Consider the following 115,343-nt stretch of genomic DNA (forward strand, 5'->3'; position numbering starts at 1 on the left):
AAGCACCCTTCCGTTTGGGTTGGCAAAGGTAGCAAACCTTTCCGATTCTCCAAAACTTTTTTTCGTTTTATTTCTTTCGAAATTTTAAAGTTCTGAACCCGTTTCCTCTATGACTTCCGTCCTCCGTAGCGGGCTGCAAAGGTAGCAACCTTTTCTTATTTCCGAAATTTTATTTGAAGTTTTTTTCGGGGCTTTTGTTTTGCTTTTTCTTCTAATCCCTCTCTGCAAAAACCCCTATCTTCAATAACCTTTCTAAGAACAAGCCCCGCTATCTCGTTTGCGGGTTGCAAAGGTACATCCTTTTAACACCCAAGCAAACTCTTTTTAACACTTTCTTAATAGTAAGTCGCAATGCCCTTGATATCAGATGGAAAAACTTTAGATAGATCGCTTAAACCTAATTATTACAGGCCGAAAAGCGCACTTTATACTTCGTCTCAAGCAGAACTATACAAACTGAAGTGTGTATGTGAAAGGCGAGAACGTATAAAAAAGCGCATTCGTCATTTATTTAGCAGATGAAATATCTATTTAAGAATAATGCATACAGAATATAAACGAATAAAAATCCTAAAAAAATAGAGATGATCAAATGATCATCTCTATCAGTGGAGCCGGAGGGATTTGTATCACCTTTGTATCATCCTTATATTCAATATCTTATGTGGGTTCAAATTCTTACTCACCGAATTACTCACCACTTTTGATAACAGATTAATTGCAAATCTTATAGAATAAAGATACGTAAATGAATTAAGGTTTTCAAAATAAAGCCCCAATTTATATTATATATTAGCTCATATATGCCTTGTCATAGAGGCATAAAGGGCATTTTTATAATTTGTAACCTGATTGCTTTTTTTGTCTTATTATCGGGCGCGCTTTCTTATGTGTACGAAAAGTAGTTACTCCCTGACTCGACTTTGATTTCCTTAAAACGTAAAAGAGTACGGTTAAGGTGCGGTAAGAAAAATTATCAGTAAGAGTTCTTCATTTACCTATCTCTTCTGTTGAAGGGGATGTATTAAAGTCGTTCTCGGTTGAATAATATTAAAAATAATGGTCGAATAGTTAATAAAATATCTCTTAGGGAAATAACGAAAAATAAATCGTCAAACATTTGGCGAATTTTAAATCGTCATATATATTTGACGAATAAAAAATCGTCATATGTTAAAAATAATCAACGAAGATATTTTATTGAGGAACAATACGGGTAACAAATCAAAGCAGTCTTTGGTAGAAGGCTTTGTTATTCGTATTAACGAATTCGTTGAAATATTCAACAACCTTCAACAAACCAGCCTGCTTAATCATAAACAACATTACCTAATAATAGGTCAGAGAGGCACCGGAAAAACCTCATTGATGCATAGATTGAACTATGCAATCGAAGATGATAAGAAACTTAATGAATACCTGATTCCAATAGTATTCACCGAAGAGCAATATTACCTTTCTGAATTGGTAAACATTTGGGAAAACATTGGGATCCATCTTGAAGATCAGTATGGCTGGAGCAATGTTACCCGCACAATAGAAAGTATAATTACGGATGATGCCGACTACGAGCAGAATGTTTATAATTATTTACGATCCAGGCTAAATGATGCAAATAGGACGCTTGTACTTTTCATCGAGAACATTAATGTTTTTTTCAATAAGCTTGACGAGAAGGAGCTTTTAAGATTGAAAGACATTTTAACCGATGATTCAATCATTCGGCTTATAGGCACTTCAACTTCTTTTGACGACGGATACGTAGATTTCGCCAGCCATTTCTACAGCTTTTTTAAAATTATTCAAATTGATGGATTAAGTAAGGAGGAATGCGAAAAACTGCTAATCAAAATTGGTGAGCAATATGGTCAACTAGACAGGATCAAATACATTATTGAGCATCACCCAGGCCGGATTGAGTCCTTAAGACGGTTAACCGGTGGTATCCCAAGAACTATATCTTATTTGTTTCAAATTTTCCTTGATAATGAAAATGGGAAAGCTATTAAAGACTTATATATCCTTATCGATACGCTTTCACTTTTATATAAATCCGAACTCGATCAACTATCTACCCAACAACAAAAAGTGATCGATATAATCGCCAGAAAGTGGGATGCTATCGCGGTAAAGGATATCGTAAAAGCTACCAGATTAGAAAGTAAAAATATCTCAAAAATAATTGCCGCTCTCGAAAAGGATCAGCTTATTGAAAAAGTGTCCACAGATACTAAAAATCATCTTTATCGCATTAAAGAGCGTTTTATGAACATCTGGTACCTTATGCGTTTCGGCAGAAAACATGATAAAGAGAATGTAATATGGCTGGTCCGTTTTTTTGATGCATGGTGTGAAAAAAGGGAACTGGACAAACTAATAGCAGCACATATTGACAATTTAAAAGGTGGAGCATACGATTTAAACGCCGCCATAGATATGGGGAATACCTTTTTGTCATGTGTTAATGTTTCTGATTCTTTAAAAAGTGAACTTTTAAGAATTACCAAGTCGATTTTGCCGGAACGATTACTCAACACAGTAAAATGGTCCGTCAAAAATACACATTCTACGTTATCTGATTTAATTTCCGAACAAAAATTTAGTGAAGCTATCGCGTTGCTGGGACAAATAGAAAAGCATGATACCCAATATTATACACTGGCATCATCCTTATACCTGATGACTGGAGACTATGAACGCAGCGCTGATGCAGCAAAACAACTATTAGCTTTGGATGAAACCAATGCCAATGCTGCGCTGACTTTGGGAATCATTTACGAAGATTTTTTAAAGGATTTAGATAAAGCCGTGTTTTATTACAAGCAAAGTTTAACACAACAACCCTATCACCCCTATGCTGCTAATCGCTTAGGCGAAATTTCCTTTTACAAAGAACAAAACTATAATGCCGCGATCGACTACCATAATCTAGCTATTAAGAAAATCTATTGGCCGTCGTTACTTTCTTTGGGTAAAATCTATCTCAGTAGAAAAAATTATAAAAAGGCTGAAAAATATCTTTTGGAGGCCCTCGATCATAAGGTAAAAGGTGTGTATGTTGAATTAGGAAAGCTTTATGCTAGAATCAGGGATTATAAAAAGGCCAAAGTCTATTTTGAAAGTGCCGTAGAAAATAAAGAAGACGGCGCTTTTTTAGAGTATGGTAAGTGGACACAGTATAAAAACCGTCCCAATTATTTAAAAGCTAAAGAATTATTAACTAAAGCTATTGAGGTCGGGGATGTGGAAGCGTATAGCTATCTAGGTAGACTATATCATCGTAAACTCAACGACAAAGGCAAGGCATTAGAAGTGTACGCCGACGGAGTAAATCAAGGAGATGCTTCGAGTGCCCATCAACTTGCACACTTGTACGCGGATCTCAAGGAGTATACTAAAGCTGATGAGCTATTTCTAAAGGCAAATGATATGGGTGATCATTTTGCTATTTTATGCCTTGTATCAAACATTTATTCTCGCGGAAGGAAAGATAAAAAACAATTTGCTTTGAATGTTTTGGAAAAAAACCTTACCGTCATCGATGGGATATTTACATCCAATCTATTTTACGCAAAAATTTTATTATGGAATAATTACATAGAAAAATCGGCAGATGTTGTAAAATCCTTATACGGTGAAATAGCGGAATCAAAATTAGAGATTGAGGAGTCGAGAAATGACTTTAAGGTCGACAATCTGCTGTCTGAGTTAATGGACTATTTTCTGCTCTTGCTGGCAAAAGAGGAATATAAAATTGCCTTAAATCTCTTTATGGATAGCGCCGTTGTAGATTTCAGAGCGATTTTAAAACCTGTTTATTTTGTTCTTATGGATATACTAAAAAAGGAATACCCTTTAGAATATTTAAAAGCAGGCGAGGAATTTAAGGATACTATAGAAGAATTAAAAACAAGTATTAACCGTCTTAAAAAAAACATATGACAGCTTAACAAAATAACACTAAAAGGAGGCTTTGATAAACCTCCTTTTTCAGACCTGATATTTTGAGCTTGGGAAGGCACGCACCGGGGTTAAGCACCCCGGCTATATTCAGGTTTGTTTTAGCCAAATGTATAAATTCTTTTTTATTCTGAGGTCATATCCGGGTTTAGTTGGCACCGATTATTTAAGCTGACAGAACTGCCGGAAGCTATGGCAATTCCGGCAACTTTAACAAATTTTGACTTAAAAAAAGAAACGAAAATCATGGCTATTATTACTAAACAAGAATTAAAATCATTTTCTATAAATCTTAATTACACCACCAGAAGTACCTACTTATCAAAGACATTTACCCTTAATGAGGCAAAAGGCAAAGCCTTGAAGACGATATTTTTATCTCACAGCCACAGTGACGCCGATGTCATCGAACCTGCGGTGGTATTGCTGAAGTCCATTGGGGTTAATGTCTATATCGACTGGAAGGACGGAAGTATGCCGGCCATTACCAATGCGGTAACTGCCGCCAAGTTGAAAGAAAACATTAAAAAGCATGATCGTTTCATTCTGCTTGCATCCCCTGCGGCGATCAAGTCGAACTGGGTGAATTGGGAACTTGGTTACGGTGATGCTCAAAAATATATTGAGAACATTGCGATTTTCCCAACTGAAGATTATAATGGACAATGGAAGGATGCTGAATACCTCCTAATCTACCCTAGGTTAGACAAAGTTAGTGAGTATAATATTTACAGCCAGCGGATGGAAGATGTTTACTATATCGTCAATCCGGATGGTTCGAAAGTTCCTTTAAAATCATGGTTGACACGTTAAGCTCGTGAAAACACCTTCAACAAATCATTAAAATTCAATTACTATGGCAAAGAAAAAAATATTCTATAGCTTTCATTTTGACAATGATGTCATGCGCGTTCAGCAAATCAGAAATATCGGAGTGATCGAAGGAAACGAACCGGTTAAACCAAACGAATGGGAAACCCTGGAACGCTCAGGTGAAGCCGCCATTCAAACCTGGATACGCGATAACATGGCCAACAAAGATTGTGTTGTGGTTCTGGTAGGCGAGAAAACCGCCAACAGAAAATACGTGAAATATGAGATAGAACAGGCTTGGGCTAAAAAGAAAGGCTTGCTAGGGATCTATATCCATAATATCAATTGCGCGCGAAACGGGAAGTGCAGTAAAGGAAGCAATCCGTTTGACCAGTATAATGTCAATGGTACGCCATTAAATAACATTGTTAAATGTTACGACCCAGGTCAGAATGCTTATAATACCATTAGTGAAAAAATCGAGTCCTGGATAGACGAGGCTATTACTATCAGAAAAAAATATAATTGAGTATGATATTTCCTAAAGGTTATTTTAATAATCAGGCAGTAAATGAAAATTTCGTTACCCGTTCTTTAAACGAGGTTCGGACTTTTAGCGCCTTGTCAGCATCTAAAGCTAAACCTACTGTATTTTTAAGCCATAAGCATGATGATTTATCAGACCTGCGCGGACTAATGGGGCTCCTGGAAGGCATCGGTGCAAAGATTTATATAGACAGCATGGACAATAAAATGCCAGATCAAACTTGCGGCGATTCTGCGGCGCGAATTAAAGAGGTGATCAAGTTTTGCGATAAATTCGTCTTACTGGCCACTGCAAAAGCCATTGAATCATACTGGTGTAATTGGGAGCTTGGGATTGGCGATACTCACAAATTTATTCAACATATCGCCATACTGCCAATTAAGGATAGTGGTCAATACGACTGGCAATATAAAGGGAACGAGTATCTGCAAATATACCCGCAAATTGATTATGAGGATGGCAGCCGGTTTTACCAGGATGGCACGCGGGTAGCAGCGGGTTACTATGTATCCAGGCCGGCTAATAAACAAAATGTCAATATTATTACCCCACTTAAACAGTGGTTGGCGACTCGTTAAAAACATAAAATGGAAACAAAATATCAACTCATTTTTCTTGGACAAAAAAGTCCTTTCAGACCCGACATAGAAACAGCTTTTTTTCAGCACGTAGAAGAACTCGGCCTGGATAAAAAAAATGTCAAAATTATTGACGAGACGAACTTCGACCAGGATTACATCGCTAACGCCCCTACCTACTGCCTTTATTTTGGCACTAAGAACAGTGAGTTTGAAGACATACATCAAATTGAGCGATTAAAAGCTGACGCAACACTTATTTTGCCGATAGTCGACGTCATTGCTGATTTTAACGCGTCGATACCCGAACAATTAAGGCCGATCAATGGGTTTCAGCTATCAGCCAAACATGATATAGAGCCACTGGTCAATCATGCCCTGGAAGGTCTTGGTTTGTTAAGGCTTTCCAGAAGGCTGTTTATCAGTTATAAGCGGGACGAATCCAGCGCGGTTGCTATACAGCTATTTGAACGTTTTGAAAAAGCCGGATTTGATGTATTTTTGGATACACATAGTGTGCCAAAAGGGGAAGTATTTCAGGAGGAGTTATGGCACAGATTGGCTGACACCGATATAGTCGTGCTGCTAAACACGCCTGGATTCCTGCAAAGTCATTGGACGACCCAGGAATTGGCTCAGGCCAGTTCTATGTCTATAGGCATATTACAATTGGTGTGGCCCAACTATAAACCTGAAAGGTCATCTGAATTGAGTATACCGCTTTACCTTTTGGACACAGATTTCGACAATAGATTATTTGCAGATGCTAAAAGTAATTTAACAGATGTCATTATGGATGAAATCGTGAGCCAGGCAGAATCATTAAGGGCACGTAGTTTAGCTGCAAGACAAGATAACATTGTAACCGAATTTATTAGATCTGCTGACAATGCACATGTTAGCGTGAGCTTGCAACCTGAAAAATTCATCACCATGAGAAACAGCAGAGATGAGGAAATTGTTATCATACCAACAGTCGGTGTGCCCCAGGCTTTCACTTATAATCAATCAGAAGAATTAGTAAAAAGGATTAAGCAGACCGCAGTTTCTGCTATTCATCTTTTATATGATCACCGGAATATAAGAACGAAATGGCTGGATCACCTGGCCTGGCTAGACAACTATTTGCCTATTAAAACCATTAAACTAACTGATCGTGAATCATGGCTGAACAAAAATTGAACAAAATATTCCTATCTGCTAGTATCCCTACCCTTGATCGGGATAGGAAGTTTTATGATACCGCAGATATTATTGCTATCCGCGATGCGGTTAGGGCTCTTGCTACCATTGCTATACCTAAAGCCGAACTTATTTGGGGTGGTCATCCGGCAATTACACCGCTAATAAGGTATGTCATTCAGCAAATGAATGCCGATGTAAAAAAACACGTAACGCTATATCAATCACTTTTTTTTGAAGCAGTTTTTCCGCCCGATAATTTTGATTTCGAAAATATAGAACTTATTCCTAAACGTGAAGACCTATTGAGTAGCCTTGATGATATGCGGCATGCAATGATTGGGAATAATGATTTCAAAGTTGGGATTTTCATTGGAGGAATGGAAGGCATTCGCACCGAGTACGAACTGTTCAAGTTTTATCACCCGGAAGCATTGGTTTTACCGGTCGCAAGCACGGGAGCCGCAGCTAAGCTATTGTATCAGGACATACAGCCCGCACCACCGCTTGCTTTGCTGCAGAATTATGCATATATGGATTTGTTCCAGGGACTACTTAAAGACTATTTATAAGAAATATGGGACGGAAAATATTTATCACCTACAAGTATGGCGATACCAATGTTCGTGCATTGCCAGATATATTTTATACAAAAGCTAGGGATTATGTAACCGCGTTACAAGAATTGATCGACAAAGAAGATCACATAAATAAAGGTGAAGAAGACGGGCAATCGCTAGAAGATTTTGAAGATGAAGCAATTGCTTCAAGCCTTCGCGATAAAATATATGACAGCAGTATCACAATAGTGCTCATTTCACGGAATATGAAGACCGCGGATTCAGAAAAAGACCAATGGATACCATGGGAAATATCTTACTCTTTAAAAGAACACTCCAGGAATGGTAGAACGAGCCTGTCTAATGCTTTATTAGCAGTTGTACTACCGGATATGTGGGGCAATTATGATTATTTTATTACAGAAAACCCAACTTGTAACAGCCGAACTTTACATACAGATAGCTTGTTCGTTATTTTAAAAAGAAACATGTTTAATATTAAAGCTCCCGATACCCGGGAATGCAATGGCAATACTGTCTATAATGGTTATTCATCTTATATTCATTCTGTAAAATGGGATGATTTTAAAGTAAATATTGATTATTATCTTGATGTGGCAGCTGGTATCAACGGAAATATTGATAGTTATAATATCGTGAAAACAATTAGCTAATGGTTCATGGCAAGATGTTCATTTTTTAGTTTTTCCTATGAAGACGTCAAGAATTTCCGGGTGAATGTCGTACGAAACAGTTGGCTTCACCACCAAGATGACCAGACTTTCTATGACCGATCAATTTGGGAAGAGGAGCGTGTAAAAACACCGACCAGGATAAAATCGATTATCGATGAGGGTTTGGTGGGAACGTCAGTAACAGCAGTATTGATCGGTTCTGATACTGCATCAAGACGTTACGTCAAATATGAATTGGCAAGAAGTTTTGAGCGTGGCAATGGTATCCTTGGGGTACATATCAACCGAATCAGGGATAAATATAGTTGTACCGCGGCAAAAGGTCTAAATCCATTAGACAGATTTGGCTTTGAAATTTCGGAGAACGGCAAAAAGATTTGGTTCTATGAGCTGATTAATGGAAGATGGTATAAATTTGAAGATTTACCGGAGATTAACAATAAAAAGTCTAATACGCTCTATTTCGAAGGTGGTTGGTTTAGTAATGACTTTGGTAAATTTTTTCGATTCTCTGATTACTTTGAGACCTATTGCTGGATTAATGATAACGGCTATCGGAATTATTGCCATTGGGTAGAGGCCGCAGCGGAAGATGCAGGACGCTGATAACCAGTCATAAATCTTTAAAGTTTTCCATTTTATACTTTTGTTTATGTATCAATAGTTTATAGCTAATAATAGTTGTAGCTTAAATATCAATCTTTGCAGATAAGATTATTTTGAAAATTCCTGTACCAAATGGCTTAATACCTCCGTAAACCCCTCTGAACGATGTTCCCACTGATTTAGTGGAACCCCATCAGTTGGAAAGGCAGTCAGTTGTCCAAGCCATGGGTACATCTCAATTCGTTCAACAGGATGTAATTGTTTGCGGGACTTATTTATAGGCAAAAAATGCCAAGCACAATCTTCACAAATAACAGGAAAAATTTTGGATAGCCCCTTCTCATATCGATCGATTGCTTTAATAATCTCTTTATCAATTATATAGTTTGAGTTACAAAAGTTTTTTGTTACCAAGAAAATAAAGATGTCTGTTTGTTCCATTTGCTTCTCTATTTGTTCTTCCCATAAGCCTGGTTCTAATTTGTTGTCATGCCAGATTGTGATTTTTTCTTGTTGAACAAATGGACTTAGGTAAATGTTAAATTCATCCCGTAAGCCTTTGTCTTCGTGGGCGTACGATATGAATATTTTTTTACGGACGCTTTGAATATTAAACAAATGGTTAAATTCACTCATCAATAATGTCTTTTCATTTGTGGCTTCGATAGAGTGATATCGGCCATGAATTTTTTCCTTCAACTTTTTAACTGTCACATAATCCTCGCGATTGATAGAGATTTCTATATTTTCCGCTTCATCAATGCCCAAAAGCACTTCGAAGACTTCTTTTGTCAATTGCGGGTCACGGTCCTGCACGAATATTTCTATCTTTCCATCATTGAAATCGTTATTACAAAGCGCTTCAACCGTTTTACTTTTAGTAAATACCAAACCATTTTTCCAATACAGATAGTCATCGCTTTTGGACCCATAGCGCGCTAAAAACCTCAGGAAATTACTTTTAGGAAAAAAACCTGGGTAAGACAGTGTAAAAGCATGAAGCATCTGTTTTCCTGCCAGCGCTGATTTTCTTCTGTTCGGCTCTCGACATTCTAGAGGCAAGTATTGTGGAACTATGTAACAAATCCCATCACTACCCTGAATTTCAAAAATTAGCTCAAATTGCTTCATAATCTCTATCCAGGTACTTGTGTCCAAATCATGAGTCTTGGTGATCACTTCTACATGATTGTACTCGAATTCATTTTTTTGTTTCGATAGTATCTCATAAATAATTCCAGTAAGCCATTCTGGATCAGTAAAAATAAGATCATCCAGCAACGCTGATCGTACAGTATTACGATAACGAAAAGAAACGATTGAGCCGGTATCATCAAGAAATTGTAATAAAGTCTCACGCTGGGAGGCGTTAGTCATTACCGAGGATAAGGTATTATCCACTTTACGGCAGATGTCTTCGTATTCACTAAAATTAATATATTTCCTAAGTTCATTCTTTAGCGCTTTCCTAATCTCCTCATATACCATCGGAAATGGCTGACCGATGTATGACAGCCCTGCTAAATTGTCAAAAATGCCCATTTTCAAATCGTCAATGTCATGCTCGTACTGACTAATGCTTTTGGGAATCGTTGCTTCGCGAAGCCTTATTTTGAAATTCTCTTTGCCATCGGTTCCTTGCGTATTTTTTTGAGTTTTATTTTGAATATTCAGCACTGTATTGCGCGTAGAGAAATGATCAATATTACGCTTCCAGTAATTTCTCGGATAGACTCCAGCTTCTTCATCAATTAAATCTGTCTTAGAATCCCAAAGGATCAGATACATTACATTACTACTCATGAATAGCCGGTGAGTGGCGTGATAATATTCTTGCCCGCCAAAGTCCCATAGATTTAATTGTATAGTCTTAGGAAATGGCAGCTTAATTGAGTCTGGATTCTCTGTTGCATATTTTGAAATAGCCAATTCAATCTTTGCAATCAATTCTTTTGAAAATTCCTCTATCCCGATTGTCCATGTCCTGATCCTTATACCATGCGTCCGCTCAGTGTTAGCTAAGAATTCATTTTCAGTTAGCTGATGCACTAAGGTCGTTTTACCTACTTCACCGTTACCAAACAAGATTACTTTCCCAATCATATTGATAACGCCTCCTTGTTTGCGCGCCTCATACCAATCTATAACCCGCCGACTATCTCGTTTAATAATTTCCAAAGGAGGGGCGGTCATAGAGTTGGTTGCCAGTTGGGTTAACAATAAGCTATCATCAATGGCTGTTTTATTTTTCTGAAAGATTGCCTCATTATCAACCCGCGCTTGGAAACGCTCTCTCCTAATGCTTTCACAAATCAGTTGGATTTGATTAATATGATCACGAAAAGAAGCTTTAAAATAGTATCCGGCCAAATTATTGGCCGCTTGTTGATAGTTTATCTCGTGAGTCGTAAAATATTTCAAATATGTATTATAAGAAATACTGGTAATTTTGTTTTGGCCAATATACAAATAGGTCAGTTTTGGCAGTGTCGTAACAACTGCAATATCATGAATATTATTATTGGTAATATCGAGATATTCTAAGTCTTTCAAATTTTCCAGGCCAGTCAAGTCCGTAATAGTATTATCACTGACGTCCAGGTAGTTTAAGTGCTTTAGATTAGCTAACGAGCTCAGATCGATTATGTGATTGTTGCATAATGAAAGATGAACTAGGTTGGTCAATGTCCCAATTATTTTTAAAGACCCTATGCCCCATTGTTTAAAAGTTCCGCCATTACATATCAGCGTGGAAAGTTTACTTAGTTTTATTATTGGCGTAAAATCTGCATTAAAAAACCTATTGTCCTCATGGGCATTTATACTTCGAACTACCCGTTTTTTTCTGTAATCATACCATTCATTGCTCAAAACCAACGTCTCCAGTTGAATGCATTTTGTTAATTCTACACTGACAAGGCTTCCAATCAGAAAATCAGCATCGGTTAATTCACATTTCCCAAGGTCTAAATAGACATCCTTGTTTTCCAAGCACTTCTGAATAATCGTAAGGGCATATATGCTCATTTGAAATGGTAATATCCGTCAAATATTCTTATTATCAACAATTATATAAAAAATCCTAATTATTTTATATTGATAGAGTTACACTTTATTGGAATACACGAATCTTCCCATTTTCAACGCTTAGGCACCAAAAGCGCAAGGCGGATGAAATGTCAAGGCCGAAGCACCGCTAAAAAACAAATTAAAATGCTTCGCTTGTATAGCCTTTACATTTCATCCGCCGGTCGGTAACTTTGCCGGACGCGGTGAAATGGGATTATAATTTTGAGTGAGGAGAAAGGCAGGTGTGTTATGAGGAACGAATTTCACTCCTGCCAGCGGCAGCGAGGCTGACGGCGCAATGAAACCCGGCGCGATAGCGCGAGGTGTAATGCAGCCGCCTGCCGTAGCTACATGGTTCCAACGGGTGTACGTGTCGTTTTGCTTTTCAGCAGCAAGGTCGGACGATTTAAATCAACCGCCCGACATGCTGCTTTTGGGTTCTTAGCTGTACCATCTTTACGGTCAATAGTTTTCAGAGGAAAGGCGAACGAATGCCCGCCTGCCAATACTGCTGAGGCTGTCAACACTTAATATCTTGTATATATTGCTTGTAAATTCTTTTTGCGACCGTATTAAATTTTGTTACCTGCCTTGATAGTATTCTCACTGAATCTCCGTCAGGATCAAATGAACTGTTATATCTTGACTGTGAATAGGCATTTTGTAGCAATTGATATAGTTGCGCCCCCTCTGTGGTATTGAGTTCAAAGACCTCTTTTAATTCATCGGTAAACAATAAGCTTAGCCTTAACAACCTTGATAAGTTATGCATTTGTACCCGGTAGCCTATAACCGCTTGTATAATAGCTTTTAAAACGCTTTCAACGGATTGGTGCAAAAGAAATGCTGCAAGCCTGAAATTGTTATCTGCCCTGTATAATTCTGCACCTCTTAAAAATTCGCTGCCTTGTTTACCCCATCGTTCCCAATTGAACTTTGCCCTTTCCAACAATATCTCCTTAGTTATTTCCTGGTGAGGGGGTAATATTAATTCAGGCGACTGAAATAAAACAAATCCCTTTTCCATAACAGTTGACCAAAAGCGCCTACCGATATTTAAGGCTTCTTTTGCGCTGTTTGCCTTATGAACTATGGCATGTACATTGGCAAGGTATTGGCAATTGTCTTCTATCTTGTTACTGATTTCATGCTCCGGTGTTTTTTCACCATCGCTTATCAGGATAAGCAGGTAAAATGTAAACGGCTTGGCATGAGTTCCTAAATGAATAATCATTTGAACCTGCGGGCAACGTTTTACAATCAGATTTTTAATTTCTTCCAGTGCCAACTTTTCGGCTGCCGATGGTTCGGGGTTTATGGTTCTTAGCGCAATTGGTTCGATGGATGTTTCGGTTAAGCTATTTTCAAGCTTGCTCCGCTTTAGTTGTGGACGACCACCCTCTCGCTGGCAGATTAGCCATGCTGCCGAATAGAGTTTAATTAAGTTTTCATAAACGGTAATAACCTCACCTGCATATAAAGCCTCTACATCCGCATTATTGTAAAGTGCTATGTGTGACCACTCATGAAGCTGATCCCTATATTCCTGCGGCTTAATTTTCTTAAAGACTTTCTTAATTGCTTTATAGGGTTCAAGCTGTTCTTTCAAGGAAAGGTTTTTAGGGTAGTATTCCCATTGTTCCTTTTCTTCTTCCAATTGCTCCTCCGTAAGCTGTTTCCGCTGGTAAGAGAAGTTTTTGTAATTGACTAAAAGCAGGTACATAGCTTCCAAAATCCTCAAGTTGAGGTCATAAATAAAAAGCAGAGTGCCAGGGCCATGACGTTTTTCATCGTAATGCTCGTCGTTAACTACATAATAACGCCATTCCTTTAATCGCTTGCCGTGGCCTTTTACTGAATCAGCACTAAAAAAATCAACTACTACAGACATTGGATTTTCAACTTCGAAATGGCGAAGTGTCTTAGGGTAATGTTCCCAGGGCGCATAAGTTCCGTTGTACATGATACTATTTTTATACCGGCCTCCATTAACCAGCAAAAACAAAAGAATAGCGAAACTTAACCGTACCGAACCATAAGCGATTGTACTTTACAATAAAGGCGTTGTTTTGTACATTTACATTTTAACAATACATTTGACTTATGGCAGAACCAACCTTACATATCGGCAGAAAAATCAGTAAAATCCGTGAATTAAAAGGTATGAAGCAGGAAACTCTTGCGCATGAATTAGGTATTAGCCAACAAGCTGTTTCTAAAATCGAGCAAAGTGCAGATGTTGATGGCGAAGCTTTAGAAAAAATTGCGAAAATTTTGGGGTTGTCTTCTGAAGCCATTAAGGCATTTACAGAGGAAGCAGTCTTCAATATTATTTCAAATACTTTTCATAATACCAGCAGCGATAATTCAACCTTAATTGCCAGTTCGTTAAACTATCAGCCAACGTTTAATACCGTTGAAAAAATAGTTGAATTATACGAAAGGTTGTTGTTGGCTGAAAAAGAAAAGAACGAGTTGCTAAAAGGCAAATAATAAGAAGTGGTCAAAAAATATTAAATTGCCGACATCTGAAAGGACAAATTCTTTTGTCCAATTGTGATAAGGTTTAGGTTAAAGTCCCCAAACAGCGATTGTAAGGGGACTTTGTTTTTATAAAACCTTTTCAGAAACCAATTGAATTAGATTATCAATATCGAATGGTTTAGGCAAGTACGCATCGGCACCGTGGTCAATTGCAAGTTGCTCAATATCGTTACTGGCAGAGTAAAGAATTATCGGGATGTGCTTTATACGCTCGTCGCTCTTTATATCCGAGCATAATTCAGTTCCCAACCCAAATGAGAGTAGAAAATCGAGGATAATAAGTTCTGGGTTAATTGCCGCAATCTCATTAAGCGAGATAGAGCGATTCACTTTTATGACAGCGTAACCATTTTCGCGAAGTATTAACTCCATTATGTCTAAGGTGTCTGCGTCGTCTTCAACAATGAGCGTTTTTTTCATGACTTAACATTCGTAATTCAAATTTAATTTTTAATTAAAAAAATGTCAATAGTTTTCTTAATTAAATGGCTCTTTTAGAGCATAATGCTGATTTACAAAAGAGATATATAACCGTCAGATTATTTATTTTCGGTTTTCAAATAAGCAGTATCCATCGCTGCTAAGGTTCTCTTTTTCGCAATCTGCTTTAGATAAATCCACGCCCGTTGATAATGAGCCGATTGCTCATTTTGCATATGCTGGCCGTAAGCATCAATTGCTTTACCGCCTAAAGAATATAAGTAGGTTATAACGACCAAGCATATACCCCAGGGAATAAGCCTGCCAAATACGATTTTATAGTACTGCCCCTGGTTGGTTTCAGGAAATAATAATATCCGTATTTGTTTAGTGATGGATGTTGGCACCTTGCTCAATTTTTCATAGATCTGTTTAAGCAAGGTCAATTCGTCATTCTGTTTGATGTTCTGCTTGATTTCCCTTACTTCAGTAAGTATAGTATTTATCGCAATTGAATAGTCAGGGACTGGATTATCGGTAATTTTTGTTACCTGCTTTTCCATCTCTGTATTCTTTTTTACGAGGCTATCAACAATCTCGTCGTTGCTATCCATTCTTTGGTTTAGTTCATCTATTTCTTTCATCTTGATATTCCTCTGCTTTGTTGTTGTTCATTTTTCTTTCTACGCTTTCTTTCCGGGCTATCATCATCGTCGGCTATATTGCCAAGTAAGTCACCAAATAAATCTGCTCCTGCTGATAGCGATTGCCTCAAATAATGGGTTTCCGGCTCCGGCTTTAAATAAGTTGTTTTTTCGGTCTTGTCCTGGCTTTCTCTTTTCTGCTTCGCGTTTTCCATTGCTTCCCTTAACTGATCTGCCAAACTCTTTTCCGGTTTAAACTGCTGCTGCTCTATGGCCTGGTTAAGCTTTGCATAACTTAAACTGCGGTCAATCTCTGATCCTTTAAATTTGTATTCGCCTTTACTGAAACTGATGCCCTGTACTTCCGTAGTGCCGCTTTTGAATTTCAAATGGGTAACAATACCCTGCTTGGCCAATACTTGATTTAGGTCATTGATGTTTTTTACTTTTTTGCTGGCCGCCTTGATGGCATCGAATAATTCATATTTGATTTTGTCCTCGCCTTTTAGCTGTTGGCGGTTAACACGCTCTTTACCCGGTGACAGGTAAAGACCATGTTTTAAGGTCAATTCTTTTGCTACCTGTACATTCCGCTGCTTTTGAAAGTTATCGGATATGGTTTTACCATTATTACTTACCCGGTTGTAAACGATATGGATATGCGGATGATCTTTATCCCGGTGCTTTACGATTAAGTACTGCGTGTCCTGTATCTTCATTTTTTTCAGATACTCTTTCGCCAACATCACCATTACCCCATCGTTCAACTTAGCGGCATCGTTTACGCTCCAGCTTAAAGCAATATGACCGACTGCTTTTCCTAAATTGGGATTGTATTTTCGTTGCAGGTTAAAATCATTGATAGTCTGATTAACCTGCTGCATTCTTACGCCTGCGGCATCCAATACGACCGCATCATGTTTTTGCACCACATACCGAATACATCCGCCAAAGCTTCTACCTGTTATCACTTTCCCTATCATTGTTATTGAGACGTTTTAAAGTAATATCTATCTCGTTCAAAATTTTACTGCAATCCCTCGCTACAGTTAATAGTCCAAGTTGATGCGCAAGCTTTGTTAATTGATTTAAGTTATTGGCAAGCTCGGCGAGCATCCAAAGGATGCGCCGCTCATCGTCTGTTAATCGAGGAACCACCTTAGCGCTTTTGGCTGCTGCCCTTATCCAACTACTTGACCGCATGCCTGCGGTCTTGGCTTTACTATCGATATAAAAGCGTTCGGTCGCTGTCATCCTGATGCGAATTATCAACTCACGTTTAACCCTTTTCTTCGGTGCTCCACCTTTGTTTTTGGGCTGGGTTACCGGTTGTTTGTTAGTTGTCTTTACTGTTGCTTCCATCGGTTAACTCTTTACTCTTTTTTCCATTTTTCCCTTTTGCAACCATCGGGCGCAAAAGGCAAGTTTGCCCGGTGCCGTAGGCATCCGGGATGTTTTTGTGGCAACAAAAACACAAACTTGCTCCTTACAAGCGAATAAAAAACCGCTATCCCGCAAGCGGGAATAGTCGGTATATCTGCATAACTCAAACTGCATTAAAAGCCGTTGGCTTTTAAGCCATCCGGCCAATAAATCAAGCTGCCATTTGCAGGGTGAAAAGATGGCTGATAACGGATGTAACCATACTCGTCTAATTCCCTGATGCACTTGTGATAAGTCGCAATTGAAGCGATCTTTGAAAATGCCATTACCGTTTTTCGAGTGACGGAAAAAGGGCTAACAAAGCCGTCTCGCTGCCAAAAAATAAATAAAGACGTGAACAAGCTTACATGGGTTGCAAGTACCCGCTCGTCCGTTCCCATGCGTTTAATAATGTCGCTGTAACCATTTAATTCTTTTGAGATAATCATTGTCCGTTCCCCTCTAATACCTTATTGATGTCCTCTAACTTGTAATACATGATGCTTCCCATTTTGGTAAAGCGTAACGTCCCGTTGATGCGCAGGTTCTGTAAGGTGCCTGGTGATATATTCAGCATCTTTCTTACCTCACTGCTTTTCAGCCATTTCTTAGGCTGGCTCTGTCCCGGCTGTACAATCTGTTTGATCTCTTTTAATAAATCTTCCAACCGCCTCAAATCCTCTTTGGTGACCAATTCCACATTCATCTGTAATCCTCCTTTTAATCTTTAATAGTTTGTTGCATGGCATTGAGTACCTCACTTTTTTTGAAGTACACCCGTTTATGCAGGCGCAAATAGGGTAAGCCTTTTTTCATCCAATCGGTAAGTGTTACCAGTGACACGCCGAGTTCGGCGGCAAGCTCCTGCTTGGATAGAAGTTTTTCTGAATCCTGCGGCTGGCTGCCGCCTGTTTTAAAGTGGTCTTGTAGTTCTGCCCTTACTGCCTCGCGTATGCATTGGCTTAGGGCATTTGTGCTGAATATTTCCATAGTCTTTGATTTTGGTTCAAAGGAATAGGGAAAATGTGCTTTTTCGTTACCACGCAGATTCGCGTGGTTAAATTGGAGTGGTTTGAGTTAAGTTGAAATACCGCTCAATTAACTCATTATCAATAAAATGATAGATGATATCATACGGAGGGGCAAAGCAAGAAAACGAGTTACATCAGCTTCGCTTTTTCGCTTCAACTATTTGAAAAAGCTGTGATTTAGCGGGAACGGCTGCGGATCTCCCGCTGGGTTCATCGGGGTTGCCGGGGAAATATCGCCGTATGGTTTCAAACTTAATTTCCTTATTGCCATGTCTGAAATTTTTACAGATCATCTTTGTCCAGACGGTTTGGGTTTGTGAAAATACAAGTTCCTTACCATTCAATTCTAAGCCCTGCATCTTCTTTGCGAGGTCAACAACGGTCAAAAGATAGCCCTCCTGGATATTAATAAAGTCTTCGGTTTCTAATTTCCTCGCGGCTTTAAGTTCTTCTTTTAGTTCGGCATTTTGTTCTTTCAGGCTCCTGATTTCGCCCTCTTTATCTGCAATTATTTCGTCTTTGGTTCGGCCTGTATTCCATTGATCAATGGTTTTAAGGTAGGCTAAGAAACTTTTTAAATGCTGCTTATTTCTGAACTCCATTGCGTGCCTGGAAGTGTAACGGTTTTTTACTTTCAGTTCCGCAGTGGCATCGTCAATTATTTCCCATATGTGTGTGAAAAATTCTTTTTCTTCGGCATCCGGATAAAGCTTTAGAAAATAATCGAGATGATATTGATAAAAAGCGGGAAACTCGGCTTCCTGCTTATCATATAACCTATACAAAAAATGATTGTCTTCGTTATCTTTTGGCCAAAACAAGGGGCGGCCTATATCATTTGTGTCTTTGGAAAAATCTGTCCAGTGGCGATGTTTGAAATATTTTGCTCTCATAGTTGCGCTGCTTTGTACTATTAACAATTAGCCACCCGATATTGTTATTTTCATTGACTGATACCCAAGTAGTCTTTTAAATCAACCCATCCAGTGTGCTTATATTCTTTCTCTGGCACACTTGGAATAAATTTTGGACGTTGACCACTGGCTAACCATGTAGCATATTCTTGCCTGTTTTTTAAATGTAGTTTCCTCATGAATGTCCGCGCCTTAACAAAAGGTAGAAAGTCAAACCCGAGCCAATCATGCCAATCAACCCATCCACTCTTTAAATAGGTTACCTGCGGATTAGAAGGAATAAATGACGGGCGCTTTCCTTCCCGCTTCCATTCTGTCCATTCAGTTTGCCTTTCAAACCTTAAACGGTGAACATATAGTTTCGCTTGTTCAAATGGGAGAAAGCTCGGTAATACTTCCGGCGGTACGTTTTCCCAAATCCCTTTCTTTTTTTGTAAAAAGCTAAGAAATGAGATATTACGATAACGACAAGTCTGCGCAACCGTCAGCATTTCTAAATATTCGGTAATACCTTTAACATGCATTTGCCCTTTTACCCCACGCCGATGCTGGGCGAACGCTTTAACCGCTGCTTCAGCATTATTATTATTCCAGGGAACATTATCATTGTGCAAGAAAGTCCATAGCTGTTGCCAATGCTTTTTAAACCGTTTAGCATATTTGCTTGCAATTTCGCTTTTATGATTTCTTTCGACAAACCCTTTATAAAAACTATCTGTGTCTTTAACATGCTTATTCAACTGGCTTTGCCTTAGACCATATTTGTCAATAGTTTCAACAATTTTTCGCATCAGTTGATTAAAGGCGGGAACCATCGCGTTATACTCCTGGTCAAACTGATTTTTAAACAGGTCATCGTTCAAATCCCTGATTAGGTGGATGAGGCATTTTTGACTTTTAACATTTAATGTTTCATAACCGGGATAAAAATCAGAAACAATAATACCACGATAATCTTTCAATAATTGTTGTAAAAACCCAACTTCTCTCGTAGATGCATAATGATAAAATACGGTATGTGTCGTCGCAAATACCCATACATATCCCGATTCTCTTGAAAGTTTAATGGTGGTTTCATCTATGTGAATGACCGGGCTATTCAATACAATAGTTTTGATATACACCGCAGTTGATGTCCATGTTTTATTCCACCACCTGTTTTTATACATGACCAAATACATCGGGCTGACCCATATATGATAGTGTTCCTGTATCAGTTTACTGATCATCTCATTACTGATATGAAAATTGACATAATAATCCAGTACAAGTGCAAATAGATTGTCCCCATAGTGCATAATGCGCAGCGTTTTGTTCATGGTTTTCTTGCCGCATTTAGCGCACTTAGCCGTACCAGAGCGATATTCTGTTACGTGAGTTCTTATACCTGTAGCCGTAAATTTAAGATCGGTTTGCACGACTGCTGATTTGGTATCATGGCTTTGATATAGTTTGTTATGGCCACATCCGGGACATGATTTAAGAGGCGGCATAATAACTATTTCGTTGATCTTTTTTGGTCGCCATGCCATGTGTCCCTGACCCAATTGTTCAGGTCTTTCCCTTGGTGAGCTGCCGGACGGGGCTTGTCTTTTCAATTCATTGCGCCAATAGATTTTGTTGCGTTGGTAATCAAAATAGGCCGCTTTAGTAATCAATTGAAAATCTTCGCCAAATTCACGGTTATGTTGCAAATGGTAAGGAGTGTGCTTTTTCATTTCTGCAACCTGCTGAACATTTTCGTGTTTACCGTCTGAAGCCAGTCTAAGGAACCATTGATGAATTACGTGTAATGCCCTGCAATCATCCAGGTTATATTCGAGCAATTTTTCTTTCCAGTTATTTCCACCTGTTTCCTCCCATTGCTTTCGCCAATGCATACTTAAAACCCCATCAGCTTCAGGGACGCTCCATTTAAAATTGAGATAGTATGCTAACTCTTTCAGGCTATTACTGTAGGTTGGCGGGTAAACATGAGTGCGCAGATAACCTAACAGGTTAACCATTCTCTTCTCGATAAGTGGCCAATATTTTGATAGTGGTGATTTTTTCGCAGCAAGTTTTAAAGCTTTGGTTTCATAGCTTCCGTAATGATAGATTTCCGCATCGGGGTATTGAATAAGTAGTTTAAAAAGATAATTAAAATTGACTTGTTCATTCTCCTTGTTATCTGACCATAAAGAAAAAGTCTCCGCTGGTTTATCGTGCCTTATGATTACTCCGCCTAACAGGTAAATATGCTCCTCGTTTTCTGTACCCTCAAAATCTAAGTAAATTGAAACAGCCTTGACATTCAAAGCAGGCGGTTGAATTACAAAGGTTTTTTGTTCACGGATAGCTAAAGCTTTTAATTCCCATAAATAACTACTTTGTGGGTTTGGCGCGCGTCTTCGCCTCGGTTTGAACAGGTAAGACAGTTGCGTTATTGTGGTAATACCTTTATTGTGATATTTCAGCATTGATTTTGTGGTTATGCTGGGTAATAGGCTAATACAATCCCGTTCCTTTAATTTACTATGGCACTTATTTTTAAACTGGCAAGCCGGACAATGAAGGTTCTTGTAAAAAGTCGGCGGAGCGTCTTTATTTAGTAGTTTGTCGGTATCAGCTAATAGTTGGATCGCCTGCTTATGGTTTTTAGTTACTTTAACGATTTGATCTTGAGTTATAGCATTTGTTGGTTGGCTAATTTGCAAGGCTAAAACCGTGATTGGATTTAGGTCGGTGCGTGAAGGTCTGGCCGGTGCCGAAATTTCCTGTTTTGATAGAAGCCATGCTTTATAGGAGCAATGAAGCATAGCCTCTAAGATGTTGGGTTGAGGATGCATGTGATTCGTTTTGATTTAAACGATCACATGCATTTAATTTATATGGGTTAAAGTGGCTGAATTTTATAATAACAGGTCAATAGCCAGGTATTATTCGTTATCATAAGTTTTATAACCGATTCTTTTACGTTCCTGGGGTTCTTGCTTTTTATCAATTAATTCATCAAGGTATCTAAACACTATTTCCATATTCTTGTCCTGATTATCAAGCTTAGATTTTATCTTTTCAATGGCTAACCAAACTTCAGTTTGCTCGGCATAGACCTCCCTTAGTCTAACAAAAACGTCTATAATCCGAATGCTTACCTGTACAGCGCTTTCACTTTTGAGCACATTAGACAACATTAAGATGCCATGTTCGGTAAAAACAAAAGGCAGATATTTGGAGTGTTCGCCTTTCTTTAAGGTCGCATTTTGCGACCTTAGAAGTTCATTTTCTTCTTTTGTGAGTTCAAACATATAGTGGTTTGGGAATCTATTAAGATTTCTATTAACCTGTTGCTTAAGCTTTTTGGTTTCTGTACCATACAATTCCGCCAAATCTTTATCAAGCATTACTTTTTGTCCTCTGATGTAAAATATCTTAGTCATGATGACTTCATCAGGTATAATTTGATTTTCCATTTTAAATTTATTGAATGATTAATGAAATTCTCTAAGGTCACAATTTGTGACCTTAGAGATAATAAAATTAAATTGCAGCGTATTTCTGTCTAATGGCGGCCATGTCCTGGCTAACTTTTAAATCCAATATTTTAGCGTAGTGCTGCGTAGTTTTAATATTGGTATGACCTAACATCTTGCTTACACTCTCTATAGGCACACCGTTGGATAGTGTAACGGTGGTGGCAAAAGTATGTCGGGCAATGTGAAAAGTCAATGGTTTATCTATGCCGCAGATACCAGCAATTTCCTTTAAATAGGCATTCATTTTTTGATTGGTACTTACCGGAAGTGCTTTACCTAAATTACTGCAAACTGGATTATCTGTATATTTATCAAGTAGGGCTAAGGCTGATGGTAATAATGGAATACGGCTTGGGGTGTCTGTTTTTTTGCGTTTTGTGAATATCCACATTTCTCCATCCAGACCTTTGACAATTTCGTTGCGTTTGAGCTTGTTTACATCAGCATAAGCTAAACCCGTAAAACAGCAAAATAAAAAAATGTCTCTTACCTGGTTTAAGCGCTCTGTTGAAAATACTTTGTCAGCCATAGCTCGCAAATCATCTCCATTTAGGAAAATCCTGTCAACCTGCTTAATCCTTATTTTGTAATTGATAAATGGGTCTTTATCTAACCATCCGCTTGATAAGCAAATACCAACGATTTTTTTGAAATTCTTTATGTATTTAAAAGCAGAGTTATTAGCGCAATTGCGTTCTGAACGGAGGTAAAACTCGTAATTGGCAATAAAATCGTGGTCGATTTTTTTAATATCTATATCCGACACTTTGTATTGCCACTGCAAATATTCTTGTGTATGTTTCAGTGAGGTTTGATAACGAATCGATGTACCTGCGGCATATTCTTTACCAACTAATGTGGCAATTTTCTTGTTATGGTCTTTAAATATGTCCATAAGCATTCTTGTTTTTTCGCCTTTACCTAATAATTTATCCCTAAGAATTTCAGCGGTAATACTGCTTTTTACTTCGGTCAATTGACTGTGCGCTTCATACACTTGTTTTTGCAAAGTGTCTAAATAGGCGTTAAAGGATTTAGTGTCTTCTTTAGTTCCTTTTAATCTGCCAGCAATGCTGTTCCATAGGCTGGGATCACATTCGCGCCCGGTGGTAGTTTCCGAACGCTTACCGTTTACAGTAATACGCAGATAAATTGGCACGGTGCCACTTTGATAGTTCTTTGGCTTTTTTAAATAAAAAAGCAAGCTGAAATTAGTTTTCATAATGTTTTAACATTAAAAAGTGAAACAAAATTAAGCTTGCAATCACATCTGTACAAGATGTTCAAAATTTGAACAGCTTGATTATCAAAGCAATAAGTCGATTTGGTGAGTAAGGAATATCTAAAACTTACTCACCGAATTACGCTCCTTTTTATTGCGAAATGGTGAATAATATAGTCATTTGACTAAAAAACAAAAGCCTGCAATCATTTGATTTGCAGGCTTTTAGTTTGTTTTAACATTGAACTTAGTGGAGCCGGAGGGATTCGAACCCTCGTCCAAACATGGTATAAGGTAAGCTTTCTACATGCTTAGCTTCTGTTTAATTGTCGGGAACGGGAAGGTCAGTCGCTTACCTGTACCGTGTTCCGTAGATGCTTTATCTCGCCCGCTTATCACACCCTAAGCAGGCCAGTTTCATTTTTCGATGCCCCGATTGCCGATCCAATGAAACGCAAAACCGGCGGGACAAAAGCTATGCTAATTCTAAATTAGGCAGCTAAGGCGTAGTTATTTTCGCCATTTGTAAGTTTGAGCGTTCAGATTAAAGCGCTAATTCACCCAACGCGCTGCATGCTTACCTACTTATCTCCATCCTGTCAATTCCGGTCGACCCCATTTTAGTTTGCAGTTCCCGGTGGGCAGTTTGCAGTTAAGGGTACAAATGTAAATAAAAAGTTGGCAGTATTAAGTTTGCAGTTTGCAATATTTAATATTGTTGGTTTTTAATGAACGCTTTAATCCGCAACCTGCTAAATTTACCTCATGAAAATAGCTACCTATAACGTTAACGGTGTAAATGGCCGTTTGCCGGTTTTGTTGCGTTGGTTACAGGAAACCACGCCTGATGTGGTTTGCCTGCAGGAACTGAAAGCTCCACAGGAAAAATTTCCGGAACAGGCTATTCTTGATGCGGGCTACCACCCTATATGGCACGGACAAAAAAGCTGGAACGGGGTGGCTATCCTATCCCGCGATCCTGAAATTAAGGAATTGCACCGCGGTTTGCCCGGCGATCCTGATGACGAGCAAAGCCGCTATATTGAGGCTACTATAAAAGGTGTGGTGATTGGCTGTTTATACCTGCCTAACGGCAACCCCGCTCCCGGTCCTAAATTCGACTATAAATTGCAATGGTTTGAACGTTTGGCAATTCACGCCGCCTCGCTCCTGGAAACGGGTTTACCGGTAGTGTTAACCGGCGATTACAACGTAATGCCTACCGAAATTGACGTTTATAAACCAGAACGCTGGATTGATGACGCGCTTTTTCGCCCGGAAACACGCGCGGCTTTCAAAAAACTAATTGATCAGGGATGGACGGACGCCATCCGCAAGCTATACCCTACCGAAAAGATTTATACTTTTTACGATTACTTTAGGAATGCCTATGGTCGCGACGCGGGTTTGCGGATTGATCATTTTCTGCTTAGTCCGCAATTGCAAGGGAGGCTATTAAATGCCGCTGTCGACCGCAATGTGCGTGGCTGGGAAAAAACAAGCGATCATTGCCCGGTTTGGATAGAATTGGCCGACAAGTAAAAACCCGCCGGCCAATAATTATAGCTTATTTGTCATCATCATCCTTGCCGGCCAGCTTAGCCGGGTAGGCTTTATTGCCTTTGGCCGCAAACCAAAGTATCCGGTTCATCACATCATCATTGCCCCCATCTACGTGATCATACTCCGGGCGCGACGATAAGGTTGCATAATGTAACGCGGCTCCTTTGAGCTTTGATAATGGCGGACTCACATTATCTATAGGAACTTTATTTTTTACACTTTGATAAGTGTAAGCAGATGGCTTATCTGTAAAACACTCAAACATTGGCAAAGCCGTAGCATCAATAATATTCATTGGCGGCAAGCCCAGGATTTGCTCAATTGAACGCACCATACAGGTTTGGTTATAGTTTTTACTCACCTTTCCCTGCAACCTGCTATACGGACTAATAACATAACCGGTTGTTCGATAAGCTGAAACATGATCCCAGCCAGCCTGCGAATCATCTTCGGTAACAAATATTACGGTATTTTTCCAAAAGCGACTTTTTGATAGTGCTTCCACAATCCGGCCAAGTGCCAGGTCATTATCTGCCACCATCGATTCGGGCTTGGGGAAACCAGGGCGGATACCTACCGTATGATCTGCCGCCAGTGACATAATCATTAATTGCGGTAACTGATCCCCCGGCTGTTTCTCATAGTCGTTAAGTTCTTTTATAAATGCGGATGCACGTAGTTGCTCATTAATTTTATGCTCATCTGAGCCCGGGAAGTTTTGCGATAGCATTGGCCTGACACGCGATATGGTGCTGGTGTTTTTAAATTGAAAAGGTTTGCCGGCGTTGTAGTTACTGTAGATGTCGCTCCAGGTTAATTTATTATCAAAATGAACCGCGCAGGCCTCGCCATAAATCCGCACCGTTTTACCGTGATCGGCAGCGTTGTTCCATATAAAGCCATTACCATCATATACCAGGGCATCTTCCTGCACGTGCGGATAACTTCTGAACCACGAGCGAACACTTTTCTCCACGTAATCGGTAACCATAGCGGCATCGGTCCACTGGTGTCCTTCGGCCGAGCATTTACCCGAAGCATAATAATTATCGAGCAACAAAAAGTTACGGGCAATATTGTGCTGGTTAGGTGTAATACTATCACCGTAAATACATAACCGTTTTTCGCCGTTACCTTCGGGCATATCGCCTAAAACCTGGTCGTAAGTGCGGTTTTCTTTGATAACATATAAAACGTGCTGAAATACCGATGGTTCGCCAATGCGATCGGGCATTGGTTTAGCCGCTACGCCCTTGCGGGGCAATAACTGCGCAATTTGCTGCCTAAAACTTAGGTTAAGGCTTTGAACTTTTTGGGTGTAGGCTTTTAACTCTGTTGATCCGGGAATAGGGATTATGGACACCGTTGCCCGTTGATGATGCGAGTTGTAAGCGTTTACTTTTCCCTGTCCCGGTTCATCGTCACCGCCTTTCTCCCCCATTTCGTTACTGCCAATCCGCGATCCTTCTCCCTCTAAATTGGTTACATATAAGTTATTGCCATCTATTGCTAATCCACCGGGATAAGCCTCGGTAGGGATAAAACCCAATACCTGGCTATTATCTGTTCCGGTGGCAGCGTGTTTTGCACCAAGTTTTACTACAGCTACAGCGTTATCAAGTCCGTTTGCTACGTATAACGTATTTCCGTCGGCACTAAGTGCTAAAGCATTGGGCGTATCGCCTATATAACTCTTTTTACCGGGATTTAACTTTACATCAATGCTACCAATATTCTGAAGCCTTGTTGCCGATATCACAGAAACCATATCACTGTTGCCGTTTGCAACGTACACCAAATCTTCGCCTGCATTGGTAATGATGGCGTTGGGGTGCAAACCAACCGCTATATCCTTTATTAATTCGCCTTTATCCAGGCTCATCACGGTAACACTGCCCAAAGCTGTTGCTCCGGTTTTGGGGTCGATGTATGTTTTGCCATAAGGCACACCGGCAGTTTCTCTTGTTAAGGTATCTGTAGCTGTTGGCCCGGCCCAGTTAGTAATAAACGCTTTGCCTTTTGCTATAACAATACCATAAGGCGCAACTCCGGTGGGCTTAGTCCATTCGGTTTTATTGGTTGCCAGGTTAATTTTAACCAATTGGTTATTACCGTTTAAAACCACGTATAAATAGTTGACGCCATTTTCCTTATTAATGGCCAAATCATTAGGCAACGCCAGTGGCGACTCCCCTTCCGGCTTAAAATTAAACGTGTTTTTAATAGTTATTTTGGCACCGTCCCAAACCGCCTGAAAAACGTATGATTTTGAATCTTTGCCTTTGCCTGCCGCGGCGCTCCAGTAAATCTGCACCTGGTTATCGGCCTTAAGCACCTTTAAGCCCGAATAGGTGCTGGTTAAACCACGATACTTGGCATCCTGCTTGTAAGTCCAGCGGCTAAAAACACTTTTGGTTAGCGTATCAATTAATGTTAATCCATACCGGTCTTCAACCGCGATGAGCTTGGTTTCCGGTATCAGCTTTACATCCATGCTGTGATTTTCGTCACCAACATCGCCAAACGAGATCACTTTACCTGCCGGATCAATTACCCTGTTATAAGGCATTAAAACCGGGAGTATATTGTGGTTTAGTGTGCTATCGTCATAGGCGCTATGCATGTTGACCTGCTCATTTTCTGCTGATTTATTATTAGTAATTGCAGTATGACAAGCGGTAAGCAAAACATACAAAGCTACAAGCGGCAAATATTTTATTGACGTGTTTAATTTCATCCGATCAAATATAAGCCGCTAGAATAGTGCGATAACATCAATTTAAAGTTAATAAGCCCAAACTATCTAAATTATTACTCAATGCTTATTGCCTTTTCCGTCGGTAGTGTATGCGCCCAGGTCCTGGTTGTATTTGGTATTACCCGCGCCATACGCCGGTGATCCGTTCTGAAGTCTGAAATCATTTACATTGGGGAAACCATTTGGCGCGGCCACCGTGCCATCAAACTTCACAAATAAAGGATCAAAGTTTCCAATTTTGGTCGAGATCAGGTCTGTAGGGCGGGGACTTCCTGCCGCGCCGGCAGGGTAAAAATTATCTCTGATATTAATTTTGATGGTTGGGTCTACCAAATCGGTGTAAGTATCAACCGTGGCATAAAAAAGGTTGTTACCGTATGTAGTATGCGTAACATCACCATCATTAAATAGTTCAATGCCGTGGTAGCAGTTTACGTAGATATTATTAAAGATATGCCCAATGGCGTTTACACCTACCGAGGTGCCACGACCAGGTTCGGCTGATCCCCGCCTCCAGCCTATCGCTACAATGGTGTTATTATACACCTCTATTTCTGTTTGCGGAAAAGGCACTGAAGTACTGGTTTCTAATTTAACACCACTACCTGCCTGGCTAAAAATCACGTTATAGGCCACAACACCTGTAGCTCCCGATTTTAGATTGATCCCCTCCCCATCGGTACTGCCAGATGAACTGATGGTGTTTCTTAATATGGTTACTTTGGCTCCAAATAAGCCCATCAAATCGTCCTGCCCATTGGTAAACCACGAGTCTTCAATATCAACAGGGATGGCTCCTCTCACTACAATGGTTCTCCTGGCGCTGCCTCCCGCATCCGGACCACCGGTATTATCAATGTGCGCCCATTTAATATTGATGGCTTGTGCCGAATCGGCCTGGAAACCACCCCAGGTACCGGGTTTATTGGTGTCGGAGTTAAAAAATATAGGCTGATCCTGTGAACCCAATAAGTTTAAAACGCCCTGGATATTAAACTGCGCGTTATTTTTTACCACAACAATGGCACCTGGCTGGGCCGATAAGGTATCTCCTTTTTTTACTGTGATATCGCCGGTTACCGTGTAAGTTTGACCGGTTAACAGCGTGCCTTTAACAAAACCTGCAATATTACCCGGCTGAATTGGGCTTGAGGTTGGAATTTTAACTTTATTAAAGGTAGTTACTTCGGCCTTCTTACACGAGACCATACTTACAGTAACTAAAGCTATAGTCGATATGATATGATTATATTTTACTTTCATTTTGATATAATTAAGATTATAAAGAGTAGCGGAAACCAACGTTGAAGCTTACATTGTAAACATCCCTTGCCTGAACCAGGTTGTTGATTTTAACTGTTGTTGGTGTATTAAGCAGGTTGTTTACCTTGCCCGTTAAGGTAAAATGTTTGCTTACCTGTTTTTCTGCCGATAATGCCAGGAAGGATTGCGGCTGCTGATAGTAATCATATCCATAATTAGGGTAAACAAGGGATAATGTGCGGCTTGTGTAAGTGTAGGCCAGTTGTGCAAAAGCTTTGTGTTTATCATCTTTATATAACAGTGATAAGTTAGCCACATCGCCTGTTTGCCCTTGCAGCGGCCTGCTTTGGTTTTTAAGTACAGGCTTTCCATTCACGGTTCCGGCTTCGGGAACATCTTTTGCCGAGCTGATATTGGAGTAGGTATAAGTATAATTGCCAGAAAAACCTATGTTACCAAAATACCGGCTATACACAACTTCGGCACCAGCAACTTTAGCTGTTCCAAAGTTTTGAGGTGTGGTTTGCAGCTGCCCGCCCGATGTAGAAATTAAAGCAAACTCTATAGGATTCTTGATCTCCTTGTAAAAACCGCCTACAAAAAACTGCTCTTCATTTTTAGGATACAACTCATAGCGTAAATCGTAATTATCGGCCTCTGTATGTTGCAAATATGGATTTCCTGTTACGTCAGAACTTTGGCCAAACGTAGCCGTTGGCACAAGCTCATACAGCGCCGGCCGTGCAATCGACTTAAAATACGCGGCTCTTAGGTTTGAATTTTCCGTTAATTTGTATTTAAGCTGCAAACTTGGCAATACATCGGTGTACGTTTTTTTTGCACTGCTAAGTATATTAAGTACCACAGGGTGTGTATCATACTCCTGTTTAGTTCCCTCAACACGTACGCCACCAACTATATCAAGATTGTTTATATTCAGCTTAAATTCGCCATAGCCTGATGTAATATCTTCTGATGCTGTGTAATTGGCCGCATCGCTTGTTGATGAGCCTGTTACATTATACACAACCCATTGCGAGCTATAAATATCTGTAAATTGTGCTTTTACGCCGTTTGCTTCTGCCGCGGGGCGCAGCGTATATTCATTTTGTCTATTATATCGGGTGCTGTGCCTGTATAAACCGCCAGCCTTAATTTCAAGAGAACTCTTATCGCCCAATGCTGTCTTATAACCAAGATTGGCATATGCGCTTAGGTCTTTATTGCCGTTTTTTGACCAGATTCTTGATATCGCATCAAAATAATCAGGCGTGCTGGTAAAATCCGGGTTAATTAAATGATTTAGGGTTAAATCAGCTCTATCGGGCGCGTTAGCTGTAGCATTTGAATACAACCCCGCCCAATCAAACTGGAAATGGTTTGATAAGATGTGCTTACCATCCAGCTTTAAATTTTCTACATACTGGTTCTGAATGTTCGACCGGTTATCATTAAAAACCGTACCTGTACCCGGGCCTATACGGCCTCCATTACCTCCAATTATAGAAGTATCTATACTAAGACGAGTTTGAGCAATGTAGGTATACAGGAACACGTTACTTAAACCTATGGTATTTTTATCGTCAATTTTATAATCTAAATGAGTAGAAAGGCCATTATTAAGCTGTTGGGTTGAATAAGCACGATTAGCTACATCTGACAATACCGGCTTATAATTACCGCCTGCCTGTGTATTAGGAATAGCGGCATTAAACTGCGAATTGGTACCATAATATTGGTTTTGGTAACTATCGGCAATAATAAACCCAAGCTTGTTATGAAAAAACCTGCGGCCATAAGTAAAGCTCGCTAAAGCTGTAGGGGGCGCTGTTTTCTTAGTAAAATCAAGATTAGCTCTTGTGAAATAACCCGGCGGCGCTACATAAGCCGGACCAAATCTTTCTGAAGGGCTTTTACTTAAAACCGCGCTTTGATTAAAGTTATCATACTTCCTGTTAAAAAAGATGGCGCTGTAACCAAGGGATGCATTAGCCTTAAAATACTCGGCTTCTGGCGCATCTTTAAAAATTAAATTTACGGTACCTCCTATCGCGTCGCCTTCCATTTCGGGCGTAAGGGTTTTGCTAACTTCTATCCTGTCTAACAGATCAGACGGAACTACACTTAAGGAAATAAACCTGGAAACCGGATCTGGACTGGTTACTTTGGCGCCGTTAATAAGTGTATTATTATACCGGGGCTCCAAACCACGTATAATAGCATAAGCTTCGTCGGAACCGCTATTGCGCTGCAATGTTACTGCCGAAACCCTTGTGAGCGCCGTGGCCGCATTAATATCTGGCGAACGTTCCATTGCCCGTGCCGATAACACGTTGGTTATATTATTGGCATTTTTTTCTGATTTTCTCGACGATGATTCATTACTTTGGTTAAGCTTTGAATAAATATTTACTGTTTTTAATTGCTCATCGCTTTCTTTCATCGCTATATCGATAATCATTGTCTGATTATCTGATACTGTTGCTTCTTTTTCAAATTCGCTAAAGCCTACGTACTTCACTTTAACTTTGTATTCGCCGGCGGTAAGTTTATTTATTTCAAAATTGCCAAAGGCATCTGTAGTTGCGCCTTTATGCATCCCATCTAAATGGACATAAGCGCCAGGCAATGGCTCTTTACTTTTGCTATCGGTTACTTTCCCTTTTATTATCGCGGTTTGTGCCAAAGTAGTTGAGGCACAAAGGGTAAAAAGTAAAATCAAGTAGTATTTATTGATCATGCTGAGTTTTTTTTGCGACAAAGCACCAGGTCAATTTGGGAGGATTTCTGAATTAAAGCACAAAATCAAAACACTTAACTAATTGATAATGAAAATTTAACAAACGGCCATATTGAGTTAATATCTATTACATTACCACAACACAGAGTTAATTAAATCAAACAAAAATGTCTGTTTTAGCTGTCGGCTTTAATTTCAAAGCGCAAGCTGTTTGTTACGAGATGTATATATTAAGGAAGCTGTTATACTCAAAATTCAATTTGGAACAAATGCAAAGCGGCGGCTTTCGTCGGCACAATTAACCTGCTCGTCTATTCTATAATGTGTGTGGGTTAAATGCTTTTACTTTAGCAGGCATGTTTAACCGTATCAAACCGGCATTTATCATTGAAGTTTTTATTCACCTGCTGTTTTGGGCACTCATTATTTATACCCCTATAATCTCCCGGCCGGATATACGTGGCCTGTCGCAGCGTTTTTTCTCGCCAGAACGCATCATCACTTTTAACCTCATACTGGCGGCCGAATTTTATCTCAACGCCTTTTTACTGATTCCCAAAGTATTAAAAAAGCATATTGGTTTATATTTTTTAGCGCTGGCCGGTTCATTTGTGTTTTTCAATATTATACTTTGGTGTATGCACCGGCAATTTCCCTTACCCGAGTTAAAGGGGTTTAATGGGCAGACTTTACCGCAGGGACCACACATTACCCTGTTTCCGCTACTATCTATCACCGCCGGCAGCTTCGCGTACCATTACCTGGCCGACCAGTTTAAAGCCATGAATAAAAAGAAGGATATCACCAATGCCTCCCTCCTTTCTGAACTTGCTTTTTTACGGTCGCAAATTAGTCCACATTTTATTTTTAATGTGATAAACAGCGCGGTGGCCTTATCCCGTACCAATTCGGCAGCTGTCGAACCTACGCTTATTCAACTGTCCAAGCTATTGCGCTACATGCTTTATGTAACCGATGCCGAAATGGTGACGGTAGAAAAAAAAGAAGATTACCTGCGCAGCTACATACAATTACAGCAACTGCGTTTTGGCAACGAAGTAAAAATTTACTTTAAATCGGAAATTAAGGCTCCCGATAAAACTGTTGAGCCAATGCTACTTATCCCCTTTGTTGAAAATGCTTTTAAACATGGTACGGGTAATATTGCCTACCCGGATATTGCGGTAACTCTTTTTGCCGACGAGCAAAACCTTCGCTTTAGCGTACAAAACGTTTACAACCCAACCGGCGGCGAAAAAGATAATGACAGCGGCATCGGCTTAGCCAATGTAAAACGGCGGCTTGAACTGCTTTATCCCGGCAAACACAACTTATATATCAATAAAACCGAGCAAACCTATATAGTGATGCTGCAACTTGAACTGAAATGATGCGATGCCTGATTATTGATGACGAGCCACTGGCGCTTGATTTATTGGAAGATAACCTTAAACATGTACACAACATACAAGTAGCCGGGCGGTGCCGCAATGCCGGTGAGGCCATACTTGCCATGCAAAAAGAACCTATCGATCTTATTTTTTGCGACATATACATGCCTGGCATTAATGGTTTGCAGCTTGTTAAAAGCCTTACGCAGCGCCCCATGGTAATATTTGTTACCGCATATGAAAAATTTGCTATTGAGGGTTTTGAGCTTGATGTGATAGATTACCTGGTAAAACCTGTGCCTTTGGATCGTTTTTTAAAAGCCTGCCATAAGGCACTTGATCTGTTTGAGCTGCGCCGCAGTTACGTACCACAACCCGCGGTTAAAAACTACTTTTTTTTGCATGCCGACTATAACCTTATTAAAATAAGCTTCGACCAGGTAGAGTACATTGAAGGACTTAAAGATTATATCAAAATTCATTTTACCAATCTTCAAAAGCCAATTCTATCGCGCATTAGCTTAAAGGCGGTAGAGCTTCAGTTACCGTCCGATCAGTTTTTCAGGGTGCACAAATCTTTCCTGGTAAACCTGCAGCACGTATCGCAGCTGCGCCGGGCGCGTATTAAAATGATCAATACAGAAGTGCCGCTTAGCGACAGTTATCGCGATGTAATTAACCGAATGATAGGGAAGTTTTAAGTCGGAAAGATTTTTGGTGAGCCCACTATTTTTATATCCTAATTTCCCGGCTTTCTTCTTCCTGACTTTCGGACTTATCGGACTTTCTGACTTCTACCCCTACCGCACATTAAGGGCATTCATCGACACAACACTCGCGGCCGTCGATTTAATTTTATGGGAATAGGGATATGATGCAACTTCGGCAACAGATAACACGCCCCTGATGAAGAGACTTTTCCCATTAATTACGGTATTTTTTATTTTGTACCACCCCGGCGCTCAAGCGCAAAAAACCCAACAAAAGCTCAAAGACATTATTGTAAACCACTTTTTTTCGTGCACGCTTGATCAAATGCTTGATACCCTGGCAACAAACTACCAGGTACGCATAGTATTTGATAAAGAGCAATTGAGCAGCATGGATGTGGTTGAACATTTTTTTGAGGAACCACTTAAAGCCGTAATCGCGAAAACATGCAGCGATAACGATTTAAAGTACTGGATAGAATCTACCGGAACCATTTACATTCTTAAAAATCCAGATGATCTTGCCCGGCTGAAAAAACTTAACAGCCTGCGGCTCCAGGCATCAAACGCCAAAGTTAAGCGAAAGAAAACCGACGACGAAGTAGAGGAAACCAAACTTGTACCCAAACATTTTATGTTCAGCATTAACGGCCGGGTTATTGATCAACTAACAGGCGAATCGTTGCCCTCGGCTTCTGTAAGAATCCGAAACTCCGATCTATCCACCATCACCAATGCCGAAGGTTATTTTACCTTTTTAAGGGTACCGTCTGATACCTGTATCGTGGATGTATCTTATGCCGGCTATCAACAGGATTATTTCAGGCTCAGCCCCGATAAAATTAACACTCCACTTATTTGTGGCATGTACTCGTCATTGAATACGCTTAACGAAGTGAGCATCACCGGTAAAAAAAGTGGGGTGATGAACACCGATAGCAGGCAGGTAGGTGTGCTGCAACTTTCGCCGGCCAATTTAGATAAACTGCCAACCATGGGCGATAAGGATATCCTGCGGGCCTTTCAATTGATGCCTGGGGTAAGCGGCACCAATGAATCGTCCTCGGGCGCTTATGTACGTGGCGGCACACCAGATCAAAACCTGGTGGTGTTGGATGGCTTCACCATTTACCAGGTAGATCACCTTTATGGCTTCTTTAGTGCTTTTAACGCTAGCGCTATTAAAGATGTACAGATGTATAAAGGTGGCTTTACCTCAAAATATGGTGGTCGCCTATCAAGTGTGACCGAGATAAACGGTAAGGAAGGTAACAAAAACGAAACCAATGCAGGTATAGATTTAAGCTTACTAAGTGCCAGTGGTTATCTTGAAACACCACTATCTGATAAATCAACATTGCTATTGGCCATCAGACGATCATACCAGGGCCCCTTTTACAATAAAATATTCAACCAGTTTAACCAAACTACAACCAATCAAGGCGGAGGTTTTGGAGGCGGTGGTGGTGGCCGTGGTTTTGGCGGAGGCTTTGCCAACCAGGTAACGCCAAGCTCGTTTTTTTACGATGCCAATGCCAAATACACCTATAATATCAACCCCAATAATAAAGTTTCCATAAGCTATTACTCGGGTACCGATAAAACCGATAACAGCCGTGATTTGGGGTTACCGCCGGGCTTATCAGGCTCTGGAAGCAGTATCGGCATTACCGATTACACCAAATATGGTAATCTGGGCAGCAGTGTTAAATGGTTTAGGCAGTGGAGCAAAAAGTTGTACTCCAACAATTACATCACTTATTCATCCTACTTTAACGACCGCAACCGCGGCAGTTCGGGCGGATCATTGTTAGATAGCAATGGTATTGCACATACATTCTCCAATAACACTATCGAAACAAATAACTTAAAAGATGTTGGTTATAAATCTGAATGGGAATGGTCGGCAACGGATAAGTACAAATTGCTTTTCGGCGGCTTTGTAAACTATAAAAAAATAGATTACGAGTATACTCAAAACGATACCGGTAAACTCATTAACCAACACAACAACGCCACATTAGAGGGTGTTTATGCCGAACTTTCCATAGATCCCAATAGTAATTTCCACATACAACCCGGTATAAGGGCTACTTATTACGGCCCAACAGGAAAACCATATTTTGAACCCAGGCTTTCGGCCAGTTATAACCTTACCGATAAGTTGTCGGTAAAGGGAGCAACCGGCCAGTTTTACCAGTTTGAAAACCAAGTGATCCGCGAGGATATATTGGCGGGCGACAGAAATTTCTGGGTATTATCAAACGGTAAAACCATCCCCGTTGGGCAGGCCAGGCATTATATAGGCGGCTTAAGTTATGAGAACGATTCATTTTTAGTGAGTGTGGAAGGGTATTATAAAACCCTAAGTGGCCTTACCCAATACACCGTTAGGCAAACCCAAACAGGTGGCGGCGGCTTTAGGGCTACGCCCAACCAGGAAATAACCGTAACCGAGGATTTTTATGAAGGCACTGGCAGGGATGCCGGGGTTGAATTATTAGTTCAGAAAAAATTAGGAAATTACACGGGCTGGGTAAGTTATACCTTTGCCAAAGCTCAGAATAAATTCAGTGTTTTTGGTGATAATTATTATGATGCCAACCAGGATGTAAGGCACGAGTTTAAATCCATCAACATGTACCATTACAATCGCTGGAATTTTGCAGCAACCTTCCTGTTCAGCACCGGCAGGCCATACACCGCTCCCTTATCAACCTACACCATTAAAACAGCAGATGGTAACAGCACCACTTACCTGAACATCAGCGATAAAAACGGCGAGCGTTTACCTGCTTACCATCGTTTGGATATGTCGGTGTCTTATGACCTGTTGAAGATTGATGGTCATAAAGTTGGCTCAATTGGTTTATCGTTCTTTAACGTGTATAACCATACCAATACCTGGTACCGCGAATACCAGATGCAAAATAACCAGGTGATAACCACCAACGTAAATTACCTGGGCTTCACTCCCAACCTAACTTTAAGTTTAAGATGGAAATAAAAACATATACCCAAAATATAGCACTGAGTTTAGTAGTCGCACTATTTGCACTCTCCTCATGCAAAAAGAATTCATCAGACACGCTGTTAACTAACAAACCTGTTGTAGAGGCTTACCTCATTCCCGGCAATAATTTATCTGTAAAGGTATATCAGCAAAAAGCGCTTGCCGATACAACTACTTACGGCGCGGCACTTACCGGCTTAAGTATCAGCGTTAGCGACGGCAGCAAATCCGTTAAACTTACCGAATCGGCAAGTGGCACTTATACCTATGTCGATGGCTCGTTTGTTAGCAGCGGTAAAACTTATACCATGCAATTCACCTATGCTGGTGTAAACGTAAGCGCGGCTACCATTATGCCGGGCAAACCACAAAACTTTAAATTATCTGATAGCGTATTTCACGTACTAAGCACAATCAATCCGCTTTATGCCGATGTTGTGAGAGGGACTATTACCTGGGATAACCCCGATTCGCTTTACCACCTGCTGGTATTTAAAAACCTGGATAATGATCCTTTTTATATTTCGTACATCCGCAGCAATAACAAACCAAGCTTCCAGATCAATACCGAACAGGCCGCTTATCATAACCTGGTACAATCCTCCTTTAATTATTACGGGCATTACCAGGTGATACTGATGCGTGTTAATAAAGAGTATATCAATATCCTTACCACCAACATTTCCAGAAACTCGCAGGCGCTGGTAAACGAACCAACAAACGTAACCAACGGCTTAGGGATTTTTACCGCCATGCAAACAGATACGTTGAGTTTGAGGGTGACAACTGAATAAGCGATTTCGAATCAAAACAAAAAAGGGTGGCTGCTTTTACGCAACCACCCTTTTTGTTAGTACCGTTTTATTACTTATCTCCCTGCAAAACCAAATCGTTAAGTTTTACGCCACGCTGCGTAACAGTTTCACTGGGTTTAACAACAGATAACTGGCTTTCAACCGGTTCATCAAGCCTTACTACCGGGCCGTCTGCCGCAAGCTCACTGCCTGTTACTTTTGATTTAAATATAGGCCACAGCAATTGGGCATACCATTGATCGCCTTCATAGTGTGATATACCGTATGTTTTTGGATATTGCCTTGAAATTAAGGCTGTTCCAAATATAATATCCCATAAAAAGAACATATTGCCAAAGTTACCTTTGTAATAGCCTACGCCATCGTCTGTTGTAGCAGCATGATGGGCGTGGTGGGTCGCCGGAGTCGAGATCAGGCGTTCCAATACCCAGGCCAAAGGATGTAATACTTTGTACTTGTACAATGGCGCATCCCACGGGATACTTGAATGAGCCAATGTGGTAATAGTTCCTTTAATGGCTTTTACTACTACCGCAGGGATGCCTAAGCCCATGTAAACCAAAGCTGTAGTCAAATACGTTTGCGAAAAGAAAAGTGTATAAATTGCATTTTGTCTGCTGGCCATAGCCATACCCATGTATGATGCCGAGTGGTGTGTACGGTGAAACCTCCACAACCACGGAATTTCATGGTGCAGGCGGTGATACCAGTATTGGGTCAAATCATCAGCTATAGCGATGATAATAAATCCCCAGAAAAACGGCACCCAGTTAAATACTTCTTTTAAGCCCGGTAATACCGACGGTAAAAACTTAAGCCCGAAATAAGCTACCGCCGGCCTGATGATCAATCTTGGCAAAATGAAGCAGGCAATATCAACCCATTTTTCATTTTTGGGCCATTTGTTTTTGTAAAGGCCGAATGAAAATTCAAATACTCCTATAAAGAACACCAAAAACGGAAAGCCATAGCTATCCAAATGGTCAATTATATTTTTGATAAAATTAATCGTTGCTTCCATTACCGTCTGCGTTTTTATTGTTTACTGATTTTGTTTGTTGTGTGGTATGATGCTGTTTTTTCTCCCATGGTCGCTGTCCGGTTATTACAAACGTTGCGAACATGAGTGCTATGGGCAGCACATAAATGAATAAGCTAAGAATCACATTGCGCGTGATCCGTTGCTTGGTGGCTAATTCCATTTTCATGATTTATTCTGTTTTAGTTGGTTTAATGTTTGTTTGTTGCTCAACAGGCTGTTTACTCAGCAAATGCTGCGTAAGGTATAAGCCGCCAAAAATGATGATGAATGGTACCAGCGTGACGATGATGCCAACCAGTATCTTTTTCCCTAAAATTGTTACATCTGATAGTGTCATACTTTTAACTTTAATTTATTCTTTGATTTAATAGCCTGGGTTTTGAGTTAACTGCGGGTTAGTCTGAATTTCGACCTGCGGAATTGGATACAAGTTATATTTTGCATTTACGCCGGTTTTGGCCGGAATTTTATGCAGCGCATCTACCAAAGCCGTTCCACCTTGCCTTACCAGGTCAAACCAGCGATGTCCCTCCTGTATCAATTCTTTGCGACGCTCTAAAAACAATGAATCCCTAAAGGCAGCCTGGCCTAAGCCCGCGGTAAGATTTGCTACGTTGGCACGGTTGCGTACTTTATTAATAGCAGCGTAAGCATCATTTGTAGGGCCGTTAATTTCATTTAAAACTTCGGCATACATCAACAACACATCAGCATAGCGCAAAACCGGGTAGTTTACCGCACTTTGATTTTGAATGGTTAAGGGCGATAAGCTATAGTCAACAAACTTGTTGAAATATGGCGTATAGGCATTTTTAAACACTACATATTTGCCTGTAGCGGCGTTATAAACCGAATCGTAAAATGTAACGGCCTTACGGGTATCTGTTTTAGCAAATAGTTTTGATACGCTGCTATCGGCAGGAATGTCAATAGGGAAAGTGCCTGTATTAAATGAGGTAAAGCTTTGGCTAAGGTTTTGCGCGCTATTAGCTTCGCCCAGGTTGGTTTCAAACTGCACCGAAAAAATGTGCTCCACACCATTTTTAGTTGCCTTTTGGAAAACATCCCTATAATTGGCAAACAAAGCATAGCCATAACCGCCATTAATAACGGTATTTAATTCGGTAAGGGATTTGGTATACTCCTTACGGGTTAAATAAACCTTGGCCAGTAAAGTATGCGCCGCTCCACCGGTTGCCCTACCTAAATCGGTACCGGCATAAGATTTTGGCAAATTGGTTGCATCCTGTAAATCACTGATGATTTGCGCGTAAACTGTCTCTGCCGCCGTGCGTTTCACAAATAACTGATTCAGATCAAGACTATTAGGATTATGCAGCACAAGCGGTACATCACCCCACAGGCGTACCAGGTCAAAATACAGCAATGCCCTTATAAATTTTGATTCGCGCACAAGTCTCGATCGTAAGGTAGTATCTATCTGTATAGTCGGAATATTATCAATAGCAATATTGGCGCGGTTAATACCGTAGTAAATTTGCTGCCAAACTTTTTGCACACGGCTGTTTGATGCAATGTAAGTGGCTGTACCTAAAGCGCGTACATCGGGATTGGTGTTGCTGGGGCTATATACCTGGTTATCACTTGCGTTTTCAACCAATAAGTTAAGCTGCCTGCCATACAATGGGAAATCGCCTGCAGGATCGCTGTTTAATGTGCCGTATATGGCGTTTACAGCCGATACCGCATCTGACGATGTTTTAAAGAATTGAGTAGCTACAATTACCGAGCTTGGGTTTTCATTCAATTTATTGCAGGCACCAAACAGAATACTGATTGCCGTTGCTGATAAAAGGAGTGTATATATTGATAGTTTTTTCATGATTTTATAATTAAAAAGTAACCGCTAAACCTGCCAGGAAGGTACGCACCGGCGGATAGGTGCCGTAATCAATACCTTGTTTGGTATTGTCATTATCGTAAAAACTTACTTCGGGATCTAAACCTTTGTATTTGGTAACGGTAAGCAGGTTTTGGCCTGATACATAAACCCTTAGGTTTTTAGCGTGTATTTTAGAAAGCAACGGACTTGAGAACGTGTATCCTAAAGACGCGTTCTTCAATTTAAGGAATGAGGCGTTTTCGATATACCTATCGGTAACTTGTGGCACCGGCGAGTTGGTAGCACGGGCAACGATTCCGGTTGTGTTATCAGGTGTCCATCGGTTAAGTAATTCGGCAGATGCGTTAAGCGATAATGTTGGTCGCTCTAAAGTTTGCTGCAACAGGTTAAATACCTTGGCCCCATATGATCCCTGGAAAAACACCGAAAGATCAAAATGCTTATAAGTAAAGGTGTTAGTGATACCGCCTGTAAACTTAGGTTGCGAGCTGCCTAAACTATGCTTATCGGCAGTAGTAATTACACCATCATGGTTAGTATCTACATATTTGGTATCCCCTACCTTTTGCGGCACACCGGCTAACAGCGGGGTACCATTTGCAATATCTGCAGCGGTTAACAACCCATTGGTGTTATATCCCCAAAAAGTTCCCACAGGTAAACCAACTTGTACAATAACCGGCGATAGCTGACCTGTTGCTGCTGTTGGATAAAAATAGTTTATCCCCTGGCCAAGGCTCAATACCTTGTTATGATTTAAGGCAAAAACAAGGTTTGTTTTCCAGGTAAAGCCATCACCTTTTATGTTATCGGTATTAATGGCAAGTTCAAGGCCTTTATTTTCTACACTGCCTACGTTTTCAAGCGCGCTGGCATAGCCGGTATATAATGGCAGTGGTACATATAACAACAGGTTAGTCGTTTTTTTATAATAAGCATCAAAAACAACGTTCACCCTATCATTAAATAATCCAAAATCAACACCACCATCGTATTGCGTGGTTGTTTCCCATTTTAAATTAGGGTTGGCCAATTGTACAGGTGATATACCCGTTACCAGTTTACTGCCAAAATAGTAGTTGGTTGGCGCAAGTGCGGCTAATGAGCTGTATGGCGGTACTTCTGAGTTACCGGTTTGGCCGGCACTTAGCCTAAGCTTTAAATTGGTTACGGTTTGGCTTAATGGTTTAAAGAAATCCTCGCGACCGACATTCCATGAGAAACCTGCCGATGGGAAGTACCCCCATTTATTATTCTTACCTAATTTTGATGAACCATCGGCCCTGCCAGATAAAGTTAAGTTGTATTTATGCAGATACGAGTAGTTGATTCGGGCCAGGTATGAATTTAGTGTTGAGTTATGGGCCGATGAAGTTGGTAAATTGGCTATGCCCGCGTATGATAAATTATTGAACGTGGTAAGATCATTCGGAAATTTTTGAGCCGATGCTATTGAAGCATCATCGCGGGTATATTGGGTTGTATAACCTGCCAACACCGTCAAGTAATGCGTGTTATTGAAAGCATGATCATAAGTAAGCGTGTTTTCATTTAACCAGCTTAATGAGTGGCCCGAACCTATAGAAGCATATCCGCTCGCAGCGTAGCCGGTTGAACCACCAGCCGGCGAACCGGTAAACGACGGCGCGTAGTATTGCACAGAGGTATTCAATATATCGGTACCGGCGGTTACTTTTAAAGTAAGATCGTCCAGTATTTTATATTCGCCGGCTATATTGCCTAAAATTCGGGTAAGCGTAGTGGTATTTGTAGTGGCGGTGATATCCTGTAAAGGGTTAGTGGCCGAGGCGTTATAGGGATTAGTAGTATTATAACTTCCATCAGCATTTTTTATGGGTGCCACCGGCGATGTGAGTATAAGACTGGCGTAGGCATTGCTAAAGTTTATGCTGTTGTATGAACTGCCGGCGAGTTTATTTTCGATAGATTGACTGCCGAAAATGTTGGTTGATATTTTAAACTTCTCCGATACATTTTTTTCATAGTTAACCCTTGCGGAGTACCTTTTAAACCCGGTATTTAAAATAGTACCTTTTTGATCAAAGTAATTGCCAGATACCAGGTACCTTGATTTTTCATCGCCACCAGATAATGATAGTTCTTCATTCAACACAGGCGCGCTGCGTAAGGCCGAACTTTGCCAGTCGGAACCATTGCCGAAAGCTGCGATTTGCGCATCGGTAAAGGTTTTGACAACGTTATCGCTTACGTTAATATCATTAACCAATGATGCCCATTGGCTGCCATTAAGCAAATCGAGTTTTTTTGCAACCCGTTGGGTACCGTAATACGAGCTTAAGCTCACGTTATTGGTGCCTTTTTTGCCGCGTTTTGTAGTTATAATAACCACGCCATTTGCACCATGTGAACCGTAAATAGCTGTAGCAGAAGCGTCTTTCAAAACTTCTATCGACTCAATATCATTTGGGTTGATGGTAGATAGCGCATTAACGCTTGTTCCCGATGAACCTATGTTGGCGTTATCATTATTGTTATAAACAATAAAGCCATCTATTACATATAACGGCGCGTTACCGAATGAAATAGAGTTACCGCCCCGCACCCTGATGGTAGCCGTACTACCCGGCTGACCAGAGTTTTGAGTTACCGCCACGCCCGACACAGCGCCTTGTAATAAATTATCAAAACCGGCAGCAGGCTGGCTCAATATATTTTTAGGTACCGATGCTATAGAGCCTGTGATATCGCTTTTCTTTTGCGTGCCATAACCAACTACAACTACATCATTTAATTGGTTAACACCGTCGGCGAGGGTCACGGTTATAGGGCTTCCGTTGGCTATTACTTCTTTTGTTTTGTAACCTATAAAACTTACCACAAGTGTGTAAGGGAATTTTTGGCCGGTTATGAAGGAAAAGCTTCCATCCTGGCCTGCAGCCACGGCGTGCGTTGTGCCTTTAATTTTAATAACCGCGCCGGCTACGGGCTGCTTGGTTACCGAATCGATAATTTTACCTACCAGGTGCGAGTTTATAGTTGCGGGCGGCTCTGTTTGTTGGGCAGATGCTATGCTCCCCGTGACCACGAAAGAAAGGACTAAAAAAAACTTAAAGTATATACTTTTTGCATGGGTATATATTTCCATATATTTAAAATGTTTTGTTGACGAGTAAATTTTGTTAGTAAAACGACGGGATGTGGATCAGTAGTGATTGGCGTTACGGCTGGTTCATCATCCAAACTACCGGCAAGGCTACCTTGCCGGTTTTGTTATTTATAGATCATAGTTTCATTTCAGGGGTATGGTATTTTAAAAATTTCTGATACATGCGCATACCTCAACCTTCGGGTTCCCGACCGGCACGTTATGGCATTGATCACTAAAAATCAGGAGAATATGGGTTGCCAGGTTAGCAACAACAGCAGGTGCAACACATTTGCATGGTTACCGGTAGTAATAAAGAATGAGCGTAAAAATTTGTCTTCATTTCAATTATTTGATAAGGCAAATATATAAACTTTTTTAAATTATCCATAAAATCTATAGTTTTAGTAGAATTTAATTGATATTAATCACTCTTTTTATTTGAAATCATCCACTTTAGCGCCAAATTGGGCATTGCCCTCCCCTTTCGTCGCCAATTTTGCGTAAATTAGCATCACAATAAAACAGAAAGATTGATATGAGTATGGATGAATATGTATCGTTTGAGCAAATTCCCTTTGGTTCGGATGATTTTGCTAACAACCCTGAATCGAGGTGTCCTTGTTTGTTATTGCTGGATACTTCGGGTTCTATGGGGGGCATGCCTATCCAACAATTAAATGAGGGAGTACTTACCCTCAAAAGCGAACTCATCAACGATCCGTTGGCTTCAAAACGGGTGGAGGTAGCTATGGTTACCTTTGGGCCGGTAAGCCTTAAACAGGATTTTACTACGGTAGATAATTTCTTCCCCCAGCCATTAAGTGCCGAGGGCGATACGCCGATAGGTGCCGCTATTACTACCGGCATTGATATGATTGCCAAACGCAAACAGGTGTATAAAGAGAACGGCGTTGGGTATTATAAACCATGGATAATTTTAATTACCGATGGTGCCCCTACAGATAGCTGGCACCACGCAGCCGACCTGGTACGCGAAGGCGAAGAAAAAAACTCTTTCGCGTTCTTCGCTATTGGCGTTGAAGGTGCAAGTATGGATACGCTTGCTAAATTATCAGTGCGCAGTCCTATCAAATTAAAAGGCTTAATGTTCCGCGAATTTTTCCTGTGGCTTTCATCATCAATGAAAATGGTATCGAGCAAAAACCCGGGCACACCAACAAAATTGCTACCGCCAACCGGCTGGGGAGAAGTATGATCTGGAAGGTTATTGCCCAAAGCGTTATTGGTTCATCACATGTAGCAGGCGGTAGAGGTTGTGAAGATGCTGTGCGCTATTGCCAGGTGCCATTACCCGATGGCGATGAGGCTTTAATAGGCTTTGTGAGCGACGGTGCGGGAAGCGCGGCACATGCCGCAGAAGCATCTACCCTGGCCGTAAACCAAAGTGTCCAAATTGTACATAATTGGATTATCGCCGGAAAAGAAATTGATGATATTGCCTTAATGGAGCTGGCAGAACAGGTATACGATAAACTTGATCAGGTAGCTCAGAAAAAAGAAGCAGCTTTAAATGAGTTTTCGTGTACGTTGCTGGGCTTTGTGCTGCTGCCGCAAAAAGCCTGTTTTATGCAAATTGGTGATGGTGCCATAGCCCGCAATGATGGTAGCGGTTACTTTACCCATTTATGGTGGCCTCACAATGGCGAATACCAAAACACCACCGCCTTTTTAATAGATGACCCAAGCTTAAAAAACCTAAAAACCAAGGTAATAGATGAAAGCATCGCCGAAGTTGCACTGTTTACAGATGGCCTTCAAATGCTTGCTTTGAATAACGAAACAGAAACAGTTCATCAACCTTTTTTGAATGATCTGTTCAAAGTTTTACGCATGACGGAAAATGCCGCACACATAGATATTTTAAACAACAGGTTAGCCGGCTATCTTGCCAGCGACACCATTAACAGCCGCACAGACGATGATAAAACCCTGTTGCTGGCCACAAGGCTAAAAAATGGCAAACAGGTGGTATAGCGGCTTAAAAGGCACCACGTACACCGTAGGCCGGCAAATTGGCGAAGGCGGTGAGGGTACTATCCATGAAGTGCAGGAGAATAGTACACTTGTACTAAAAGTGTACAAGGAAGCTGTTGACCGCGATAAAGCTGATAAATTGGTATACATGGCCTCGGTAACCGACCCGGAACTGGCCAAGTTTGCCGCGTGGCCTGTTGATGTTCTTAAAGACAACGCGGGCAGATTTGCCGGCTTTGTAATGCGCAAGCTTACCGGATTTGTGCCGTTGCACATGCTGTTTAGTCCGATGGATAGGAAGAAATTATTTCCCGACAAAGGCTATAACTTTTTGATCCATGTTGCGCGTAACCTGGCCACTGCTTTCCACAAGATTCATCAATTGGGTATAGTAGTTGGCGATATTAATGAAGCCAATATACTGGTAAACGGCACCGGCATGATTGCTTTGATAGACTGCGATTCTTTCCAGGTTAAAAACGGCAACCGCTATTATTTTTGCGAAGTGGGTATCCCCCGTTACACCCCACCAGAGCTGTTACAAATGGGTTCATTTGAAAAAGTGGTGCGCACCGTTAATACCGATAGCTTTTCGCTGGCTACACTCATTTTCCAGCTGCTTTTTATGGGCCGTGCTCCTTTCACGGGTGTTAACCGCAGCAAGGGTGATTTTGAAGAAGATGCAGCCATTAAAGAGCGTGAGTTTGCTTATTCGTTACGCAGGGTAAATAAAAAACTTACCCCCGCGCCCAACAGCTTAAATCTTAAAGATTTTACACCTGGACTTATCAACTCTTTCCATGCCGCATTTGAGGGAAATACCGTCCGGCCCGAGCCCAAGCAATGGGTTTTAGATCTGGACGAGTTTAACAAGGAGATTATCCGCTGCGGGCGCTCAGGTTTACATTTTTATCCCAAAACATTGCAGGATTGCCCCTGGTGCGCTTTCCGCGACAGGGCCGGAATTGTTTATTTTATGGAAGATGCTCATCTTAAAGGCATTCCCGAATTACAGGATATAGAACAGTTTGTAAACGGATTTAAGTTAGAAAATCTCGAAATTCGTAAACTAGCCGATACTTTCACCTCAGGATCAATAAAGGCCGCCCCTATTGATCCATATTACAAAAAACTATTTTATAATAACCGGGGTACACAAATTGCTGCCATAGTAATTACTTTACTTGTATGCCTTACTGTTAGCTGGTGGTTTATTTCTTTTGGACCTGTTTTTTTAGTGATCTATAATTATTTGGCGCCGTCATCTACCAAATTAAAAGCCGAGTTAAACAATAAAAAAACAGAATTTATAGGTCTGCAAGATAAATTTCAGGCATTAGTTAAAAAACACAACCAACCGCCCGAAATGAACAAGTACAATGCGTCGGCCAAAAAGCTAACAGATTTGATAACCACCTTTAGATCACTGCCTGTTGAGTTTCAAAATAAAAAAAGGAGAATAGAAGAAAAACATTACAACATTAAACACCAGGTTCACTTACAGCAGTTTGATGTGCGTAATTATCCTATTCCTACTTTCGGTCCAGCGAAAAAGGAGTTGATCTATAACAACGGCATCCGTACGGCTGCCGATCTGTATAAACTTCAAACACAAAAAATCACAGGTATCGGCCCCAAAAACATCCAGATATTGTACGATTGGCGTCGGCAAATTGGCACTGGTTTTTCATACGTGCCAGATACGGTAGCTATTGACCGCGAAATTAGCTATACGGCCAACGAACTCTATATTAAAAAACGCAAACTCGAAAACGAGATTAAAGGCGAATACAAAAGTTTAGCTACCTTAAGGGCAAGCATCATTACCACTACTGAGCTTTTGGAAAAACAATATGTAGCCTTAGGTACAAGGCTCTATCAGTCTAAAGTTGATCTGGAAGCTTTTGAAGGCATTGCCGGGAGCTGGTTTTAATAGCAGGCGACAATGGAAATCGCTTTTAACATTTTCATACAAGGATAGATGTTTCAATGAGCTCACCTGCAGGTAGCCGCGATGCGGCATCTTGTCTGGTTCATTTATTTCTACAAACCGGTAGCCGCTATGCGGCATTGAATATTTAAAAAAAATGCCGTATGGCGGCTACCTATTTATAGAGAAAGTATTTTATTTTTTTGCTCCATAGGGAGCTACCTTTTACCACGCAAATCTTTGAAAGCGATTTCCCTGAACAACCGCCAATCAAAAAATACATCTTAAATCTTATCCTATTGATATTGAATATATATCGGTGCCGGTTTTAAGGCCAATACTTCTTTAGGAGTCAACATGCGGTGAGGGACGTTTTTAATATCGTTTTTATAGAACAATTTAAAACCGGTAAACTGCACAGGCTCTTCAGAGATGAAATACTTATAGGTTCCTTTTTTAAGGTCGGGACCACCCCAGCCATCCATATCCATCACTACCTGCACCTCTTTACGCAGCTTAATATCTTTATAATTGGTAACCATGCGTTTAGTGAAGCGGTGCACCACAAATATTTTAGGCGGAAGGTTGTTTTTCTTTACGATATCTTTCAGGTAGTCGGTTACATAGTTAATATCATCGGCATCAAATGTTCCTATACGTTTGCCGGGGATACTACCCTCTTTCATTGAAAATTCAGGGTCGATGCCTAAATGTACATTAGGCATTTTCATGTATTTTTCAAGCAAAGGCAACTCCTTTTGTACAGTACTAAAACCTACCTGGATATCTAAAAACACCAATGCGTTGATGCTTTTGGCCATCGTAATCACCTGGTCTATCTGGCTAAAAGGCATCCGTAAATTGTGCAAACCATTACGGCCGGCATCTGCCTGGGCGGTTACACATATGTAATGCAGGGCTGGTACAACCGGGGTTAAGGTATCGGCAGCTGCCCAAACTTTAACTTCGCCTTTCAGTTTTTCCAGCATTACTTTAGGGGCATATTCGCCCAATACGCCCATATTTTTTGAGTACATGTTACCGTAAAAAGCAACGATACGGTTAAATGGTAAAATAGCGCCGGGTAAAGGCAAAGGGGATTTTTTTACCGGCCATCTGCCTGTTTTATCGCCATTGGCCAAACGCTTCATCAGCGAATCATAACGCATGGTGTCAATAGTGGCAGCCTTTACAGTAGTGTCTTTTATACTTTCAATGCCGACTCTTTTAGCGTAAACTTTATTAAATGAACCTGTTAAACAAACAGCCGCGACTGTTAAAAATGTAAATACCCCTGTAATTTTGTTCATGTATAAAGTTTAGTCCTGTATATTACTCAATGCTTTTGCCGCGCATTGCAGTGCTGATTGCCTGATCCATCAAACGCTCGGCAAACGGGCGGGTAAATTCATTGATCTCATCAATATTTTTCAGGATCAAATCTTTGTCGCCCGTTTCAATGGCGGCCTTGAGGTTAACAAGATATTGGTTGGTTTGTTCTGTCTCTTCTGCAGTTACGTAGCTGCCATTTTTCCGCAGGAAATTTTCAACGGTGTAGACCATTTGATTGCCTTCAGTTCGGGCTTCAATAACCATGCGGGCGCTTACGTCGTCTTTAGCATGGGTAATGCTATCCATCAGCATTTGTTCTACCTGGTCATCGGTAATGCCATAAGTAGGTTTCACCTCCACTTCCTGCTTAACACCAGATCGTAGTTCAATAGCCTGAATGGTAAGGATACCATCGGCATTCAACAAAAAGTTAATATCAACTTTAGGGAAACCAGCCGGCATGCTCGGAATACCTTTCAGGTTAAACTCGGCCAGTTTACGGTTTTCCTTAATCAAATCGCGTTCGCCCTGGTAAACGGCTATTTTCATATTTACCTGGCCATCAATTGATGTGGTATACTGCCGGCCTCCTTTAGTAGGTACTTTGCTGTTACGCGGAATAATAACATCCATTAAACCGCCCATAGTTTCAATACCCAGGGATAGCGGAGTAACATCAAGTAACAGGATATCTTTACGATTACCGGCTAATATATCAGCCTGAATGGCAGCGCCTAAAGCGACAACCTCATCAGGGTTAAGATTATCATGAACCGGGCGTTCAAAAAATTCTGCTACCATTTTCTTCACCAGCGCTGTACGGGTAGATCCGCCCACCATTACTACCTCATCAATTTCTTTAATAGTTAGCTTAGCATCCTTTAAAGCGTTTTTACAGGCGGTTATAGTCTGCAGTACTTTAGGTGTAATAAGCTCTTCAAAGGTATTTCGGTCAAGCGTGCACCAAATTTCTCCTATCTTTTCATTAAATAAACTTTGATAGCTAAATGCTTTCTTGGCTTCCTCGGCTTTTAAGCGTAGTTGTTGCGCTAATTCGTTATCGGCAATTACCTCAGCTTTATTAAGATTGTTTTTTTCAATCCAATAGTCAACAATGATCCTGTCAAAATCATCGCCGCCTAAAAAGGTATCGCCATTGGTTGATAGTACTTCAAAAATTCCGTTTTGGATCTGCAGTATCGATACATCAAAAGTACCGCCGCCTAAATCGTAAACAGCTATGGTTTTCGTTTCTTCGGGATCAAGACCGATACCATAAGCCAAGCTCGCGGCAGTAGGCTCGTTAACAATGCGCAATACATCCAAACCGGCAAGTTTACCGGCATCACGGGTAGCCTGGCGTTGCGAATCATTAAAATAAGCCGGCACAGTGATTACCGCGCGGTTTACGGGTGTTTTAAGCGCATGTTCGGCACGGGCTTTCAGTTCTTTTAATATCAGGGCCGATAATTCAATAGGTGTATAAAACTTATCGCCCACCTTTATTTTTACAAGACTTTCACTATCGTCGTCGATTACCTTGTATGAAAAGAAATCTTTATAGTTTTCAATATCATGGTAGCTACGACCCAACAAACGCTTAACCGAAAACACGGTATTTTGAGGATCGGTAGTTAAATATTCTTTTGCTTCGTTACCAACCAATACATCACCGGTTTGGCCAAAATGTACTACCGAAGGCACCAACACACCTTTGCCGGTATCGTTTATTACAAGGGGTTGTTTTTCGGGATTGATGAATGCTACCAACGAATTAGTGGTACCCAAATCAATACCAACAATAATATCTTCTTTTTGCAGCGATCCTGTTGCCAGGTTTATAGAAACTTTAGCCATTACTTTTTTTTAACAAACGGCAAATGTACTTAGTTTTGGGCTATGCTTTGTCTTTTCAATATCTAATTATTGTCGGAATCAGAATTTACAGAATTTTAGAATTTTCAGAATACTTACACGGTACCGCTTTAAATTCTGTTAATTTTTAAATTTTGTAAATTCTGATTCAGACAACTCTTCAAATTCTGATTCAGATTATACCACTGCCTCTTCGGCTGTTTGTTTGTTTTGAAATAACAACAGGGAAATCAACAGTAAAAATCCGATCACGAAGAAACCGTCGAGCACCAGGGCCGAATCGCGCATTTCGCCTGTAGTTGCCTCTACAAAGCCAAAGGTGAAAAGCCCAACTACGATAGACAGTTTTTCGGTAACATCATAAAAACTAAAGTATGATGCGGTATCGGGAATATTTGGAGGAATGAATTTAGAAAATGTTGAACGTGATAACGATTGTACCCCTCCCATTACTAAACCTACTACCGCTGCCGCAACATAAAACTGGTTAGCATTGGCAATAAAATATACCCCGGCACATATCAAACACCAGATAGCCACTACTGCCGAAAGCGCTCTTACATTACCAAACTTTTCTGATGCCTTGGCGGTAATGGCAGCACCAATAATGGCAACCACCTGTATGATGAGGATAATGGTTATCAAATCGTCATCGGGCATTTTAAGTTCTTTGGCGGCAAAGTTGGCGGCAACCAGCATAATGGTTTGCACCCCTACAGAGTAGAAGAAAAAGGCCGGTAAAAATCTTTTGAGCAATGGCAATTGCTTAACCTTTTTCCAAACTTTGGCCAGTTCTTTAAAACCACCTGTAAATACATTATACTCGTGCGAGCCCGCGTTTGGAACGCCCTTTGGCAATAAATAAAAAGGAATTAATGAGAAACCTATCCACCAAATGGCCACAATAAGAAACGATAATTGCGCCGAAAAATCTTCGGTAATGCCAAACCATTTATGTCCCAATACAAACACAAAACATAGCAGCTGCACTACAATACTTCCAGCAAAACCATAGATAAAACCTTTGGCACTTACTGCATCCTGCTGATCGACAGTGGCAATTTGCGGCAGGTAAGAGTTATAAAATACGAAGCCCCCGCAATAACCAACAGAGGCCAGGCCGAAACAGATCATCCCAAATTCAAACGTGGACATTTTGAAAAAGAATAAGCCAAAACAAGCCAGTGCGCCCAACCAGGTAAACATTTGCAGGTAAAGTTTCTTTTGCCCTTTATAATCGGCAATGGAGGTAAGAATGGGCAGTAAAACTACAATAAGCAAATACGATGCGCCTAATACATAATTAGATAGCACGGTATTTACATACTTATGGCCAAAAAACGAAACTATGCCTTTGGGGTTTTTATCCTGCGTAATACCAACATAATAAGCAGGGAATATGGTTGACGTAATCACCATATTATACGATTGGTTAGCCCAATCGAACATAGCCCATGCCCGGATGGTTTTCTTGTTATTTTTTTCTTGAGTCATGAATAGTGAGTGGTTGATTTGGTTGATTGAGTGAATGGTTGCTTGATTAACGTATTAAAACTACTCACCAATCAACCATTCACCACTCACCAATTATTTTATCCCGTAATGATCGTTCATTAACTTAACAAATATCGACCCGGGTAAAATGGCTTTAAGTGTAGGCACAATAGTTTGGCCTATGGCGCCAACCAAGTAGCTGTGCGCCGGTTTTGATTTATTAACTATTTTAACAATTTGGGCAGCTAATTTAGCTGGAGCTGCGCCAATGCTTTCGTCTTTTTCCATGGCGGCAACGGCAGCATCAAATTCTTTTTTTAGCTGATCGTTTTTGATGGTGAAAGGCAGTTTTTCGCGATTACCGGTAAAGTCGGTTTTGAAATCACCAGGGTTTACTACCGATACTTTAACGCCGGTGTTCTGTAACTCCATGCGCAGGCTTTCAGAGTAACCTTCAATAGCGAATTTCGACGCGCTATATAAACCTTGATAAGGCAAACCAAACAAACCGGCCAATGAGCCAATGTTGATTACCAAACCGGTTTTCTTTTCTATCATACCCGGTAAAACGGCACTGCTTACACGTACCACACCAAAAAAGTTAACCTCAAACTGTTTCTTCGCGGCGTCAACAGGCATCGCGTATAGCGGACCGGTGATACCATTTCCTGCATTGTTTACCAGTACATCTATTTTGCCTTCGGCTTTAATAATGGTTGCAACAGCTGCGTTTACAGATGCATCGTCGGTAACATCCATTTGTAATGGATTAAATGAAACATCGGCAATACGTTTAATATCGCGTGTTGTGCCATAAACGGTATGACCTTCAGCTGCTAAAGCGGTTGCCGTGGCCAAACCTAAACCAGATGATGCCCCTGTTACAAGAATTACTTTTTTCATTTTTTATTTTAGTGATTGATTCTTAAGTTTTGAGTTATTTATGCAGGGAAATAATTTCATAAAACTAAAAAAATTTAGTCACTACCGGCTAAAGGATAATTAAAAAACTTTTTAACCATAACCGGCAGCCAAACCACCCCTATTTTCGAACAAAACTCACGCAAACTTTATAATTACTTGGTTATATTTGAGCAATATTGATAAAACGTTTTACTAAATACATTTACTTTTATGAAAATTGTTACCAGCATTATTGCAGGTTTAATTGGGGGCACTATTTCCCTGTCATGCCAGGCAAATACGTCATCCTTACGCAACACAAAAATCGAAACCGTAGCCGATACCACCAGCATACCTCCTTATAAATGGAAGGAACATTGGTTTGAGCACAAACAAATACTAACCCGTGTATTTTACGACGATAATGTAGCGGTTTATTATGATGGCGAGGTAAACAGAACCGTTACCTGGCCGTTTAAAGTAATGGCCGACGTATGGAAATATACCAAAGATACCTACGGGCAGTTTGGCAAAGATGGGCGCCTATTTGTTATTCTCCACTCAGGCAAATACGGCGGTGGTCACCCTTCTACTTATTTTGATGCAAGCCATGATTTTCGTAATGTAATAGACGTAGGCTTAGGTAATTTAAATGCCTGGATGGAACCAACCGGAGAAACCATCCGGATTCCGGTTCATGAGGTTGGGCACATTGTTGAAGGAGCATCTAAAGGAATACATAACTCTCCCTCCTTCCCTATCTGGGGCGATAGCAAATGGATGGAGATTTATATATACGATGTGTTGAAGGCATTAGGTTATAATAAAGAAGCAAATGATATTTACGCCCAGATGCAAACCCAAAAGGATAATTTTCCCCGCCCGGGTACACAGTGGTTTAAAAACTGGTTCTATCCTATTTACAGTGAACATGGTGGTGCCAAAGTGTTAAACCGTTATTTTGAATTATTAGCTGCAAATTTCAGCAAAAAAGGCAAAGCTTATAGCCGCGATATGAACTGGGGCGAGTTTGTTCACTTTTGGAGTGGCGCAGCAGGCGTTAACTTAAAAGCGCAGGCCACCACAGCTTTTGGATGGACGGACGAATGGGAGCAACAGTTTAAACAGGCCCAAAAAGATTTTCCGAATGTGAAATATAAATAACAACTTGGGTAGCATATGAGCTACAGGTTATTCCACATAAGCGAGCAGCCGGGGATTGAACTTTTTGAGCCCCGGCCCTCGCCTTCTGCCTTTGATAAAATAGCGGGCAATGTTGTTTTTGCGATAACAGAACAATTGCTCCATAATTACCTTTTACCGAGGGACTGCCCAAGGGTTACCTGCTATCAATCAGCAAACACAACAATTGACGACAAAGCTCATTTTTTTGGTAATACCACAGCTAATTATATCATAGCCGTCGAAAACAGGTGGCACAAACAAATCGTAGATACCATGCTCTATTGCTATGAGTTTGATACCGCTAATTTTACATTGCTCGATGAATGTGCCGGTTATTACATATCCTATAAACCTGCCCGGCCGGTAAACGTAACCGTTATAATTGATATAATAGATGAGCTTTTAAAACGCAACATCGAACTAAGGTTTATGCCATCAATAATCAACTTCGGCGAAGCGGTAAGCAACTCAAGCCTCAATTTTTCATTGATCAGGATGCGAAACGCCAAGGCATAAAAAAGCATTTGCTTCTGGCTAACGTGCCTTCTGCAAATGCTTTTTTATCTTAATTCTTGATTCTAATCTCTTGACTCTTCTACCTATTCCTCGGGTCTGTTTTTGATTTTAAAACATATTCGTGGGGTGGATCAACACCTAATAGATTTTTTACAAAATAATCCCACCTGCGACGCATCATATATGGCGAGTAAGCACCATATCCGTGCTGGCTATTGGGGAAGATCACCAAATCATAATCTTTATTGGCTTTTTCTAATGCCTCAACTACCAACAGGGTATTGTAAGGTGGCACGTTGTTATCCATCATCCCATGGGCAAGCATTAGTTTACCTTTCAGGTTTTTGGCGTAAAGTTCATTGGCATGTGCAGCATAATCTGAATTGCCTACCAAACCGTCATAGCGTTCGCCCCAATCATCCTCGTAGTTACGATTGTCGTGGTTACCCGATTCTGAGATCCCAACCTTAAAGAAATCAGGATATCTGAACATGGCGGCGGCCGTAGCAAAGCCTCCACCTGAATGTCCCCAGATACCTACTTTGGTGGTATCCATAGGATATTTTGCCGATAACTGCCTGATGCTGGCAATCTGATCTGGCAAGGTGTTTTCTGACATGTTGCCGTAGCTCATATCATGGAAACTTTTTGAACGTAATGGATTGCTGGTGCCTTCTATCACCACAACAATAAATCCTAATTCGGCCAGTGACTGGTTGTCGCCCCTTGATGCCGCGAACGACCAGCTACCAACGCTACCACCCTGCGGACCAGGATAGATATAATCAATAACCGGGTATTTTTTACCGGCATCCATTTTAGTCGGCGTAAATACCAGGCCGTAAATATCGGTTTTGCCGTCATGAGCAATCAGTTTAACCGGGGTTGGCGCATGCCAACCTGTGGCCACTAACCGGGATACATCGCCTTTTTCCAGATCGGCAAGTAACTTGCCGCTCATATCGCGTAATATGGTAACCGGTGCTACATCAGGTTTTGAATAGCTATCAACAAAATAGTTGCCGCCCGGCGAGAAAGTAACATTATGGTTGCCTTCCTCAGGCGTTAATACCGTAAAGTGTTTACCATCAAACCCAATTTTACAAAACTGGCTGAAGTAAGGGTTTTCCTTTTCAAGGCCACCGGCAATAAAATAAATAGTACGGGTTTTCTCGTCAACCTTAACCAGTTTTGTTACCACAAAATCGCCTTTGGTAATTTGATTTTTTACTTTACCGGTAAGGGCATCGTATAAATAAAGATGTCCCCAGTTGTCTCTTTCAGAAAACCAAATGATCTCGTTGGTTTTAGCCAGGTATTTCCAGTTGATGGCACCCCAGCCCGATTCATATTGTGTTTTAACGGTTTCTTCAAAAATCTCTTTAACCGCGCCCGTTGCCGCATCGGCAATACGGAATTTTTCATTTTTATGATCGCGTGAGGTTGATACAAAAGCCAGTTTGCTGGCATCAGCATTCCAATCTACGTCATCAAACGTGCCGCTGCTGCTGATATCGTCGCTCAGCGTAGCGCGGTGCGCGTCCGGAGCTACCTGCAATGCAATCACTTTAGCGTTATCAACATCAATAACTACCCTGCTGATCATCGCTATTTCGTTACCAGGTAACGCGTATTTCCATTCTTTCAAGGTAGGGCTGCCAACGTTAGTGGTTACCAGGTACATGCTGTTTACCTTACGCTGATCCTGCTTAAAAGTGGCTATCTTTTTTGAATCGGGCGACCAACGCAAAATTGCTGCATCTGACGATTGCCAGCCGGCGTTATCTGTAGCATAGCCAAAATCCTTAATCCCATCGGTAGTTAACTGGGTTTGATTACCGGTTTTAACATCACGTACCCAAAGGTTGTAGTCTTTTATAAATGCGGCGCGGTTACCATCTGGTGATAGTACTTCTTCTGTTTTGCCGCGCCTGCCCTGAAAGCCACCACGTTCAGTCTTTCCCTTATCAGCACCCGGGGTAATGATATCAGTACCCAAATCATATTGCCAGTGCTTGCCATCTGCCGAAAACGATAATGTTTTACCATCTGCCGAAAAGCTTATGGTTTGAAAGGGCAGCATATTAGCTTCATACTTATTGCCCGACGCTGCCGATAATACCTGCGCAAGTTTTTCGTGATCAAAAGCTGCTTCACGTGTTTTTTTAACAGGGTCAACCAACACAAATTCGCTGCCTTGAGCAGTTAATACACGGTACCAAAATTTGTCGCCGGGTAACCAGTTGGGCCTAACGTCGGCCCGGTCAATAAACGGGGCAACGTTATAGCTCATAAAGCTTTCGGCGTGTTCGTAATCTTTGCTGGTGAGCGGGCTACCTTGCTGGGCCTGAGAGGCCAAAGCGATAGCCATCGCAGGGATGGTGAGTAAATATTTATTCATGAGTGTCAACTTATGTTTAACGCGCAAATTAATCTTTTTTTGCGATTTGCAAATGTTTAAAGGTTGTTACACACAGGGCAAACGCATTTAAATAGGGTTAACATAACTTAACATATTTTGAGTATATTTTTATTAAATAATTAAAAATCAATTATTTATATTTTAACATAGTTAACCCTCACATTATGGGGAGCTATGAGCAGCGCATCGGGTTGAAACTTCCTTTTTTAATACTTACACCTCAAACATAAGCTGACCTCTTTTAGACACCTATTTTTTTTACCAGGTAAGTAATTTGCCCCATGTGATACCCTTGGTGAACGGTGCGGTTTATCAGAATATTTAATTTATTACGATGTGGTTCTTTCGCAAAATCATCTGCCGATATCGCGCTGTGTTTGGTGAACCAATCTGCCGGTTGCATGGCATCAAATTTTTCTTTAAGAACGGTATTAACGTGGTTCCATGCCGACTTGATATCAGCAATAGATGGTTTTTCCAGTCCGGAAGTATCTGAGTTTTTTAAAAAGATTTCATCCAGGTGAGGGTATAACCTATCGCCTAATTCTAAAAAAGTAAATAAACCATCGCTTACTGCTGTAAGATGGCCTAACAGGTAAGTACCGCTATTACGGTCGGGAGCGGTTTGTGCTGCCAGTTGCTCGTCTGTCAGTTTAGCCAATAAACCATTGAGGCGGGTGTTTTGCAACTCCCAGTTTGATACGGCTATTTTAATGAATAAATCTGTAGTTACGTTTTGTTGAGTTTCCATGATTTTAGTTGACGGTGTTTGTTTTACAAAAAAGTCACTGCGAGGCTATCAATAGGCCCACAATGACTTTTACTTACTTCATTTGTACAATTAAAAGCTGCACATCCGAAATCCGTGTCGAAGGTAAATCTTATATGCTAAACCCGTAATTCTTCAGCCACTTATCTTTGATCTCGGCACGTGATTTTACAAATTCATGATCTGTTCCCTGCGCAATGGCATCAAGCGGGTAGCGTAAGGGGCGTTCGCCTTTGTTAAGGTTAATCAGATGGAGAACGCCATCGGCAATGGTTTGCGGATTCATTTTAAAATCGGCCATTTTGCCGAACATCGCGCCGCCCATAGCATTGAAAGCATTCGCAGCATCATCGCCATAAGCTGCAATGATATCTTCTTTATCTGCATTAAAACCAGCTTTACCACCACTGGTCATTTCGGTTGGATACACGCCGCTTTGTATAGATACGTTTTCAATACCATAGGCTTTTAATTCCTGGTCAAAACCTTCAACTAATGACTCCATGGCAAATTTAGATGCCATGTAAGGTACCATATAGGGCAGTGTAAAACCACTTGCACCGGTAGAAATATTGATAATGAGCCCGCTTTTATGTTCACGCATGGATGGCAATACGGCATCATAGGTACGCAATACACCGTAAAAATTAACTTCAAACATATTACGCACCTGATTTATGGTATAAGCCTCGGCCAAACCAAACCCGCTTACACCCGCGTTGTTTACCAACACATCTATGCGGCCATATTTTTCTAATGAGCCGGCGAAGGCGTTTTTTACAGATTCATCATTGGTTACGTCCAGTTCAACAACATCCACGTTGGGCAGGGCCGATAATTCGATGGCTACGGCTTCATTTTTGCCTGTTGTGCCCCGCATGGCCGCAATTACGGTATGGCCTTCTTTTGCTAATGTTTGAGTTATTAATTTACCAAAACCGGTGCTGGTACCGGTTACTAAAACTATCTTTTTCATTTTGTTATGTGTTATTTACATCACAAAGGTGCGGCAACACAAAACGCTGGTAAATGACATTTGTCAAAAAAATGAGCTTGACATTTGTCAAGAGCGGATGGCGTAGTTTACTGCAAACACAAACACCTGCTATATGTTATTATTAAAATTATAAACTATGGAACAGCAAATTGAGGCTACCCTAACCGGTACCGATAGCACAATTGACGGCACAATACAAGCCATTACCTATGGCAATTTTACAAACGCCTATGAATTTAAATCGATAGACGGAACCCTGCACCTGGTTATTGCCAAAGAGGCCGATGGCGAATGGATAAGATTAACGGGCACAGAACCTTACCTTTCAAGCTGGATTGATGAACTGGCAGAACAGATCAGTTAATTAAATAAAAAATGCAGCTCGCGTATTTGTAGCGGCTGCATTTTTAATATTGATGATCTGTAGCCTATAAATTAACAGGTTTCATTTTAGGTGATAGCAAGTGCATAATGAACCAGGCCAGTAAATAAGCGCAACCGCATATCAGGAAAATTAGGTTATAGCCTATCAATAAATGGCCTCCTTTTTTATAATAATCGAGGATATGTCCTACCAAAAAAGGAAACAATATCCCGCCTACCGAACCAGCCATACCACCAATACCTACTACAGAACTTAATGCTCTTTTGGGGAACATATCTGATGCGGTAGTAAAGATGTTGGCGCTCCAGGCCTGGTGCGCGGCCGCAGCCAGACTAATCAAAGCCACAGCCTGCCATACATTGGTTGCGTACTTGGCAGATATGATGGGCAACACACACAAGGCAAATATTAACATAGCTGTTTTACGCGCTTTGAATACCGGCCAACCCTTTTTTATAAAATACGATGACAGATACCCGCCGCCAATACTGCCTATAGATGTAGCCGTATAAACCAAAATTAAAGGCAAACTGGGTTTCTTTAAATCGAGGTTGAATGTGCTTGAAAAATAAGAAGGCAACCAAAACAGGAAAAACCACCAGATTGGATCGGTTAAAAACTTACCAATTACAAACGTCCAGGTTTGCCTGATGCCAAAAAGCTCGATCCATTTTATCTTCGTTTCATTTTCTGTTACAGATGCAGTTTCACTATCACTGTTGATATAAGCCAATTCTTCCTGGCTTACTTTTTTATGTTTTGACGGTATCTCATAAAATATCCACCAAAAAACAAGCCAGATGAAGCCAATTGCCCCGGTAATTAAAAACGCCATCTGCCAGCCGTAAATACCCAATATCCAGGGCACCATAACGGGCGCAACAACCGCCCCGATGTTGGCACCCGAATTAAATATTCCGGTTGCAAACGCCCGCTCTTTTTTAGGAAACCACTCGGCAACCACCTTAATTGCCGCCGGGAAATTACCAGATTCGCCTACGCCCAAAGCAGCCCTTACCACACCAAACCCAAAAGTGCTTTTTACAATGGCGTGTAACATGGCAGCTACGCTCCAAACAATAAGCGATATGGTGTAACCTAACTTGGTGCCAATTTTATCAATAAAGCCTCCAAAAACCAACAAACCAGCTGCATAGGCCGTTGAGAACGCCATTACGATATAGCCGTAGTCAGATTCTGTCCATTTAAACTCAACCTCCAAAACAGGTTTAAGCAAACCTATAACCTGCCTATCGAGGTAATTTATTGTTGTAGCAAAAAATAAAAGCGAAACTACTACCCATCTATAGTTTCTTGCTTTGGCTTCTCTCATTTATAATTGGTTTAAATTGTTATCTGCTGCTTTGCACTATTTCCAGCAGCTTCACGGTGTCGTTATATAATTGATCGTACAGTTGTTTATCCAATACATTTTTGCTGATGAGTTTACTTCCCATACCCACCGCGCAAACACCAGCCTTAAACCATGCGGTAATGCTGTCAATACTTAAATCAACCCCACCGGTTGGTATAAACAACTGGCCCGAAAACAAATCGCGGATGGAGGATACAAACTCCGGCCCTAAAATATTAGCGGGGAATATTTTTATTAACGCCGCTCCGTTTTGCTGCGCGGTGTAAATCTCGGTAGGCGTCATACAGCCGGGAATCCATAGCAAATTATGATGAGCGGCTATTTTGCCAACCTCCGGGTTAACAATTGGCGATACAATAAAGTCCGCACCGGCATCTATAAAAGCTACAGCTTCTTCGGCGCTTTTTATGGTACCTATGCCTAATTGCAAATCGGGCATTTCTTCTTGTTGTGCCTTTTTTAAAACTTTAAAGTTTTCTAAGGCCGCCGGCCCCCGGTTGGTATACTCAAATACCCGGATGCCTGCTTTGTATAACGTACGCGTAATTTCAAGACTTACCGCGGCATCTTCATAAAAAAAAAGCGGTAATGTGCCCTGGCTTAATATAGCGTTGAGTGCTATCTCTTTTTTGCTCATTGTTCAATAATATTATAAATTTCGTCAACTGTTTTATTGGTGGCATCGCCCTCAATAAACAGTTTGCTGTAGGCTGCCGCTGTAGCAAATTCCAACGTTTGTTGCGGGTCGAGGTCATTGTAAAACCCGTAAATCAATCCTGCCATGAAACAATCGCCACTGCCAACCTTATCAAGCACCTTTTCGGTATCATATTGAGTGGAATTATGCAGTTTACCATCGGCATACAAAGCTGTATAGTAGCTTATCCCCTCGCCGGCATCAAACCTGAAGGTGTTGGCTACTGCTTTGCATTTGGGATATTGCTGCATAATGGTTTCTGAGGTTTGCAAGGCTTCTTTAAGATAAATACTCTTTTGTCCCGATTCATGAATACCCGGTGCTACCGGGATACCGAGCATCAGCTCAGCCGCCCAAACGTTTCCCATTACCAGGTCGGCATGTTTTACAAGGGCCGGCATAATATCTATGGGTTGTTTGCCGTATTTCCACAATCTTGATCGATAATTAAGATCGACCGATATTGTTATATTTCTTGCAAATGCTGCTTCCAGCACTTCTAAGCAAACATCGGCCACGTTTTGGCTTATTGCCGGGCAAATGGCGCTGAAATGAAACCAGCTAACACCAGCTAATACCTTATCCCAGTCAACCTGACCTGGTTTCAGGGTAGCAAATGATGACCCGGCGCGATCATAGATCAGCGCGTTGTTTTTGATATCCTTACCACGGGTTAAATAGTAAAGCCCTATCCTATCGCCTCCTTTAAATACAGGTGACAGGTCAATTTCCTTTGCCTGCAAATGGTTGATGATCTGGGTCGATAATTCATTATCCGGCAAGGCTGTGAAATAGGACGATGGCAAGCCCCAAACAGATAAGGCTGTGGCTACGTTAAGTTCGGCGCCGCCTACAAAAAAAGGTAGTTGATTGTCGTTAAGCCATTCCCCACCGGCATCGGGGCAAATGCGAAGCAGCAACTCGCCAAATGAAAGGATTTTACCTTTAGCAGGTGATGTATTAAGTTGATTACTCATTAGGCTTCGTCGAAATTAAAATAGTTTTTGGCATTGTAGTAGCAAATGTCCTGGATGATTTTACCCGTCCACACTATATCGTTAGGTAATTCGCCGTTTTCAATATCATCACCAAACAGGTTGCACACCAACCTCCGGAAATACTCATGCCGGGGGAAAGACAGGAAACTCCTGGAATCGGTAAGCATACCCACCATCCGGCTCAACAGCCCTATGTTTGAAAGGGCGTTAAGCTGCCTGGTCATCCCATCCTTTTGATCCAGAAACCACCAGGCCGAACCAAACTGAACTTTACCGGCAACAGATCCGTCGTTAAAATTACCGGTCATGGCGGCAAAAAGCTCGTTATCGGCCGGGTTTAAGTTGTATAAAATAGTTTTGGGTAACTGGTTGGTAGTATCCAATTTATTTAAAAACCTTGACAAGGCTTGCCCCTGCGAAAAATCACCGATAGAATCCCAGCCTGTATCCGGCCCAAGTTCGTTTAAGCCACGGGCGTTGTTGTTGCGCAAAGCACCTAAGTGCAGTTGCATTACCCAGCCTTTTTCATGATGCCACAAAGCAAATTGATACAACATGGCCGATTTAAGCTTTAGTATTTCATCTGCCGATAATGTTTGTTTAGCCCTGATTTTTAGAAAGATATCTGCGATTTCAACATCTGTATAGTCGGCGGCGTAAATCTGCTCAAGGCCATGGTCTGATAGTTTGCACCCATTAGCGGCAAAATAATCATGACGGCTTTTTAAAGCGCCAAGGTATTGATCTATATTATCAATACTGGTGTTGCTGATACCCTGTAATTTATCGATATATAAATTCAGGCTGAAAAGATCATCGGCATTCATAGCCTTATCCGGCCTGAAAGTGGGCAATACTTTTACTTCAAAACCATCGGATTTAATTTTTTGGTGATCAGCTAAATTATCTAAGGGATCATCTGTTGTACAAATAACCTCAACATTTTTGTTTTTGATGATTTTACGAACGCTATAGTCTGCCGATTGCAACTTTTGAGTACTATCGGCGTAGATTTTTTTTGCAGTTGCCGGCGATAGTAGATCCGTTATATTAAAATAACGCTGCAATTCTAAATGCGTCCAATGGAAAAGCGGGTTACGTAAGGTATACGGAACAGTTGCCGCCCATTGTTCAAACTTTTCTTCATCGGTTTTATTACCGGTGATGTAATCTTCATTAACACCATTGGCACGCATGGCTCGCCATTTATAATGATCGCCATTAAGCCAAACTCGGGTAATATTTTCAAAATTAATATCATCAGCTATCTGATCGGCCGGTAAATGGCTGTGGTAATCTATAATGGGCAAATCCGCCGCGTACTCATGATATAAACGTTTTGCGGTGGTTGTATTCAGTAAAAAATCTTTATCTAAAAAGTTCTTCATCGGTCAAAATTATTCTTTATCTGCCAAAGAGCGTTTAACTCCCATTTCCAACCCTCTTAATTCTGCAAGCCCCTTTAACCTACCGATAGCCGAATAACCATGATACGTTTTATGATTAAAATCATCTAATATTTTATGTCCATGATCGGGCCGCATGGGTATCGCAATATCATCGCGACCGTCCGCCACACGTTTTTGCTGCTCTAAAACAATCTTTTTCATTACGGCATACATATCAGTGCTTCCGCCAAGATGTTCAGCTTCATAAAAACTGCCGTCGGCCTCCCGTTGTACATTGCGTAAATGCAGGAAGTGAATATGCTCTCCCAATCTATCTACAATTCCCGGCAAATCATTATCGCTCCTGGCTCCTAAAGAACCCGTGCAAAAAGTGATGCCATTACTGGGCGATGGATAAAAGTTAACCAGTTCGGTAAGGTCTTTTTCTGTGGATACCACCCTGGGCAAACCAAGGATTGGAAACGGTGGATCATCGGGATGAATACACATTTTAACGCCCGCTTTTTCTGCCGAAGGGATAACACCCTGCAAAAAATAGGCAAGGTTATTTTTCAAAACGGCTGCATCTATATCGGCATATCGTTTTAAATGTTCTTTAAATTCATCAATTGTAAATGTATCGTCGGTGCCTGGCAGCCCGGCCATCAGGTTACTGATTAACTGGGCGCGTTCATCAGCGGTAATATTATCCAGGTAAGCTTTAGCTACCTTTTGCTGATCATAATTATAATCATCAAAGGCTCCGCTGCGCTCCAGTATGTACAAATCAAACGCGGCAAGGGCTTTGGCATCATATCTTAAGGCTGTGCCCTTATTAGGCAAAACATAATTAAGATCGGTACGGGTCCAGTCAAGTACAGGCATAAAGTTGTAGCAAACCGTATTGATGCCTGCCTTAGCAAGGTTATTGAGTGTGCTTATATAGTTTTCTATATATTTCTCCCTATCTGCCGATGCTGTTCTGATGCTCTCATGGATATTCACACTCTCCACAACCGACCAGCTTAAACCGGCTGCCTCAATCATGTTTTTGCGTTGAAGAATTTCGTCCAGTGGCCAAACTTCACCAACCGGGATGTGGTAAAGGGCTGTAACAATTCCGGTAGCTCCGGATTGAGCGATAGCTGTAAGACTAACCTGGTCGGCAGGGCCGAACCATCTGAATGTTTGTTCTAAATTATTCACCATAGGTTTAATGGCTGTGTTTTTTGTAAGGGGCAAAATACACATCATTATTATAGGATGAAAACCTTATTTGCAACAATCAACTCCAACGTTTGCGTAGGGGCCTCACCTAAAAAGAGCCTCACCTAAATCCTCTCCAAAGGAAAATAGCCTCACCCTGCCCTCTCCAAAGGAGAGGGTTCTGAAAATCATCATATATAAGTCAAAAGTAGTCTTTTGGTAAAGAGCTAAACTTTCTTAACCAAGCAAATCAAAGTCCTCTCCTTTGGAGAGGATTTAGGTGAGACCAAATCTTTTTCACACAAAAAGAGCGGCAAGGTTTCCTCTGCCGCTCTTTCAAATATTTAGTATTACAGTTTACTACCAGAAGATAGAGTAAAGTGCCACTACTATACCGGTAATGATCAGCGAACCTGCCAAAAATCCTTTAGATGTTTTGAACATTGAAGCTTCAATCTCCAAACCGTTAGTTTTAATACCTCTTGCCGCATCAATTTTTGATATGATATACATACCAACAACGCAAATAACAAATACAAAACCCATACGGTCAAGAAATGGTATTTCGTAAACGCCCGTGCCATTATCTTTAGAAAAGCCGTAAGGCGATAGGAAACTCAAATCGGCAATACGCGGCAATAATTTAAAGAAGCACGATAATATGAAACCACCAACAGTTGCAAACATCGCCGCGTTTGAAGTCGCTTTTTTCCAGAAGAAACCAAGGATAAACATGGCGAAGATACCCGGAGATACGAAGCCTGTGTATTCCTGAATATACTGAAAACCTTGTTTACCTTCGCCCATCAGCGCGTTGCCAATGAAGAATGATAACACAACGCCCAATGCTAACGCAACCAATACAGACACTTTACCCAGGTTAACCAATTTTTTATCGGAAGCTTCAGGGTCGATAGCTTTTTTGTAGATATCTAAAGTGAAGATGGTAGCGATACTGTTTGCTTTACCTGCTAAAGAAGCTACAATTGCTGCTGTTAAAGCCGCAAATGATAAACCTTTTAAGCCTGTAGGCAATAAGTTTAATAAAGATGGATAAGCTTTATTCGGATCGGTAACGCCAGAAGCGCTCATCATTTCCTGGTGGAACATACCTTTTTGATATAAAAGGTAAGCGGCAATACCAGGTAATACCACAATAACCGGCATTAACAATTTAAGGAACGCGGCAAACAGGATACCACCGCGCGCGGTTTTAAGATTTGCACCCAGGGCACGTTGTGTAATGTACTGGTTACAGCCCCAGTAGTTAAGGTTGGTGATCCACATACCACCAATCAATACGGATAAACCCGGAAGATCCATGTAATTAGGATTATCCTTCTTGAATATCATATGGAAGTGGTCGGATGCTTCTGAATGCAGTATCTTAAAGCCATTCAATAAACCTGTAGTGCCCTCCTTTTCACTCAATAATGTTAAGGCAAGGTAAGAAGCCATTAAGCCACCTAAAATTAATACCGCTACCTGGATAACATCGGTATAGCCAATTACCTTCATACCACCCAAAGTGATAAATGCCGAGAAAACAGCCAGTAAAATAACGCATAGCCAGATATTTAAACCCGATATACCACTGATTGCCAGTGCACCAAGGTAAAGGATAGACATTAAGTTAACGACGATGTACAGCAACAACCAAAAGATGGCCATGATCATAGCTACAGTGCTATTATAACGCTGATGCAGAAACTGCGGCATGGTGAAAATCTTATTTTTAAGATATACCGGGATAAAAAATGCAGCGACTATGATCAGGGTGATGGCGGCCATCCACTCATAAGTTGATATTGCCAATCCCATTTTAAAAGCAGAACCACTGGTACCAATAAACTGCTCGGCAGAAATATTAGACGCGATTAATGAAGCTCCGATTGCCCACCAGGTAAGCGACCCTTCGGCCAAAAAATAGTCTTTTGAGGTCGCGTCGGCGTTATGCTTACGCTTGTATACCCAGTATCCATAACTGGATACTATAACAAAGTAAATAAAAAACACGACGTAATCGCCGGTCGAGAGGGTTTTCAGGTTCATTGTTTTGGTTAAGTTGGTTTTAATATGTTAGATTGACAATTATAAACTATATATAGCGATTTATCAAATTTTCTAAATATTCTTGTCGGCCACTTATTGTTTTTGGCTCACCATTGGTTATTGCATAGTTACGCAAATCTTCTAATGAAAGCTTACCTGTTTCAAAATCTTTACCGGCACCACTGTCAAACGAAGCATAACGATCTTTGCGGATCTGTTTGTATTCTGATTTTTGCAAAATGTTATCGGCAATAACTAATGCACGGGCAAAAATATCCATACCACCGATGTGCGCGTAGAACAAGTCGGCCGGATCTGTTGAGTTACGACGGATTTTGGCATCGAAGTTAATACCACCACCTTGTAAGCCACCGGCTTCTAAAATGATCATCATTGATTCTGTAATTTCGTTGATATCATTAGGAAACTGATCTGTATCCCATCCGTTTTGGGTATCGCCACGGTTAGCATCGATAGAGCCTAATAAACCCGAATCGGCAGCTACCTGCAACTCATGCTGGAAGGTATGGCCGGCTAAGGTTGCGTGGTTAACTTCAAGGTTCAGTTTAAAATCGTCCATCAAATCATAACGCTGTAAAAAGCCAAGGCAAGTTGCAGCATCATAATCATACTGGTGTTTGGTAGGTTCGCAAGGCTTTGGTTCAATGAAGAAATTACCTTTAAAGCCTTGTGAGCGGGCGTAATCTTTAGCGGTATGTAAAAACTGGGCAAAGTGTTCCTGCTCGCGTTTCATATCGGTATTCAATAAGCTCATGTAGCCTTCACGACCGCCCCAGAAAACGTAGTTTTCGCCGCCTAAAGCTATAGTAGCATCCATTGCAGCTTTAACCTGCGCGCCGGCATGGGCCAGTACATGAAAATCCGGATTAGTTGATGCGCCGTTCATATACCTGCGATGGCTAAACAGGTTTGATGTGCCCCAAAGTAATTTTACACCACTTGCGGCCTGTTTTAATTTGGCATATTCAACCAAAGCCTGTAAACGGCGCTCGTTTTCAACAACATCATTGCCATAATCAACCACATCCACATCATGGAAACAGTAGTATGGCAAATTCATTTTGGTGATAAACTCAAAAGCAGCATCCATTTTGTCCTTTGCACGTTCAACCGCGTCAGTTTTTGCATCCCAGGCAAAAGTGTGTGTAGGGCCGCCAAACGGATCGGCACCATTACCGCAGAACGAGTGCCAGTACGCACATGCAAAACGTAAGTGTTCCTGCATGGTTTTGCCGGCTACTACCCTATCGGCATTGTACCAGCGAAAAGCCAGTGGGTTATCTGATTGAGGGCCTTCGTAGCTGATCTGACCTATCTCTTTAAAAAATTCTTTTTCTCCGGTGGTGATTTTCATATTTCTTAATTATTGAATTACTGAGTTATTTTAATTATCGAATTACTGATTTATTGAATTATTGATTGTTTTGTTTTTTGAATACAGAGTTTTTCATTCTGCTATTTTTTGACTTTTTAATTTTGAATTTTGACTTAACTCAACTGCTTGGTAAGCAAGGCATTCCATTCCTGGTAAACGGGCTCAAAATCAACAGAAAAATTCGGCTCTATCAGTTGGATAGGTTTGGCATTGCTGAATGCCTCTGCCGGCGATTTAAAAACACCGGCACCTATGCCTGCACCCAGGGCCGCGCCTACGCTCCCATCATTGTTGTATAGTTCAACCGGCACGCCGGTGGCGTTCACGAAAGTTTCGGCAAATAGCGGGCTTAAAAACAAGTTGCTTTTGCCGGCACGGATCACCGTTGGGTTCATACCGTTACCGCGCATAATATCAAAACCATACCTGAAAGAACAGGCGATCCCCTCTTGTACCGCCCTGAAAATATGGGCCTGGGTATGCAAGTTAAGATCGATATTTTGGAAATGAGCACCTACTTGTTTATTGTTCAGCATGCGCTCGGCACCATTGCCAAAGGGCAATACCCGCAAACCATCACTGCCCAAAGGAGCTTTTTTAGCTTCTTCGTTAAGTTGGTTGTAGCTTAAGCCTATGCCAAAATTATGTTTAGCCCAGCGGTACATGCTGCCTGTGCCGTTAATGCACAATAGCACACCAAGGCGTTTTTGTTCTTCGGCATAATTCACGTGGGCAAATGTGTTAATGCGCGATTGCTGGTCATATGCCAATTGATCGCTCACGCCATAAATAACGCCCGATGTGCCAGCAGTAGCAGCAACCTCGCCTGGGTTCAAAACATTTAAGGAAAGAGCATTATTAGGCTGATCGCCCGCTTTATAAGTTACCGGAATACCCGCTTTTAAGCCAAGCGTTTGCGCAACAGACGCAAGCAATTGTCCATGTGCCGAAAATACCGGGTTAATTACAGGGAACAGGCTGTGATCAAAACCGAAATAGTTTATTACTTCTTTGGAGATACCATTGGCTTTAAAATCAAAAAAAACGCCTTCTGATAATGCCGATACCGAAGTGGTGATATCTCCGGTTAGCTTCATGGCAATATAATCGCCTGGGAGCATGATCTTATCTATTTTGGCATACACTTCTGGTTCGTTTTCTTTTACCCATGCCAGTTTAGATGCGGTAAAATTGCCCGGCGAATTGAGCAGGTGCGATAAACAATTCTCCTCGCCAATGGTGGCAAAAGCTTTTTCGCCAATTTCAACGGCGCGGCTATCGCACCATATAATGCTGTCACGCAACACGTTTTGATCTTTATCAACCAAAACCAAACCGTGCATCTGGTAGGCTATACCTATGGCAGCAATATTCTGTGCATCATAGGCTTTTTTGGCATGACATCTTTCTAAAGCCTTTAAAGTTTGCTCCCACCACATCAGTGGCGATTGCTCGGCCCAGCCGGGGTGCACAGCCTTTATAGGCGATTCTTCGTCGGGATATTGGGCCGACGCTACTATTTGTTGCGATGCTGCATCTACAACGCTTACTTTAACCGATGACGTGCCTATATCTATCCCTAATAACAGCATGGGTTTTGAGGTGTTATGAACATGAATACTAAAACAGGTTTACTTTTTGGTGATTAACTGCACGAAATTAAAGAAATATTTGAAATTGCAATCGATTGCGTAATTTTTTTTTTCCAACTTGCACTTTATAATGAAAAAGGGAAAACGTACCACCATTTATGACATTGCCGCCAAGCTGGGCATAACTGCTTCTTCGGTATCAAGGGCGCTGAATAACAGCAACCAGGTTAACGAAAAAACCAGGGAACTGATTATGAAAACCGCGGATGAGCTTAACTATAAGCGAAACATCCTGGCCTCAAACTTGCGCAAAGGGCATTCAAAAACCATTGGCGTGGTTGTACCACGTATAAACCAGAATTTTTTTGCCAACGTAATTGCCGGCATCGAAGAAGCCACTTATCAAAAGGGCTATAATTTGATCATCTGCCAATCGGGCGAATTGCATGATAAAGAGATTCAATGCGTAAACACGCTGATAAACCAGGATGTGGATTGTATTGTAATATCTGTATCTGCCGATGGTAATGACTATCAGCACCTGCAAAATGTGATTGATCATGGCATCCAGCTCATCCAGTTTGACCGCGTGGCCGAAGAGCTTGAAACTCTTAAGGTAATTAACGATAACGAACAGGCATCGTACGAAGCGGTATCGCACCTTATAGAAAGCGGCTACAAACGCATAGGACTATTGGAAGGCCCGCAAAACCTCAGCATTTTTAAACAGCGTAAAGTTGGCTATTTAAGAGCCTTAAAGGCTTACAATATTGATGTTATTGACGAACTGATTGTAGAAAATGCCTGGACAAAAGAGTTGGGTGCCGAAGGTACGCGCAAACTGCTCACCCTCCCGCAGCCTCCCGATGCCATATTTGCTTCCACATCAGATTTTTCGGCACTTGGTGTCTTAGAGGTTGCTAACGCGATGAAAATTAAGGTACCCGCTGAGTTGGGAATTTGCGGTTACGCAAATGAAGGGTTTTCGGAGATAACAAGCCCGTCAATTACCACTATAGATCAGTTTAGCATCTATATGGGGCAAACTGTGGCTAACTTATATTTCCAGGAAAAAGGCAATACCGATACGGTAACCAAGCCAAAAATCATCAGCATAAAACCGGAATTGATCATCAGGGGATCGACGGCGAAAAATGGAAAGTCATAAATAACGCATTGCCATTCTTTTTCAATCAAAATAATAAGCGGGCCACGAATTTTTGCCGGTATAAATGGCAAAAGTTCGTGGCCCGCTTTTTCTATTTATAATTAACGGCAAATGCTACTTGTTCTGATATCAATCGCTACAAAATTATCGGCACTAATACAACAAGTTACCGTATAAAAGCCGTAATTCATATTCAATATCAATTAACATTTCTGTTACATTTGTGCCATATAGCTTTTACCTTCAACCATAATTTTATATCACTACTATGGATGATTTTATTGCAGCAAGGTCGCAAATGGCCTTATCCTTAGGGTTTCACATCATCTACTCCTGCATTGGTATGGTAATGCCTGTTTTTATGGCTATATCGCACTATAAATGGATAAAAACCAAAAACCAGGTTTACAAAAACGTTACTATAGCATGGAGTAAAGGTGTAGCTATATTTTTTGCTACTGGCGCGGTATCCGGCACTATGCTTTCTTTTGAATTGGGTTTATTATGGCCCGGTTTTATGAAACACGCGGGGCCTATTTTTGGGATGCCATTTTCGTTAGAAGGTACAGCGTTTTTTATTGAGGCGATTGCGCTGGGATTTTTCCTTTACGGGTGGAATAAGCTGAACACCTGGTTCCATTGGTTTACCGGCGTTGTGGTGGGGCTAAGCGGTATAGCTTCGGGCATTTTGGTGGTATCAGCCAATTCGTGGATGAACAGCCCCTCGGGGTTTGATTATGTGAACGGTAAATACTTAAACATCAATCCACTTAAAGCCATGCTTAATGAAGCCTGGTTTTCCGAAGCGCTGCACATGACCATAGCCGCGTTTTCGGCCACGGGTTTCGCGGTGGCGGGGATTCACGCGCTGATGATCTACAGGAAACAAAATGTAGCCTTTCATACTAAATCATTCAAGATAGCCATTTTATTTGGCGCGGCAGCGGCCATTTTACAGCCGTTGAGCGGCGATATCTCGGCTAAAGGTGCTGCTAAACGGCAGCCGGCAAAACTTGCGGCTATGGAAGCTTATTTCCACACCCAGGAATACGCCCCGCTGGTGATTGGCGGCATACCTGATACCGCCGCTAAAAAAGTAAATTATGGTTTGGAAATTCCCGGTCTGCTAAGCTTTTTGGTGCATGACAATTTTAAAACTACAGTAAATGGATTAGATAAGATTCCGGTTAAAGATCAGCCACCTGTTGCCGTAACACATTATGCTTTCCAAATTATGGTAGGGATTGGAACAATGATGATGTTCATCGGCATCCTTTATTTTATCGCCCTTTGGAAAAAGAAAGAATGGCTTACCAAAGCATGGTTCTTAAAGCTATTTATCATAGCTACCCCTACCGGTTTTATAGCTTTAGAGGCCGGTTGGACAGTAACCGAAGTAGGCCGGCAACCCTGGATTATACAGGGAATTATGCGTACCAGCGATGCCGTAACTAAAATGCCAGGTATTCAATATACCTTTTACCTGTTTACGTTTATTTACTTCACCCTAAGCGTGTTTGTTATTTTCCTGCTGAAAAGACAAATTCAAATGGTACCAGAATTATACGACCGTTAACCCGCAGATATTATGTTATACATTGTTATCCTATTTCTATTTGCCTCCATCACCCTTTACTTTTTATTGGGTGGTGCCGATTTTGGTGCGGGAATCATCGAGCTTTTCACATCAACCGATAATAAGCACCGCACCCGTAAAACCATGTACCAGGCCATCGGCCCCATATGGGAGGCTAACCACATGTGGCTTATTATAACCGTGGTGATCTTGTTTGTTGGTTTCCCGGATATATACAGCGAAATGTGTACTTACCTGCATATCCCACTGTTAATCTTGCTGTTAGGCATCATCGCCCGTGGCACAGCCTTTACGTTTCGTAATTACGATGCTATCAAAGGCGAAAGAACACAAAATCTTTATAATCACCTGTTTATATACTCCAGCTTTGTTACGCCGATGTTTCTGGGCATTATAGCAGGCAGCGCGTTATCGGGCCAGATTGATCCTACTGCCAAAGATTTTGCCCACGCTTATGTTTTTAGCTGGTTCAACTGGTTTTCTGTAGCGGTAGGCCTTTTCACCGTAGCCTTATGCGGATTTTTAGCGGCTATTTATATTGTAGGCGAAACCGATGATGTAAACGATATTAAGCGTTATATTAAAAAGGCAAAAGTATCTAATATAGCTGCTGTAATATGCGGAGGATTAGTTTTTATCGCGTCAGAAATTGAACATGTGGGCTTATCACATTGGATTTTCGGGAATGCCATAAGCCTGGTGGCTGTGATAGCGGCTACACTATCATTGATACTGCTATGGTTCATTATATCCGAAAAGCGGAACCGCCAATGGATCAGGCTTCTTGCTGCTTTCCAGGTGAGCATGATCCTAATTTCGGTTGGTGCCACCCGTTTCCCAAGGTTTGTGATCTTCAAAGGCGGAGGATCGATGTCGCTTTTGGCTGATCACGCTACCAGCAATACTATCAACGATTTAGGTATCGGTTTATTGGTAGGTAGTTTGTTTATTTTGCCTGCACTGGGATATTTATACTATAGCTTTAGGTGGAAAGACCGTTAGAATGTCTGAACCGGAATTAAGCAGATTTTCCGGATTAAAAGGATTTTTTAACATAAGTGTAAACTTTTTCCAGGACGAGACATAAGTCAAAATCCTGTTAATCCGTTAATCCCATTAATCCCGGTTCAGACGAATCAAACATTACTGCTGAAAAATCTCCGGGTATTTCCTGATAAAATAAACCGGGGTACAGCTCCAGGCGTGGCAGTAGCTATTTACCGGGTAAAAGTTATAAGGCGATTTAAATTCGTCGTTAGGATCATAAACCTCCCAAAAAGTATCTGCTCCTTTTTTGATCATCCCGCCCCAGTAAGTAGTTAATGCTTCTTTTGCTTCGGTTTTTAATCCGCTCTCTATCAATGCCGCCTCGTAATAATGGAACATATAAGGAGCTCCGGGATGTACGGCAGTAGCTAAACCGGTTAAGCCTTTTAAAGCTCTTTGCGCCTCTGCTTTTGATGCCACGCCGCTTAACGTCATCCAGGCTTGCGCACCGTATGATACCTGCTTATCTACCCCACTCACAAAAAAGCCCGACTTTTTATCATACAAATTTTTATGCGCTGCATCTTTCAGTTTTTTAGCCAGCGCCGGGATATCCGCCACTTCACTTTCCTTACCCAACAGTTTGGCTAAAGCGTAGGTTTGGTTTAGCGCGTATACACTTAAGCCCTGCAAAACAGCCTGTTTATCCAAATCGTTCTTCCAGTCAAAAAACACCCACCATTCTTTGCCTGCTTTCACATAATCCATCATGCCATCATCACCGGCGTATTTCCTGATCATATCCAGCTGTTTTTTGGCCACGGGCCAAAGGTCATTACCTACTTGTTTATCACCGGTGGCTGCCACATATTCCTTAAGCGCCACATTGTACAGGAAACAATAATCTAACAAACGATTTCCTTTTTGGGCATGAGGCTCGGGCGCTTCAAACACGTTAGAAATAAGTACGCCATCCTCGGCAGATAAACCTGCTAACAAATAAAAACAACGTTTGGTAAGGTCATCATTTTTAAATGAATAAAGGTTTGCAAGCGATTCGAGGTAAAGATCACCTATCCACAACCTGCGGTCGCGTTTTGGGCCGTCTTCATAAACGGTTTGCATGCACTCTTTTAAAGTAGTAAGTCCTACCCTGTCAATATCCTTAATCATTTGCGAAGTTCCGGCCGATAAAGCGGCCGGCGTGGTGGTAACTGATGTAGTGGCTTTAAACTCGATATTGGAAATACCAAATTCAAAATATGGCGAAGAACCAAGCAGCTCTATTTTCACGTAACGACAAGCGAGGCGACGGGGGATAGTTATGGTAGATGGCGCTACCGTGACGGTAACAATTTCATCCTGTAACCAGGCCCTGCTTAAAGTGCCAGGGTATGGATCAAACGGCGTGGCTATTTCTGATGGCACTTCGCCAAATGTAAACTTCAGCCGTAAAGGGGCATCCATATCCCCTCTTCTGCCTTTAATGGTAAAGTTGAAATAGCCTGTCATGTGTTCACCAAAATCGGCAATAATACCACTGTTCTTTTTGCTGAAAGCGGAGTTATAAAGCTGATCGATACCACCCGCGTTTACAGCTTTCCATCCCTGGAAAGCGGCGGCATCTTTTTCTACAGTTACAACACTGATGGGTTGCTTTACAGTTTCGGTAAGCTTGGGTTTCAGGTCTTCGGCCTTTTTCAGCCAACCTTGCCGGTAGGCGGCATAAGGGTCCTGGGCTTTTACTTTTGCCGCGCCAAATACTATCGCGAAGCAAAAAAGCAAAATAAATTTAGTGCCTGGTTTGGTTAATTCCATTTGCGTTTTAATTTAAGTTAGGGGTGCTTTTGCCGACTTACAGATTAAGTCGACCAAAGAAATAATTGGTTCATGCAATATAAAAATATAGCACTGCCAAACCATCCTTAACTATCTTTTTAAATAAAAAATACAATTGCGGAATATTACATTTGTGAATAGCCAACTGTGAAGCGTGAAGAATTATCTTAAAATATTATCTATCGACGAGTATTCCATTACTCCCAAATACCTGCAGCTATCAAATGCCATTATCCGTGCAATTGAAAGCGGCGATATTGTTAAAGATGATATGTTGCCGTCTATCAACGACTTAAGTTTCGCGCTTGACACTTCACGCAATACTATAGAACGCGTTTATAAAGAATTGAAGGACAAAGGAATAGTAAGTTCAGTCCCGGGTAAAGGTTTTTTTATTTCCAACACAGATTTTCAGAAGCCGTTAAAGATTTTCCTGCTGTTCAATAAATTAAGCGCGCATAAAAAAATCATTTACGATGCCTTTGTGGCCACTATTGGCGAACTGGCCACCATCGATTTTTATATTTACAACAACGATTTTTATTTCTTTAAGAAGATCATAGCCGAGAGTTTTCAAAGCGATTACGCCAAGTACATCATCATCCCGCACTTTTTGGATAATGAAACCAAGGCTCATGAAATCATCAATACCATCCCCAAGGATAAACTTATCCTGCTGGATAACCTGGTGCCGGGTTTGATTGGTAAATTCGCTGCTATTTATGAAAACTTCGCAACGGATGTTTACGAGGCATTAAAAAAGCTATTAGATAAACTGACCAAGTATCATACCCTTAAACTGGTGTTCCCCGGTAAAACCTATCACTCTAAAGAAATCATGAAGGGTTTCCTGAACTTTTGCAGACAATATGCTTTTGATTACGAAGTGGTAGATTCATTATCTACAGAAACCATTCAAAAAGATACTGTATACATCAGCCTTACCGAAGATGATTTAGTGGAATTGGTTAAAAAGATCATTGCTTCTGATTTTAAGGTAGCCAAGGATGTGGGTGTAATTTCCTATAATGAAACCGCCCTTAAAGAGATCATATTGGATGGCATTACCACCATATCAACGGATTTTAAACTGATGGGGAGCAAAACCGCGGAATTTGCATTGAGCAATTGCCATGAGCATTTCGCGGTGCCTTTTAATGTGATGTTGAGGAGTTCGATATAAGACAGCCCCCTCTAAGGAACTGTTTAATACCTTTCCTCAAAGCATTACAAAAAACGTCATTGCGAGGTACGAAGCAATCTCCAAACAATACAGGGCGAGCTTTGCAACTCCGATTTGCTTGCGTAGAGATTGCTTCGTACCTCGCAATGACGCTTTTTTAGTAGAACTTTTACTTCAGTTCCTTCACCTTTATGCTCCTGAAAAACACCTCGTTGCCATGATCCTGCAATAACAGGTGTCCTTGTGGTGCTTCGCCAAAGTTTTTCCAGATGGTGTATTTGCTAATGGCTACCAGGTCTTTAAAAGCTTGTGAGCCGCGCTCATATTCCAGTACTTTAACGCCGTTCAAATAATGCTCAACGTGATTGTTAGGATACACAATGATGCGGCCGATGTTCCATGCGCCTATGGGGTGTACAAAACGTTCCTGCTTGTTGGCCTTGATTAAATCATATAATGAGGCCAGCGTACGATCACCATCGCGACCTAATTTAGCATCGGGATGCAGTTTATCGTCCAAAACCTGGTATTCCAAGCCGATGGCTGAGCCTTTAGTTACTTCGCTAAGGGTAACAAAATATTTAACACCGCTATTGGCACCCGGTGTTAATTTAAACTCAAACGATAGATCAAAGGCGCTGTACATATCATCGGTCACAATGTCCCCACCTCCCGATTCTTCTTTACCTGCCGATGGCAACACATGCATCACACCGTTGTTATATTCCCAGCCATGATCGGGAAAGCCTTTTAAAGTAGCGCCACGCCAGCTGGCATTGGTTTTACCATCGTACAGTAACTTCCAGCCTGCCGCTTTTTCGGCTGCTGTAATCCTGTTAGGTTGCAGGTTAACCACGTATACATCCTTAGGAAATGCTTTTGGTTTTAAATTGGTAGTTTGCAGATTAAAGTTTTTAAAGTAAACCTTTTTACCAGCCTGTTTTTCATCGCTCACCGCGTGTACCTGCAGGCCTATGAATCCTTTGGCATCTATAGTATCTACCACATCGGCAGTTGGGATACCGTTTACCCAGGTTTTCATCTCGTGTCCAATACACTCAATCCTGATGTGGTTAAACTCCCCTACTTTAAACGCTTCTTTGGCTTTGGCGTTTAAATCCAGTGGGTACAGCCAATCCCGCCTGCCTTCGTCATAAATACCACCTGTCCATTTGCGTTCCGAAGGATCTATTTCAAACTGCCTGCCATACACCAAACCCTTACCATCATGACCGGCAGGGTTATAATGACTGCGCGTTTGCACCCCCGAATTACTCAACGGGCTTTCAATTTTAGCATCAAGCTCTAATATAAAATCGCCATATTCTTTTTCGGTAACCAAAAAGGTATTGCCTGAATTTAGTACGGTTGTGCCCACTATCTGGCCGTCCTCGACTTTATAATCGGCAGTACCGGCAAGGCGTTTCCAGCCTTTAAGGGTTTTGCCATCAAATATTTTTTCCTGGGCGTTGGCTATGGTTGCCGTTGATAGCAACAGGATTATTGGATAAATGTATTTTTTCATAATGATGTTTGTGTTATTTATAATCTATGTCATACCGAACTTGTTTCGGCACCTCACGCGCTAAGTTTACTCCTTGTTGGTTACCTGCCCTATGGGTTCCCGAAACAAGTTCGGGATGACTTTCTTTTCTTAGTTTTTAATAATGAAAACAGGTATCTACACCTTCACCTCCCAGCCCTTTTCATACTCCCTGCTCCAAAGCTTTTGAGCTTCGGGATCATTGAGGATGTGGCCGTTGGTTGGGTCGGTGTGTAAAACCCGGTCAACCCGATAAGATATATTGCCCAATTGTGGTAATAAGGTTGATTTAAAACCAATTTCTATCGGGCAGTTCAATGGTGCTATACCCCTAACACCATCAATAAAATTTTTCATGTGAAAACCGTCCAACGCTTCGGTTGGGCTTACTTTGTTGGTACCATCCACTTTGGTATCGTCTTTAATTTCCTTCACCAGTTTGTTATCGCCATCGTAAACCTGGTAACCGTTACCGCTGCCATAAAACAGGGTACCCTTATCACCATAAAACACAACGCCGCGACTAAGCTGCTCAATATTAAAACCGTTACTGCTGCGGCTTTCCCACTCGGCAGCGGTATTGTTGGGGAAATTGTATAGTATGTTTTGGGTGTCGGGCGTTTGCCAGTCGTCATTAAAATGGAAACGACCACCGGTTGAAACTACTTTGCTTGGGTAGTCAACATTTAGTCCCCAACGGATCACATCTAATTCATGCGTCCCGTTGTTCAGCGCTTCGCCTGTTCCCCAGTTCCAGAACCAGTGCCAGTTGTAGTGGATCAGGTTATCCTGGTAGGGCTTGCGTGGTGCAGGGCCTTGCCACAAATCGTAATTTAAATTAGCTGGTACTGGTACTTGTTTGCCGTGCCCAATACTCAGGCGATGATTGGTGTACCAGCCTTTGGCATAATAGGTACGACCGATAACGCCGTCATGCAACTCCTTCACCATGGCCTGCACGTTTGAAAACGACCTGCGCTGGCTCCCCATTTGCACCAAACGGTTATATTTTTTGGCGGCGGCTACAGCCATCTCGCCTTCATGCGGGTTATGGCTGCAGGGTTTTTCTACGTAAACGTGTTTGCCGGCCTGGCAGGCCATAATAGTAGCGGGCGCATGCCAATGATCGGGCGGGGCTACAACCACGGCGTCGATATCTTTTATCTCCAGCATTTTGCGGATATCGGTAATGCCTTTGGGGCGTTTGCCGGTTATTTTAAAGATTTCTTCAATGGTTTTATCAACTACTTTGGAGTCGACATCGCAAATGTAGCCTATCTCCACATTTGGAATTTTGGCATAGTTTTGGGCCAGGTACAAGCCCCGGCTATTAGTGCCCATAAAGCCCAACACCACTTTTTCATTAGGCGATCCACGGAAAAAGGATGCTCCCTTTGATACCTGCGAGGCAAGCAAGAAGCTTGTAGTAGCTACAGACGTAGTTTGAATGAACTTTCTACGGTTTATCATTACTCAAAAAAGGTTAGATGGTTTATAATCATTGCCCCGGCGGACAGGCGGGCAAATTAGCTAAGTTTTACAAAGCACCGAAACAAACGATGGATTATTTTCAACACGCTTTGTAATTAAGCTGTTACTTTGACATTATTAAGCATCCAAAAGACAAAAAAAAACAAGCCAGCAGTAAAACCGGGCTTGTTTAAATTTGATAGGGTTTAGGTGTGTCGGTCAGATATGGCTATCAACCGATTACACCGTAAAGATAAATGAAAATCAAGTGTTTAAACACCCGTGTTTTCACCCTAATATCATACGTAGTTTTACGTGAAGTTGTCTGAATCAGAATTTACAGGATTTGAGAATTTACAGAATGAAAATTGATCAGACAATACCTACATTGGAAGCGAATAATTAAATTATCTACCCCCTTTTGGGATTCTGTTAATTCTTAAATTCTGAAAATTCTGATCAATATTGTATCGGCAACGGCACCAGTTTGATATTTTGCCTTTGGTGCCAGTATGGATATATTGGTGGTACTTCGCTGGCAGCATCCAGTTTTTTAACCTGGTCTGTAGTCAGGTTCCATCCTACTGCATCAAGATTTTGTTTCAGCTGCTCCTCGTTACGGGCTCCTATAATAATGTTTGCCACGGTTGGCCTTTGCAGTAACCAGTTTAATGATACCTGTGCAACAGATTTACCGGTTTCTTCGGCAACTTCATCCAAGGCATCAACAATATTATACAGGTGTTCAAAATTGGTAGCCGGGCCATGTGAGCCACCTTGCACCGTTCTTGAATCCTTTGGTATAGGCTGCCCCCTGCGGAATTTCCCGCTTAATTGCCCGGATGCCAGCGGACTCCAAACAATGGTGCTCACCTTTTCTTCAATCCCCAAGGGCATCAATTCCCACTCAAACTCGCGGTTGAGCAATGAATAATAAGCTTGATGAGCAACATACCGGCTCCAGCCGTAACGCTCAGATACCGATAATGATTTCATGAGGTGCCAGCCAGAAAAGTTTGAACAGGCTATATAACGTACCTTACCGCTGGTTACCAGGTCGTCAAGCGCCCTCAAGGTTTCCTGTATCGGTGTGGTAGCATCAAAACCGTGCATGTGGTAAATGTCAATATGATCTGTTTGCAAACGGCGAAGACTATCTTCGGCCTGTTTAACCAACTGAAAACGCGATGAACCGTAATCATTAATGCCATCGCCCATAGTAAAGGTAGCTTTGGTGCTGATTAATACATCGTTTCGCAAGCCTTCAAGCGCTTTGCCTAATATCGTTTCAGAAATTCCTCTTGAATACACATTGGCCGTATCAAAAAAGTTAACTCCTGCATCCAAACACAGGTTTACCAGTTTTTTGGCTTCATCAACCTGTGTATTACCCCAGGCTTTAAAAAACTCGTTACCGCCGCCAAAGGTGGCTGTTCCAAAACTTAATACGGGTACACGTAGTCCCGATGCTCCTAATTGTCTGTATTCCATTGTGGTATTTGTTTTTAAGCATAAAGCTCAGGGCCTAAGGCTAAAAGCTTTAGCTGGTTTTGTTGCAAGCTTAGTATTGCACTAATAACAAAGCTAAAATTTATGTTTTTGAGGGATGGATTTTACGCATCATTAGTTTGTCATTTATCCCGATAATGAGGCAGCCGCCCTGCAATCAGGAACCCTTCTAAATAGCAAATAGAAACTTTAAAGGCCGGGCGGTTGGTTAACTTTGGGCAAAATTTTAATATATGGCATCAACTAAACTTACTATCAATAACAACGGCTCGGTAAAAATTGAGGGCGACTTTGAAATTGTAGATATGCAAGGCAATAACTATGGCTTACAAGGCAGAACTGTTGTTTCTGTTTGCCGTTGCGGTTTATCGGCAAATAAACCATTTTGCGATGGTTCGCACAAAGGTCACTTTGAACACAATGCAATAGCATTTGACTTGCCTCCTAAAAAAGTATAACTCCATTTTTAAATAGAATTTTAAGGCCTGCTGTTTACCAATAGCAGGCTTTTAATTTATTATAACTTTGCCGGGGCTTTATAAAATAAAGGATGCGTTACTTCTTCCACATTGGTTACCATGGTACAAACTACAGCGGCTGGCAAAAGCATACCGGTACCGTAACTGTACAGGATGTTTTTGAAACTGTTTTAACTAAAATACTGCACGTACCCGTTACTGTTAACGGCTGTGGCCGTACCGATGCCCATGTACACGCCAGTCAATACTTTTTCCATGTGGATATCGCGCAGGAATGGGATTTTGATCTTTTTTTCAGGCTCAACAAATCGTTGCCCAATGATATTGCGGTGTTTGAAATTATACCGATGCAAGGCTATCCGCACGCTCGTTTTGACGCCGTGCAACGCTCTTATGATTATTACATCCATACCTATAAAGACCCGTTTTTAAGCAATTACAGTGCGCTTTACCGTGAGCCGGATCTGGATATCGACCTGATGCGAAAAGCGGTAGCCCTGCTCCCACTTTATAATGACTACCGTTGTTTTTGTAAAATGCCAAGCAGAATAGATACTACCATTTGCAACGTAAGCGATGCCGAATTATTTATTGATAACACAGGCGATAGGTTACGGTTCAGTATTTCGGCTAATCGCTTTTTGGGTAAAATGATCAGGATTATTGTTGGCCGCTTAATGGAAATTGGGCAGGGCAAAATGAGCGTGGATGAATTTGAGGGCTATTTGATCAGCAAACAAACACCTAAAATTATCATACCCGCGCATCCACAGGGGCTTTATCTATCAAAAGTTACCTACCCTTATCTTGACTTGCCTCCCCGCTCCGCTTTTATGAAATACATTGATGCCGACTGGCAATAAAGCGATTGAAAACGTTGTTTTTTTGTCTTGGCTCTTGATTCTTGGCTCTTGACTCTTATGAAAAATATTTTCAGTAATTTCGCGCTTTAAATAATTAATACTCGTCCTGATGGTGTGGTTTGAAAAATTAAAGCTGAATAAGCAGTTGGTTAGATCGGTAAATGAACTTGGCTTTACAAACCCTAAGGAATTACAACTAAAAACTTTAAGCCGGATAGCCGGCGGGCAGGATTTGATTGCCATTGGTCACGAAGGCAGCGGCAAAACCACCACTTACGTTTTGGCGGTATTAAACCGGTTTAATTACGCGCCCGAAGGCGTTCCACGAGTATTGATCCTGGTACCTGAAAAAGACGATGTATTGGGTGTTATAGAACATTTTGATCGGCTTAACAAAAACAAATCCATTAAAATAGTTGGCTTGTACGTTGCACCGGGCATTGAAGCCCAGATGGACGCGCTTGCCGATGGTGCCGATATTGTGGTAGCCACTCCCGACAGGGCAAGGGCCATTTATTTAAAACTGGCACTTAACCTTAACAAGGTTGATATGTTTGTAGTTGATGATGCCGACCGTATGGTTCAAAAAGGCATGCAACTACCGGTGGTTGAGCTGGCAAACAGCATTGGCAAAAGTCAGAAACTGGTATTTACCGAAGTGATGCACAGCAAGCTTGAAAAAATGCTTGATCCCTTTATGGGCGATGCCGCCGTTGTAGAGGTTGAGGCCTTGAGCGAACAGCCTTTAGAATTGCACCCGCAGTTGTTATATAACGTTCCTAACTTCGGCACCAAATTAAACCTGCTGAATTTATTTTTATATGACGAGGAGGTATTTACCAAAACTGTAGTGTTTGTAAATACCCGCGCCACTGCCGATAAAGTTTACAAAAGCCTGCAAGGCCGTTTACGTAAAGCGGTAGCTTATTTAAATCCACAGTTTTTTGATAGCCCAGGCTTTAAAAGTGTGGAAGATTTCATGGCCGATGAAAAAGTGAGAGTATTGTTAGTTGCTGGCGAAAATGAGGAAACGCTTAATTTAGCGGGAATACCTTTTATTATTCACTTTGACCTACCTGCCGAAAAAGAAACTTTTATTGAGCGCGTAACCAACAACCAACCTGGTGAAGAAAGTGAAACCATGGCCCTTACTTTTGCTACCGACCTGGAACTGAGTACGGTTAAAAAAATTGAACAGGCCAGCGGCAAAAAAATAGCCATTGCCGAGTTGCCTGAAGAGCTGGTAATTGATAAAGATGTAAAAGCTAAAAAGGAAGCCCCCAAAGTTGATCCCGATGCACCTGTAGTCGGCGCGGCTTTCCATGAAAAAAAAGCGTCAAACTCAAAAACCTATAATTACAGCTCGGGCCAAAAGGCAAAAATGAATAACAAGCGCAAGCACTAATTCTTTTTGGTAAAATAATGCACATACATGTCCTCAACCTTTTTGCGGGCCCAGGGTGTTTTGCGCAAAAACTTCAGGCTCGATTGGATGCTTGGATTATCTAAAAAACAATTGATCCTTATCTGATAACCTAACTCGGCCCAGCCAAAACGCTCCACAAGCTCATTTAATATAGTTTCTAAAGTTTTACCGTGAAGTGGGTTATTTACCTGTTGCGACATATGCAAAGGTAGAAAAAAACAGGTTGCCTCACCTAAATGGCGACGTCTTGATCAGGGAAATCGCTTTTAAAACCCATCTATGCAATTTGGGGCTAAAGCCACCTTTATGTTTACTTTATTTAACCGTTGGCTGAAGCCAAAACGGCAATGAATTTTAAAAATAAGATTTGAAAGCTATTTTGAAAACTCATTGCCGTCCCATTTATGGGGCGGGTAAAAAGAAATAAGCAAGGTGGCTTTAGCCAAAACAAAATGAGCTATAAAATTCTAAAAGCGATTTCCCTGGAGTCTTGATTCAGCAATCGCTTTTGAAGATTTGCGAGGTAAAAGGTAGCTCCTACGGAGCAAAAAAAATAAAACATTTGTTCTACAAATAGGTAACCGCTATGCGGCAACTTTTCGTTTTATCAAATATTCGATGCCGCATAGCGGCTACCGGTTTGTAGAGATAAATGAACCAGACGAGATGCCGCATCGCGGCTACCTGTTGTATACTCATTGCAAGATATCTTCTTGTATGAAAATGTTAAATGGGATTTCCCTGGGTATTGACGACTACCAAAATAAAAACTTCAAAACCAGGGACAGAGTCCCATCAACCGTTAATTTAACTTTGCCGTAACCCTAACTAATTTTAAGCATCTCTCGTTTAAGTAAGTATACCAATCTGAGCCAGATAAATAGTATATTCCGTTCATGTTGCATTTTTTATAGCCAGAGTACCGCAAACTAATCCTAATAATCCGTCAACCATCCATGAGGGGCTTAAAGTTATACCTGATATTATTTTTACAAGCTATTTCGATACGCGCTTTTGCCCAGGAACAGCCTCTTCATTTTCAGCACATCGGCAGTAAGGAAAACCTGTCCGAGCTAAATATCAATTCCATGATCCAGGGTAGCCGCGGCTTTATCTGGGTGGGCACCCGAGATGGATTGAACCGTTACGATGGCGATAAATTCAGGATTTTCAGGAATGACGTTAACGATCCAACCAGCATCAGTAACAACTACATAAATCACCTTGTTGAAGATAAAAGCGGCAACTTATGGATAGCCACAAGCGGCGGCATTAACAAATTTGACAGGAATACCAGTCGTTTTACCCATTTTTTACACAGCGATAAAATAGCTAACTCACTTGCCAGCAACTTTACCGTAAATGTGGCCTTAGATAAAAACGGCAATTTATGGATAGCAACTTTGAAAGATGGCGTGGACGAGTTTGTTATCAGTCAGCATAAATTTATCCATTATAAAAACAATAAAGAACAACCAAACAGCCTGAGCGACGATAACGCGCGGGTTACCTATGTTGATAGCAAAGGCAATGTGTGGATAGGTACCGCTTATGGCGGGTTAAACTTATTCAACCCAAAAAACAAAAGTTTTGCATCGTTTAAACATGATGAAAAAGATAGTGGTACCATATCGGCGGATAAAATAAGCTGCGTTTTTGAGGATAGCAGCAACCGGCTATGGGTTGGCACAAGCGATGGTTTAAATTTGTATAACGCCGGCACATCAACCTTTAAACATTTTAAAAACGATCCCAAAAACAGCAATTCATTAACCTACAACAGTGTGCAGTGTATTGCCGAAGACAGCAACCATAAACTTTGGATAGGAACCGAAAACGGAGGTTTAAGCATATTTGACTACGCTACAAACAATTTCAGTAATCACTTACAGGATGAAGTTGACAACAGTAGTATTTCCAGTAATTCTGTAGATGTTATTTTGCGCGATGGTATGGGTAATATGTGGCTAAGCGGCTTTGCATCGGGCATTAACCTGTATAAAAAGGTTAAAGATAGCTTTACCCATTACAACCACAGTTCGTTATCAAACAGTTTGTCTAACAACTTTGTACTAAGCATACTGGCTGATAAAAAAGACAACGTTTGGATTGGTACCGATGGCGGCGGCTTAAACCAGTTTAACCCTAAAACCGGCAGTTTTAAAGCCTATAAACACACTGAGGCAGATAAAGCATCTATTACGGGAAACTATGTTTTGGCGCTCAAAGACGATGGCCAGAATAATTTGTGGATAGGCACCTGGGGCGATGGCGTAAGCGTAATGGACCTGCAAAGCCATCATTTTAAATCGTACCGTAATAAACCGAATGATTCGACCAGTTTAAGCGGTAATAATGTTTACGCTATAACTATTACGCCCGATAAAAAGGTTTGGATTGGTACGCTTGGCCAGGGCCTAAATTTGTTTAACCCTAAAACAAACAACTTTACCCGCTACAGGCACAACGCCAATAACCCCAATAGCGTTGGCAGCGATAATATTAACTCGCTTTTAAGTGACTCAAAAGGAAACCTGTGGGTAGGAACCAATGATGGTAGCATTGATTTATACCGGCCGGAAACAAACGATTTTAAAATATATAAATACGATGCTTCAAAAAATAGCATGGGCAATAATGCCGCCCTTGATCTTTTTGAAGACCATACAGGCCAGATATGGATTTGCACTTACGATGGTTTAACCCATTTTAATCCCAAAACCGAAAAATTTAATACCTATAAAGCAAAAGACGGATTGCCAAATGATTATACCTACGCGGTACGTGAGGACAGTAAGGGCAATTTGTGGGTGAGCACCAACAATGGCATTTCGAGGTTTAATCCGCAGACTAAAACCTTCAGAAACTTTACTGTTGAAGATGGTTTACAATCTGACGAGTTTAAACCCCACTCAGCCGCTATCGACCAAAACGGCACCCTATATTTTGGTGGCGTAAACGGCTTTAACATGTTCAACCCCGAAAAGGTAGCACAAACGGCTTATGATCCACCGCTTATCCTTACCGATTTTCAGATTTTTAACAAAACCGTTCCCGTAGCCTTAAATGAAAATGATCCCTCGCCTTTAAAGGAAGATATTTCCGAAACAAAATCGATCACCCTCACGCATGAGCAATCGGTAATTTCATTAACCTTTGTATCACTTGATTTTGCACTGGCCAACAAAAAAGAATATGCCTACCAGTTAGTAGGTTTTGATAAAAGCTGGAATTATGTAGGCAATAAAAACTCGGCAACGTACACTAACCTGCCGGCTGGCAACTACACATTTAAGGTAAAAAGCCGTAACAGCGATGGCAAATGGTCAATACATCAATTGAGTTTAAACCTGGTGATTTTACCGCCATTTTGGCTTACGTGGTGGTTTCTTACCTTAACCACGCTCATAATTTTCGCCATTGTTTATAGCTTATACCGGCTAAAGGTTAACAATATTGAAAAACAAAAACGCCTGCTGGAAGAACAGGTATCTGAACGTACCGCCGAGGTTTTATCTCAATCGCAGGAACTAAAAAAGCAATCTGAGAATCTGCAGGAATTAAACTCCGAATTGCAGGCGCAATCAGAAGAATTGCAAGCACTTAATGAGGAGTTATTAGCTCAGTCGGAAGAACTGGAAGTGCACATGACGCATGAAAAAGAGGCGCGCGAAGAAGCAGATAAGGCCAATCAGGCTAAAAGTATTTTCCTGGCAACCATGAGTCACGAAATACGCACGCCCATGAATGGCGTAATAGGCATGGCATCCCTTTTAGGTGAAACTGAACTGGATAAGGAGCAGCGCGAGTACACCGATACCATTATCACCTGCGGCGATAGTTTGGTAAACGTAATCAATGATATACTCGATTTCTCCAAGATCGAATCGGGCAAGATGGATTTAGAGGACGAGGATTTTGATCTGCGCCATTGTATTGAAGAAGTACTTGATCTGTTTTCGCCCAGGGCATCAGAAAAAGGATTGGAGTTGGTTTACCAGATTGATCCTGCCCTGCCCCACCAGGTTATTGGCGATAGTTTACGTCTTAAACAGGTAATCACCAATTTAACGGGTAATGCTCTTAAATTCACGCAGAAAGGCGAGGTGTTTATAAAAGTATTCTTGTCAAAAGCACTTAGTGATACCGAAATTGAGATAGGCTTTAGCGTGATGGATACCGGCATAGGCATTCCCGAAGAAAAGCTATCCAACCTTTTTAGCGCTTTTTGGCAGGCCGATTCATCAACCACCCGTAAATATGGAGGTACCGGACTGGGTTTAGTGATTAGCCAGCGCCTGGTAAACCTGATGGGGGGCGATATTTGGGTAGAGAGCGTATATAATGAAGGTTCGGTATTTGTGTTTACCGTTAAAGTTGGTATTAGTCAAAAACAATCTAAATACGTGCCGGTAGTATTTAATCCCGCCGATTTAGAAGGTAAAAAAGTGCTAATTGTAGATGACAATCAAACCAATCGTTTTATACTTAAAACACAGTTAGAGCAATGGGGATTAATCACTTCAACAGCATCCTCGGCGAATGAAGGGCTCCAACTTTTGTCTGGCGATGACCATTACAACCTCGTGGTCACCGATATGGAAATGCCGGATATGGACGGTATTAGTTTTGCCACGGCCATCAAGGCTAATCATGCGTCGTTGCCGATTATCATGTTAAGTTCTATTGGTGATAGTTCCAAAACCAAATACCCGGGCTTATTTTCGGCGATTTTAACCAAGCCGGTTAAACAAAATCAATTGGGCAAAAGCATACAGACCGAATTAAAAGGGCAGCAAAGTACGCCTGTTATTGAAGAAAGTAAACCTACAAAACTGCTGGAAAACAGTTTTGCAAAAGACCATCCGTTAAACATTCTTGTCGCCGAAGATAACCTGGTAAATCAAAAACTAATTAGTAGGATGCTAAGCAAACTTGGCTACGATTTTGCCATGGCCGAGACCGGGTTTGAGGTATTGCAAAAAATGAAAGAACAAGATTTTAATGTAATATTAATGGACGTGCAGATGCCAGAAATGGACGGCTTTGAAACAACCCGATCTATCCGCGACAGCGACCGTAAAGTGCAACCGTTTATCATAGCCATGACGGCCAATGCGGGACCGGACGACCGAGACCTATGTATTACCGAGGGTATGGACGATTACATAGCCAAACCTATGAAAGCCGAAGGATTAATTACCGTTTTGAAAGCAGCGCACAAGATGATGACGCTGGTGATGAAGAAAAAGTAGGGTTACCAATTAAAGTCGCCATTGTACCCGCTGGTAAATTTCAAGTCCCGGATCTTGCGGTTTTTTTGGTTGAGAATATCTAAATGCCATACAGCACCAAAATCAGACCATGGATCAACTAATAACTCAATTTCATAAGGCGATATTAATCTAACTTTTTCAATTCCAACAATCTCCTTATTTTGAATCAGGTACAATTCTTTATTTTTTAAGCCAACTAAGGCATATTCTCCACCAACAAAATACCAGTCATTATCAGGACCAATTAAGCCACACGAAGGATCGCCATAAAAATCGCCAACAAAAACCTCTTCATAAGTTATTTTGTTGAAAAGCCACGCACCTTCAAAAACATATCCCAAAACAAAAACGTTGGTTTCATGCAACGTTTTAAAGTTAGGATCGGTTATGATATTTGGTTTTAAAACATCCATCAATTGCAGTTTTTAGGCAACCCTACCCCATCAATTCTTTCATCAGCTTATCAAAAGCTTCCTTCATTTCGGCCAGGTCCTGTTCCAGTTTGGTAACGCGGGTTTCAAGGCCACTTGATGGGCGGCCGGTTGTTTCTTCCATATCGTCATCATCATTTATTTCCGGGGTGCCGGCCAATAAATGCGCATAACGTTGCTCCTTTTGGCCAGGGCGTTTGGGCAATTGTACAATGTAAGGCATTTCAGGGTCAGCTAATTTTTCCAGCATTTCCTGTACCTCTTCTATCGATTCAAACTCATACAACCTGCCCGAGTTGGTATTTAACTCACCCGGTGTTTGCGGTCCGCGTAGTATCAACAAGCAAATCAAAGCCACCTCTGCCGGAATCACCGGGAAAACAATGGCAAAGTTGTGCTTATATTTAATATTACGGATTGATCCACCGGTTGCAGTAGATATCAGTCCGCGACGTTTTAAAGTGTTCAATGCTTCGGTTACAATTGCCTCATCATAATTAACCACCGGCTTGCGCGATGTTTTTTGGTTACAGGCGGCCGTTAAACCATTCAGGGTCATGGGGTAATAATCGGGCGTGGTTTTGCTTTTTTCCATCAGCGAGCCCAATACACGTAATTCGGCGGCATCAAGTACAGGTAAAGTTTGAGGTGAATCCATGGCTAAATATAAGCAGGTTTTTATAAGTGCAAAAAAATACGGATATTTTATACTTTTAACATATCGATAGCTTTCTACAAGCGACTATCTTACATATTACAGAGCGGTTAAATAAACCCCTTCCTCCTCCTTCCCCAAGGAAGGAATCGCACAAGCCCGCGCTTTTAAATGTTTCGAACACTCAAGCTTTCAAACCCATCGCTAAAAGTATCGGCTAAACTATAACACCTCGGTAAATATTATTGTCGCCAGGCGCTATATCTCCCATAAATCCGTTATTTTGCATTATTTAACAAACAATGAAGTTGGCTTTCTGCCTTCAGCGTTAAGCTTTCGGCTTTACACTATGTGTTTATATATTACATCACTAAATTCGGGGAGTAATGGCAACTGCTATTATATTGGGAACGATGAGGAGGCTATTTTAGTTGATGCAGGCATATCCTGCCGTGAAACTGAAAAACGCATGGCCCGGCTTGGCTTGCCTATGAGCAAGGTTAAGGCCATTTTTGTATCGCACGAACATGCTGATCATATCCGCGGTATCCCGGTGCTGGCTAAAAAATTCAACCTCCCGGTTTACATTACAAAAGGCACGCTCCTGAGTTTGGGGAGCATGATCGACCTCCAATATGTGCACTACCTTAAAGAATTTGAAACGATTACCATTGGCAGTTTACATATTACCTCGTTCCCCAAAGTGCATGACGCCGCCGAACCGCATAGTTTTATAGTGAGCTGCCGCGACGTGAAAGTTGGGATATTTACCGATCTGGGCGTAGTTTGCGATCAGCTGATCCGCCATTTCAGCCAATGCCATGCCGCGTTTTTAGAGGCTAATTACGATGAGGAAATGCTGGCGAACGGCGGTTATCCTTATCACCTTAAAAGGCGCATCAGCGGCGGTAAAGGTCACCTGAGCAATAAGGAAGCTTTAGGGCTGTTCCTAACGCACCGACCAGCCCATATGACGCATTTACTGCTTGCACACTTATCTAAAAACAATAACGCCCCACAATTGGTGGAAACCCTGTTTAAAAATTACGCCGATGGAGTGCACGTGGTGGTGGCCTCCAGGCATGAAGAAACACCGGTTTATTATATCGACGGTAATACCGGCAAACCTTTGGAAGTTTTAGGTCAGCTTGATTTGGGGTTTAATTAGTCCTTAGCCCTATCCTGCATAAATATGGTGCTTAGCATTTCGTATAGTTCCGGGTGTTTGTGCTTTAACTCATCTGGCTTCTGAAAAAAGTACTCGGCAACAACAGCAAAAAATTCCGCCTCATTGGTTACAGCGTAGGGATTAATATCTGACCGACCGGCTTCTATTTTATGAATTTCCTGGTGAATCATTTTTAACCAGGGTAATACATACTCATGAGCCAGCAGGTTTTCGGGCACGCCGTCTGTAGCACCATCGCTTTTATCTAACAGGTGTACAAATTCATGAATGGCAGTATTTTCTTTTCCGGCCGATTTGGAAAAACCTTTAATCAAAGCCGCGCGCGATAAAATCATCTGCCCATTCATATAACCAGTGCCTACCATGCCCAATATACTGCGGTTTTCGCCTTCAAACTGAAATTCGCCATCAAAAGTGTCCGGGTAAAGGATCACATTGGTAAGGTTTCGGTACTCCCAATCTTTAAAGCCGAAAATGGGAATCACCGCGCTTGATGCTATCATCACCCTATCGGCATCTTCAACCGCGGTTCCAACTCCTTCAATAGTGATGTTAGCCAAAAACACATTAACCTTTTGCTCAAATAGCAGCTTACCTGCATCGTCCAAATCCTTGTAAAATTGAATATGGGTATTCAACAGAAGTTTATAATCTACAGAAATTGCAGCATCAATATTCTTTGGTTTACTGCCCTTCAAAAAGAAATACGCTATTAACGCGAAGCCTACAAGGCCCAGGATTACATATGTCATTGCGTAAATATCATGATTAAAATAAGCTAAACAACAGCATAACCAAAGCAGCTATTAAAGTGTTTAAAAAGTTAACAGCATTGTTGGTGATAAAGTTTTTTCGCTCCAACAAGGCGCCCAATAGCGAGTCGGTTAGATTACCTACAGTGCCTGCTAACACAAGCCAAAGTGAATTGATGCCCAAACCAAAACCTATAGCATAAATAACAGCGATAATGCAACTTCCGGCTATACCTATCAAAGTTCCTTCCACACTAATCACGCCATCCAGTCCACGTTGATCGGGTTTCATGGTGATGATATTGAAAAAACGTCTGCCATAAACTGTACCTAATTCGGATGATAGCGTATCTGCCGTTGCTGATGCGAAGCTTGCCGCCATCATCAACACCCACAAACCGGCATATTGCGGAAATACGAAAACCATCAAGCCACAAATACCAGCCACACCCGCGTTGGCCAACACCTGTCCTATTGTGCGGCCTCCTTTACGTTCGTGCTCAATTATAAAAGCATCTTTTTTACCCGACTGCCAGGAGGTTGCTGCCGATCCTAAAATAAAAAAGGTGGTCATCATGGCTACGCCGGTAAACCGGGCACCTGTAAAAACAAAATAAGCCACCAATGCACCGGTTATGGCAGCAGGCACAGTCAGCTTTTTTGCCATGATGCTATAGGTCATGCCGGCGATGATAATGAGTGCAAACAGGATGTTTTGAACAAGCATATAGTCAAAGGTATTTATTGTAACGATAATTAAGCGCTCAATCCTTATTTTTGCCGTGCATGAAAGATATATTAGGCCAGGCCATACATAATTACCATAACGGGCAAACCGCTGATAAACTTTGGATTAATAACCAATACGGTCCCCGGGAGGAAATGCCCATAGAAGCCTATTTTAGGGATGAAGATGATATGCCCGATATGGAATGGCTGGCCATGAACGAGTGCCGCGGCGAAGTACTTGATATTGGCGCCGGAGCTGGCTCACATGCATTAGTATTACAGGAACGGGGTTTTGATGTAAGTGCGCTTGAAATATCGCCTTTAGCTGCCGATGTGATGCAGGCCCGTGGTGTAAAAAAAGTAATTGTTGCCGATATTTTTAAGTACGAGGACCACCGATACGACACCCTCCTGTTGCTCATGAACGGCATTGGTCTTGCAGGAGGCTTGCAAAACATTACTACCTTTTTAGATCGTGCTAAATTACTGCTAAATAAAGGCGGTCAATTACTGTTTGATTCATCTGATATTGCCTACCTGTACGAAGGAAAACTACCAGATACTGGCAAATACTATGGTGAACTAAACTATCAATACGAGTACAAAGGCCAAAAATCAGAATGGTTTCCCTGGTTATATGTTGATGAGAAAACTTTGGAAGCTATAGTTACCGAAGCAGGCTGGGATATGGAAGTTTTATTGGAGGATGAGTTTCAGCAATACCTGGTAAGGTTAACGTTAGCGGTGTCTTAAATTTCTTCTGCAAACGCGGCTTTCAAGTTCCCTTTTTTTAAGCCATCCATTTCCGTTGCACCTGTAGACGTTGCTATTTTTCCGTTAAAGCTTTCGGTATATTCCCTTGGGGAACTGCCTGTTACTGATCGAAACACCCGGTTAAAATTGGTAATACTTTTAAAGCCACTTTTGTAAGCTACTATAGATATACTTTCAAATTTATTGGCGGTAAGCATTTTACAGGCTTCGTTAATACGCACCTCGTTTAAAAAGGTGACAAATGTATTGCCCGTGTGCTTTTTAAAATACCTGCAAAATGATTCGGAAGTCATGAAGGCTGCTTTGGCTACATCATCAAGCGTAATGGCTTCCGTGTAGTTTTGCATAATGTAGTTGTAAATATTACCTATCCTGATGCCCTCGTTTTCGGTAATACCTGGCAGGTTGCCATATGATGATAATGGCTGCAGTTGTTCGTTAATATCAGACAAACCCTTTAATAATTGAATAAATTGTATCAACTGATCGGCTCCGCTGCTATCACGCAGCCCCGCCATAGCATTTATAATTTTAACGGTGTTTGCTTCTGGTACCTTAATTCCCTGCTGATGTTGCTGAATAAATAATTTGTGAGCACGTACCTCGGGCAAATCAAAAAAAGAAGCTAATATGCCGTCGGGATTAAAAAATATACTGAGGGCACTGATGGCATCCTCGTTTTCATTTTCAAAATATTGGGGATCGCTTTTAAACAGGTGTGGCAGGTTGGCCCCTAATAAAAACACATCGCCGGGGGCAAAATGATGCATATTATTACCGGCTATCAAGGTGCCCTCCCCCTTCTGTATCCAGGTGATTTGGGTTTCTTTATGCCGGTGCAGGTAAGGGTAAAAGTAAGGCAGGCTAAACTGATCGGCAATTACGCTTTTATCATGTGGCACCGGAATGGTGAATTGCAATACTTTCATAAGCCTTAAGAACGATTTAACAAACAAATATTATCAATAATTTTCAATAAACCCAATTTAAGGGGTAATATTTGTCAAATTGAACTTTATTTTTCAAAAAAAATCCCCCGGCTCATAAAAACCAGGGGACCATTATGATGATTGAGGTTTGTTAAAAACGGAATGCCAGTTTGGTAAATATCCGCATACCATTAAAGCCCATCTGTACGGCCTCAAACGGACCGCCCGATTCGCTATCCCCAAATGAGCTGCTGCTGTTTGGATTAACAGAACCTTTAATAACGTTGGTACTTGGGTGTACGTTAAATAAGTTATCTACACCGGCTGTCCATGATACTGTTTTGTTGATTTTGTATGATATATATAAGTCGGTAGTTACTTTAGGTTTAAAGTCAAAAATCTCTTTAACTTTTTCGCCGGTTGCATCCATTGTTACGTAAGGGAAAAACGGATCGGCAACGCCATCTGGCGCGCTGGTTTCGCCAAAGCCTAATTCTTTTACATCACCAAAATAAGTAGCGCGCCCACCTATCGCGAATTTACCTACACCATACTCCAGGTTAAGGGTAAATTTAGCGGTTGGCGCACTTGCCTTTAAGAAATATTGCTCCCTATCTGAAAAGAAGGTAGCGCTATCGGCAGCCGATCCTTTAAATGTAGATGGGATATTAATTTTATTGATAGATAAATGCTGAATGTTACCTGCTAACAATGCATAGAAATGACTTTTATCCCAACGTTTTTTGTAGTCTAACACAATATCCACACCGGTATTGGTTGTGTTAACCGCGTTTGCGAAAAACTGAGCCGCGCTGATGCCCTGTTTTAACAGTAAATCATTTAACGGGGTGCCTAAAGTAGAATCGCCCTGGTTGTACAAGCCCGAGATCACAATCCTGTTTTTAATTTTAATATCATAACCATCAACAGTAACGGTAAAATCTGGCGTAGCCTGCCATGCAAAACCCAAGCTGTAGTTAACAGATGTTTCTTGTTTTAGCTTAGGAATACCTGCTGTTTTGGCAATATCAGAATAGTTAGGTACCAATTTGGTATATTCCAGGTTACCGCCAACAACTGTTGTATTCGTGTTACTAAAATCTATCTGCTGCAAAGTTGGCGCACGGAAACCGGTACTTGCCGATCCGCGAACGTTAAAATTACTTGCCAGTTTGTAACGTGTTGCAAACTTAAAAGTGCTTACACCACCAAAGTCCGAATAATGCTCAACGCGCGCGGCTCCGTCAACCAGCCATTTGTCGGTAACATCTAAGGCAGCTTCGGCATATGCGGCTTCATTGGTACGATGATCTTTCACTTCATCGCTTGGCTGATAGCCCGGATAACCTTCAGATCCGGATGCTTTAGCAACACCACCCGGTAAAGTAGCACCACCGGCTACATAAGAGTTAAGCTCGCCTGCATAAAGCTGGTAGCGCTCGTACCTAAACTCGGCACCAAATGATAATTGTAAACCCTGCGCAACGGTGGCAAAGCGTTTGGTTATATCGGCATTGGCCGTATTTTGTAAAAAGTTAAAGCCACCATCATCAAACCTGGTTTGTATAGGCTGCCCGGCAATAACAGGTAACGACGCGTTAAAGGTTTTGTTACCCCAGTAATGGAAATCATTACGACCTACGTTGTTGCTGATATCCCAGTCCCAATCGCCGGCTGTAGTACCTTTAAAGCCAATAGCCGATGAAAGATCTTTAATATAAACATCCTCTTGCGGATTGTAATACACATTATTGGCGCTAATTGTACCATCCTGTACGCCTTGTACTTTCATAATACCAGGCACAAACACAAGATTACCATTAGCATCTGTAGGGAATTTTGTTGGATTTTGGCGCAAGCCGTTATCATAATTCCAGCTACGGGTATAGGCGTATACATTGGAGTGTTTGTAATTATAACCACCAAATGAATAAAACACCGTTTTGGTACCCTTTATAGGCAATTCCATATTATACATACCACCGCCGGATACTACAGATCCATCGCCAAATGCACGGCGCTCGCGGGCAACGGGCTGGGCGTTAGGGTTGGTTTGCCAGTTGGTATCAGGTATGGCCCTGAAGGTTTTACCCTGGTTAAAGTAGTTAGCGCCAAAGTTGATGAAGCCACCGCTTTTACCCAGGTTTAAGCCATAATTGGCACCAAGGGTAAACGTTTGTCCATCAAAATGTTTGTCGGTATAGTATGCTGATGGATCAACATTGTTTAGGGTGTTATATTTTTGATCGTTATAACCACCAAAACCCGCGGTTACATTTAAATGGTTAACATCTCTCTTAAGTACTATGTTGATTACACCGGCAATAGCGTCAGATCCGTATTGGGCGGAAGCGCCGTCGCGCAGGATTTCGATACGGTCAATAGCGGCTTCAGGGATAGCGTTCAAATCTGTACCGCTGTTGCCACGGCCACGGGTACCAACCTCGTTTACAAACGCCGATAGGTGACGGCGTTTCCCGTTAATAAGTACCAACGTTTGATCGAACCCCAAACCACGCAAACTTGCAAAGTCGATGGCGTCGGAACCATCCCCCCCGCTTTGTTTGTTGTAGTTAAATGAGGGTACAGCCTGGTTTAGCTGACTCATCAGATCAGGTTTAGCGGTATTGGCATCCATTGAATTTACTTTCAGCACATCCACTGGTACGGCCGATTCAATTTTGGTACGCCCAACACCGCGACTACCCACCACAATAACTTCTTTTAAGCCTTCGGCAGATGAAGAAAGCTCCATATCCAATATTTTGGTTTCGCCGGCGGCAATGGCTACGGTAACGGTCTTCTTTTCGAACCCAACTGCCGAAAAGCTCACCTGGTATGATCCTGCCTTTAAGGTAAGCGAATATTTACCATCCGCATCGGTAATAGTCCCAGTGCCTGTCGGGGTCACTTTAACTGAACCGGCGCTTACGGGGTGCCCGCCGCTGGTAACGGTACCGGTCAACTTTTGCGCAAAAACGGGAGAACAGAGCAGAAGAAGCGCTCCAAAGAGAAAATAATGTAATGTTAACTTCATGTTTTGATTGATTGGTTGATAAATTATATTGATTGAACCACAATATAACGTTAATTGTTAATTAATTATCAATATTTCAACAAAAACAACATTTATTTCAATAAAAAATCAACATAAATTATAAATAATTGATTTTATATAAAAAATAAACAATTTAAAAATGAATTTTAAATAAATTAACATCTATTTGAAATTAAAAAACAATTTTTAAACCACATAAACTAGTTTAAGATAAAAAAAGCAATTACAAATCAATAAATCGCTTCACATTAAATAAAAAAATAACAATAAAATCATTAATTAATACAAATATTCAATTCGTTATTTTTTCTTATTGTATAAAATACACCATTTAATTAACAGACAAACTGCCTGGCAGTCGCAAATGATGCAAAGTGAAGAGTACTTACCTGGTTTTTAAAACCCGGTAAATACAAGTGCCGTTAAATTGCTTTGAATAGATGGTCACTTAATTCCCTAAAGGAAGGCTAATAATAAACTCCGTACCCTCGCCTTCCTGGGTTATAACCTCGATTTTACCGCCGTGGCCTTTTACAATGATATCATAGCTTAAGGAAAGACCAAGCCCTGTGCCCTCGCCTGTTGGTTTGGTGGTAAAAAATGGTTGCATAATTTTGTCTTTGATTTGGGTAGGAATGCCCGTACCGTTGTCTTTTACAATAATTTCAACAGCGTTATCCTTTTTTAAGGTTGATAGCGTGAGCGTTGGCTTATAATCGACACCTGCGCTTTTTTGCTTTTGCTGCAGCGCGTAAAAGCCGTTATTGAACATGTTAAGCAATACCCGGCCTATATCCTGCGGAATGATGGTTACAGGGGGCAAATTATCATCAAAACTGGTATTTAGCGTGGCGTTAAAAGTTTTTTCTTTTGCCCGTAAACCGTGGTAAGCCAGGCGCAGATATTCATCGGCAAGCGCGTTGATATTTGTGGGTTGCTTATCGCCCGAGTTATTGCGCGAATGTTGCAGCATATTTTTCACAATAGCATCGGCACGTTTGCCATGATGCATTATCTTTTGCAGGTTTTGTTCAATGTCATCAGCTATGGCCAGGCCGTCTTCGGTATTACCGGCGGCCAGCTCTTCTCTCATTTCGGCAGCAAGTTCGATACTTACTTCGCTAAAGTTATTCACAAAATTCAACGGGTTTTGAATTTCATGGGCAATGCCGGCAGTCAATTCACCTAAGGATGCCAGTTTTTCTGATTGAATAAGCTGTTGCTGGGTAGATTTTAATTCGTTTACGGTATCGGCCAGTTGATCTCGCTGTGCGGTGATCTCCTCGCTTTGCTCGCTTAAGGCCTTATTAGCATCACTTAACTCCAGTGTGCGTTCATTAATCCGCTCCTCCAGCAGTTGATTCTCCTCCCTCAAATGGCGTTGGCGATAGTTGATATAAGAGTATATCACAAACGCAAATACTACAATATAAATTAACCAGGCCCACCACCTTGCCCACCATGGCGATAGGATAACAATCTGGATACTATCTCCGATATTATTCCATACACCGTCACTGTTGGCAGCTTTTACTTTAAAAGTATAAGTACCTGCCGGCAGGTTGGTGTAAGTAACGCTACGCTGCGTACCGGCCTGAATCCAGTTTTTATCATAACCATCCAGTTTGTAGGCGTAGGTGTTTTTTAAAGGATCATCAAACTGAAGCCCTATGTAGTTAAACTCCACGCGGTTTTCATTATATTTTAACTCAACAGATTTGCGGCCAAAGGTGACTATCCGGTTGGCTGTTTTACTATCGGCAAGTGGATCATTATAGGTTAAACTTTCAATATGCACAACTGGCTCGTAGGGACTATCATCCAAATCTTTAGGGTTAAACGCAGCCAGGCCGTTACTTACCATAAAAGCAAGTTTACCATCCGATAGTTTATATAAGCTGGATAGGTTACGGGTAACATCATTACCCGGTAAAAAACTTTCGACGCTAAAATTATGGATGGTAAAGTTTTTGGGGTCGATACGTGATAGCCCCCGTTCTGTTAAAACCCATATACGGCCGGCAGCATCCTCATTTATACCCATGTTTGAATTAAACAGCAAACCGTTGCTTTCGCTGAAATGATGGGTAAACGCCCCCTTTTCCTTATCAAATATGTAAACGCCGTTTAAATAGGTACCCACCCAAAGTCTGCCGGCACTATCCTGAAATATATCATCCACACAAAAGGCGGTGCGGTTATGCGTGTCAAAATACGAAGTGAATTTTTGCGTTTTGCGGTCGAAACGATTAAGCCCCCCGTTATTGGTACCAATCCATAACGTACCTTCCTTATCTTCAAAAATGGCCAGGATCTTGCCATCGTTTAAAATATTACCCGCGCCACCAGCGCTAAATATATGGTAGGGATACCTTGTTATTTTTTTAGTTTGGGGATTAAACGAGCATAGCCCCCTTTCATCGGCGTTACCAAGCCAAATGATGCCTTCATGATCCTGGTACACATTATTAATGAAACTGCTGCTAATGGTGGTGGAATCTTTATCGTTTCTGTTGTAATGTTCTTTTTTGCCGGTAGTGGTATTATATACATACAAGCCATTTGAACCGCCTATGTACAACATGCCGTTAAGCCCGATGCAAACTTTACTCAGAAAAATGTATCCATCATCTGGCGAGTATAATTTTTCAAGCTTGCCGGTAGCTGTATAAAGTTTATAAATTCCCTGGTTGTTTGATACATAGCTATAATCCTTGTTATTGACTATTTTATTGACAATAGGGTAACTTGTTATGTTGCCCTTTATGTTTTTGTAGATGGTAAACGCGCTTTTTAATTTGTTAACCCTGTTTACACCGGCTTCATCAAACCCGGCCCAAAGTGTATTAGCATGATCAACCATTTTGGCTATTACCCGGGTCTGGCTAAGGGTGCCAACCTCGCCGGCATTGGTCATATACCTTGTAAAGCGACCCGATGCCGGCTCAAAATACACCAGGCCCGAAGGGAAGCTAAGCCATAAATTGCCCTCCTTGGTTTCCCTGAAAGATTGCAACTGGTTCTGATCTGAAGATTTAATGGAGTCTTTCGGCGTATAGTTGGTAAACTTATGGGCCTTCCTGTCAAATTTCGATACCCCTTTATCGGTAGCAAACCATAATTGCTTATTTTTATCCTCGTAAATGCTATAAACCGCGGTACTTAAAGCACTATCGGGCTTAGTTGATGGCCAATACTCTTTTATGCTATTATCGCGGCTATCAAACCGGGTAATCCTTAAATCGATATTATAACCATGAAAAGTGTTGAGCCAAAAAACGCCGGGTTCTGATTTTGCCTCATATATGGGGTTTACATGTCTCTGTTTGGCGGTATCTGCAATGGTCATAAAACCAACCATTGGTTTCCCGGTGCCATCGTACCGGTAAATGCCGTTATTACTACTTAACCATATTTTGCCCGAAGCACTGGCATAGGCCTCATAAATGAGCGAAGCATTTATAAAGTTATTTCCCTTTTCTTTTATTCCGAAATATTCAAAAGCGCCGGATTTGGTATTGAGTTTTACTACTGATGCGCCATAACTTACCGAACGGATATGCCCCCAGATGTTATTATCCCTATCTACCGCGTCCATTGTAAATGTGGTGATCTTACCATCGGCGGGATACGGAATATGTTTAAATGTATCTGTTTCTCTGCGGTATTGAAAAATACCGTTACTAATGGTAGTTGCCCAAAGGTTGCCCTGCCTATCCAGCAACAAACTGAGCACATTGGTTGATGAATAGGTATTAGTATTTAAATTACCCAGGTTATACACCTTGCATTCATACCCATCATACCTTACCAGGCCGTTTTGGGTAGCTATCCATATATAGCCTTCATTATCTTCTTTAATTACACGGCCGGTACTTTCGGGCAAGCCTTTTTTAACATCCAGGTGATCAAAATAAAGATGAGGCCCTTGCGCATAAGCCAAAGAACTTATACATATGGCAGATGCCAATAGGCATATTTTAAGGAAAGAGTTTTTCAAATGAGCAAACAAATCAATCATTTATATATGATTTAAGGCAGATGAAGGCGGATACCGGTTATAAAAATAATAAAAAATGATTATTGTAATTGATATAATAAATAGCCGCAATGCCCATCGCCTCTGCGTTATCAAAAAAACTGCTTTTTATTGACGTCGCCTGCATAGACTTTACTTAAAATCGTAAGCCTTTACCTATGGTAGTAGTAATGTAGTGCCTTGCAAATACCGCCCAATAACATTACCTTTTAGCTTTGTTATCATTAAATCGAAATTCCGAAATCCCAAATATGAACAATCTCCCCAGGCGTCTTTTATCCATCGATGTGTTGCGCGCCATCACCATGCTGCTGATGATATTTGTAAATGACGCCAGCGGTGTGAAACACATCCCGGCCTGGATAGACCACGCCGATGGTGAGGCCGACGCTATGGGTTTTGCCGATACCATTTTCCCGGCTTTTTTGTTTATAGTAGGCTTATCGTTACCATTCGCTATTAAAAACCGGATTACCAAAGGCGAATCCTTTTCATCAATATTAATCTATATCCTTACCCGCAGCGCTGCGCTTATTATTATGGGCTTTTTCCACGTAAACCTGGAAAGCTACAGCAGTGCCGATACCCTTATTCCAAAGGCGGTATGGGCTATTATTATCACTACCGGTTTCTTTTTCATTTGGCTTGATTATCCCGAAACTATGGCCAAAGCCAAGCGCTACACTTTTATGGGGATAGGCATTGCCCTGCTTATTGCCATGGCGATAATTTATAAAGGCGGCGAAGATGGCGAAATACATGGTATGCGCCCATCATGGTGGGGCATTTTGGGTATTATCGGCTGGGCCTATTTGGTGTGCGCCTTAGTATATCTGTTGGTAAAAGGCAAAAGGAATTACCTGTTAGGTTTCCTTATTTTATTTGTGGCTATCAATATCGGCGCTCATACGGATATTATTGATTTCAAAATCCCTGTACTGGGCGATGCATCAGCGGTTAGCTTGATAATGGGCGGTGTGATGATCTCAGAACTTTACGCCCTGCTGGTATCTAAAAACAAAACGCGATTACTTTGGGCGATATTTGGCGGCACCGGGGTACTGCTGATAGCGCTTGGCTTACTGATTCGCCCTTATGCCGAGGGAATTTCCAAAATTCACTCCACTCCTGCCTGGATTTTTATTTGCAGCGGTATAACCATCCTTGCATTTGAATTGTTGATCTTTTTAGTTGACGTAAAAGGGAAAAAGAACTGGTTTAAAGCCATCTGGCCGGCAGGTACAAGTACCCTCACCTGTTATTTGTTGCCTTACTACCAGTTTTTTATTTTAACACTCCTGGGCGTACGCTACCCAAAAATACTCAACAACGGCTTTACAGGCCTGGCACGAAGCATGGCAACCGCCTTTATATTAATAGCCATAGTTGGCTTAATGGAAAAGAAACGCATCCGCTTAAAAATTTAATATACTACATCCTATCTCACAATTTATAAACCTAAAATGAATATTTTCTCTTTAAAAAAAGGCTTGTTGCTGTGCGTTGCGGCATTACTACTGCCTGCCGTTGCCCTTAAGGCCCAGGTTAAACACAAATATGTTGTAATTGGCTACGTTGGCGGCTACAAGGGAGTGGCAGATATGGGCATTGTAAACCCCGCAAAGCTCACCCACATCAATTACGCTTTTGTAAATGTGCGCAATAACAGGGCCTGGCTGGCACATGAGCGTACTGATACCATTAACTTCCGCAACCTGGTGCTGCTGAAAAAGAAAAATCCCGCGCTTAAAATCCTGATCTCTATTGGCGGGTGGACCTGGAGTAAAAACTTTTCGGACGCTGCACTAACAGATACATCGCGCAAAGCATTTGCCGCCAGTGCGGTCGATATTATCCGTAAATACAACCTGGATGGCGTAGATATTGATTGGGAATATCCTGGCCTGCAAGGCGATAACAACGTTGTGCGCGATGAAGATGGCGGTAACTACACCCTGCTGTTTAAAGCGCTTAGAACCGAGCTTGATGCCCTTGAAAAAGAAACCGGCAGCAAGAAGCTATTAACCGCTGCAACAGGTGGCTTTAAACGTTTCCTCGACCATACCGAAATGGGAAAAACTGCGCTATACCTGGATTATATTAACCTGATGACGTACGACTATTTCCAAAACAAAACCGGCATTGCTGTACATCATACCAACCTGTTTACCTCCAACAAATACAACACCGAAAACTCGGCCGATAAAGCGGTAAGCGAATACATCAAAGCGGGAGTACCTGCCGCCAAGCTGGTAATGGGCATGGCCTTTTACGGTCGGTCTGAAATGGTTACCGATTCGGCCCAGAACGGCCTTGGGATGAAAGCCTATCAGCATGTTTGGGTTGGCGGATACAGCAGATTGAAGGATAGCGTAATCAACAAAAACGGTTTTACTTATTATCGCGATAGCATAGCACAAGCGCCTTACCTGTTCAATGCCGCCACTAAGCAGTTTGTAAGTTTTGATGATGAATGGTCGGTAAGCAACAAATGCCAGTACATGATTGACCACAATATGGCCGGCGTTATGTTTTGGGAGTATGCCGATGATAAGAAAGAATATTTGCTTAACGCGATAGATGAGAAGTTGAAGCCCCTCTAAATCTCCCCTAAAGGGGAGACTTTTAATTTGCAAGCTTTAATTTTTTAAAGCCCTCCCCACAACTCCCGCGGGCTTTCAGCCCGTGGGTATCATGGCTGCAGCTTTCAGCTGCTCTTCTAATTTGCTATCGACGTAAGCTGAAAGCTTATACCAGCGTTAACCCACGAGTTACGCTGCGCTAAACCTCGCGGGAGTTAGAAAGCTTTAATTTTTAAAAGCCCTCCTCTTCAGGGGAGGGTTTGGGTGGGGCTTCGGGGCCATTCCCAGCCACATCACCGCGTTCTCAAACAATTTATTCTGCACGGGCGAGGTAAAGATCATATCGCCGTGGCCCATGTTGATGTACAGCATTTTATATTTGGTGTTCGTCCACACAACAGGGATATCACCTTCACGAATGATATCCTTTTTGCCAAGCGGATAATTTGCGGGATCAAGGGTTAATAAAACTTTTACATCCTTATTTAATCTTGGACTTGGCAGCCAGCCGTACCACTCATTTATAGGTGATGTAAAATGCGCGGGAATGCCTTTAGTTACGGGATGCTTTGCATCGTCAACAATAAGCTTAGCAGGCAATGGCGGCCAGCTGTTGTTGTAAAATACGGCGCTCCCCAAAAAACTCACAAACCAGGGCCAGTGCGTATCCTTGTCGTTATACCCAGCCACGTGGAAACCCAGCCAGGTTCCACCATTATCCATGTATTTTATAAATGCCAGGCGTTGCTGCTGGTTTTGCGGGAAGTCATTAAGCCATATTACCAACTGATACTTTTTCAGATACTCATTGTTTACGTTTTTCCAATTGGTGGTGGTATCAAACGCGAAGCCGTCCTTTTTACTGAGATCTGTAAAAAACCGAATAGCATCGTTAGCAAAATCAACATGATCCGATTCTACCGTTGTGGTATAAAGCGCCAGCACCCTGAATTTGGGGGCCTGGGCCCGTACTCCCATGCATGCTAAAACGATTAATACGGTTGCTAAAATTTTGCTAAACATATTTTTGTTTCTAAATAGTGATTAATTACCCGCGGCCCAGAAAATAGCATTGGTTACCAATTTAACCCAGGCAGGGTTATCCAACAAGTTTGGCGAGTGCCCCATAAAAATGTACACGTTGCGGGCTTTAACATGCTCGTTAGTCCACACCACCGGGTGATCGCCCATTTTAACATCGCCTTGTGGCTCATAAGTTTTTTCGTCGACACTGGCCAGGACATGTACGTTGGGACGCGGACTTTTATCATACGTATACCATTCCTCCTGCTGAATCAGGAACGATGCCGGCACACCCTTCATTACCGGATGCCGCTTATCCTCCACATTTACTTTTCCTTTGGCAAAAGTTGCTATGTAGGCCTTCCAGCTAATACCCCCCATAAAGTTGGAGAACCATTGCCACTCGTGAAAACCATCAAACTCACCCAACAGCGTGGCGTGGTGAAAACCTACCCAGCCGCCCCTGCCTTCGTCAATATATTTTTGAAAAGCGGCTACTGCCTTACCGGTCCAGTTATAGGGTGCATAATCAAGCTGCAAAAAAAGCTGGTAATGACTCAAAAACTCGTCGTCAATTTTATCGGTGTTTTGAATATAATCTACGGTAAAGCCGTTATCGGCGGCTAATTTATCCAGCCATATTTTGGCGCGCTTTGAAAACTCAATATGGTGCCCTCCGTTTTCATACAAAGCCAGTACCTTAAAATGCTTTGCATTGGCCCTAACTTGAATGGCCGCTAAAACAACAGCAATAATCATTAGTATTTTTTTCATGAGTTTATGTAGATGATAATTATGGATTGATGCTTTGTTTTAAGGAAGCTATAATTTGTAAGGTATTCTGATTAAGCCCGGCAAATAACGCCTTATCCTCTACCGACCATGGATGCCCCCGCCTGTAATCCCACCAGCGATAGGAGATTTTGGAGTATTCGTTGCTAATGCCCTTTTCTATTGGTTTTTCAAAATAATTACCTGTGGTGATAGTACAGCTCCCATCATCAACAGAAATATTGACATCGAACTTGAGCCAGTAGTAGTTACCTGTACTGCTGGTGATCACCTTAAACATACCCACACCTTTAATTTGCCCTGATTTTTTATCGGCGGTATACAGTTGTTGCGGCTCGTCCGGAAAAGTTTGGGCAAACCACTTTTCGGCAAGGGCAAAGACCTCATCCCCACTTTTATTTGTAGGGTATACTTGTTCATAGGTGATCTTACCGTTTTTCATAGGTAGATGGATCACTGCGGTATCCTGTTGAGTTGTAAAATCTATGGTCACCGAAAACACAGATGGAAAGAATGGGGTCATGCTGAGCCTGTCGAAGCACGCGGGCGAAGGCCTCTGCGCACGTCCTTCGACAGGCTCAGGATGACAGACCCTCTTTAATAGCAACCTGGAATTGGTAGCATAATTAACCAGCGGCAACAGCATGCATCCGATAAAAAACAAAAATCTGATTGTCCTTTTTTGCTTGGTCATGAGGGGTAAAAGGTTTAAACAAGTGTGCGATACCTGTATTTCAAATATCAGTATTAACAATTATAAACTACCTGCAAAACCGCCCTACATTACCACTACCACATGTTTTTTGCCATTTTGGACCATTTTTTTGACATATCATTGCCTAAACAGAAAGCAAGCGAGCGCCAACATATGAAATCCTTAACCTTATCACTTTTTACTTTTTTCGTCATCGTTTGCAACTTTAATCCGCTACAGGGCCAAACACCAAAGCTCCGTTTTAAAGCGATTGCGATTGCTGAAACCGGCGGAGGCCATGCCCGTTTTGACAGCGCCGCCCGCATCTGGCTCAATAAACTGGCTATTGACAGCAATTTCGCCATCGACTACATCAGCGATACCAAACCTATCACCAAAGATTTTCTTAAACAGTATCAGTTATTCATTCAGTTGGATTACCCACCCTATCCCTGGGGTAAAGAAGCCCAGGAAGCATTTACAGATTACCTGGAACATGGCAAAGGTGGCTGGATAGGCTTCCATCACCCCACGCTGCTGGGCGTTTTTGATGGTTACCCTATGTGGCAATGGTATTCGGACTTTATGGGCGGTATTGAGTTTAAAGATTGTATTCATGGGGGTACTACGGCCTTGCTTACTGTAGAAGATAAAAACCATCCGGCGTTAAAAGGCCTACCCGCAACTTTTAGCACCAAAGATGAATGGTACACCTACAATAAAAGTCCGCGGGCAAATGTACGCGTATTGGCCAGTATTGATGAAAATACCTACGTGCCCAACATCAACATTAAAATGGGCGATCATCCGGTGATCTGGACCAATGACCACATAAAAGCGAAAAACATATACATAGCCATGGGCCATTTCCCTGAACTTTTCAAAGACGATAATTTCACCTTGCTCATAAAAAACGCGATATCTTGGGCTGCCACAACTCCAAACAATGTTCACTGAATATTGACTGTTTTAATTTTGAAATTTTCAAGAACGTTACCCTACATAACTACTACAATCAGCCTCATTTATAGCTATCTGCTCCACTACATTGCCGGTTAAAGTTCTTTATCTGAAAATCTTTATCTAATTTCATCCTGATAAACCCACCCTGTTTTTGAGGACCAATTGATGAAGAACTTTACCCTGATCTTCCTTTTTCTGAACGTTGTATTTTGCGCTGCAAACGCGCAAACTTCTATTGGTATCCCCTCCATTAAAAACTATACCCATGCCGATTTCAATGCGGGCAGCGAAATTTACGATGCCAAACAGGATAAAAACGGCATCATGTATTTTGCTAACAATGATGGCCTGCTCACTTTTGATGGCAGTTACTGGAAAAGCTATCCGCTACCTAATAAAGCGGCTATAAAATCAGTAGCTATAGATCCACAAGGGCGGATCTATGTAGGCGGCCAGGACGAAATTGGCTACTTTTTCCCGGATGCAGCCGGAGTTTTGCGGTTTCACTCCATCAAACAACTGATGCCCCAAAAGGCCCGCCAATTTGCCGAAATATGGGGGATTGTGCTTTATAAAAACGAAGTATTTTTTCGTACCATTGAGTGTGTGTTTGAATATAACCATAGCCAAATTAAAACCTTTGACGCACCTGGGGGCTGGCGCTTACTCAACTATGCAGGAAGCCAACTTTTTGCCGAGGACAAGGACGAGGGGCTAATGAATTTTCAGAAATCTGAGTGGCAGGCATGCAACACGCAAACGCCTACAAGAGATTTACACATTACCGGTGTTATGGACTACCATAAGGATACAGTATTGGTATCTACCTCAAAAAAGGGACTTTTCCTGCTCTCCGGCAATACCTTAATTAAAAAATCAACCGCGATTGATGGTCTTTTAGCTAACGACCAGGTAAGTTGCGCTAAAAAGATCAACAATAACCGTTACGCTATAGGCACTAAAGCACAGGGCTTATTTTTTATAGATGATAAAGGAAATCTGGTTGAACGTTTTTCAACTACAGATGGCCTGCAAAGCAACAATATACTAAGCCTGCTGCTGGATAAAGACAATAACCTTTGGCTGGGGTTAGAAAATGGGCTGGATTTTATCAACTATAGTTCGGCTGTTAAACATATTTATGCCAGCAAGCAAAACCAGGTAAAAAGCAATTCTATCAGTGTTTTTGATAATAAGCTATTTGTAGGCACATCAAACGGTTTATTCAGCGCGCCTTTAGATAGGCAGCAAACCGACCTGAGCAACAATAAAACCCAGTTTACCGAGGTTCAAAACACCCGCGGGCAGGTATGGACTTTAGCCCAGGTTGATAACCACCTGTTAATGGGGCACGAAGAAGGTGCTTTTACCATCACCGGCAACGAGGCAAAGCCAATAGCTACCGGGCAAGGCGCATGGCGGTTTGTTACCATCCCTTCATCGACAGATATCATTGCAGGCACTTATACCGGGTTACAATTATTGAAACATACTGGCGATGATTTTAAGAATGATGGTAAAATTGATGGCATTTATGAGTCCCTATCAACCGTAACCAGGGACAACAACAATGTAATCTGGGCCTGCCACCCCTACCGGGGCGTTTATAAATTTCAGCTTTCTGCCGATAGACAAAAAATAGCGCACTATACGCAATATACCGATAAAAACGGATTGCCATCGGTATTAAACAACCATGTGGTATTTATTAAAAACAAAGTACTGGTGGGGACGGAAGAAGGTGTTTATGAGTATAATGCCGCTGCCAATAAGTTTGAAGAATCTGCATTTTACAAGTCTGCCTTTGGCACTTCATCTATTGAAAACTTAACAGCCGATACTTATGGCAACATATGGTTTGTAAGCGACCAACGGGTTGGGGTAATGGATTTCAGCAAACCATCGGCAGGTAAACCTTATACGGTGATCTATTTCCCCGAACTGGCCTCACAAACGGTTAAAGGCGTGGCTAATTTGTATCCCTATGATCTTGAAAACATCTTTATAGGATCAAACAACGGTATTTTCCATTTAAACTACCGGCAGTATGTAAAATCTGAAACCAGGTTAAATGTGTTGCTTATCTCTGTAAAAGCCATTGCCGAAAAAGACAGCCTTATTTTTGGCGGCTATTTTATGAAAGATGGCCGCATTGCTGCCATGCAGGATCAAAACAACGCAACAAGTATATCCAAGCACTGGAACTCTTTTCACTTTGAATACTCATCTACCCTATTCGCCCAAAAAAGCAATGAGGAATTTACTTATAAGCTGGCGGGGTTTGACAGCGAATGGTCTAAATGGTCAGCAAAAACAGAGAAAGACTATACCAATCTGCCATACGGCAAATACACGTTTTCGGTTAAGGTACGTAATAACCTGGGAAATGCTTCGCCCGAGGTTAATTATACTTTTATTGTTGAGCCGGCCTGGTATCAAACGGTTTGGGCGTATATCGTTTACCTTTTATTGGCCTGCTATGCCATTTACTATGTGTATCAATTGCAGCAAAAACGCTTTGAACTGCATCAGCAAAAACATGAGGAAGAACAACGCCGGTTGAGTTACCTCCACAGCCTGGAACTCGACAGAAATGAAAAAGAGATCATCGCCCTGAAAAATGAAAACCTGGAAACCGAGTTGAACTACAAAAACAAAGAGCTGGCCACTATTACCATGCAGCAGGTTGATCGCGGTCGCATTTTGCTGAACATTAAAGATGAGCTAACCAATATCATCAAAAAACTAAAACAGCCCGATCTTACTCATGAATTTCGCAGCGTTTTTCGCCTGTTGACAGATTCTGAGAAAAAAGACGACGACTGGCACAGCTTCGCCATTTATTTCGACCAGGTGCATAATAACTTCCTGAGTGTTATGAAAACCAAGTATCCTTGTTTAAGTGCCACCGATCTGAAGCTGTGTGCCTACCTACGCCTTAACCTTACCTCCAAGGAAATAGCTCAACTGATGAACATCTCACTCAAAGGCGTGGAGATTAGCCGGTATCGGGTACGCAAAAAATTGGTATTGGCTACGGAGGTTAATTTGTATGATTTTTTATTGGAGGTTACCCGGTAGGTTGAAACAGCGGAATGCGCCTTTAAAGCCGACCGAATTTAAAACCTATTAATCCGAATCTATAAGTAATTAAATATCAACCACAAAGCGTCATTGCGAGGCACGAAGCAATGACGTTTTGTAAAAAATGTTTGTCATCCTGAGGTACGAAGGTTCTTCTTCGCCATGCTAATTGCAGACTTTTATAGCGAAGAAGATTCTTCGTACCTCAGAATGACAGGGTGTAGAAGGCAGTTCTCACGTCGTCCCCACCGTCAAAGTCCGCCGGATTTTACAACTCGCAATGACGCGTTTTTATCAATTCATATTATAAATTAATAACCATACATCTACTATTCTTTACTTCGCTACCGATACCGCTTTATTGGCCTCTCCTACGCCCCAAACTTTACCGGGTTTGTTGCCCATTGTAATTACCAGTTCGCCGCCTTTCATGAGGTCTTTATGGGCAAAGTAGGTTTTGGTGTGGTTAACACCGTTTAGGGTCATGCTATTGATGTAGATATTTTTAGGCCCGTTATTTTTTACCACGATGTGGAACGTTTTGTTGCCTTGCAGTTTCAGCGTAGCCTCGTTTATAACCGGGCTGCCAAATACATACAATCCGTTTGCGGGGTTTACCGGGTAAAAACCAAGTGCCGAAAGCACATACCAAGCCGACATTTGACCAACATCTTCATTACCAATGATACCATCTGTTTTATCAGTATAAAAATAATCAAGTACGTAGCGAACCTTTTCGGCGGTTTTCCATGGCTGGCCCGAGTAATCGTAGTAATAAGTCATCGGGTGGCCCGGCTCATTACCGTGCGCGTACTGACCGATTAAGCCCGATACATCAGGTGATTTGAATTTACCCATATCGCCCTGCGCGATAAATAAGGAATCGAGTTTGATATTGAACTTTTTCTCACCGCCCAGCATTTTAATCATGCCCTCCACATCCTGCGGTACAAGAAAAGTATATTCCCAACCATTACCTTCGGTAAAGTCGCCGGTCTCATGGATGGAGATAAACGGGCTGTAAGGTGTGCGCCATTCGGTTTGTGACAACCTGCCGCGCATAAAGCCAGCTTTAGGATCGTAATAGTTTTTATAATACTGACCGCGTTTGCTGAAGTATTCGTAGTCGGCGGTTTTGCCCATTTTTTTGGCCACCTGCGCCAGGCACCAATCGTCAATAGCATACTCTAAACCCATCGATACCGATTCGCGGCTGCTATCGGCAGGAATAAAGCCATATTTTTTCACATACTTAATACCACGGGCATCTTCCATGGCGGTAGTTTTCATAGCCTCATAAGCCAGGTTATGGTCAAAGCCATTGTAGCCTTTCAGCATCGCGTCGGCAACTACAGGTACAGCGCTGTAACCTACCATACAATTGGTTTCATTAGCCATTAAATGCCAAACCGGCAGGCTCCCCTGCTGCTGGTAAATGGCCAGCATAGAGTTGATCATATCGTTGGTATGCTCGGGGTGGATAATGGTCGATAACGGGTTGTTTGAGCGGTAGGTATCCCAAAGCGAAAACGTGGTAACATTATTGAAACCTACATTTTTGTGTACCTTTTTATCTGTTCCCCAGTAATCGCCGTTTACATCGTTAAATATCGATGGCGCTATCATAGAGTGGTAAAATGCAGTGTAGAATTTTTTTAGCTGAGAAAGTGAATCGGCCTTAATGGCAATCTTGCCTAACTGCGCATTCCAGGCCTGGTCTGCCTGGGCAACTACCTTATTAAAATCCCAGCCTGGTATTTCGGCTTTAATATTAAGCAAAGCATTTGCCGAGCTTACCGGCGAGATACCCACTTTAGCGTAAACAACTTCGCTTTTGGTAGTTTCAAAGCTGATAACGCCTTTTACCTTGGCACCTTTTACCTGCGTACCGGCTTTGGCTGTACTATCATATACCGTAAACGTTTTTATCGGTTTTGAGAATACAGCGGTAAAATAAATACGCTGATCATCGGCCCAGCCTTTTGAAAAACGGTAGCCGGTAATGGTGTATTTATCCTCTTGTTTGATATAGGTTTCTTTGGCCCTATCCCATCCGATACCTTCCTGAAGGTCGATAACAATGTGCGCGTCTTTTGAAGCAGGAAAAGTGTATTTATGCATCCCCACACGTGTGCTTGCAGTAAGCTCTACTCCAATGTCATAACGTTTCAATTTTACTTTGTAGTAGCCGGGTTTTACCACCTCGTCTTTATGGCTAAACAGCGATACGTAGCCGCTTTCCATATTTTTTAAGCCGCCTTTGTAGGTTTTGATCGGTCCGGTTGTGGGCATAAAGGATATATCGCCCAGGTCGCCAATACCAGTGCCACTCAGGTGGGTATGTTGAAAGCCAACGATGGTTGAATCAGAAATATGATAGCCAGAACACCAGTCCCAGCCTTCGCTCAGATTGGTTGGCCCTAATTGTACCGCGCCAAATGGCACATTTGCCCCCACAAACACGTGACCGTGAAAACCCGTACCTATGTAAGGATCAACATATTTTGTAAAGCTGGCTACCTTAACCGCCACCTTTTTTTGGGGTGCCTGCCCAAAGGAATTGAATGCTAAAACTGCCAGTACCCCGGCCAAACAAATCTGTTTTTTCATTTTGTATGATAGAAATTTTGCTGTGACTAATATCCGTCAAACATAAACCACAGCTAATAATAGTTTATTAATAAACGCTTAATTCGGCAAAGGTAATGCCGTTGCCTGCAATTACATGTGCAGCCTCAAATTTAAAATATCGGGCATTAACCGCCTTAGTTAAAACCACGGGCTGTTCAATTGGGTTCGATTTAATGTTGGAGAACTCTCCTGCGGCAACCTTTGTCCACTCTTTGCCATCGGTGCTGGTATAAAACACGTATTGATCTACAATACCCTCGGCTTGTTTATCCTGCCTTGGTAAGTAACCAAACGCTTTTATTGATAATTCCTTGCCGAGGTCGACAGTGATGTGCTGTGGGTAGGTAACGCTCTCTTTTGTAAGAGTACTGTATAAAGTTCCGGTATGCTCGTCAATAGCATTTTCGGCGCGGTTACCGCCATCATTGGCGGTGTTAGCATCTACAATTTTCCAATCTGTTTTGGCGTAACCTAACGAGGCAAATGACACATCGCTCTTTTGTGTTTTACCTTCAAAGCTGCGGGCTTTAATAATGCCACCATCCGCAAGTGTAAACGGTTCTTTATAAACCGGCGAAGTCAATGTAGGCTCCTCGCCGTTTACGGTGTAATGAATAGAGCTTACCGGCGCTTCGGTAGTGATGCTTACCTCACCTTTTTTGCTTCGTACTATTTTAGGCGCGGTTAAGTGTACAGGCTCTTTAAACAAGCCGAAATCACTCAATGCGATGCTAACCGGCGATTGGGTCACTCTTAGCCTCACCTTGGCAGCCGTAATATTTTGTGTTAAACGTATCAATCGGTTACCGCCAATACTGGTAGCCGCGCCTATTTGCTGCCATTTACCGTTCATCCAGGCATCAACTTCAACAGCTTCAATACGCTGACCTAATTTAATATTTTCCCTTAGCCTGATTACGTTGAAGGTTTTAGGAGCATGCAAATCGATAATCACCTCGGGCGTAGTTACCTTATCATCAGTAGCCCAGTAACTATATCTATCATTATCTAACAACATTTGCGGACCAAACTGCGCTTTGTTGCCACCACGCACATTGCTGGCGGTAAGCGTAGCGCCTTTTGCCAGGTTAACCGCGAAAGTTTGCTTCAGTAAATTGCCAAATTCGGTAAGGGATTTTACGTCGATCTCGTTAACGATG

The 115,343-nt window shown here is 41.6% G+C and carries 87 protein-coding genes and 1 other RNA gene (1 of these 88 running past the window's edge); 34 read left to right on the forward strand and 54 right to left on the reverse strand.

What is annotated here, in order from left to right:
* The first annotated feature begins 1,170 nt into the window (after positions 1–1,170).
* From QWZ17_RS16625 to QWZ17_RS16660, 8 genes are all read left to right on the forward strand, one after another.
* Positions 1,171–3,942 (forward strand): hypothetical protein, encoded by a 2,772-nt coding sequence (locus tag QWZ17_RS16625; RefSeq protein WP_290306401.1) that lies wholly within the window; start codon positions 1,171–1,173, stop codon positions 3,940–3,942.
* A 210-nt stretch (positions 3,943–4,152) separates the two neighbouring features.
* On the forward strand, positions 4,153–4,773 hold the full coding sequence (locus QWZ17_RS16630; protein ID WP_290306403.1) for a toll/interleukin-1 receptor domain-containing protein: 621 nt from the start codon (positions 4,153–4,155) through the stop codon (positions 4,771–4,773).
* A 43-nt stretch (positions 4,774–4,816) separates the two neighbouring features.
* Positions 4,817–5,302 (forward strand): TIR domain-containing protein, encoded by a 486-nt coding sequence (locus tag QWZ17_RS16635; protein WP_290306404.1) that lies wholly within the window; start codon positions 4,817–4,819, stop codon positions 5,300–5,302.
* A 2-nt stretch (positions 5,303–5,304) separates the two neighbouring features.
* The gene (locus QWZ17_RS16640) at positions 5,305–5,898 is read left to right on the forward strand and encodes a toll/interleukin-1 receptor domain-containing protein (protein WP_290306405.1); all 594 of its coding nucleotides are present in this window, start codon (positions 5,305–5,307) and stop codon (positions 5,896–5,898) included.
* Positions 5,899–5,907: 9 nt separating this feature from the next.
* A complete protein-coding gene (thcB4, locus tag QWZ17_RS16645; protein ID WP_290306406.1) occupies positions 5,908–7,080 on the forward strand; it encodes a Thoeris type III anti-phage system protein ThcB4 in 1,173 nt (390 codons plus the stop codon).
* Entirely contained in the window at positions 7,062–7,652 is a 591-nt protein-coding gene (gene thcA, locus QWZ17_RS16650; RefSeq protein WP_290306407.1) for a Thoeris type III anti-phage system protein ThcA, read from the forward strand. Before thcB4 ends, thcA begins: the two co-directional genes overlap by 19 nt.
* Before the next feature lie 5 nt (positions 7,653–7,657).
* Positions 7,658–8,314 carry a TIR domain-containing protein gene (locus tag QWZ17_RS16655; RefSeq protein WP_290306408.1) on the forward strand — a complete coding sequence of 219 codons (657 nt, stop codon included), beginning with the start codon at positions 7,658–7,660 and terminating at the stop codon, positions 8,312–8,314.
* Between the two features lie 6 nt (positions 8,315–8,320).
* Positions 8,321–8,941 carry a TIR domain-containing protein gene (locus QWZ17_RS16660; RefSeq protein WP_290306409.1) on the forward strand — a complete coding sequence of 207 codons (621 nt, stop codon included), beginning with the start codon at positions 8,321–8,323 and terminating at the stop codon, positions 8,939–8,941.
* Between the two features lie 108 nt (positions 8,942–9,049).
* On the opposite strand, the gene QWZ17_RS16665 is transcribed toward QWZ17_RS16660, so the two are convergent.
* Both QWZ17_RS16665 and QWZ17_RS16670 read right to left on the reverse strand, forming a co-directional pair.
* Entirely contained in the window at positions 9,050–11,932 is a 2,883-nt protein-coding gene (locus tag QWZ17_RS16665) for a leucine-rich repeat domain-containing protein (RefSeq protein ID WP_290306410.1), read from the reverse strand.
* A 598-nt stretch (positions 11,933–12,530) separates the two neighbouring features.
* Positions 12,531–13,973, reverse strand: coding sequence for a HEPN domain-containing protein (locus QWZ17_RS16670; protein ID WP_290306411.1), 1,443 nt, complete (start codon positions 13,971–13,973; stop codon positions 12,531–12,533).
* Between the two features lie 140 nt (positions 13,974–14,113).
* Between QWZ17_RS16670 and QWZ17_RS16675 the strand changes: the two genes are divergently transcribed.
* A complete protein-coding gene (locus QWZ17_RS16675) occupies positions 14,114–14,503 on the forward strand; it encodes a helix-turn-helix domain-containing protein (RefSeq protein WP_290306412.1) in 390 nt (129 codons plus the stop codon).
* Between the two features lie 117 nt (positions 14,504–14,620).
* Here QWZ17_RS16675 and QWZ17_RS16680 read toward each other — a convergent pair whose 3' ends face one another.
* The 12 genes from QWZ17_RS16680 to ssrA form a co-directional block, all read right to left on the reverse strand.
* Complete coding sequence (locus QWZ17_RS16680) at positions 14,621–14,974, reverse strand: response regulator (protein WP_290306413.1); 354 nt, start codon at positions 14,972–14,974, stop codon at positions 14,621–14,623.
* Between the two features lie 119 nt (positions 14,975–15,093).
* Positions 15,094–15,618 carry a hypothetical protein gene (locus QWZ17_RS16685; protein WP_290306414.1) on the reverse strand — a complete coding sequence of 175 codons (525 nt, stop codon included), beginning with the start codon at positions 15,616–15,618 and terminating at the stop codon, positions 15,094–15,096.
* Positions 15,615–16,601 (reverse strand): relaxase/mobilization nuclease domain-containing protein, encoded by a 987-nt coding sequence (locus tag QWZ17_RS16690; RefSeq protein WP_290306415.1) that lies wholly within the window; start codon positions 16,599–16,601, stop codon positions 15,615–15,617. The genes QWZ17_RS16685 and QWZ17_RS16690 overlap by 4 nt, the downstream gene beginning before the upstream one ends.
* A complete protein-coding gene (locus tag QWZ17_RS16695; protein ID WP_290306416.1) occupies positions 16,576–16,980 on the reverse strand; it encodes a plasmid mobilization protein in 405 nt (134 codons plus the stop codon). Before QWZ17_RS16695 ends, QWZ17_RS16690 begins: the two co-directional genes overlap by 26 nt.
* 194 nt (positions 16,981–17,174) lie before the next feature.
* Complete coding sequence (locus tag QWZ17_RS16700) at positions 17,175–17,489, reverse strand: hypothetical protein (RefSeq protein ID WP_290306417.1); 315 nt, start codon at positions 17,487–17,489, stop codon at positions 17,175–17,177.
* Positions 17,486–17,746 carry a helix-turn-helix domain-containing protein gene (locus QWZ17_RS16705; protein WP_290306418.1) on the reverse strand — a complete coding sequence of 87 codons (261 nt, stop codon included), beginning with the start codon at positions 17,744–17,746 and terminating at the stop codon, positions 17,486–17,488. The genes QWZ17_RS16700 and QWZ17_RS16705 overlap by 4 nt, the downstream gene beginning before the upstream one ends.
* A gap of 14 nt (positions 17,747–17,760) precedes the next feature.
* On the reverse strand, positions 17,761–18,030 hold the full coding sequence (locus tag QWZ17_RS16710) for a helix-turn-helix domain-containing protein (RefSeq protein ID WP_290306419.1): 270 nt from the start codon (positions 18,028–18,030) through the stop codon (positions 17,761–17,763).
* A gap of 175 nt (positions 18,031–18,205) precedes the next feature.
* On the reverse strand, positions 18,206–18,964 hold the full coding sequence (locus QWZ17_RS16715) for an SH3 domain-containing protein (RefSeq protein ID WP_290306420.1): 759 nt from the start codon (positions 18,962–18,964) through the stop codon (positions 18,206–18,208).
* A 50-nt stretch (positions 18,965–19,014) separates the two neighbouring features.
* Positions 19,015–21,813 (reverse strand): TM0106 family RecB-like putative nuclease, encoded by a 2,799-nt coding sequence (locus QWZ17_RS16720; RefSeq protein WP_290306421.1) that lies wholly within the window; start codon positions 21,811–21,813, stop codon positions 19,015–19,017.
* A gap of 90 nt (positions 21,814–21,903) precedes the next feature.
* A complete protein-coding gene (locus QWZ17_RS16725) occupies positions 21,904–22,437 on the reverse strand; it encodes an ORF6N domain-containing protein (RefSeq protein WP_290306422.1) in 534 nt (177 codons plus the stop codon).
* Between the two features lie 67 nt (positions 22,438–22,504).
* Complete coding sequence (locus QWZ17_RS16730; protein ID WP_290306423.1) at positions 22,505–23,722, reverse strand: site-specific integrase; 1,218 nt, start codon at positions 23,720–23,722, stop codon at positions 22,505–22,507.
* Positions 23,723–23,970: 248 nt separating this feature from the next.
* Positions 23,971–24,339: a transfer-messenger RNA gene (gene ssrA / locus QWZ17_RS16735) on the reverse strand.
* A gap of 148 nt (positions 24,340–24,487) precedes the next feature.
* On the opposite strand from ssrA, the gene xth reads away from it, so the two are divergent.
* Positions 24,488–25,264, forward strand: a complete 777-nt coding sequence (gene xth / locus QWZ17_RS16740) for an exodeoxyribonuclease III (RefSeq protein WP_290306424.1) — start codon at positions 24,488–24,490, stop codon at positions 25,262–25,264.
* A gap of 25 nt (positions 25,265–25,289) precedes the next feature.
* On the opposite strand, the gene QWZ17_RS16745 is transcribed toward xth, so the two are convergent.
* From QWZ17_RS16745 to QWZ17_RS16755, 3 genes are all read right to left on the reverse strand, one after another.
* The gene (locus QWZ17_RS16745; RefSeq protein WP_290306425.1) at positions 25,290–28,022 is read right to left on the reverse strand and encodes an alkaline phosphatase family protein; all 2,733 of its coding nucleotides are present in this window, start codon (positions 28,020–28,022) and stop codon (positions 25,290–25,292) included.
* 78 nt (positions 28,023–28,100) lie between these two features.
* Positions 28,101–29,306, reverse strand: coding sequence for a right-handed parallel beta-helix repeat-containing protein (locus QWZ17_RS16750; protein WP_290306426.1), 1,206 nt, complete (start codon positions 29,304–29,306; stop codon positions 28,101–28,103).
* Positions 29,307–29,322: 16 nt separating this feature from the next.
* Positions 29,323–32,046 carry a TonB-dependent receptor gene (locus QWZ17_RS16755; RefSeq protein ID WP_290306427.1) on the reverse strand — a complete coding sequence of 908 codons (2,724 nt, stop codon included), beginning with the start codon at positions 32,044–32,046 and terminating at the stop codon, positions 29,323–29,325.
* Positions 32,047–32,402: 356 nt separating this feature from the next.
* Here QWZ17_RS16755 and QWZ17_RS16760 point away from each other — a divergent pair, with 356 nt between their 5' ends.
* From QWZ17_RS16760 to QWZ17_RS16775, 4 genes are all read left to right on the forward strand, one after another.
* The gene (locus QWZ17_RS16760; RefSeq protein WP_290306428.1) at positions 32,403–33,437 is read left to right on the forward strand and encodes a sensor histidine kinase; all 1,035 of its coding nucleotides are present in this window, start codon (positions 32,403–32,405) and stop codon (positions 33,435–33,437) included.
* Positions 33,434–34,138: a LytR/AlgR family response regulator transcription factor gene (locus QWZ17_RS16765; RefSeq protein ID WP_290306429.1), complete on the forward strand. Its 705-nt coding sequence runs from the start codon at positions 33,434–33,436 to the stop codon at positions 34,136–34,138. The genes QWZ17_RS16760 and QWZ17_RS16765 overlap by 4 nt, the downstream gene beginning before the upstream one ends.
* A gap of 205 nt (positions 34,139–34,343) precedes the next feature.
* Positions 34,344–37,154, forward strand: a complete 2,811-nt coding sequence (locus QWZ17_RS16770) for a TonB-dependent receptor (protein WP_290306430.1) — start codon at positions 34,344–34,346, stop codon at positions 37,152–37,154.
* A complete protein-coding gene (locus tag QWZ17_RS16775) occupies positions 37,145–37,954 on the forward strand; it encodes a DUF4249 domain-containing protein (protein WP_290306431.1) in 810 nt (269 codons plus the stop codon). Before QWZ17_RS16770 ends, QWZ17_RS16775 begins: the two co-directional genes overlap by 10 nt.
* Positions 37,955–38,024: 70 nt before the next feature.
* Here QWZ17_RS16775 and QWZ17_RS16780 read toward each other — a convergent pair whose 3' ends face one another.
* The 5 genes from QWZ17_RS16780 to QWZ17_RS16800 are packed head-to-tail and all read right to left on the reverse strand — an operon-like array spanning position 38,025 to position 44,008.
* On the reverse strand, positions 38,025–38,996 hold the full coding sequence (locus tag QWZ17_RS16780; protein ID WP_290306432.1) for a sterol desaturase family protein: 972 nt from the start codon (positions 38,994–38,996) through the stop codon (positions 38,025–38,027).
* Positions 38,980–39,183, reverse strand: a complete 204-nt coding sequence (locus QWZ17_RS16785; RefSeq protein WP_290306433.1) for a hypothetical protein — start codon at positions 39,181–39,183, stop codon at positions 38,980–38,982. The genes QWZ17_RS16780 and QWZ17_RS16785 overlap by 17 nt, the downstream gene beginning before the upstream one ends.
* A 3-nt stretch (positions 39,184–39,186) precedes the next feature.
* Positions 39,187–39,354: a hypothetical protein gene (locus QWZ17_RS16790; protein ID WP_290306434.1), complete on the reverse strand. Its 168-nt coding sequence runs from the start codon at positions 39,352–39,354 to the stop codon at positions 39,187–39,189.
* Between the two features lie 27 nt (positions 39,355–39,381).
* Positions 39,382–40,860, reverse strand: coding sequence for a RagB/SusD family nutrient uptake outer membrane protein (locus tag QWZ17_RS16795; RefSeq protein WP_290306435.1), 1,479 nt, complete (start codon positions 40,858–40,860; stop codon positions 39,382–39,384).
* A 10-nt stretch (positions 40,861–40,870) separates the two neighbouring features.
* Positions 40,871–44,008, reverse strand: a complete 3,138-nt coding sequence (locus QWZ17_RS16800) for a SusC/RagA family TonB-linked outer membrane protein (RefSeq protein WP_290306436.1) — start codon at positions 44,006–44,008, stop codon at positions 40,871–40,873.
* Between the two features lie 538 nt (positions 44,009–44,546).
* Here QWZ17_RS16800 and QWZ17_RS16805 point away from each other — a divergent pair.
* The 3 genes from QWZ17_RS16805 to QWZ17_RS16815 are packed head-to-tail and all read left to right on the forward strand — an operon-like array spanning position 44,547 to position 47,939.
* A complete protein-coding gene (locus QWZ17_RS16805; protein WP_290306437.1) occupies positions 44,547–45,227 on the forward strand; it encodes a vWA domain-containing protein in 681 nt (226 codons plus the stop codon).
* Complete coding sequence (locus tag QWZ17_RS16810) at positions 45,137–46,006, forward strand: PP2C family serine/threonine-protein phosphatase (protein ID WP_290306438.1); 870 nt, start codon at positions 45,137–45,139, stop codon at positions 46,004–46,006. The genes QWZ17_RS16805 and QWZ17_RS16810 overlap by 91 nt, the downstream gene beginning before the upstream one ends.
* A complete protein-coding gene (locus QWZ17_RS16815) occupies positions 45,987–47,939 on the forward strand; it encodes a helix-hairpin-helix domain-containing protein (RefSeq protein WP_290306439.1) in 1,953 nt (650 codons plus the stop codon). Before QWZ17_RS16810 ends, QWZ17_RS16815 begins: the two co-directional genes overlap by 20 nt.
* Positions 47,940–48,232: 293 nt before the next feature.
* Here QWZ17_RS16815 and QWZ17_RS16820 read toward each other — a convergent pair whose 3' ends face one another.
* The 4 genes from QWZ17_RS16820 to QWZ17_RS16835 all read right to left on the reverse strand — a co-directional run bounded on the left by QWZ17_RS16820 (position 48,233) and on the right by QWZ17_RS16835 (position 53,540).
* Positions 48,233–49,246: a hypothetical protein gene (locus QWZ17_RS16820; protein ID WP_290306440.1), complete on the reverse strand. Its 1,014-nt coding sequence runs from the start codon at positions 49,244–49,246 to the stop codon at positions 48,233–48,235.
* 22 nt (positions 49,247–49,268) lie between these two features.
* Entirely contained in the window at positions 49,269–51,125 is a 1,857-nt protein-coding gene (hscA, locus tag QWZ17_RS16825) for a Fe-S protein assembly chaperone HscA (protein ID WP_290306441.1), read from the reverse strand.
* A 195-nt stretch (positions 51,126–51,320) separates the two neighbouring features.
* Positions 51,321–52,637: an MFS transporter gene (locus tag QWZ17_RS16830; RefSeq protein WP_290306442.1), complete on the reverse strand. Its 1,317-nt coding sequence runs from the start codon at positions 52,635–52,637 to the stop codon at positions 51,321–51,323.
* Positions 52,638–52,730: 93 nt separating this feature from the next.
* Positions 52,731–53,540 carry an SDR family oxidoreductase gene (locus QWZ17_RS16835; protein WP_290306443.1) on the reverse strand — a complete coding sequence of 270 codons (810 nt, stop codon included), beginning with the start codon at positions 53,538–53,540 and terminating at the stop codon, positions 52,731–52,733.
* A 231-nt stretch (positions 53,541–53,771) separates the two neighbouring features.
* Here QWZ17_RS16835 and QWZ17_RS16840 point away from each other — a divergent pair, with 231 nt between their 5' ends.
* Both QWZ17_RS16840 and QWZ17_RS16845 read left to right on the forward strand, forming a co-directional pair.
* Positions 53,772–54,704, forward strand: a complete 933-nt coding sequence (locus tag QWZ17_RS16840) for a hypothetical protein (RefSeq protein WP_290306444.1) — start codon at positions 53,772–53,774, stop codon at positions 54,702–54,704.
* A 15-nt stretch (positions 54,705–54,719) separates the two neighbouring features.
* Positions 54,720–55,241 carry a DUF6886 family protein gene (locus QWZ17_RS16845; protein WP_290306445.1) on the forward strand — a complete coding sequence of 174 codons (522 nt, stop codon included), beginning with the start codon at positions 54,720–54,722 and terminating at the stop codon, positions 55,239–55,241.
* A 79-nt stretch (positions 55,242–55,320) separates the two neighbouring features.
* Here QWZ17_RS16845 and QWZ17_RS16850 read toward each other — a convergent pair whose 3' ends face one another.
* From QWZ17_RS16850 to QWZ17_RS16860, 3 genes are all read right to left on the reverse strand, one after another.
* The gene (locus QWZ17_RS16850; RefSeq protein WP_290306446.1) at positions 55,321–57,642 is read right to left on the reverse strand and encodes a S9 family peptidase; all 2,322 of its coding nucleotides are present in this window, start codon (positions 57,640–57,642) and stop codon (positions 55,321–55,323) included.
* A gap of 262 nt (positions 57,643–57,904) precedes the next feature.
* Entirely contained in the window at positions 57,905–58,414 is a 510-nt protein-coding gene (locus QWZ17_RS16855; protein ID WP_290306447.1) for a DinB family protein, read from the reverse strand.
* A 130-nt stretch (positions 58,415–58,544) separates the two neighbouring features.
* Entirely contained in the window at positions 58,545–59,408 is an 864-nt protein-coding gene (locus tag QWZ17_RS16860) for an SDR family oxidoreductase (protein WP_290306448.1), read from the reverse strand.
* A 157-nt stretch (positions 59,409–59,565) separates the two neighbouring features.
* Between QWZ17_RS16860 and QWZ17_RS16865 the strand changes: the two genes are divergently transcribed.
* Complete coding sequence (locus QWZ17_RS16865) at positions 59,566–59,793, forward strand: hypothetical protein (RefSeq protein ID WP_290306449.1); 228 nt, start codon at positions 59,566–59,568, stop codon at positions 59,791–59,793.
* 64 nt (positions 59,794–59,857) lie between these two features.
* Here QWZ17_RS16865 and QWZ17_RS16870 read toward each other — a convergent pair whose 3' ends face one another.
* The 8 genes from QWZ17_RS16870 to QWZ17_RS16905 all read right to left on the reverse strand — a co-directional run bounded on the left by QWZ17_RS16870 (position 59,858) and on the right by QWZ17_RS16905 (position 70,518).
* The gene (locus tag QWZ17_RS16870) at positions 59,858–61,147 is read right to left on the reverse strand and encodes an MFS transporter (RefSeq protein ID WP_290306450.1); all 1,290 of its coding nucleotides are present in this window, start codon (positions 61,145–61,147) and stop codon (positions 59,858–59,860) included.
* 19 nt (positions 61,148–61,166) lie between these two features.
* Entirely contained in the window at positions 61,167–61,826 is a 660-nt protein-coding gene (locus QWZ17_RS16875; RefSeq protein ID WP_290306451.1) for a bifunctional 4-hydroxy-2-oxoglutarate aldolase/2-dehydro-3-deoxy-phosphogluconate aldolase, read from the reverse strand.
* Positions 61,823–62,863, reverse strand: coding sequence for a sugar kinase (locus QWZ17_RS16880; protein ID WP_290306452.1), 1,041 nt, complete (start codon positions 62,861–62,863; stop codon positions 61,823–61,825). The genes QWZ17_RS16875 and QWZ17_RS16880 overlap by 4 nt, the downstream gene beginning before the upstream one ends.
* Complete coding sequence (uxaC, locus tag QWZ17_RS16885; RefSeq protein WP_290306453.1) at positions 62,863–64,272, reverse strand: glucuronate isomerase; 1,410 nt, start codon at positions 64,270–64,272, stop codon at positions 62,863–62,865. Before uxaC ends, QWZ17_RS16880 begins: the two co-directional genes overlap by 1 nt.
* A gap of 9 nt (positions 64,273–64,281) precedes the next feature.
* Entirely contained in the window at positions 64,282–65,481 is a 1,200-nt protein-coding gene (uxuA, locus tag QWZ17_RS16890; RefSeq protein ID WP_290306454.1) for a mannonate dehydratase, read from the reverse strand.
* A gap of 357 nt (positions 65,482–65,838) precedes the next feature.
* Positions 65,839–67,524, reverse strand: coding sequence for a sodium/sugar symporter (locus QWZ17_RS16895; protein ID WP_290306538.1), 1,686 nt, complete (start codon positions 67,522–67,524; stop codon positions 65,839–65,841).
* A gap of 52 nt (positions 67,525–67,576) precedes the next feature.
* Positions 67,577–68,905, reverse strand: coding sequence for a xylose isomerase (xylA, locus tag QWZ17_RS16900; protein ID WP_290306455.1), 1,329 nt, complete (start codon positions 68,903–68,905; stop codon positions 67,577–67,579).
* 134 nt (positions 68,906–69,039) lie between these two features.
* Positions 69,040–70,518, reverse strand: coding sequence for a xylulokinase (locus tag QWZ17_RS16905; RefSeq protein WP_290306456.1), 1,479 nt, complete (start codon positions 70,516–70,518; stop codon positions 69,040–69,042).
* Positions 70,519–70,648: 130 nt separating this feature from the next.
* Here QWZ17_RS16905 and QWZ17_RS16910 point away from each other — a divergent pair, with 130 nt between their 5' ends.
* The 3 genes from QWZ17_RS16910 (at position 70,649) to QWZ17_RS16920 (ending at position 74,285) form a co-directional block, all read left to right on the forward strand.
* A complete protein-coding gene (locus tag QWZ17_RS16910; protein WP_290306457.1) occupies positions 70,649–71,686 on the forward strand; it encodes a LacI family DNA-binding transcriptional regulator in 1,038 nt (345 codons plus the stop codon).
* Between the two features lie 268 nt (positions 71,687–71,954).
* The gene (locus tag QWZ17_RS16915) at positions 71,955–73,262 is read left to right on the forward strand and encodes a cytochrome ubiquinol oxidase subunit I (RefSeq protein WP_290306458.1); all 1,308 of its coding nucleotides are present in this window, start codon (positions 71,955–71,957) and stop codon (positions 73,260–73,262) included.
* Positions 73,263–73,274: 12 nt separating this feature from the next.
* The gene (locus QWZ17_RS16920; RefSeq protein ID WP_290306460.1) at positions 73,275–74,285 is read left to right on the forward strand and encodes a cytochrome d ubiquinol oxidase subunit II; all 1,011 of its coding nucleotides are present in this window, start codon (positions 73,275–73,277) and stop codon (positions 74,283–74,285) included.
* 141 nt (positions 74,286–74,426) lie between these two features.
* On the opposite strand, the gene QWZ17_RS16925 is transcribed toward QWZ17_RS16920, so the two are convergent.
* Complete coding sequence (locus QWZ17_RS16925) at positions 74,427–76,088, reverse strand: alpha-L-rhamnosidase-related protein (protein ID WP_290306462.1); 1,662 nt, start codon at positions 76,086–76,088, stop codon at positions 74,427–74,429.
* A gap of 175 nt (positions 76,089–76,263) precedes the next feature.
* On the opposite strand from QWZ17_RS16925, the gene QWZ17_RS16930 reads away from it, so the two are divergent.
* The gene (locus QWZ17_RS16930) at positions 76,264–77,292 is read left to right on the forward strand and encodes a GntR family transcriptional regulator (RefSeq protein WP_290306463.1); all 1,029 of its coding nucleotides are present in this window, start codon (positions 76,264–76,266) and stop codon (positions 77,290–77,292) included.
* A 169-nt stretch (positions 77,293–77,461) separates the two neighbouring features.
* On the opposite strand, the gene QWZ17_RS16935 is transcribed toward QWZ17_RS16930, so the two are convergent.
* The 3 genes from QWZ17_RS16935 to QWZ17_RS16945 all read right to left on the reverse strand — a co-directional run bounded on the left by QWZ17_RS16935 (position 77,462) and on the right by QWZ17_RS16945 (position 81,796).
* Positions 77,462–78,817, reverse strand: a complete 1,356-nt coding sequence (locus QWZ17_RS16935; protein ID WP_290306464.1) for a 3-keto-disaccharide hydrolase — start codon at positions 78,815–78,817, stop codon at positions 77,462–77,464.
* A 156-nt stretch (positions 78,818–78,973) separates the two neighbouring features.
* Positions 78,974–80,305 carry a Gfo/Idh/MocA family protein gene (locus QWZ17_RS16940; RefSeq protein ID WP_290306465.1) on the reverse strand — a complete coding sequence of 444 codons (1,332 nt, stop codon included), beginning with the start codon at positions 80,303–80,305 and terminating at the stop codon, positions 78,974–78,976.
* A 459-nt stretch (positions 80,306–80,764) separates the two neighbouring features.
* Positions 80,765–81,796: an aldo/keto reductase gene (locus QWZ17_RS16945; protein WP_290306466.1), complete on the reverse strand. Its 1,032-nt coding sequence runs from the start codon at positions 81,794–81,796 to the stop codon at positions 80,765–80,767.
* Positions 81,797–82,047: 251 nt separating this feature from the next.
* On the opposite strand from QWZ17_RS16945, the gene QWZ17_RS16950 reads away from it, so the two are divergent.
* The 3 genes from QWZ17_RS16950 to QWZ17_RS16960 all read left to right on the forward strand — a co-directional run bounded on the left by QWZ17_RS16950 (position 82,048) and on the right by QWZ17_RS16960 (position 84,561).
* Positions 82,048–82,272, forward strand: a complete 225-nt coding sequence (locus QWZ17_RS16950) for a CDGSH iron-sulfur domain-containing protein (protein WP_290306467.1) — start codon at positions 82,048–82,050, stop codon at positions 82,270–82,272.
* 92 nt (positions 82,273–82,364) lie between these two features.
* The gene (locus QWZ17_RS16955; RefSeq protein WP_290306468.1) at positions 82,365–83,156 is read left to right on the forward strand and encodes a tRNA pseudouridine synthase A; all 792 of its coding nucleotides are present in this window, start codon (positions 82,365–82,367) and stop codon (positions 83,154–83,156) included.
* Positions 83,157–83,265: 109 nt separating this feature from the next.
* Entirely contained in the window at positions 83,266–84,561 is a 1,296-nt protein-coding gene (locus QWZ17_RS16960; protein WP_353959505.1) for a DEAD/DEAH box helicase, read from the forward strand.
* Here the strand turns inward: QWZ17_RS16960 and QWZ17_RS16965 are convergent.
* Positions 84,558–84,782 carry a VF530 family protein gene (locus QWZ17_RS16965; RefSeq protein ID WP_290306469.1) on the reverse strand — a complete coding sequence of 75 codons (225 nt, stop codon included), beginning with the start codon at positions 84,780–84,782 and terminating at the stop codon, positions 84,558–84,560. The two genes, QWZ17_RS16960 and QWZ17_RS16965, sit on opposite strands and share 4 nt — an antisense overlap.
* A 756-nt stretch (positions 84,783–85,538) precedes the next feature.
* On the opposite strand from QWZ17_RS16965, the gene QWZ17_RS16970 reads away from it, so the two are divergent.
* Positions 85,539–89,837, forward strand: a complete 4,299-nt coding sequence (locus QWZ17_RS16970; protein WP_290306470.1) for a hybrid sensor histidine kinase/response regulator — start codon at positions 85,539–85,541, stop codon at positions 89,835–89,837.
* A 2-nt stretch (positions 89,838–89,839) separates the two neighbouring features.
* On the opposite strand, the gene QWZ17_RS16975 is transcribed toward QWZ17_RS16970, so the two are convergent.
* On the reverse strand, positions 89,840–90,271 hold the full coding sequence (locus tag QWZ17_RS16975) for a hypothetical protein (RefSeq protein WP_290306471.1): 432 nt from the start codon (positions 90,269–90,271) through the stop codon (positions 89,840–89,842).
* A 22-nt stretch (positions 90,272–90,293) separates the two neighbouring features.
* On the reverse strand, positions 90,294–90,947 hold the full coding sequence (locus QWZ17_RS16980; RefSeq protein ID WP_290306472.1) for a YceH family protein: 654 nt from the start codon (positions 90,945–90,947) through the stop codon (positions 90,294–90,296).
* A gap of 346 nt (positions 90,948–91,293) precedes the next feature.
* Between QWZ17_RS16980 and QWZ17_RS16985 the strand changes: the two genes are divergently transcribed.
* Positions 91,294–92,112 carry an MBL fold metallo-hydrolase gene (locus tag QWZ17_RS16985; RefSeq protein ID WP_290306473.1) on the forward strand — a complete coding sequence of 273 codons (819 nt, stop codon included), beginning with the start codon at positions 91,294–91,296 and terminating at the stop codon, positions 92,110–92,112.
* On the opposite strand, the gene QWZ17_RS16990 is transcribed toward QWZ17_RS16985, so the two are convergent.
* Together QWZ17_RS16990 and QWZ17_RS16995 are read right to left on the reverse strand one after the other, a co-directional pair.
* Positions 92,109–92,885: a M90 family metallopeptidase gene (locus tag QWZ17_RS16990; protein WP_290306474.1), complete on the reverse strand. Its 777-nt coding sequence runs from the start codon at positions 92,883–92,885 to the stop codon at positions 92,109–92,111. The two genes, QWZ17_RS16985 and QWZ17_RS16990, sit on opposite strands and share 4 nt — an antisense overlap.
* Positions 92,886–92,901: 16 nt before the next feature.
* Positions 92,902–93,612 (reverse strand): DUF92 domain-containing protein, encoded by a 711-nt coding sequence (locus QWZ17_RS16995; protein ID WP_290306475.1) that lies wholly within the window; start codon positions 93,610–93,612, stop codon positions 92,902–92,904.
* A 59-nt stretch (positions 93,613–93,671) separates the two neighbouring features.
* On the opposite strand from QWZ17_RS16995, the gene QWZ17_RS17000 reads away from it, so the two are divergent.
* Complete coding sequence (locus QWZ17_RS17000) at positions 93,672–94,367, forward strand: class I SAM-dependent methyltransferase (RefSeq protein WP_290306476.1); 696 nt, start codon at positions 93,672–93,674, stop codon at positions 94,365–94,367.
* Here the strand turns inward: QWZ17_RS17000 and QWZ17_RS17005 are convergent.
* The 3 genes from QWZ17_RS17005 to QWZ17_RS17015 form a co-directional block, all read right to left on the reverse strand.
* The gene (locus QWZ17_RS17005) at positions 94,364–95,317 is read right to left on the reverse strand and encodes an AraC family transcriptional regulator (protein WP_290306478.1); all 954 of its coding nucleotides are present in this window, start codon (positions 95,315–95,317) and stop codon (positions 94,364–94,366) included. The two genes, QWZ17_RS17000 and QWZ17_RS17005, sit on opposite strands and share 4 nt — an antisense overlap.
* Before the next feature lie 151 nt (positions 95,318–95,468).
* Positions 95,469–98,354: a TonB-dependent receptor gene (locus tag QWZ17_RS17010; protein ID WP_290306479.1), complete on the reverse strand. Its 2,886-nt coding sequence runs from the start codon at positions 98,352–98,354 to the stop codon at positions 95,469–95,471.
* Between the two features lie 469 nt (positions 98,355–98,823).
* Positions 98,824–102,396 (reverse strand): two-component regulator propeller domain-containing protein, encoded by a 3,573-nt coding sequence (locus tag QWZ17_RS17015; RefSeq protein WP_290306480.1) that lies wholly within the window; start codon positions 102,394–102,396, stop codon positions 98,824–98,826.
* Between the two features lie 269 nt (positions 102,397–102,665).
* Here QWZ17_RS17015 and QWZ17_RS17020 point away from each other — a divergent pair, with 269 nt between their 5' ends.
* Both QWZ17_RS17020 and QWZ17_RS17025 read left to right on the forward strand, forming a co-directional pair.
* Positions 102,666–103,841: a DUF5009 domain-containing protein gene (locus QWZ17_RS17020; protein WP_290306481.1), complete on the forward strand. Its 1,176-nt coding sequence runs from the start codon at positions 102,666–102,668 to the stop codon at positions 103,839–103,841.
* A gap of 36 nt (positions 103,842–103,877) precedes the next feature.
* Complete coding sequence (locus tag QWZ17_RS17025; RefSeq protein WP_290306482.1) at positions 103,878–105,017, forward strand: glycoside hydrolase family 18 protein; 1,140 nt, start codon at positions 103,878–103,880, stop codon at positions 105,015–105,017.
* 204 nt (positions 105,018–105,221) lie between these two features.
* Here QWZ17_RS17025 and QWZ17_RS17030 read toward each other — a convergent pair whose 3' ends face one another.
* The 3 genes from QWZ17_RS17030 to QWZ17_RS17040 form a co-directional block, all read right to left on the reverse strand.
* A complete protein-coding gene (locus QWZ17_RS17030; protein WP_290306483.1) occupies positions 105,222–105,974 on the reverse strand; it encodes a ThuA domain-containing protein in 753 nt (250 codons plus the stop codon).
* 66 nt (positions 105,975–106,040) lie between these two features.
* The gene (locus QWZ17_RS17035) at positions 106,041–106,793 is read right to left on the reverse strand and encodes a ThuA domain-containing protein (RefSeq protein ID WP_290306484.1); all 753 of its coding nucleotides are present in this window, start codon (positions 106,791–106,793) and stop codon (positions 106,041–106,043) included.
* Between the two features lie 19 nt (positions 106,794–106,812).
* Positions 106,813–107,334 (reverse strand): DUF4468 domain-containing protein, encoded by a 522-nt coding sequence (locus tag QWZ17_RS17040; RefSeq protein WP_290306485.1) that lies wholly within the window; start codon positions 107,332–107,334, stop codon positions 106,813–106,815.
* Positions 107,335–107,679: 345 nt separating this feature from the next.
* Between QWZ17_RS17040 and QWZ17_RS17045 the strand changes: the two genes are divergently transcribed.
* Both QWZ17_RS17045 and QWZ17_RS17050 read left to right on the forward strand, forming a co-directional pair.
* Complete coding sequence (locus QWZ17_RS17045) at positions 107,680–108,462, forward strand: ThuA domain-containing protein (protein ID WP_290306486.1); 783 nt, start codon at positions 107,680–107,682, stop codon at positions 108,460–108,462.
* A 171-nt stretch (positions 108,463–108,633) separates the two neighbouring features.
* Positions 108,634–111,549 (forward strand): two-component regulator propeller domain-containing protein, encoded by a 2,916-nt coding sequence (locus tag QWZ17_RS17050; protein WP_290306487.1) that lies wholly within the window; start codon positions 108,634–108,636, stop codon positions 111,547–111,549.
* 339 nt (positions 111,550–111,888) lie between these two features.
* Here QWZ17_RS17050 and QWZ17_RS17055 read toward each other — a convergent pair whose 3' ends face one another.
* Positions 111,889–114,162 carry a GH92 family glycosyl hydrolase gene (locus QWZ17_RS17055; protein ID WP_290306488.1) on the reverse strand — a complete coding sequence of 758 codons (2,274 nt, stop codon included), beginning with the start codon at positions 114,160–114,162 and terminating at the stop codon, positions 111,889–111,891.
* Positions 114,163–114,229: 67 nt separating this feature from the next.
* A protein-coding gene (locus QWZ17_RS17060) for an alpha-L-fucosidase (protein WP_290306489.1) crosses the window boundary here: on the reverse strand, positions 114,230–115,343 show its 3' portion. It continues 1,001 nt past the right edge of the window; 1,114 of the gene's 2,115 nt are visible here — the last part of the coding sequence; its start codon lies beyond the right edge, outside the window; it ends in the stop codon at positions 114,230–114,232.

This window comes from Mucilaginibacter flavus (assembly GCF_030409315.1).
Lineage (GTDB): Bacteria > Bacteroidota > Bacteroidia > Sphingobacteriales > Sphingobacteriaceae > Mucilaginibacter > Mucilaginibacter flavus.

Coding starts and splice junctions, on each gene's coding strand:
- QWZ17_RS16625 (WP_290306401.1), top strand. CDS start 1,171: ATGTTAAAAATAATCAACGAAGATATTTTATTGAGGAACAATACGGGT.
- QWZ17_RS16630 (WP_290306403.1), top strand. CDS start 4,153: ATGGCAATTCCGGCAACTTTAACAAATTTTGACTTAAAAAAAGAAACG.
- QWZ17_RS16635 (WP_290306404.1), top strand. CDS start 4,817: ATGGCAAAGAAAAAAATATTCTATAGCTTTCATTTTGACAATGATGTC.
- QWZ17_RS16640 (WP_290306405.1), top strand. CDS start 5,305: ATGATATTTCCTAAAGGTTATTTTAATAATCAGGCAGTAAATGAAAAT.
- thcB4 (WP_290306406.1), top strand. CDS start 5,908: ATGGAAACAAAATATCAACTCATTTTTCTTGGACAAAAAAGTCCTTTC.
- thcA (WP_290306407.1), top strand. CDS start 7,062: ATGGCTGAACAAAAATTGAACAAAATATTCCTATCTGCTAGTATCCCT.
- QWZ17_RS16655 (WP_290306408.1), top strand. CDS start 7,658: ATGGGACGGAAAATATTTATCACCTACAAGTATGGCGATACCAATGTT.
- QWZ17_RS16660 (WP_290306409.1), top strand. CDS start 8,321: ATGGCAAGATGTTCATTTTTTAGTTTTTCCTATGAAGACGTCAAGAAT.
- QWZ17_RS16670 (WP_290306411.1), bottom strand. CDS start 13,973: ATGTACAACGGAACTTATGCGCCCTGGGAACATTACCCTAAGACACTT.
- QWZ17_RS16675 (WP_290306412.1), top strand. CDS start 14,114: ATGGCAGAACCAACCTTACATATCGGCAGAAAAATCAGTAAAATCCGT.
- QWZ17_RS16680 (WP_290306413.1), bottom strand. CDS start 14,974: ATGAAAAAAACGCTCATTGTTGAAGACGACGCAGACACCTTAGACATA.
- QWZ17_RS16685 (WP_290306414.1), bottom strand. CDS start 15,618: ATGAAAGAAATAGATGAACTAAACCAAAGAATGGATAGCAACGACGAG.
- QWZ17_RS16690 (WP_290306415.1), bottom strand. CDS start 16,601: ATGATAGGGAAAGTGATAACAGGTAGAAGCTTTGGCGGATGTATTCGG.
- QWZ17_RS16695 (WP_290306416.1), bottom strand. CDS start 16,980: ATGGAAGCAACAGTAAAGACAACTAACAAACAACCGGTAACCCAGCCC.
- QWZ17_RS16700 (WP_290306417.1), bottom strand. CDS start 17,489: ATGATTATCTCAAAAGAATTAAATGGTTACAGCGACATTATTAAACGC.
- QWZ17_RS16705 (WP_290306418.1), bottom strand. CDS start 17,746: ATGAATGTGGAATTGGTCACCAAAGAGGATTTGAGGCGGTTGGAAGAT.
- QWZ17_RS16710 (WP_290306419.1), bottom strand. CDS start 18,030: ATGGAAATATTCAGCACAAATGCCCTAAGCCAATGCATACGCGAGGCA.
- QWZ17_RS16715 (WP_290306420.1), bottom strand. CDS start 18,964: ATGAGAGCAAAATATTTCAAACATCGCCACTGGACAGATTTTTCCAAA.
- QWZ17_RS16720 (WP_290306421.1), bottom strand. CDS start 21,813: ATGCATCCTCAACCCAACATCTTAGAGGCTATGCTTCATTGCTCCTAT.
- QWZ17_RS16725 (WP_290306422.1), bottom strand. CDS start 22,437: ATGGAAAATCAAATTATACCTGATGAAGTCATCATGACTAAGATATTT.
- QWZ17_RS16730 (WP_290306423.1), bottom strand. CDS start 23,722: ATGAAAACTAATTTCAGCTTGCTTTTTTATTTAAAAAAGCCAAAGAAC.
- xth (WP_290306424.1), top strand. CDS start 24,488: ATGAAAATAGCTACCTATAACGTTAACGGTGTAAATGGCCGTTTGCCG.
- QWZ17_RS16745 (WP_290306425.1), bottom strand. CDS start 28,022: ATGAAATTAAACACGTCAATAAAATATTTGCCGCTTGTAGCTTTGTAT.
- QWZ17_RS16750 (WP_290306426.1), bottom strand. CDS start 29,306: ATGAAAGTAAAATATAATCATATCATATCGACTATAGCTTTAGTTACT.
- QWZ17_RS16755 (WP_290306427.1), bottom strand. CDS start 32,046: ATGATCAATAAATACTACTTGATTTTACTTTTTACCCTTTGTGCCTCA.
- QWZ17_RS16760 (WP_290306428.1), top strand. CDS start 32,403: ATGTTTAACCGTATCAAACCGGCATTTATCATTGAAGTTTTTATTCAC.
- QWZ17_RS16765 (WP_290306429.1), top strand. CDS start 33,434: ATGATGCGATGCCTGATTATTGATGACGAGCCACTGGCGCTTGATTTA.
- QWZ17_RS16770 (WP_290306430.1), top strand. CDS start 34,344: ATGAAGAGACTTTTCCCATTAATTACGGTATTTTTTATTTTGTACCAC.
- QWZ17_RS16775 (WP_290306431.1), top strand. CDS start 37,145: ATGGAAATAAAAACATATACCCAAAATATAGCACTGAGTTTAGTAGTC.
- QWZ17_RS16780 (WP_290306432.1), bottom strand. CDS start 38,996: ATGGAAGCAACGATTAATTTTATCAAAAATATAATTGACCATTTGGAT.
- QWZ17_RS16785 (WP_290306433.1), bottom strand. CDS start 39,183: ATGAAAATGGAATTAGCCACCAAGCAACGGATCACGCGCAATGTGATT.
- QWZ17_RS16790 (WP_290306434.1), bottom strand. CDS start 39,354: ATGACACTATCAGATGTAACAATTTTAGGGAAAAAGATACTGGTTGGC.
- QWZ17_RS16795 (WP_290306435.1), bottom strand. CDS start 40,860: ATGAAAAAACTATCAATATATACACTCCTTTTATCAGCAACGGCAATC.
- QWZ17_RS16800 (WP_290306436.1), bottom strand. CDS start 44,008: ATGGAAATATATACCCATGCAAAAAGTATATACTTTAAGTTTTTTTTA.
- QWZ17_RS16805 (WP_290306437.1), top strand. CDS start 44,547: ATGAGTATGGATGAATATGTATCGTTTGAGCAAATTCCCTTTGGTTCG.
- QWZ17_RS16815 (WP_290306439.1), top strand. CDS start 45,987: ATGGCAAACAGGTGGTATAGCGGCTTAAAAGGCACCACGTACACCGTA.
- QWZ17_RS16820 (WP_290306440.1), bottom strand. CDS start 49,246: ATGAACAAAATTACAGGGGTATTTACATTTTTAACAGTCGCGGCTGTT.
- hscA (WP_290306441.1), bottom strand. CDS start 51,125: ATGGCTAAAGTTTCTATAAACCTGGCAACAGGATCGCTGCAAAAAGAA.
- QWZ17_RS16830 (WP_290306442.1), bottom strand. CDS start 52,637: ATGACTCAAGAAAAAAATAACAAGAAAACCATCCGGGCATGGGCTATG.
- QWZ17_RS16835 (WP_290306443.1), bottom strand. CDS start 53,540: ATGAAAAAAGTAATTCTTGTAACAGGGGCATCATCTGGTTTAGGTTTG.
- QWZ17_RS16840 (WP_290306444.1), top strand. CDS start 53,772: ATGAAAATTGTTACCAGCATTATTGCAGGTTTAATTGGGGGCACTATT.
- QWZ17_RS16845 (WP_290306445.1), top strand. CDS start 54,720: ATGAGCTACAGGTTATTCCACATAAGCGAGCAGCCGGGGATTGAACTT.
- QWZ17_RS16850 (WP_290306446.1), bottom strand. CDS start 57,642: ATGAATAAATATTTACTCACCATCCCTGCGATGGCTATCGCTTTGGCC.
- QWZ17_RS16855 (WP_290306447.1), bottom strand. CDS start 58,414: ATGGAAACTCAACAAAACGTAACTACAGATTTATTCATTAAAATAGCC.
- QWZ17_RS16860 (WP_290306448.1), bottom strand. CDS start 59,408: ATGAAAAAGATAGTTTTAGTAACCGGTACCAGCACCGGTTTTGGTAAA.
- QWZ17_RS16865 (WP_290306449.1), top strand. CDS start 59,566: ATGGAACAGCAAATTGAGGCTACCCTAACCGGTACCGATAGCACAATT.
- QWZ17_RS16870 (WP_290306450.1), bottom strand. CDS start 61,147: ATGAGAGAAGCCAAAGCAAGAAACTATAGATGGGTAGTAGTTTCGCTT.
- QWZ17_RS16875 (WP_290306451.1), bottom strand. CDS start 61,826: ATGAGCAAAAAAGAGATAGCACTCAACGCTATATTAAGCCAGGGCACA.
- QWZ17_RS16880 (WP_290306452.1), bottom strand. CDS start 62,863: ATGAGTAATCAACTTAATACATCACCTGCTAAAGGTAAAATCCTTTCA.
- uxaC (WP_290306453.1), bottom strand. CDS start 64,272: ATGAAGAACTTTTTAGATAAAGATTTTTTACTGAATACAACCACCGCA.
- uxuA (WP_290306454.1), bottom strand. CDS start 65,481: ATGGTGAATAATTTAGAACAAACATTCAGATGGTTCGGCCCTGCCGAC.
- xylA (WP_290306455.1), bottom strand. CDS start 68,905: ATGAAAATCACCACCGGAGAAAAAGAATTTTTTAAAGAGATAGGTCAG.
- QWZ17_RS16905 (WP_290306456.1), bottom strand. CDS start 70,518: ATGCTGTTATTAGGGATAGATATAGGCACGTCATCGGTTAAAGTAAGC.
- QWZ17_RS16910 (WP_290306457.1), top strand. CDS start 70,649: ATGAAAAAGGGAAAACGTACCACCATTTATGACATTGCCGCCAAGCTG.
- QWZ17_RS16915 (WP_290306458.1), top strand. CDS start 71,955: ATGGATGATTTTATTGCAGCAAGGTCGCAAATGGCCTTATCCTTAGGG.
- QWZ17_RS16920 (WP_290306460.1), top strand. CDS start 73,275: ATGTTATACATTGTTATCCTATTTCTATTTGCCTCCATCACCCTTTAC.
- QWZ17_RS16925 (WP_290306462.1), bottom strand. CDS start 76,088: ATGGAATTAACCAAACCAGGCACTAAATTTATTTTGCTTTTTTGCTTC.
- QWZ17_RS16935 (WP_290306464.1), bottom strand. CDS start 78,817: ATGAAAAAATACATTTATCCAATAATCCTGTTGCTATCAACGGCAACC.
- QWZ17_RS16940 (WP_290306465.1), bottom strand. CDS start 80,305: ATGATAAACCGTAGAAAGTTCATTCAAACTACGTCTGTAGCTACTACA.
- QWZ17_RS16945 (WP_290306466.1), bottom strand. CDS start 81,796: ATGGAATACAGACAATTAGGAGCATCGGGACTACGTGTACCCGTATTA.
- QWZ17_RS16950 (WP_290306467.1), top strand. CDS start 82,048: ATGGCATCAACTAAACTTACTATCAATAACAACGGCTCGGTAAAAATT.
- QWZ17_RS16955 (WP_290306468.1), top strand. CDS start 82,365: ATGCGTTACTTCTTCCACATTGGTTACCATGGTACAAACTACAGCGGC.
- QWZ17_RS16960 (WP_353959505.1), top strand. CDS start 83,266: ATGGTGTGGTTTGAAAAATTAAAGCTGAATAAGCAGTTGGTTAGATCG.
- QWZ17_RS16965 (WP_290306469.1), bottom strand. CDS start 84,782: ATGTCGCAACAGGTAAATAACCCACTTCACGGTAAAACTTTAGAAACT.
- QWZ17_RS16970 (WP_290306470.1), top strand. CDS start 85,539: ATGAGGGGCTTAAAGTTATACCTGATATTATTTTTACAAGCTATTTCG.
- QWZ17_RS16975 (WP_290306471.1), bottom strand. CDS start 90,271: ATGGATGTTTTAAAACCAAATATCATAACCGATCCTAACTTTAAAACG.
- QWZ17_RS16980 (WP_290306472.1), bottom strand. CDS start 90,947: ATGGATTCACCTCAAACTTTACCTGTACTTGATGCCGCCGAATTACGT.
- QWZ17_RS16985 (WP_290306473.1), top strand. CDS start 91,294: ATGTGTTTATATATTACATCACTAAATTCGGGGAGTAATGGCAACTGC.
- QWZ17_RS16990 (WP_290306474.1), bottom strand. CDS start 92,885: ATGACATATGTAATCCTGGGCCTTGTAGGCTTCGCGTTAATAGCGTAT.
- QWZ17_RS16995 (WP_290306475.1), bottom strand. CDS start 93,612: ATGCTTGTTCAAAACATCCTGTTTGCACTCATTATCATCGCCGGCATG.
- QWZ17_RS17000 (WP_290306476.1), top strand. CDS start 93,672: ATGAAAGATATATTAGGCCAGGCCATACATAATTACCATAACGGGCAA.
- QWZ17_RS17005 (WP_290306478.1), bottom strand. CDS start 95,317: ATGAAAGTATTGCAATTCACCATTCCGGTGCCACATGATAAAAGCGTA.
- QWZ17_RS17010 (WP_290306479.1), bottom strand. CDS start 98,354: ATGAAGTTAACATTACATTATTTTCTCTTTGGAGCGCTTCTTCTGCTC.
- QWZ17_RS17015 (WP_290306480.1), bottom strand. CDS start 102,396: ATGATTGATTTGTTTGCTCATTTGAAAAACTCTTTCCTTAAAATATGC.
- QWZ17_RS17020 (WP_290306481.1), top strand. CDS start 102,666: ATGAACAATCTCCCCAGGCGTCTTTTATCCATCGATGTGTTGCGCGCC.
- QWZ17_RS17025 (WP_290306482.1), top strand. CDS start 103,878: ATGAATATTTTCTCTTTAAAAAAAGGCTTGTTGCTGTGCGTTGCGGCA.
- QWZ17_RS17030 (WP_290306483.1), bottom strand. CDS start 105,974: ATGGGAGTACGGGCCCAGGCCCCCAAATTCAGGGTGCTGGCGCTTTAT.
- QWZ17_RS17035 (WP_290306484.1), bottom strand. CDS start 106,793: ATGAAAAAAATACTAATGATTATTGCTGTTGTTTTAGCGGCCATTCAA.
- QWZ17_RS17040 (WP_290306485.1), bottom strand. CDS start 107,334: ATGACCCCATTCTTTCCATCTGTGTTTTCGGTGACCATAGATTTTACA.
- QWZ17_RS17045 (WP_290306486.1), top strand. CDS start 107,680: ATGAAATCCTTAACCTTATCACTTTTTACTTTTTTCGTCATCGTTTGC.
- QWZ17_RS17050 (WP_290306487.1), top strand. CDS start 108,634: ATGAAGAACTTTACCCTGATCTTCCTTTTTCTGAACGTTGTATTTTGC.
- QWZ17_RS17055 (WP_290306488.1), bottom strand. CDS start 114,162: ATGAAAAAACAGATTTGTTTGGCCGGGGTACTGGCAGTTTTAGCATTC.